Genomic DNA, 115,343 nt, shown 5'->3' with positions numbered 1-115,343 from the left:
TGAGAAGGGAAGTCGTGTTTTAAACCGCATTTTTAAACTGTGCAAAAAGTATTTAACACATGTACAAAAGTCAGTATTTGAAGGAGAAATCACCCCTGCAAAATTAAAAGAATTAGAGTTGCAATTGTCTGATTTGATTCGGGATGATCTTGACTCTGTTGTAATTTTTAAAAATACAAACAAGCGTTGGTTAGAAAAAAGTTATTTGGGTATTTCTTTGGAAGATGAGTTATCAAATTTCTTTTAATAGAACTGTCGACAGTTAATATAGACAAATATGGGGGTTATGACAGTTGCTGTTAAAGTTGATATTATTGTGTTTAAATATAAAAAATTGTTATATTAGTAAAAAGAAATCTCTTTTCTGCCAGGTCGACAGAACCTAGTGAAATTCTATTGTCAGGTAGCGGGTTTTAAGCGATAGAGTCCAAATCTAAAATAGTGGAATGTAAATGAACATCAAAGTGGGAAGACTGTTACACAATATTATCGTCCAAATCTAAAATAGTGGAATGTAAATTCTTTAGCTGGTAACACAACGCAAGCATCATATACTTGTCCAAATCTAAAATAGTGGAATGTAAATTTAAATGGTGCTTTAGTCCTGTAACGCATAGCCAGGTCCAAATCTAAAATAGTGGAATGTAAATTTGCGTAGATTGCGGGAAAGTTTGGATGGGGAAATAATGTCCAAATCTAAAATAGTGGAATGTAAATAAAACTGGTGAAGTTAAGACTAATATGGCAGATGTGTCCAAATCTAAAATAGTGGAATGTAAATCGATTTTATTTTTTAGTGCTTCATTTTCGTATTTTGTCCAAATCTAAAATAGTGGAATGTAAATAATCAAGCTGGAATCCAATCACACAAGACATCAGAGTCCAAATCTAAAATAGTGGAATGTAAATATCGGACGCTTGCTGTTTTGTTGATAGATGCCAGCGTCCAAATCTAAAATAGTGGAATGTAAATATTTTTCGATTGCATTCGACGGAATCACTGGCGCAAGGTCCAAATCTAAAATAGTGGAATGTAAATTTTTACCGGTGCGATCATCAACGCCATATTCAATGTCCAAATCTAAAATAGTGGAATGTAAATCTATCCACTTGCCAGCAACTATGCCCAAGTTGAATCGTCCAAATCTAAAATAGTGGAATGTAAATCTTTACTCCACGGCTACTCCTCGATCTACTACACGGGTCCAAATCTAAAATAGTGGAATGTAAATAACATGATTGGCAACTGTTTAAGCGCAACAGTAACTGTCCAAATCTAAAATAGTGGAATGTAAATCGAGTAGAATCTGAACTGAGTGGGTTAACGGCGGAGTCCAAATCTAAAATAGTGGAATGTAAATACCGTCACTGTAGTGCTGTTTAACATCAGCAGATTGGTCCAAATCTAAAATAGTGGAATGTAAATGAAGAAAAAAACATCCAAATCACAGGCTTTGATTTTGTCCAAATCTAAAATAGTGGAATGTAAATAAAGTAATACATATGAGGACGAAGACTACGATACCGTCCAAATCTAAAATAGTGGAATGTAAATCTTTATTACCTTATGGCAATAGTATACATCCTTAATGTCCAAATCTAAAATAGTGGAATGTAAATAAATTTTAATAGCCTGCTTTCGTTGCTGCGTCACAGTCCAAATCTAAAATAGTGGAATGTAAATTTCTATTCCTCACCTTTCACAAAAGATAACAATACCGTCCAAATCTAAAATAGTGGAATGTAAATTTCTTTTTTTAAGATAGATGCAAAGTTTTCTTCCAAAAAGTCCAAATCTAAAATAGTGGAATGTAAATTTTAACTGATTAAAGAGAAAGGATTGAAACGGATGAGTCCAAATCTAAAATAGTGGAATGTAAATAGCATTTTTAGTAGCAATTTTGACATCTGGTGCGTGTCCAAATCTAAAATAGTGGAATGTAAATAACGATTTATTTTGGAAAATCTGATGTAATGATTCGGTCCAAATCTAAAATAGTGGAATGTAAATAACAATCTAGCGATTGATTTTTGATGCTTGAATTCGTCCAAATCTAAAATAGTGGAATGTAAATGTTGATCGTGTTAAAAGAATTAATATTGAACGTGAGTCCAAATCTAAAATAGTGGAATGTAAATTACTTATCATAAAATCTAATAATCACGTCAGACTTGTCCAAATCTAAAATAGTGGAATGTAAATATCGATTTTTTGACAACCTATGACGACATGCGATCAGTCGTCCAAATCTAAAATAGTGGAATGTAAATACTAGTTGATTTACTGCTGGATCATTCATGTTTTGGTCCAAATCTAAAATAGTGGAATGTAAATTTCCGTACAATTAAGGTGATAATTGACGTGGCAGGTCCAAATCTAAAATAGTGGAATGTAAATCAATAACCTTCCTCTCTCGCAATACGAGATAAGACGTCCAAATCTAAAATAGTGGAATGTAAATACAAAGATGTTGCGTTGAAGCGTTTGAGACCAAGCGTTCAAATCTAAAATAGTGGAATGTAAATTCAAAAGGTTCAAGTATTCAAATGATCACCGAACCTGTTCAAATCTAAAATAGTGGAATGTAAATAGTCATGCAGCAAGACATCCAGCACTGGATTGATGAGTTCAAATCTAAAATAGTGGAATGTAAATATGGATAAACTGAATAGATAAATCTTTTTTCCTTGCGTTCAAATCTAAAATAGTAGAATGTAAATGATTCTAGCAGGGGGGCTACAAATACAAGACCAAGTTCAAATCTAAAATAGTGGAATGTAAATTATCATTTTAAGCAGGATTACCGATCCAGAAAAACGTTCAAATCTAAAATAGTGGAATGTAAATTTTACTAGCCTATCACGAACGCCCTACCGTCAAGGCTCAAATCTAAAATAGTGGAATGTGAATTTATGTAATACGTAGTCGTCCAAATCGATATCGTCATGGATTAAAAAATAAAAAAACGACTTTATCTCTTGATGAGACTCAATTCGTGGTCTAGTTTTATCTTGCCAAGCTTTAGAAGTAGCAAACATATCATCTATGCGCCGGATCATTTAAGTAAGTGATTTGTTTAATAATATTATTGCAGGTACAACTGTGATAGCTTATTTAATAATTGTCTTGAATATACGTACCAATCGTTTATTTAGTAACTTATCCTTTTAGCAACTTGCTATAGTATTATATGCTACACTCGGGTTGCAATCCCCTCCAATTTTTGTATAATGTTAATGAGCTTAACAAGAGGGTGGAATGAGATGGAGCGATCAGAGTTACAACAATTTAATCAACAGTTTCAACAATTTATCGCAGCTTACAAGGTATTAGAAAAAACGCAGCACTTCAACCAATTTGAGTTTGATTTGAGTTTAGCAGAGATCCATACTATCGTGGCGATCGGGAAAAATAAGAATCTTAACTTGATCACACTAGCAAATCTACAATCAATTTCAAGAAGTGCTGTCACACAGATGATTAATAAATTAAAACGGAAAGATTTAGTCCAAAAGATCCAATCCACACAAAAAAAGAATGAATATTGTTTGGTGCTGACCTCGGCTGGTGAAGCGGTTTTTGCAGAGCATGAGCGGCAACAAGATTACCTCATGAATGAATTAGTAGCTATTTTGAATCAGCATTCACCTGAATTTTTGAGCGAAACAAAACAATTAATGCAAGAAATCGAAGCAGTTTGGAAGGCGTTACCTTGGATTTAAAATTAGAAGTTGAATGGGTTGTTAAGCTGTTTAACAAAAAGGAGAAGTGAATGGTTTCAATTACATTAATCAGTAGCAGTGATTTAGCAGATGAACCTTTTAGAATTGAAGTGGCTCAGTTGCCAGCTAATCAATCGATCAATCTAAAATTGACATTAGAAGGGTATTCTAATATCAATGCGCCGATGCATTTGGCTTCAACAACTATTTGGCGAGCTGAAGCTGATTTTTTAGCAAATAATCAGGGAAGACTCGTCATAACAGAAAAATCCGCGATGGAATTATTTTTCAATTGTCAGCCTTACTACAAGCAAATGGTCAAGTTAGCTAAGAACATTAAAGATATTCCACTACATTCAAGTTTCAATCTTTCAATTACTGTTTCAACACAGCACGTGGTGTTAAAGCAGCAATGCTTTCGCCGCTTTTTTCAATTGCCGAAAGTAGCATCAAAAACAATTGATTTGACTGGAGGCAAAGGAAGAATCTTTTGGGATCCGGCTCTTCACGCTGCTCCAGCAATTCTTGTTTTGAGCGGCAGTGATGGTCGGATTGAAAAGGCACAACAAATCGCTCAGCTATTAGCTAGTCGTGGTTTTGCTACTTTAGCAATCAGTTATTTTGGCTTAGAGAAAACTGCACCGAATTTAATGAAGATTCCACTTGAATTAATTGAAAGTGGGATTCATTATTTAGCCAGCCAAACATTTGTAGATTCAAATCGAATCGGGATTTATGGTCGGTCTAAAGGAGCTGAACTAGCTTTAGTTAGTGCTAGCCAGTTTTCAGAATTAAAGTGTGTCGTAGTGAATTCTCCGATGAATGCTGTATTAGAAGGGATCAAAGGAACAAGAAATGCCCGTGCTTCTTCTTGGATTCGGAATGGCTTGGAGTTGCCTTACACAAAATTTAAATTTAGTGATCTAATCAAGTGGAAATTTTTTAAGCAGTCCTTTCCTGTTAAGCCAGCTAGTAAAATTCCAATTGAACAAATAGCCGGAGATATTTTATTTCTCGGTTCACTTAAAGATGAGATTTGGCCGACCAGCTTTGCTATCGATCAGATGGTCCAACAATTAAGCCAATCATCGATCTATCAGCATCAAGTGAAAGCAAAGTTATACGCTAACTGTGGTCATATGATGACGATTGCGTATCAGCCTAATCACCGTTATCACAAGGTGCCTTGGAAAAAAGTAATGGCTGACAGTAATGATTCTTGGCAAGAGACGATTCGTTTTTTTGCTGAACACTTATGATGCTAAAAGGCAATGTTAGCTAACTGGTATCACAACAGTTTAGTTTTGTGGAATCGTTTTTATTACAGATCAAAAAAAGCTTTACCTCTGAATCATCGAGATAAAGCTTTTTTAGTGCGTTAAGTTAATCGTCGCTTACAAATATTTTGCATCAAATTCAGGATCTTGACTCGTCAAGATTTTAGGACCGTCGTTTGTGATGGCGATTGTGTGCTCGTATTGCGCACTTAAACTGTGATCGGCCGTCACATAATATTCCCAGTTTTCATGAGGGACCGCTTTGACGGCTAGTTTATGACCGCCGAGATTAATCATTGGCTCGATAGTGATGGTCATTCCCGCCTTTAAGCGCAACCCATGACCAGCGCTGCCAAAATTTGGAACATCCGGTGCTTCGTGCATCGTTGGTTGGATGCCGTGGCCGATCAATTCGCGGACGTCACCAAAACCATTTTCGTCTTCAGTATATTTTTGGATGGCCGCTCCAATATCTCCGATCCGGTTACCGACGATTGCTTGATCAATGCCCAGGTAGAGCGCTTTTTTCGTCACGTCCATTAGTTTTTGAGCATCTTCGTTAAGTTCACCCACGGCATAGGTCCAGCAAGAATCGCTCATGTATCCTTTGTAGTTGACTACCGTATCGACTTTTACCAGGTCACCGGCTTTTAAGATCAAGCCTTTACGTGGGATAGCGTGAGCGACTTCATCGTTGACGCACACACATGTTGCGTATTTGTAACCCTCAAAGCCGATCTGTTCAGGGATCGCGCCGTGGCTTTCAATATAATGACGACCAAACTCTTCAATTTCCCAACTGGAGATGCCTGGTTTGATAATATCACGCAAGCCTTGATGCATGCCGGCTAAAATTGCACCGGATTCTCGCATACCTTCGATTTCACGTTCTGATTTAATAGTGATCACATTAATTTCCTCCCAAATGATTTACCGAAACAATCATATACCAAGTTGAGCAAAAGGCAAAATCATCCACTTAAAATTAAATTTTTTTCTCATCAAACCCACAAGCTGCTAACTAAATTACTGAGACCGTGAATCAACCAACTAGGGAATAACGACCCGCCGGCTAATTTTTCATTGAGCCCGCCGAAAACAAAGCCAACTGTGCCGGTAAATAAACTGATGAATAAAATCAGTGGCGAAGTTGTTTGAGTTAATAGTAAGAGCCCGTGCAGTCCGCCAAAGATCACCGCTTGGATCAAGTTAGCGGGTAAAAAGCCCAAGCGCTGCTGCAAACGTTTCAGTAAAAAGCCGCGGAAAAAAATTTCTTCAGCCAAAGCAGTTTTGATAAACGCATAAATCAGAATAGCAATTAGTGCTTTAAAGTTTAAATTTGTAAACTGGCTGTTTGCTAGTTCGATTCCGGCTAAAAGGTGACGGGTAGCAAAGCCTAGCGCTAAAAAAATGAGCAAAGTTAAGGCAGCTGCACTGATCAATTTTTTTGAAATCAGTGGCCACTTTAAGCCGACTGATTGGAAAAAAGTTTCAGAGCGCTGGCTGAGTAACCACGCGATCAAAGGTGGAACTGAGAAAAGCACTACTTGGAATAAAGCCGCAACCATTTAGTTGTCCTCCTTTTGATATTCTAATAAGTCTCCCGGTTGACACTCTAAGACAGCGCAAATTGCTTCTAAGGTTGAAAAACGAATGGCGCTGACTTTTCCGGTTTTTAATTTTGATAAATTGACGTTTGTGATCCCGACAGCTTCGGCTAGTTCTTTCAAACTGATTTTGCGCTCGGCCATCATGCGGTCTAAATGTACAACGATCGGCATCTTTTCAACCTCCTAAATGACTTCATCTGAAAATTCCTGTAAAGCGACACCGTAATGAATGATCCCGGAAAAGCAATACAATAAAATACCGATCAGAAAAAGCGGGCCTAATGAAATGGTCAACGAAAAGGTGCCGCTGAGTAAACTAAGTAATAGTCCATAGGCAACTGGTTGGATGAGCGATAAAATTAAAACAAGAAAAGCGATGCGTCGAAACCGTTTGAGTTGAGTAGCTGAAAAAGGTGTCAGCCCAGCAGAAATATCAGCAAAGATTCGACTCGCATACCAAAAAAGATAGCTGAAAAAAGGCAAGGCTAATAAAAATAAGTACGAGTTTGCGGCATTTTCTTGTTTCGTGGTCACTTTTTCTGCAATAAAGCTAAGTGCGATGTACCATGTCGGACCGTCAGTATGTGTTACTTGAGGATGATGGAAAAAGAGTGTATCGATTGCACCAATTAAAAAAAGAACGCCACACACTATGGAAAAAAGTTTTAACAAGCCATTCACGGCCCAACAAATATCACGAAAACGTGCTGTGTTCATTTAAACGCCTCCTTTAAATTTATAGATTGAGTATAGCAATTCAATTATTGTTTTGCAATAATTTTTTATCATAAAACGATAATTAATTTATCTTAATCATTAATTTTTAGAGCGGGATAAAAAGCAATCGGAAATGTTTAGAGTGGCTGCAAAAAGTCGCCTGAATTGAAACGTTAATTTTTTTCAAAAATAGTATTTTTATAAGCAGTAAATTCGCGCTGCTAGAAAGTGATTTGCTATACTGGGCTTGCGATAGAACGTTTACAAAAAATAAAGTTAGCTGTTCATTTTGATTTGTAAGGAGGAATAATCATGGAGCGAAGATATGTCGTTGAAGTGGAAAAATCACGCGAACGCTTTGTTTTGTCTTATGACCAAGTGTTGCAGTTTTTAGAATATCGTGAGTACACTGATTATTTGCCTAGTGAAATGATCGTCGCATTAGGCGGGATCGAAAAAGAAGTGGCGATCACCGAAGAGCCGTTATAAACAAGGATTGAATGAAACTCAAAAGCCTGCGCTGCCCCAATTAATTGGAGTGACGCAGGCTTTTTTTAGAAGAGACAGTTGAGTAAAATTTTTATAACCGCCAGCTGATCTGTAACGTAAAGACAGGTTGGTCATAGCTGAGAGTTAAGATCCCACCAGTCAAGTGGACTAATTCTTGGATGAAATAAAGTCCTAAGCCAGCTGCTGGATCAGTCGTCGGCTGCGCTGTGTAAAAGGGTGCAGTCAACTGTTTGGTTGTGACTGGCAAACTTTGATTTTGGATCGTCAAATAAATAAAATGAGCATCTTTAGTCAAGTTGATTCGGACTTCGTTTTGTCCGTGGGCTAAAACATTGTCTAAACTTTCTTGAATGATCCGCTCCACGAAGACTGGATCGCTTTGAAGTTTAAGGTTACTCGTCAACTGCAACGCCAGCCGAAAATTTTGAGCTTGCAAGTCTTCGTAATAAGGCTGGAGCAGACGTTTAAGCAACTGTGTAAGGTCGATCATTTGAGGATGGATCGTTACTTGTTGCATTGCTAACTGCTGGTAAAGTTTCAAATCAGCTAACTGTTGAGTCGCTTGATCTAGCTGGTATTTGATCTGGGCTGCAAAATGATCTTGTTCGACCTGCGCAAGTTCTGTTTGTGCTGCAGTCAATTGGGCTTGGGCAGCGTTTAATAAGTTTTCACTAGCCGTCGTTAAGGCGAGTTGGGTTGCTTGTGCTTGCTGTTGCGCTTTTTGTAATTTGGCAGTTTGTTGTTGCTGTTCAAGTGCAGCATGTTCTTTTTGTTTTGCTAGTGTCGCGGCTTGTTCAGTCAGTGTTTGGTTGAGGGCAACTGCCAAGTCCTGCAAGTCGGCTTCAGTGGTTTTAACAGGGACTGTTTCTTTTTTCAATTGGGCGACCAGCAGTGGCAAAGCGCGTTTTAATTTGAGGTAACGGTAAAGCAAGCCAACTAAACAAATGAGAGTTAGCAATAAAAGTAAGCTGATGAGGATCATGATACCTCACCTGTGTGATGGATTAGCAAAAAAGGCAACTCCTTTCAAATTTTACGCTCTATTTTAACATAGCCGAGCCTGCTTTCGAAACGAATGAAAAATTTTTTTGAACTAGTGGGTTGACAAAAAACGCTCGTTCGTTTAGATTATGAGCAACAGCTAAATAAAAACTAAAAACACGATGATAAAGAAAGTAAGATCGGTGGAATTTCAATTAGAGAGCCTCGGGAGCTGAAAAGAGGTGTTAGGAAGCGGATGTGAAAATGGCTTTTGAGTGGGTGACTTGAAGTAATTTAGAGTCACACGGATGTCTCCGTTAAAACGACGCCGTTATCGCGCAAGCCGTAGCGGAGCAGAGGTAAAAGGCAACTTTTACAAAATAAGGTGGTACCATGTCAAGCAGACATCCTTAGAAGGATTTTCTTCTAAGGATGTTTTTTTGTTTTTAGGAAAGGAAGGGGAAAGATGAAAAAAACAATCGTAATATTAGCGCTATTAGGAACGTTAGGGTTCGCAGGGGCTAGCGCGCAAGCCGCAGAAACTTTGAAGGTTGGTGCTTCGCCGACACCTCACGCTGAAATTTTAGAACATATTAAACCGATTTTAAAAAAAGAAGGAGTGAACTTAGAAATCACGAAATTCGATGATTACGTTTTACCAAATAAAGCGTTGCAAAGTGGTGATATCGAAGCTAATTATTTTTCAACGGTGCCTTATTTTAATTTACAGAAAAAAGAAAACCAGTATGATTTTGCCAATGTCGGTGCGATCCATTTAGAACCACTGGGGATTTATTCTCATCAGATAAAAAAAGTCAACGCGATCCCCGAGCGAGCTAAAGTCATTGTTTCAAATGTTCCATCTGAGTGGGGACGGGTCTTAAGGATTTTTGAGCAAAACGGGTTGATCAAGTTGAAAAAAGGAGTGGCGATCGATCAAGCGACTTTTGCTGATATCACAGCTAATCCGAAACACTTAGTCTTTAAACATTCGGTCGATCCTTCGCTTCTAGCCTCGGCTTATGCCAATAAAGAAGGGGATCTGGTGGCGATCAATTCAAATTTTGCTTACGAAAAAGGGTTGAATCCGATGAAAGATTCGTTAATGATCGAAAGCAAAGATTCACCTTATGTCAATATCGTCGCAACCAAAACGAAAGCTAAAAATAAAGCGAGTGTCAAAAAATTAGTCAACGCACTGCATCGGAAAGACGTCCAAACTTGGATCACAAAAAAATGGGGTGGATCAGTCATTCCAGTCAGCCAATCATCAACTAAATCAGAGGAGCGTGAGTAGATGGAAAGAGCAATTTTTGCCGGGGGCTGTTTTTGGTGTATGGTCAAACCCTTTGATTCTTTGCCAGGGATTTATTCAGTTTTATCCGGTTATACAGGTGGCACGGTAGCAAATCCAACGTATGAACAAGTCAAAAGTCACACGACAGGACACACTGAAGCCGTGGAGATCATTTTTGATCCCGAGTTATTTTCGTATGAAAACCTATTAGAAATTTATTGGCAGCAGACTGATCCCACTGATGCGTTTGGTCAGTTTGAAGATCGAGGCAGTAATTATCGCCCAGTGATTTTTTATTTAAATGAACAACAAAAGCACGCAGCTGAAGCAAGTCGGGAGAAGTTAGCTGCAAGTGGGCAATTCAAAGAACCTATCGTCACAAAAATCGAGCCGGCAACGACTTTTTATCCGGCTGAGTTAGAACATCAAGCGTATTACAAACATCATCCAACAAATTATGCGCGGACATCCGCTCGCCGCAAAAAATTTTTAGCTGAAAATTGGCAGTCTGCAGTCCATTGATTCTTTTTTGGTGGTGATTCCATCCTTTAAATCAGGTGGCTTGCTGCCTCTTTTTTTTGACAAAATGGTAGTTAACCGCTATGGTGCAACTAATATGAGTAGAAAGAATGTGAGCAAAATGGAATTAGGTAGCTTAGCTGAATGGGTGACTGGTTTGGCCGAATTTATCGCAGTGATTGTCGCTCTTTTTTTACCTTTTTTTCGGGAACGGCGTGAAAAAAAGCAGACCACGTTACATTTGATCTCGATTGGATTGAAACTAGCCCACCGGATCTTGAAAGAAAAAGCTCGAGCTCCAGAGCAAGATTTAACTGAATTAGCCGATTTTGAATTTTTTACGCGCTATGTCTCCACTGTTACGATCATCAATAGTGAGCACCAAGTTTTTTTAGTTTTGACTCAGATTGCAGATTTGTTGGACCAAGTTCAGCAAGCCGAGTTGTCCGTGTCACAAGCAGAAGTTCAATTAAAAAACCTCACGCCTAAAAAATTGCGTGAGGTCAAAGCTTAAAATGCGATCAAAGTTCGGCCGCGAGCAGGGGCGTGTAATACATGTTTTTGTGCTTGGTTACGTGTGTTGATCAATCTTAAGCTAGCTAAAATCAGCCGCTGTAAAGTTTGATTATAAAGCAAGTTGCAAACTATCTTGCGCTTTTTTAATTCAAAACCAAAAAGCTGTTTGATTTCCATGCTAGTTCATCTCCTAACTAAATGTGGCGGGGTTATATGACTAAAATCACCAAAATTACGTCTGAAAGTGTTTTCTTCTTAACGGAAGTTGCTACTAGTTTACAAAGAGTGGGCTTCTTTGTAACAATTGACGTTTTTATAACGGAAAAATAAAAAAGGTCACGGTCACGCAACTGAAAGCTGTGTTATTGTTTTAACCAAGGAGGCGAGCCAAATGGAAAATTTATTTTTCGCGCCTTTAAATTGGCTATATAGTTTATTTACAGGTGAACATTTAAATTGGTAATGCACTAATTATGAAAAAGCGGCTGAAGATTTCTTCAGTCGCTTTTTTCAGTTAGGCACGCGCCTGGATGTATCTCGTTAATGGTTTTTGGTAGTTGGGATAGTCAAGTGTTTGCCGATAGTTGAGGCTTTGTGCTAACAAATAACCGATCAAAGGGCCGGTGGTCAAACCGGAAGAGCCTAGGCCGCTAGCGACAACTAAAGTGTCTGATAGACGACCAAAAAAAGGCGCGAAATCAGAGGTGTAGGCACGAGTGCCTACACGATAGTGAACCGGGGTGGCCAATAATTTTGCTGGAGTGGCTAAATAAGGGCGCGCACTTTCAGTTAGTTGAGTAAACGCAGCTGCAGTTTCAGCTAAATCCCAAGTCGCGTCATTTTCATGGGTCGCTCCCAATAAGATCTTTCCTTTTTCAAACGGAATCAAATCTGCTTCACCTGAAAGCATTGCGACCGGCCAATTTCCGCTTTCGATCAGCTCAGTCTCAAAAACTAACAGTTGGCCTTTTTGGGGTCGGATGTCAACGGTGTAGCCCACATCTTTTAAGAGATTTTTCAACTGTGGTCCCGGCGTCAAAATAATTTGATCAAATTCCAATTCCTGACCTGCAAAAACTAAAGCCGTTTCGCTTTTTAGTTGGATGCAGCCAGTTACAAAATTTATTTTTTCTTGTAGTTGTTTTTTTAGTTGAGCTAAATAACGTTTTCCGTCTAAGCGTCCGCCTCCAGAAATAAAGAGGGCTGGTCGTGGTGCTAAGAGGGGATTTTTTTAGCGACCGTCTCGGCGTCTAACAGTTGGATCGTGCCGATTTCAGGTGCTGTTAGCCGGCGTTTTTCTGCCAGGGACGCTAGTTCAGATAATGTTTCCGCAGGTTGTAAAAGTAACGTTCCACACTGTTGGTAGATGGTTTCGTCTAGCTGGAAATCCTGGATCAATTTAGGAAAGAACGCTGCCCCATCTTTAGCCAAGTGATACCAGCGTTGATTCCGCCGTTTTGAAAGCCATGGTGAAATGATCCCCGCACTAGCTTTCGTTGCTTGGCCTGCCCCATCGTCAAACAAGGTGAGTTCAAATTTTTTCGGGTCTAAATAACTCGCTAGCGTTAGGCCGATGATCCCGCCGCCAACGATTGCAATTTTTTCCATACGTTTCCTTCTTTCGTTTGGTATTTTCCCACAGAAATCGCTTTTGTGCAAAAAACTTTCTTGTATTTACTTTACCTGTCGTAGTAATTGAGCTATACTGACTACAACGACAGATGAAGTAATATTCGGAGGTGGAAAGATGATCTCAAGTGATGGGATAAGAGGCTACAACGACGTGATTATTCTGTCTGTTTTAGCTCAAGGCGATTCGTATGGGTATGCGATTTCAAAGCAGATTCGCGAAGTGACCGATGAGTTATATGTTATCAAAGAAACAACGCTTTATTCCGCCTTCAATCGTCTGAGTAAAAATGGTTTGATCACCGCTTATCCAGGTGAAGTCACCCATGGGAAAAAAAGGACGTATTATCATTTAACAGAACAAGGCGCTGAATTTTTAAAAATGAAAAAAGCGGAGTGGCAGCAAACTAAAAAAGTCGTGAATCGATTTATGAAATAGGGGGATCACAATGGAGACGATCAAAAATTACTTAGAGAGTTTGTTTTCTAGCTTACCAGATACACCAAAAGTCCAGCAGGCCAAGGCGGATTTATTACAAGCGATGGAAGATCATTACAACGAATTATTGGCGGAAGGAAAAAGTGAACACGAAGCGATCGGAGCAGTTATCAGCGAGTTTGGTTCGGTAGAGGAATTAAAAGAAGCGTTGGATTTAGAAAATGAGCCGGAGTCTGCAGCTGCTGACTGGGAGCAGCAAATCACTGAAGCGGAGATGTTGCGCTATTTGGCGGAACGAAAAAAAGCGGCATTGTGGTTAGGACTAGGAATTGCTTTTACGATTTTGTCGGTGGCATTGTTGATCAGTTTTGCTAGCTTAGGTTCAGGTGAGATTGGGGTATTGGCCTTTATTTTATTTGTGGCTTTGGGGGTGGGTTTGATTATTACCGCTGGCGTTCAGTTTAGTCGTTTAGGCAAACAATTGAATGATCGCCGAGTTCCTACAGCAGTCAGCCGAATTGCTGCGGAGTTGAAAGAAAATTACCATCGCAGTTTTATGTTCAGCCTAGTTGGCGGAATCTGTCTATGTGTGTTGAGTTTATTTCCGATGATCTTAGTGACGTCAATGGGGTTTAGTAGTGGCGTTGGGGCTGCTTTTATGTTTCTAGTTATAGCAGCCGGCGTTTTTTTGATCGTGTATGGTGGGATCGTGCAAAGTTCTTTCACTAAGTTTTCAGCGGGCGCTTATTTTGTCGCCGATGAAGATGAAATGGGTCCGAATGCCCGCACTGAAAAATATGGTTCAGCTGCCGCGCCAGCTTACATCTTGCAAAAAGTTTATTGGCCGGCAGTCCTTGTGATCTATTTTCTGTGGTCATTTATCAGCCAATCGTTTACTACTAGCTGGGTGATCTTTGTGATCGCCGGTGTGCTGTATGGCGTGGTAGAAAGTTTTGTGATCGGAGTTAAAAAAAGATAAGTCCGAATGTAGCCGCTAAAATTAGCACGAGTTAGCTACAATCATAGTAAAGGAGTGAGACACAACTTGTCTCACTCCTTTTTGGCTATTCTATCATTTATTAGGTGTAGTTGTAATGAGCACTTACTAATCCAGTGATTGCAAGGCGACTTTTTTCGTAGCGACTTGTGTTAAAAAAGTCTCATCGTGTTCGACTAGCAGCATGGCTGGTTTAATAGCAAGTAGTAGCTCTGCTAATTGTTCTTGGTTGAAAACATCTAAATAGTTCAGCGGCTCATCCCAAATAAATAATTCGGCAGGTTGTGCCAATGATTTAGCTAACTCGACTTTTTTTCGTTGTCCAAGACTCATTTTTTCGATCGGTGTCGCAAAGACTGTCCGCCCCATGCCTAGTTTGCGTAAGTTGTTCAAAAAAAGTGAGTAATCTAGTTGTTGAACTGTAGCAAATTCTACTAAAGTTCCACGATTGGCTTCGTAATTTTGCCGAACGTAACTGATGTTGAGCTTTTGGGGACGCACCATAGCTCCCGTGCTAGTCCCAGAAAAGATACCGAGCAAGTAGTGGATCACACTTGATTTTCCACTGCCGTTCGGACCGGTGAGGGCTACGATCTCGTGTTGTGCCAGTTCAAAATTTAACGGTGCAAATAAAGGCGCATCAAATTCTAGCTGAAGTTGTTCTGCTTTTAGTAGCTGCTGATGGTGCGTTGGCGTGTAAAGCATTTGGAGTGCGTCGATCTCTTCTAGATTTTTTAGTAGTTTTTCTTTTTGTGTAATCTGCTGTTCCATCCGATTCGCTAATGTTTTAGATCGTTTCATCGTCCGAGCTGCCCGCGCTCCAATAAAACCAGTGTCGATATTACCACGACTTTTTTTCTTTGTTGGATCGCCGTATTTATCACTTTCTCGTGTTTGCGACCAGCGAGATTTTTCAGCTGCTGTTTGTTTTAAGCGGCCGACTTCTTTTTGCAATTTGGTGTTTTGGGCGAGCTCAAACGTATCTTGTCTTGCTTTTTGGGTCTCGTAAGTGGAAAAATTTCCTTGGTATAACACGAGCTGACTTTTTTCGATCGCTAAAATGTGGTCACAAATTTGATCGAGAAAAGTGCGGTCATGACTGACGACGATAAAGCCGTTTTTTTGTTGTAAATAAGTGGCGACGTGGTGGCGTGCTTGTAAATCTAAATGATTCGTCGGTTCATCGATCAAAGCAAAACGCGCAGTTTGCGTAAAGAGCAATGCCAATAAAATTTTGGTTTGCTCGCCGCCAGAAAGGGTATCAAAGGGTTGCCATAAGACAGCTGGGTCCAGTTGGATCAAATTGAGTTCTCGCTCTAACTCCCACTGTTCAAAATTTTCCAATTCACTTAAAGCATAAAACGTCAATTGAGTGGGATCACTGATCTTAGCTGGAAAGTACACGTATTCCAAAGGATGAGTAATGCTTCCTTGGTACGCCATTTTTCCTTGAAGTAATCGAAGCAACGTGGTTTTTCCACGCCCGTTGCGACCAACGAGTCCTAACTTCCAGTGACTATCTAAAGTTAATGTTGCATCATCGAATAAATTTTCGGCTTGTTCATCATAACCGAACGTTAAATGTTTGATTTCAATTGTTGCCATTTGTAAGCTCCTCAGATTAAAAAGTCATTCCTACTTTTCAGGTAACGGCTTTTGAGGCAGACAAAAAGAGGGCCTGCTGATCAAAAAACTAAGCCGATCCTGAAAATCTGTCCACTGCTCCCTTAAAATGGGTTACAGTTTGCAGCTTCCAACATTCGCTTAATTTTTCAATCGCATGATCCCTCTTTTCAATGATTTTATCCAGTCTATCATTTGACAGCTGGTGTGTCAAAAATTAAAGGGGCGCAAAACGCTTCCCCTAACATTTTACGCCCTGGAGTGATCCTCGCTAACGAGGAGAAGATCTCGATCTTCTAAGTTTATAATAGCATAAATTGGCGCGAAATTTGTATTTAGTGCTTTGAAAAACGGACGTTGCAGCTGGCGGTTTAACGAAGTAGTTTCTTTAAGTTTTGTTCTCAAACGAGATTGACTGGGTTGAATGGGTTTTGCTTGATCAGACAGCTTATTTGAATTTTATTTTAATTTACTCAAAAAAGTTTTAGATTAACTAAAACTTAAACTCATGTAGTCCGGCTGGGGTGCGCTTTGCAAAATCGGCAAAGAATTTTACGACCTTTGACGAGTGCTGGGTTATCATTTTACGTGGCAAAGTTATTTCGTTACACTATGAGAGATTATTCATTATCAAATGATGATACGATGCAAGGAGATGAAGAAAGTGACAAAACGCTATTTTGTCAAACATAATCGTTCGTGGCAGACGTGGGAATTTTTGCAATTACATAAGTATGAACCAGCTTTTCAACCGGCTTATTTAGCCGCCAAAGCAAAACGCCGCAAACAGCAACTGATTACGTTTTCTGCAGGTGTTCTACTTTGTGCCGGAGTCGGTGGGTATGCGATGACCAAGACACGACCAAGTGCTAAAGCTTCTACACCTGCGACCGTTAAAGTCCAGTCATCAGCAAAGCAGTCGACTAAAAAGACGAGTACAACGAGTTCCAGTGTCGCGCCTGATCAAGCTGTGAGTGCTTTACCTATCGACCAAGCCGCTCCAGCCACCTCTGCTGAACCAACCTATTATGATGGGCAAGCCGGGCAAACAGGTGAAGGAGCTGCGCCGGTAAAACCAAATGCAGTAGCCCCAGCACCTGTTCAAGCCGCCAGTGAAGAACCGGTTGAAGCAGCGCCTGAACCAGCTTCAACTGACGAAGAAACGATTGAAAGTGACACGACACCTTCCACCACTGAAGCACCAGCAACTAATAAATGGAAATATCATGCCCGTGCCGTGCAAGAAATCGAAGTGGAAGCAGCAGCACCTGCTTCTGAAGTTACGACCGATACGTCAACGGCACCGGTTCAACCAGCAGCTCCCGCTGAAACGGCGAGCACTACACCCGCACAAACAACGCTGGCAGCTGACACTGAAACATCGGTTGCCCCCACTGAAATCGCTACGCCTTAATAAAACGATTTCGGCTAGTAGCTGTTGATACTACCAACAACTTGGTAAACGTGAGTCCGCTGCTCAGCTTGCTGAGTGGCGGACTTACATTTTAGTTTTTCAGTGATCTTTGTTATCATAAAATGACAATGTTTTTAAGGAGTGAAGGAATGAATAAAAGTGCGATCTATCATCGTCCGGAAAGTGAATTTGCGTTTTTATATACGGATGACCGGATGCGGATCCGCGTAAAGACTGCGCGAAATGATATCCAAACGGTGAGATTAGTATATGGCGATCATTATGAATTTGCTAGTAAAAAATGGTACCAAAAAAGTGTGCCGATGACAAAAGGTCTAGCGACTGAGACCTCAGACTACTGGGAATTAGAAGTGATGGTTCCTTTTAAGCGGATCTCATACGGCTTTATTTTGACAGCCACAGATGGTGAGCAGCTTTTTTACGGGGATCAAGGGTTATTTCCAGCAGCAAAAGGGTTCATCGACCAAGACAATCTTTATTTCCGGTTGCCGTATTTTCATGGGATCGATCGGTTCAAGACGCCCGATTGGGTTCGGCAAACAGTTTGGTATCAGATTTTTCCGGAACGCTTCAAAAATGGTGACCCGACGAATGATCCAGCGGGGACATTGCCCTGGGGAAGCAAGCGACCTGGTCGAGCAGATTTTTTTGGTGGAGATCTTAAAGGGATTATTGAAGAGTTGGATTATTTAAAAGAGTTAGGGGTCAACGGGATCTATTTGTGTCCGATCTTTACTTCGCCTTCGAATCATAAATATGATACGGTGGATTATTTAGAAGTTGATCCGCATTTTGGCGACAAGACATTGTTCCAAAAACTAGTCCAAGAAGCGCATAAACGAGATATGAAAGTGATGCTTGATGCGGTCTTCAATCATTTAGGTGCCAGTTCTAAACAGTGGCAAGATGTTTTGACTCACGGGGCAGATTCGCGCTACGCGGATTGGTTCCACATCCATTCGTTTCCCGTCAAATACGAGCCGCTGCCAGATTCAGCGGAGCTAGCAGAAAATATTACGTATGATACGTTTAGTTTCGTTCCGAATATGCCTAAGTTGAATACCGCTAATCCCGAAGTACAAGATTATTTGTTGGGGATCGCATTGTATTGGATCAAAGAGTTTGATATCGATGGCTGGCGGTTAGATGTTGCCAATGAAGTGGACCATCATTTTTGGAAAAAATTTCATGAAGTCGTGCTGACGGAAAAAAGTGATCTTTATATTTTAGGGGAGATCTGGCATTCAGCCCAAAGTTGGTTAGCTGGCGATGAATTTCATGCGGTGATGAATTATGCGTTCACTGATAATATGAAAGCTTTTTTTGCGAAACAAAAAATCGCTGCTTCGCAAATGATCGCCGGGATGAATCGTCAACAGATGTTGTATCGTGATCAAGCTAATGAAGTTGCCTTTAACTTATTAGATTCCCACGACACTCCGCGAATTTTGACCGTGTGCGGAGGGGATAAAGAGCTGATGAAAAGTTTGTTCGCTTTTCTATTTTTGCAAAAGGGTACGCCTTGTTTATATTATGGCACTGAGATCGGACTGGAAGGTGAGATGGACCCAGATAATCGGCGCTGCATGATTTGGGATGAAACTCAACAAGATCGTGCGCTGTTCACCTTTATGCAATTGTTGATCAAGCTTCGAAAAAAATATGTCGATGTGTTGAGCTTCGGGAAATTACACTGGGTGAGTGTCGACGATCCGAAAAAACAACTTATTTTTGAACGCTGTCATCAAGGAAAACGCCTGCGTTGTATTTTTAACGCGGGATCGGAGCTAATGACCGCAGAAAAAAGAGGCCAAGAAGTGCTCAGTCAATTAAAAGAAGAAGACGAAAAAATTTATTTACATCCGAATGGGTTTTATATTGAAGAATGCTAAGCTTGCACATCTGTGTGAGCTTTTTTAGTTTATCAAACGCTTATTAAATCGATTAATTATTTTAATGAGTGGGATTAAACCTTTTATATGTGTGTTATTGACAAACAATAATCATCGTATTAAACTGTAAACAGATTAATTAAACAAATAAAAAGGTGAAGGAGATTTTTATGAAGCGCTGGGTATATTTATTTTCAGAAGGTTCAAAAGAACAACGAGGATTATTAGGCGGCAAGGGAGCCAATTTAGCTGAGATGACTAAATTAGGTTTGCCGGTTCCAACTGGTTTTACCGTTACGACGGAAGCTTGCCTTGATTATTTAGCGCACCACAACCAATTAAACGCTGAAATGAAACAGCAAGTGGCTCAAGCAGTGGCGACATTAGCTGAAAAAACGGGCAAGACATTTGGTGATCACAAAAATCCTTTACTCGTCTCCGTTCGAAGCGGTTCGAAATTTTCGATGCCAGGAATGATGGACACTGTGTTGAATCTAGGACTGAATGATGAAACGGTGGAAGTCTTAGCGAAAAATAGTCAAAATCCACGCTTTGCTTACGACTGTTATCGGCGCTTGTTGCAAATGTTTGGGGATGTGGTCTTAGGAATCGACAATTCAAAATTTGAAGCACGGATCACGGCTTTAAAAAAAGCAGCAGGATTGAAATATGATAATGAATTAACAGCGGATCATTGGAAACGAATTGTAAGCGAATACAAAGAGCTGTATGTCAAAACGATCCACCGTGAATTTCCGCAAGATCCAATCGATCAATTGTATTTAGCGATCGAAGCTGTTTTTGGTAGTTGGAACAACCAACGGGCGAAGACCTATCGCCGCATCCATAATATCAGTGATGATTTAGGGACTGCCGTCAATATCCAAGAGATGGTCTTCGGTAATTTTGGCGAGACTTCTGGGACTGGGGTAGTTTTCACTCGCAACCCATCGACTGGTGAAGCGGGGTTGTTTGGTGAATATTTGATCAATGCCCAAGGTGAAGATGTCGTTGCAGGTGTTCGGACACCAAAACCGATCAAAGTGTTAGCCGAAGATTTGCCTGACCAATACGCACAATTAAAAGCGATTTGCGAAAAATTAGAAAGACACTACCGCGATATGCAAGACATCGAGTTTACGATCGAACGAGGAAAATTATTTATTTTACAAACACGTAATGGGAAACGTACCGCCAAAGCAACTCTTAAGATCTTGCTTGATCTTTACAGTGAACAGATCATTGATGAAGAAGAATTAGTCAATCGAATCGAAGCCAAAGACTTGGAAGCTTCCTTACACCCAAGCTTTGATGAAAAAATCTTAGCTAAGCGCGTTCCGTTTTTGACTGGACTTGCGGCAAGCCCAGGAGCAGCCGTGGGAGCCGCATACTTCAGTGCCGAAGCGGCTACGGAAGCCAAAGCACGGGGTGAACATGTGATTTTAGTTCGTGAGGAGACCTCACCTGAAGATATCGAAGGGATCGCAGTCAGTGAAGCGGTCGTCACTAGTCGTGGCGGAATGACTTCTCACGCTGCTGTAGTTGCACGCGGTATGGGGATTTGTTCAGTCGTCGGCTGCGAGGCCTTGACCGTTGTCAATGAAGAAAAAATCGGGACGGTCGGTAAAGAAAAAATCGAAGAAGGTACCATCTTATCAGTTGACGGTAGTACGGGGAAAATTTATTTTGGTGAGATCCCGCTTGAAGAAGTCACTAGTACGGTAGCTTTAGATGAGTTACATGCTATTTGGGATCGCCATAGCCAAATCAAAGTCCGAGCCAATGCCGAGACACCAAAAGATATCGCGATGGGGATGACTTTAGGTGCCACAGGAATCGGATTGGCGCGAACTGAGCATATGTTTTTTGAAAAAACCCGCTTACTGCAGTTCCGTCAACTGATTTTAGCGGATACATTAGCAGAGCGCTTACAAGTCTTAAAAGAATTGAAAAAAGTGCAAAAGCAAGATTTTAAATTCATGTACCAAGCAGCAGCGGGTAAAGCGACGACTGTTCGTTTGTTGGACCCACCGCTCCATGAATTTTTACCAAAAAATGACAGCGAGTGCCGGGAAGTAGCAAAAGAATTAGGTAAAACATTTAATGAAGTGAAACGTAAGACGGATAATTTAGCTGAAACTAATCCCATGTTAGGTTTCCGCGGATTGCGGTTAGGCGTCGCTTATCCTGAGATCTATCAAATGCAAGCTGAAGCGATCGTTGAAGCGGCCGTAGAAGTGGCACAAGCTGAAAATTATGTGATCACACCGGAAATCATGATCCCGTTCACCATTGATGCCAACGAATTTGCGCGCGTTAGAGGAGCTGTGGAAGAAGCCGTCCAAACGTATTTAACGAAAAATGAATTGATTCTCAACTATCAGATTGGGACGATGATCGAGATCCCTCGTGCTTGTTTTGTCGCTGGTGAAATCGCTCAGCATGCAGATTTCTTTAGCTTTGGGACGAACGATTTGACGCAAATGGTCTTAGGGTTGTCACGAGATGACTCGCCACGGATCGTTAATCAATATTTAGATGCTGGTATTTTTGCAGATGATCCGTTTCAAGTGATCGATGAAGCGGGTGTTGGAGCAATGATGAAAATCGCGATCAAAAATGGACGCAAAGTCAACCCAGCGTTAAAAATTGGTGTCTGTGGTGAAGCCGCGGCCCATCCGAAATCCATCGCCTTTTTAAGTCAATTGGATATCAACTATATCTCTTGTTCACCATTTAGAATCCCTCAAGCTCAAATGACTTTGGCTAAAGCAGCGCTCGCAACGTCAGCGAAGTAAAAAGCAACAAATGAAAAGACAGAGATCGGCGCTTTAGCTGGTTTCTGTCTTTTTTACTTGCAAATGAATGGGAATGTGGTAAACCTGAATCAAAACTGCGGAGAATCCAATGCATTTCAATTATCAAGAAAAAACAGCTGCCGAAGCGTATATTCGTTCATTAGGCATCGTACCGAATCATAATTTTTTAGTCGTTCAGCGCGGGCTTGCCCCTAGTTTGCATGCGCTTTTAAAAACAGACTTGTTGTACAGTACCATTTTTTCAAAACCCTATTTGCTGATTTTTACCTCTACTGCGATCGTGTTGAAAAAAACCGGGACAGATCAGCCGGCACGCTACTTCAACCATCAGGAAATTACTCGTTTTAGAGCGGGTGAGCTCAGGTTAACGCCTGTTGATTGTATTTGGTTTAAAGCGTCGAAAAATTATTGCTTCTATATTAAATCCTGCTGCTGTCACTCCCGCCGATTTTTCTAGTTTGAATTATGAGTTGTTGCAAGCTAAAGACTTCTACTTAACTAAAACGCATTTTTGTTAAAGCTTTGGCTTTGTCAGGTTGTTTTTTATTTTGGGAATAAAATTTTTACTAAGCAGCGCACTAGAATTAGATTGTCATTTCATTTGTTTTTGCGTATAGTAAAAAAAACGAATCAGGAAGAAGGCGCACTTATGATTGAATTAACGAGTGTCACTAAAAAGTATGGGGAGAAAGTCGCGTTAGATGAACTGAGTTTGACCATTCAAGCCGGAGAGATCTTTGGTTTTTTAGGGCATAATGGAGCGGGGAAATCGACGACTATCAAAAGTTTAGTCAGTATCATCGAGCCGACAGCGGGAAAAATTACGATCGACGGCTTAGAATTGAAAGAACATCGGCTAGCGATTAAACAAAAAATCGCTTACGTGCCAGATTCTCCAGATCTATTTTTACAATTGACTGCCAATGAATATTGGGATCTGATCACCGCAGCTTACAGTTTGGATCAAGCTCAAGCAGCACCGCGATTAAAAGAACTGGTAGAACTGTTTGAGCTGCAATCTCATGTCGATGAAACGTTAGATAGTTTTTCTCACGGGATGCGGCAAAAAACGATCTTGATCGGTGCCTTACTGCCAGATCCTGATATTTGGATCTTAGATGAACCTTTACAAGGCTTAGATCCGCAAGCTTCTTATGATTTAAAAGAATTGATGAAAGAACATGCTAAAAAAGGAAAGACCGTGATCTTTTCGACCCATGTGTTAGATACTGCGCAGCAATTGTGTGATGAATTAGCGATTTTAAAACAAGGGCAGTTGATCTATAACGGCTCGGTCAAAGACTTATTAGCGGCACATCCCGATCAATCGTTAGAAAATATTTATTTGCAAATGGCTGGTCGTGCTTCAAATCAAGCGTTGCAAGCTGTGGAAGAGGGGACGCAAGATGAATAAAACTCAGCTTAAAACATTGACCACGCTGAATTTATTGTATGTCAACCCGTCTTACACATTGCAAAGTCGTAAAAAAGGTAAGCGCGGGAAAAAATTGATTCAAGCGATCGTGAGTCAATATGTGCTTTCCGGGATCATTTTTTTAGTGGTCTATGGTATGACGATGGTCTTTATGGATTTTTCCAAATTGCCTGGTTATTTCACTTATTATATGGGACTGTTCGGAGTCATCGGCTTTTCTCAATCGATGTCAGCGATCTTCAATGTTTTTTTCGAAAGTCGTGACTTGAAAGACTATTTACCTTTACCTTTTAGACAAGGAGAAGTCTTTTTTGCTAAATTCATCGTAGTCGGCATGACGATCATTCCATTTTTATTACCGCTATTGATCTTGTTTTTCTTAACCGCATGGCGCAGTGGGATTGTCTTACCGTTAGCTGTCTTAAGTGCGCTCGTTTTATTTTTAGCTTTTTTCTTAGTCTTGTTTGGTGCCTGCAGTATTTTGATTTTCAAGTTGACTCAAACGAAATCGTTTTTACGCCATAAGAAATTGTTCACGACGTTGATGCTAGTGATCTCGACGATCGTCATGTTTGTCGGGATCATGTTGATGAGTCATAATCAAGCGGTCGTCGGTGAAAAAATCGTGGATCGACCAGTCTTGCATTTGTTTTGGCCTTTTTATCAATTAGCTCACGCGCCATTATCACTTGCGGGACTTGCTTGTTTAGCTGGCCTTTTAGTTCTTTTAGGCGGATTGTTTTTGATTTTGAAAGCTGTGATCGTTCCAAAACTTTATGTCCAATTTGGTGACGAGGCCAATCAAGTTCCCCAGAAAAAACGACGGGTAAAAGGGGAGCAAAGTTTCAAACGCCAGCTATTTAATTACAATTTCCAGTTGATCAAAAATCCTAATCTGATCATGCAAGTTGCAACATCATCTTTACTTTTACCGATCGTCTTTTTGGCTACGATGTTTTCGACCGGGGGCTTTCATTTGAACCAGTTAGGGTCCGAATACTTTGGCGTCTTCTTTTTAGGCGGACTCGTTTTTGCGGATCTACTTTTGAATCCAGCATCGCTTGTCAGTAATTTGATCTCATTGGATCGTGAAAACTTTGCCTTTATCAAGTCGCTGCCACTATCGCTGCGGACGTATTTGAAAAATAAATTTTGGTTTGGTTGCGGTATTCAAATGTTTTTAGCTGGTGGGCTCGCTCTAATAGCTAGTCTTGCCTTTCGGTTACCGCTTCTTTTGACGGGAATGTATTTAATCGGGACATTGTGGGGAACGTATTTATTTTCACTGTATTTTTTCGCTCGAGACTATCGGTTGTTAGATTTGACGTGGACGAATGTCAGTCAGCTATTTACTCGTGGTGGCGGAAATTTTGGTTTGATGTTATGGATGTTTGTTTCGCTAGTGATCGGTGGGGCGCTCATCGTTTTATATGCCGTCGGAGTTTATTTTAAAGTCAACGCTTGGCTATTAAATGGTGGTGTATTGCTGTGGTTATTTATCATGGCAGGCGCGTGGTTGTATATCAATCACATCAGTTTTTGGAAACGTTTGGAAAAATAAACACGAAAACAAAATAGAATTTTCAGAAAAATTATAATCAGAAGATAAATCCATGGTATTAAGCTGTGGTTTTATCTTTTTTTTGTTAAAAAAAGAGCGTGACTTTTATTATTTTTTAAAGTGCTAGGCGATCAAGTTTTGTCAGTTGAACAACTGGTTTCGGTGAACCGAATGATCAAAATCAGTTTTTTTTAATCAGTTGTAGTTCTTAAACTGATTTGAAAATATAATTGGAAGGACAATCAAGTTTTCAAATCTTGATTTGATGACATCGTTTGGGAAGTAAAACTTTGCTATATCAATATTTTTCGTAGCTAATGTTTTAAAATACAAAAATAAAATGACGACTAAAAGTCAAAAAAGCCAGACTAATTTTTTGGTTTATGTTATTTTAAAAATGAAGAAGAGGAGTGCTAGTTTGAGTCTTGACTAGTTTGTCTTGTGGAGCGCGAAGTTGCGATCAAATCAAAAGCGTTTTTTGACCGACTTGCTTAAACTAATTTTTCAGTGTAAAGTTTTAAACGGGAGTTTCTCATTTTGTTTTTTTTGAAGCTAACTGATTGACCAGCTTGAAATTATTTATTCGTTACTTTGAAAAACAAGTGGATGCACCCATAAAAAATGAATAGGAGTGGTTTTAATGTCCAAAGCAGAAAAGGGCATGACGCTTGGCGCTTTAGTCATGATGATCTTTACCTCCGTATTTGGGTTTGCCAATGGACCGGTAGCCTTTTACTTGATGGGGTATGGCTCAATCGTCTTTTATGTCGTAGCTGCGATTCTTTTCTTCATTCCGTTTGCATTGATGATGGCCGAATTCGGTTCAACCATCAAAGGCGAAAACAGTGGGATGTACAAATGGCTTGAGGTCAGTGTAGGACCACGGTTTGCGTTTATCGGAACCTTTATGTGGTTTGCCTCGTATGTTATTTGGATGGTGTCGACGTCTTCAAAGGTTTGGATTCCGTTCACAACGGCTTTTGCCGGGAGTGACCAAACGCAAAAACTAGGCCTGTTTGGGTTGAACTCAACTCAAATGGTCGGCTTACTGGCTTGTTTCTGGATGATCTTAGTAACGTTTGTCTCCATTAAAGGGGTCAAAGGAATCGTCAAGATCACGAGCGTCGGTGGTTTGGCAGTGATGAGTTTAAATGCGGTGCTGATCGTGATCTCAGGGATCATCTTAGCAACGAATGGTGGTCACCTGGCACAACCGTTCAACCACATCTTACACTCACCAAATCCAAGTTATCAAAGTCCAATCGGGTTACTCGGGTTTGCGGTCTTTGCGATCTTTGCTTACGGCGGTTTAGAAGCTGTTGGTGGGATGGTCGATAAAACAGAAAATCCGGAAAAAACTTTCCCGAAAGGTGTCATCTTGTCAGCGTTAGTCATCGTCATCGGCTATGCATTAGGGATCTTCTTATGGGGCGTTTCAACAAACTGGGATGCTATTCTTTCTGGCAAAACAACGAACCTTGGGAATATCAGTTACGTTATGATGAATAACTTAGGGTTTGAATTTGGTAAGGGCATCGGCTTGAGTCAAGCAGCAGCAATCAGCATGGGTAATTGGTTTGCTCGTTATACTGGGCTAGGCATGTTCTTAGCTTATAGTGGTGCGTTCTTCACCTTGACTTACTCACCATTGAAAACATTGATCATGGGAACACCGAAAAAATTATGGCCAGCTAAATTCACGAAACTAAATGAAAATGGCATGCCAAGTTTTGCGATGTGGGTCCAATGTGCGATCGTAGTAGCGATTATTTTGATCGCATCATTTGCAACACCAGATCCATCAGCGTTTTATAACATCTTGACCTTGATGGCCAATGTTTCCATGACGTTACCTTACTTGTTCTTGATTTATGCTTTCCCTAAATTCAAGAAAAAAACTGGTTTGGATCGGCCGTTTGAAGTTTACAAATCACATAGTATGACGATCACGATTAGTGTGGTAGTCTTCTTATTGGTCTTAGCCGCTAACGTCTTCACGATCATTCAACCGATCATCGAAGGCGCAGGCATGCGCGATACATTGTGGATGATCGCCGGACCGGTCGGCTTTACAATCGTTGGATTGTTCTTGTATCAATCTTACTTGAGCCGGACTAAAAATTAAACTTTGGAGTCAGCTGTTGATGCAGCTGGCTTTTTTGTTTAGCTGGAACGTTCAATTAAAATGAAGCGCGCTCCGATTAAAGAAAAATCAGAAATCAACGGGAAGACTGTAAAAAAGTAGCGAAGATCGGGCCATTTGTTAAAACGCTTTCAAATATATGTTAAGATTGAAGAGCAAGGTTAGTGTGCTAGCCGAAATTTCTGATCAAAGGAGCGATTAGTTAATGAAAGACAATACTAAATTAATTCATGGTTATCCTGTGTTCGATGAGACGACGGGAGCCTCTTCGATTCCGCTTTATCAATGTTCAACCTTTAGCCAAGCGTCAATTAAAGACAGTCAGCCTTACACGTATTCTCGGTTTGGCAATCCGACTCGGCACGCGTTAGAAGCTGGGATCGCAGCGATTGAAGGCGGACAGTTCGCAACGGCTTTTGCATCGGGGATGAGTGCGATTTCTGCTGTTTTATTGAGCTTTAGCCAAGGCGACCATCTCGTGTTGTGTAAGAGTATTTATGGCGGGACCTTCCAGCTAGTCAATGAAGTGCTAAATCGTTTTGGAATCGAGGTGACGTTTGTCGATGAGACTGATTTGGCTGCTTGGGAAGAAGCGATTCAACCAAATACGAAAGCTTTGTATTTAGAAACACCGTCAAATCCGTTGTTACAAGTCACCGATATTAATGACGTTGTCGCTATCGCACGCCGACACGACTTACTGACGATCATTGACAATACGTTTATGACACCGCAGTTTCAAAAACCACTGGAACTCGGAGTTGATCTTGTGATCCACAGTGCGACGAAGTTTATCAATGGTCATAGCGATGTAGTCGCAGGCTTGGTGATCACCAATGATGAAGTATTAGCACAACAAGTTGCTTTACAGCAAAAAGTTTTAGGCGGGATCTTGGGGGTTGAAGATTGCTGGCTGATCATGCGTGGAATGAAGACACTCGGTTTACGTATGGAACAAAGTGCAAAAAGTGCGCAGCAAATCAGTGAGTTATTAGCGGCTCATCCAGCTGTTAAAACAGTCCACTACCCTGGCTTGAAAAGTCATCCTGGTTATCAGATCCAACAAAGACAGGCAACTTCTGGCGGAGCAGTTTTATCATTTGAGCTAGCCGATCAAGCAGCAGTCTTTACGTTTGCCGAAGCGTTGAAAATCCCGATTGCAGCGGTGAGCTTAGGTGGGGTGGAATCGATCTTATCATATCCTGTCACCATGAGCCATGCTTGCGTGCCAAAAGCAGAACGTGAAAAACAAGGCGTGACAGAAGGCTTGCTGCGCTTATCAGTTGGGATCGAAGACACAGAAGATCTGATCGCTGATTTAAAACAAGCACTAGCAAAAGTTTCCGTAAAACAAACAGTCCATTAAATGTAGTTTTCAAAAACCGGCTGGGATCTGAAGCCCCTAAAAAAAGTTAGACTTTTGTGGGGACTTCAATCTTCAGTCGGTTTTTTGACTGGGTGCAATGGAAATAAAAAGTACTACTCAATTGAAAATGATTCTCACCGTACCACAAAAAAATTTGAAATACAACTCTTGAAATCCACAATATCTAGCAGGATAATACAACTCGAACACAATATCTAGAAGGAGTGGACGTGTTGAGTCAAGTTCAATTAACAAATAGCAGCAAAAAAATAAATTCTGTTATCGAAAAATTTCCGGCACTTTTTCCGATCGAAGCAGGAATGAAAATGACATTTGAAGGGATCTCACGCTTGATCATGTTAGATCGTTATGCCGCAAAAGATCCAACAGGGGAAACGATTGAAGTAGGAGATCTAGTCGTCTTGACGACTCACGCTGATCCCCAATACCCAGCACGAGGGATCGGGCAGGTAGTTGCCTTGTTAGCTGAGGATAAACTTCAAATCGAAGTCGAAACAGAATTTCGAACGGCCTTGACTGACTTAAAAGAAGCGGCGACTGGACGCGTGATCCGCAACCGAGTGGAAGTCGAAAAACCACTCGAGCTTTATTATGAACAGATCGCAAAACGCGTCGCTCATGGGATCGCTAGTCAAGAACGAACGGATCAAACCAAAACATTTAAACGATTTTACCATCACTTAGTGGAACAAAACTTGATCCCAGCTGGCCGAGTCTTGTATGGTGCCGGAACGGATTCAGAAGTGACGTATTTCAATTGTTTCGTGATGCCGTTTATCCACGATTCGCGGGGCGGGCTGGCAAAACATCGGCAAGAAGTCATGGAGATCATGAGTCGGGGCGGTGGTGTCGGCACCAATGGCTCAACGTTGCGACCTCATGCGGCGATCGTCCACGGCGTAAATGGAAAATCATCGGGTGCAGTTTCTTGGTTGAATGACTTAGCTAACCTCACGAATTTAGTCGAACAAGGCGGAAGCCGTCGCGGCGCGCAGATGATCATGTTAGCAGACTGGCATCCAGATATTTTTGAATTTATCATTGCAAAGATCCAAAATTCCAATGTTTTGCGCCATTTGATTGTAACGACTACAAGTGAAACTGTCCGGCAGTTGGCACAACAAAAATTGACGTTTACACCCTTGACAGACTCTGAACGTGCGCTTTATCAACAAGTCACCGCGCAGGCAACAGAACTTTCATTAAAGGATAATCCAGCACTTGCAAAACTGCAGCAAAAATTACTTGATGGCGGAACGTACACGGTCAAAGAGCCTGACTTTTTGTCTGGAGCAAATATCTCCGTCTGTTTGACGAAAGAATTTATGACTGCCGTTGAGCAAGACCAAACATACCAATTGCGTTTTCCAGCTGTTGAAAGTTATGATGCTGCAGCGATGGAAGATTACGATGCAAATTGGGCTGAATGCGGTGATGTGCGCGAGTGGGAAAAAACCGGTCGCCAAGTCAAAGTTTATCAAACGATCAAAGCCCGTGAACTCTGGGATCTGATCACCTATTGCGCTACTTATTCAGCTGAGCCGGGGATTTTCTTTATCGACAACGCAAACGAAATGACCAATGCTACTGCTTACGGACAAAAAGTCGTTGCCACCAATCCGTGCGGCGAACAACCGTTGACTCCGTATGCTGTTTGCAATCTTGCGGCGATCAATTTGGCTAACGTCGTTGATCGCACTACGCACACCGTCGATTTTGAAAAATTAGCGAAAATTGTTGCCACGAGCGTGCGTTTCCAAGATGATGTGATCGATGCAACGCCGTACTTTTTTGAAAAAAATGAACAGCAAGCAAAAGGCGAACGTCGAATCGGATTAGGAGTGATGGGCTTAGCGGATCTGTTGATTTACTGTGAAAAGGTTTATGGCTCAACAGACGGAAATGCGTTAGTCGACCAAGTATTTGAAACGATCGCAACGACTGCTTATCGTACGTCGATCGAACTAGCAAAAGAAAAAGGTAGTTTTCCTTTCTTAGTGGGGCAAACGACGGAGCAGACGCATCAGTTACGAGAAAAATTTATTACTACTGGTTATATGAAAAAAATGCCAGCTGATATCAAAGCAGATATTTTAAAATATGGGATCCGAAATTCACATTTATTGACGGTGGCTCCCACGGGTTCAACTGGTACGATGGTGGGGGTTGCAACGGGACTAGAACCTTATTTCTCATTCTCGTACTTCCGCAGTGGCCGCTTAGGAAAATTCATTGAAGTCAATGCCGCGATCGTAGAAGAGTATCTCGCAAACCAGCCGACTGCAGATCCAGCTGAGTTACCAGAATTTTTTGTTTCAGCGATGGAATTGTCTCCTGAAGCACATGTCAGTGTGCAATGTACGATCCAACGCTGGGTCGATAGCTCGATTTCTAAAACAGTGAATGCACCAAAAGGGTATCAAGTCCCACAAGTGGCCAAAATCTATCAAGCATTATATCGTGGCGGAGCTAAAGGAGGGACGGTGTATGTGGATGGCAGCCGAGATTCACAAGTTTTGACTTTAACAGCTGAAGAAAATGAAACTGCTACACCAGCATTTGATTCTAAGCTGTCAGCTGGACAAGTCGTAACCGTTTCAGAGATCGAAGACGGGGAGATCTGTCCGATTTGTCATCAAGGGACGATTGAAGAAATTGGCGGCTGCAGTACTTGTACCAATTGTAAAGTGCAATTAAAATGTGGTTTATAGGAGGAGCTTATGAAAGTTTATACGAAAAGTGGGGATCGTGGAAAAACTGCTTTGATCGGTGGCACACGTGTCCCTAAAAATAGTCCACGAGTGAGTGCGTATGGCAGTGTTGATGAAGCTAATGCGTGGTTGGGAAGTATCATCAGTGAGTTAGATTCGCAATTTGTTGAATTGAAAGCTCAACTCACTGCGCTTCAAGTTTTATTATTTGATGTCGGAACGGACCTGGCCAATCCAGCAAAAGATGCGTCTTACATCGTAACGAAAAAAGAGTTGACTGCAGTGGAAAAAATGATCGATCAATATAGTACTCAAGTGACACCGATTGAAAAATTTATTTTACCTGGCGGTCACTTAGTTGCGAGTCACTTTCATATTTTGCGGACGGTCACGCGACGAGCAGAGCGGGAAACAACAGAACTTGTGACAGCAGGAGAGCCATACAATGAGCAAGCCTATAAAGTTTTGAATCGCTTATCTGATTTATTTTTTGTTTTAGCTCGGTATATCAACCAACAAGCTGGAGTTTCAGAACCATTTTATGAACGAGCTGGAAAAGTTTTTCATTGATGATTTTCTATTGCTTATGGTACGCTAACTTTGGAGGTGGGCCATGGAAAAACAAGTTGTCTATCAAAATTTAGATCAGTTAGGGATTGCTTATCACGTGGTAGAACATCCAGCTGTTTTCACAGTATCGGAGATCGATTTTGTAATTGACGGCACCGAAGTCAAAAATTTATTGTTAAAAGGAAAAACTACGAAAAAGGATTATTTGGTCATTTGCCGTAGTCAGCAGCGATTAGATTTAAAAAAGCTAGCGACACAACTAGGTGAAAAACATTTGAGCTTTGCTTCGGAAAAGCGGCTATTTGATTTATTAGGTTTGACAAAAGGCTCCGTAACACCACTTGCATTGCCTTGTGATCAGCAGCGACAAATCACAGTCGTAATCGAGCAAGCGATCGATCGCAATCAAAAAATTGGCTTTCATCCAAATCTCAATACGGCAACGGTCGTCTTAGCTTTTACTGATTTTGAACGCTTTTTGACTCACTACGGCTACCAGCCACTTTATTTTGAAAATTAAAAATGACCTGCCAGAAAAAATTTCTGACAGGTCATTTTTTTATGAAATGTGTAATAGTTTTCGAATCCGACTGACCTTGGCACCGAGGAGTTGATCTGCGATACGAGTTTTCAGTGCGATCACGATGTAAGTCAAACCACCAGCGGCCGCGACAATCAAGATCTCAATCATCGATTGGAACTTCGAATCAGAGCTCAGTACTAGGCTTACACCAAACCGAACGAGCAACGCAACGAGTCCCATCAAAAGTGCCATCCCAATGATCTTGCTGATCGATTTTAAAGTGGCGCGTAAAGGAAAGGCTGTGATGACATGGATCTGGTCTAAAATGAATAAGTTAGACACTAATAATCCAACGAAACTTGCTAAGAGCGGACCGTAAGCATGGAAAATAAAAATCAGCGGTGCTTGGACGATCAGTTTTACTAAAATCCCAACGAGTAAGAATACGACGGCTTTACGGTTGCCATCGAGTCCTTGGAACATCGTCGAACAAACCATGAAAAGACCCATCATGATCCCCAATAGACAATTAGCGGCTAACAGTTTGGAGCCGACGGGGTCAGGACTGTAAAATAAAGTGTTTAGCGGATATGCTAAGACCATCATCCCGATCGTAGCAGGCATCATGATAAAGAAAAACAATTGGAAATTGTTTGATGCTAAAGCTGACAGACCTTTATGATCCCGTTGGTTGAATTTTTCTGTGATCAAAGGTAGACCAGCTGTCGCCATGGAAGTTCCCATCGCGATCACCACCATCGTTAATTTGTCCGGGTTAGGTGAGAGCAAGGTAAACAGTTCCGCATTTTTAGCCGCTGAAAAATTCGTTACGACAGACATGATTTTTTCAAATGAATATTGATCGATCAATTTAAAAATACTGATCCCACTGCCGATCACGATAAACGGAATCGCTTGACGAACCATTTGAATGACGAGTTGGCGACCAGAAAAAGTCAGCTCATTGCGACTTTCTTTTTCCAATTCTTGAAAGACAAGGCGCCGTTTCCACAACGAGAGCAATAAGACGGCTAACGCAAAGGCAACCCCGATAAAGGCAGCAAACGTCGCATGGACGACCGCCGTTTTATAATTGCCGTTTAACACGCGCATCACGACAAAGCCCGTGATCAAAATATAAGCCACTCGGGCGATCTGTTCAATGATCTGAGACAACGCGTATGGCTTCATCTCGTTGTTTCCTTGGAAAAAGCCTCGCAAAACACTCATAGCTGGAAATATGAGTAAGACGATACTCAACGAACGCATGACCGGAACTAAGGCCGGATTGCCTTGGGAAAGTAAGGGAGCGCCAAAAAACATCAGCAACGTACATAAGAAACCCGCCACTAACATGATCCGAACGGTATAATACAGTAGCTGTTTGCTCAACCCGTACTCGTTCATGGCATTGTAGCGAGCCGTTTGTTTCGCGACAGCGGCCGGGATTCCAGCCGTTGAGATCATCAGAAACAGGGCGTAAACATTGTAACCTTTAGAAAATAAATAATTCGCTTCTACACTATGAGGGTACATCCAAGCATACCAAGGGATGATATAGACGGCTCCTAGCAGGCGAGAAAATAAATTACCCACTGTCAGCCAAGCTGTGCTTTGGACCATCGTCTCTTGGGTGGTATTCGTTTTGGCTTTTGGCGTGGGAGGGTTCTTTGGTTCATTTGCTGTGGTGACCGGTTGTTCGGGTCGTTCTTTTTTGTGATAGCGCTCCATCCGAGACAAAGGCGGTTGGATGTCTTCTTCTAAGAGCGCTTGATTATTTTTTTCAGTCATAATTACCAGCTTTCTCAAAACAGATTCTTCTACATTTTACCCGTTCTTTCGCAGGGTTACAATAAGGTTTAAGGATTTTATAGAAAAAGAAATGTTTTTTCAAGTTGCTGACTCATGAATCAAATCTTGAATGAATAAATAAGCTAAACGAAAAAAACTTCAAACTAAATTTTTTAGTTTGAAGTTAAAAATGTTATTTTTTTACGCTTGGTTTTTAGCTGACAAGATCAAAAATTGCTTGAAAGTTCAGCGGGTATTTATTGAACTGCCTTTTCCCATTGTTCTAATTGAGCACTGATTTTTTTGATTAGTGGGCTCATTTTAGTAAAATCAAACGGCGAAGCTAGCTGACTTTTAGCAAGTAAGGTCAAAAAAGGTTGACTGCCGCCCAATTGACAGAGAGTTAAATAATCTGACCAAGCACTCGGGTCTTGTTCGATCACGTGGCGGAGTAAAAATTGGAAAGCACAGACTTGGGCTAAAGTATAGTCGATATAATAGAAAGGAACTTCAAAAATATGTCCTTGCCGATACCAAAACGTTCCTCGCATCAATGCAGGGGAAGTGCGGTAATTTTTTTCCGGACAGTAACGCTGCTCTAGTTCTCGCCAGCACTTTTTACGCTGTGAAGCGCTCCAATCAGGGTGTTGGTAGACTGCTTCTTGAAAGTGATCTACTAAGGCGCCATAAGGCAAAAATGTCAGCGCGCTGCTTAAGTGCGCAAAACGATACTTGTCTGGTTCAGCAAAAAAGCGATCTAAATAGGGATAAGTCAAAAATTCCATACTCATTGAATGGATCTCAGCTGCTTCAGAAGTTGGAAAGACTAATTCTGGTTCCGTGATCCAAGTCGATTGACTGGTTTGAAAAGCGTGGCCGGCTTCATGGGTCAACACGTCGATGTCATCTGCTGTTCCGTTAAAATTTGCGAAAATAAACGGTGCTTTAAAGCTGTCAAGGTATTCACAATAGCCGCCACTTTGCTTGCCGGGATGACTCGTCAGATCTAGCAATTCAGCTTGCACTAGTTGCTGAAAAAAGCTACCCGTTTCAGGTGAGAGCTCTTGATACATGGACTGTGCCAGTTGGATCAGTTCAGTTTGATCTGCAACTGGTTTTGGGTTACCAGTTTTAAATTGCAAAGGCAGATCGTAGTATTCTAATTCTTCCAACGTTAGTCGTTTTGCTTGTTGTTGATAAAGTTTTTGCGTCACCGGTACGACTTCAGTCACAATAAATTTTCGGAAGGCTTGTATCTGTTGACGCGTGTAGCTCCAGCGATTCATCGCGACATCGGCGTAGGCGACATAATCTTTAAAACCGGCTTGTCGAGCGATCGCGGTGCGCAATTTAACGAGCTGGTCATAGATCTCATCGAGCTCTGTTTCATGGCTAGTAAAGAAATGTTCATACGCTGCTTGTGCTGCTTTGCGAACGGAGCGATCAGGATCAGTAAAAAAAGCAGCTACTTCAGCTAAGGTGTAAGTCTGACCACGAAAATCGATCTGAGCAGAAGCAATCAAGCGCGTGTAACGACTGATCCATTCATTTTCTTGTTGCTTTAGTGGGATCGTTTCGGGCTGGACTAATTTGAGCTGATCTTCACTGAATAAAAAAAGGGTAGGTGGGAAAATTTTTTCTAATTCTGTTTTAAACGGTGAAGTTACTAATGCACGATAAAATCGGTTATGCAATTCGTCAAAACGTGGTTGCTGCTGGTTCCAATAATCATCTTCTTGTTCATAAAAGGGATCGTTCGTATCAAGTGAATGACGAATATAAGCTAACTTTGCTTGGGTAAATAAAGTTTGCCGCAACTGGTTCAATTGTTCGATCGCAAGGCTAGCTGACTGAACTGAAGTAGCGGCGGTCAATTTTTTTACGGCGGCATCAAAAGTCACTTGATAGTGAGCAAAATCAGGTCGAGTATAAGGGTACGCAGAAAATTTCATCAAAAAACCTCCAGCTATTTTCCCCAGTATAATAGAAAACACAAAAAACTACTAGGCGCAATGAAGCGCCTAGTAGTATCGGTTTTATTCTTAAAGCTCGATCAATTGATGGATTGCAGTGTATTCCATTTCTAGATCATTTGCGACAGCTTCCATCGTTAACTTACCTTCAAACGTGTTCACTCCGCGACGTAAGGCTAAATTATCTTTTAAGATATCACGTAATGGATTGTTAGCAAGTAAAATCGCGTAGGCTAACGTTGAATTACTCAAAGCATAAGTCGCGGTTTGTGGTACAGCACCAGGCATGTTGGCCACAGCGTAATGGACCACACCTTCTTTGATATAGGTTGGGTCATCATGAGTTGAAACGTGATCTTCTGTTTCAAAGATCCCACCTTGGTCGATGGCGACGTCTACGATGACGGAATGATCCGGCATGTTGGCAACCATGTCTTTTGTAACTAAAGTTGGTGCTTTATGACCTGGGATTAGAACGGAGCCAATCGCAAGATCAGCTGTTTTCAATGCTTCTTGGATATTGTAGCGGTTTGAGTAAAGCGTTTGAACGTCATAACCAAAAATCGTATCTAATTCTTTCAGACGTGGTACATTTACATCTAAGATCGTCACGTTTGCGCCTAAACCATGAGCGACTTTAGCCGCGTTCATCCCAACAGTCCCACCGCCTAAAACGACAACATTCCCGCGTTTAACACCTGGAACACCACCTAAAAGGATTCCTTTACCGCCGTTGACACTTTCTAAGAAGTTGGCACCGATTTGAGCTGCCATCCGGCCTGCGATCTCACTCATTGGAGCTAACAAAGGAAGTGAATTGTCTGCTGGTTGGACGTTCTCATAGGCAATGGCATTGACGCCGCTTTTGATCAAAGCTTCAGTCAATTCTTTATTTGCTGCTAAATGTAAGTAAGTAAATAATAGCAAATCTTCCCGGAAGTATTGGTATTCTTCTTTTAATGGTTCTTTGACTTTCATGACCATATCGGCTGACCAAGCAGTTTTTGCATCCGGAACGATTGTCGCACCGGCTTCGATATACTCTTCATCCGTGATTGCTGAACCAAGACCTGCGCCTTTTTCAACTAAGACTTCATGTCCTCGACTTTTTAAGTCAAAGACGCCAGCTGGTGGTAAAGCGACCCGATTTTCGTTGTTCTTGATTTCTTTAGGAATACCAATTCTCATTTTTGTCACTCCTCGTTTAAATTTTTTATTTGTAACGGCTTACATATTGAATTGTACAAGATATTCTGAGAAATTCAATTAAAAAGCTCTAAGAAAGTGTGAAAGTTTTTGTTATTTCCTTTTTTTCAAGAACACCTATGTAGCTCGTTCTCAAAATAAATTTTTGAAAATTTCAACATTATTAAATGTAATTTTAAATAATATTTCTCTCTCATAAAATAATAAGGTATAATTTTCCTTAAATTGTTTAGACCGAGCTGATTTACTGGAAAAAAAACGCTAAGGTAAGGATAATAAAACTAAAAATGATCAGGAGGGAAGAGCATGACTGAAAAAAGTTCCATTGATACCTTGAAAGAACAGATCAGTTTTTTAGAAGCTCGCATCTCACGTTATGAAGATCTAGCTCACGGGACAGCCCTCAATCGTATTTTATTTGGTGGTGGTCGGCAAGCTAAACTGTGTCTGGCTGGCATCATCATCGCATTGATTCTTTGCCTTTATGCGGCTTTGAAACATACGACGGGCTTTTTCTTTGGATTGATTGTTGGAATATTGGTCATGAGCTATTTAGCTTTACAGTTAAATGTCATTCGGAAAAAGAATGGTATCGAAAAATATCAGAAAATGGTTGCGAGTCTCATGAAAGAAAAACAATCAATGGAAGCAGAACTAGCTAGGTTACAGCACGCGCAAACTAAAAAATAAATTTTTTAACTCGGTCACACTGAAAATTTAGCTAAACGCAGGATTGTCTTTTTTTGTTAATCAAAAAAGTGCCGACTCAAAAATAAAAATTGAGTCGGCTTTTTGATTGCTTTTGATTAAGAGTTCCCAATCGGGGTTTTTTCTAAACTTACGGTATCTACTAGGTGTTGGATTTTGTTGAGGGATTGAATGCTGGGACATAACTCGACTGCGATCGCGGGGGTCTTACAATCTTCGACATCAAAAGTAGAAGTGGAGACGATTAGATCATACTTGCTGAAGATCTCTTGGTAGTTTCGACTGGGGACTTTTTGACTGGAAAAATGATGTAAGCGATAATTGCCCTTCACGACATCTTTAATCAACTCGCTTAATAAACGTTCTTGGGTCATTGAATCATTTGATACGACTAAGATATCAACTGAATTTTCTGTCTGCTTTAAGCCATTTAAACATTCAGGAACGGTTGCAATAATTTGATAAATATAATTAGCAATAAAATCTTCAGTTTGGAACAACTGGTATTTATCAGTGAAGTCAGTCACTAATTGGCGGACGACCTTCAAACAATGCCCATGGAAATTCTGTAACAAATTAATACAATCAACTTTTTTATCCGTTAAGACATTGATGAATTCTTTGGTTTCTGCATGAAAAAGGTGTTGATTGATCAACACGGTCGCCAATTGATCCTTCTGGTCTTCAGTCAGCGGTACTTCTAACAGATCGCTAAACGCACTGGCCAGCTCATAATGGGTATCATAATGATAGGTTAACGAATAGTTAGTCGCTAAGGCGCGTTGCTTTTGCTTTTCACCGAGCAAAAAGAAATCACTGAATAAAAGCCAAAATGTTTCTTTGATCAGGTCATTTGTACAGAATAAATCAAGTTCATGATGTAAAACAATCCCGAATTCTTTCATCGCTATTTCTTCAGGGAAAGTCACACTTTCAGAACGTAACAAGCGCGCAGGCATAAAGTGATTTTTTTTCACGCGCCATAAGCTGATATAAAACATGAGACTTAAGCGGCGGTATTGCGCAAATGATGGATCAAGTTCATTTGCAGTGACCATTGAGCGGATCACGGCTTCGCCTTTATCAAAGAGTTCAGCGGATAATTTTAGATCAGTCAGTTGCGCCTTTTTTTCGCTGAATAATAAGAAGTATAAGTGACGGATCGCGACTTCATTGCCCAAAAGTCGAAATGGTTTGCGTTCTACTTTTAATTTCCACGTCTTAAGAAGCTTGCTTAGTTCTTTAAGATGGACTTGAACGGTTGAAAGGCTACAATAAAGGTGTTTCGCTAAATCATTCAATGTATAACATTCCTCAAAAAACAACAATTCTAAGATTTTGAAAGAAATCGAGTTGTCGATTGATGAAGCTACGAGCATATCAAGTCCCGCGTTGTCAGCGACTACGAGCGAGTAAAGTCCATTCCGTCGATTGATCTGGTAATACTTTTCTTGCTCATTGATCAAACGGATATCGTTCAATAAAACCGGTGGCGTACATTTTAAAAGCTTGGTCAGCTCTTCACTCGTCATAGCTTTTTTACCATAGTAAAGGGTTTCAATTAAAAGCAGTTTTCGGTAGAGATCTCTTTTTAATAGTGGACGTAAATTCATCAGCGGGACGTTACTCAAAGGAGCAAACGTCACTTCACTTCCTTTCTGGTAAATCTGTGAGGTTTGAGTTGTTTCAAGTGGAATAGTTGGGAAGGATGCCTGGGGGAAAATAAAAGTTGAAATTTTTCGTAAAAAACAAAGTGTCACTGTTTTATTTAATATACGATTTATTCTTTGACAAAACAACCTCAATTACATTTTTAAATGAAAATTTTAGTTATTTAACTAATTCTAAAATAATTTAGATTAGTTTTTGAAAAGGTCATGCAATGAAATTTCAAAGATTTTCGTAGCTGTTAAATCGGATAAAATACTTTTATTTTTTGACTTGAATTAAATAAACAGAAAATTTTTTAACGGAAAAGCAGTGGAACCTGAAGATAATTGTTGCCTTTCTGTAGAAGAACCTCTAGAATTAACGGTGAAGTAAATTTAAATGATGGAGGCAATATCATGACGAATAAACAAACTTTAGTAGAAAAAGTAGCTGAAAAAACTGGATTGACTAAAAAAGATGCGGCTGCAGCTGTTGACGCATTATTCGATGGCATCCAAAGTTCATTGAAAGACGGCGAAAAAGTTCAAATTATTGGTTTTGGGAACTTCGAAGTTCGCGAACGCGCATCTCGTAAAGGACGTAACCCACAAACGGGCGAAGAGATTACGATCCCTGCTAGCAAATCACCGGCGTTTAAAGCGGGTAAACAATTAAAGGATGCAGTTAAATAAAACGTTGAACCAGATCACTTCTAAACGAGGATCTGGTTTTTTTGAACCTAAACTATAGGAAAGCGGCGGTAATGAGTCGTAGCTTGTTACTTCTTTGAACCACAATCACCGTTTGAGCCAGTCGCTTTTTTGAACGAATTTTAGAATCACTTTAATCTGATTTGTAGAATAAAATGGCAACCTTTATAATAGAAATTGAAATCGCTTAATCGTTTGCTAGGGTTAGTTAGCAATTTGTTGTTATAAAAAAGGAGGTAAAAAAATGCGCGTTAGTATTTATTCGACGTGTGTCGTGGATCTGATGTTTCCAAATGTTGGACAAGCGATGGTAGAAGTATTAGAACGTTTGGGTTGCCAAACGGATTTTCCGCCAAATCAGATTTGCTGTGGTCAGCCAACTTATAACAGTGGCTATGTCAAAGAAAGTTATAAAGGAATCAAAAATCAAATCGATTGTTTTACAGAGTCTGAGTATGTTGTCGTACCCGCGGGATCATGTGCTGCGATGTTCAAAGAATTTCCAGAGATAATGAAAGCTGATCCTGAATATCGTCAAAAAGCCGAAGCACTGGCAGCTAAGACGTATGAATTTAGCCAATTTTTATGGCGAGTATTAAAAGTCCAAGATGTAGGTGCAACTTTAAACGCCAAAGCGACCTATCATCGCTCGTGCCACATGACGCGGTTATTAGGCGAGCGCGAGACGCCGTTTTGGCTATTAGAACATGTCAAAGGACTGGAGCTGATCCCCATTCCTCACGTCGAAAACTGTTGTGGTTTTGGCGGAACTTTCTCGGTCAAAGAGCCATTTATCTCACAACAGATGGTCACTGAAAAGATGGAAGATATCTTAGCTACAGAAGCTGAAGTTTTGATCAGTTGTGACATGGGCTGTTTGATGAATATCGGCGGCAAATTCAATCGAGCTGGTGAAAAGATCAAGATCATGCATTTAGCGGAAGTGTTAAATTCAAATGTTGACTTGAGCCGACTTGATCAAACGCTAAAAAGTGAGGTGAGGTAAGTGGGTTTAAAAACAAGCAACCAACCATTTGCGCAACGATTAGCAGAAAGTAAGCAAGATATCTTTATGCAAAAAGCGGTGGCGAAAGCCCAAGATGATCAATGGGTCAAACGAGAAGGCGCACGAGCTGAGCTGGGGGATTGGCAAGAGTGGCGAAAAATCGGAGAACATATTCGCCAACATGTTTTAGAGCACTTGCCGCATTATCTAGAAGAGTTCAGTGATCAAGTCGCTAAGCGTGGCGGGCACGTATACTTTGCTCAAACGGCTGAAGAAGCGCAAGACTATGTGAAAAGAGTCTTAGTCGAAAAAAATGCGAAACAGGTCGTCAAATCTAAATCAATGGTAACGACGGAAGTAGATCTTGATCCTATGTTGTTAAAAATGAAAGATGTGCAAGTGATGGAAACAGATCTGGCCGAATTTATTTTACAAATGGATGATTGGGATGAGCCGTCTCATATCGTATTTCCAAGTATCCACAAAAACCGCGAGCAGATCCGCCAAGTATTTGCTGAAAAATTAGGCTATACAGGCAACAATGATCCGGTTAATTTGGCGCGGTGTGCGCGAGAAGAGATGCGAAAGTTCTTTTTACAAGCAGATGTGGGCATTACTGGATGTAATTTTGCCATCGCAGATACAGGAATGATCAATCTAGATACGAATGAAGGCAATGCCGATTTAACTATTAGCATCCCGAAAACACAAATTGTGTTGATGGGGATGGAACGGATCGTACCCACAATCAAAGAAGCAGAGGTGCTGGATAATTTATTGGCGCGCAGTGCAGTCGGTCAAAGTTTGACAACGTATGTCACATTTGCTGGTCAGAAAAAGGCGGTCGAGTCAGATGGACCAGAAGATTTTCATGTGGTGATCTTAGATAATGGTCGCTCGAATGCGTTGGGTACGGAATTTCAATCGATTTTACAGTGTATTCGCTGTGGATCGTGTCTGAATGTTTGTCCCGTCTATCGTCACATTGGCGGACATGGCTATGGTTCCATCTATCCGGGACCGTTGGGCGCAGTGTTGTCACCAGTTTTAGGTGGTTACAAACAGTTTGGTGAGCTACCTTATGCTTCTAGTTTATGTGCGGCTTGTACGGAGACGTGTCCTGTGAAAATTCCGTTGCATGAACTATTGATCGCCCATCGCAAAGTGATGACAGATGAATTAAAGCTGCAACATGGATTTAATGATTTACAAATGCGCGTTGTCGGACAAGGCACCTCAATTCCCGCTTTGTTTAAGACTGCGCTACAATTTGATCATTTAGGATTGAGCTTACTGCGACATAAACATCCGATCTCCGTGGAAAATATGTTCCAGTATGGCGGATTTATCAAAGCGGGACCCGGAATGGTCAAAGGGTGGACTGACGTCCGGGATTTGCCAGTGCCGCCAAAACATTCGGAAAATTTCCGCAGTTGGTATAAAAAACATCAGGCAGGTGAAGAGCATGAGTAGGATCGAAAATCGAGCAGCGTTTTTAAAAACATTGACTGAAAAACTAGGTGAGCGAGAGTTTGTCCCATATAAACCGATCAGCAATTTGCCTGAAACGCATTTAGCGGATAAATCGACTGCGGAATTATTAGCGATCGCAAAGGCTCGGACAGAAAAAGTCAGTGCTATAATGGTAGAAACGACACAGGCAAATCTCAATCAAACGATCGCCGAATTGATCGAAAAATGTGGAGGTGGTCCGGTTTTACTGCCGACTGATCCCCAATTGGCTGAGTACGGTGTTGCGATTGATGAAACGAAACAACAAGTCGACTATTGGCAACCAGATGCTACTTTGCGGCAGCAAAATATTCAAACGGCTCAAGCGGCCAATGTCGCTTTAGCCTTTGCGAAATTTTTCTTAGCGGAATCTGCAACCGTCGTCGTAGAATCATCAGCAGGGCAAGGTCGCTCTTTTCATTTTTTGCCCACCCATTATCTGTCTTTGATTCCGTTAAGTCGCTTGGTTCCACGAACGAGTCAAGCCGCTGCTTATTTTGCGCAAAAAGCGGGTGAGCTGGAGGCGGAAGAAAATGGTTCCGCGTATCATTTCATTTCGGGTCCGTCTAATTCAGGGGACATCGAAATGCAATTAGTCGTGGGGCTTCATGGTCCGCTTGAAGTCTATTATGTCGTGATTACGAATCGGTAAATGCCAGCAAAAATTTGTCACAAAAAATAAGATAGTTTAAACAAGACAAGCTTTTGACTTAAAAAGCTTGTCTTGTTTTTTTCAAAAGCGTATAGTAAAGCCGCTAATTAGAATCAGGAGGTTTACCATGTTCAATTTTCTTCCTCACTCGTTGCTTCAAATGAGTACGATCTTTTTATCGATCGTCATTGAAGCGATCCCATTTGTCCTATTAGGTTGTATCATCTCCGGGGCTTTGCAAGTTTTTTTAACCCCAGAACGTGTGCAAAAAATCTTACCAAAAAATAAATTGCTCGCCATCTTAGTCGGCTGTTTTCTGGGATTTTTCTTTCCTTCATGTGAGTGTGGTATCGTCCCAATCGTGACCCAGTTCATCAAAAAAGGCGTGCCGACACACACTGCCTTTGCATTTATGCTGACTGCACCAATCATTAATCCGATCGTCATTTTTTCAACTTTCATCGCATTTGGTAACAGTTGGAAATTTGCGATGATGCGCATGCTGGGGAGTTTTCTTGTGGCATTAGTGATCGGTTCGTGGATCGCTTATTTCAATCGGATACCGATCTTAAAAATAGCCGCAGAAAATCACGGACCGCACCATGAGCACCCTGCGTCCACCACAAAAGTCACATTTGTTAGTCAAGTGTGGTCGGTGCTCGTCCATGCGATCGATGAATTTTTTGATACGGGGCGCTATTTGATGATCGGCGGACTGATCGCGTCTGCTATGCAAGTCTATTTGCCGACAAGTTTCATGTTGCAGTTGACGGCAAATAAATTGACTGCGATCCTCGTCATGTTAGTCCTCGCCTTTTCGATGTCACTGTGTTCTGAAGCAGATGCGTTTGTTGGGGCCTCGTTACTTAGTTTGTTTGGGACAAATCCGATCGTCGCCTTTTTAGTCTTTGGGCCGATGGTAGATATCAAAAACCTCATGATGATGAAACACAGCTTTCATACGAAATTCATCGTTCAATTGATCGCGCTTATCAGTGTCGTTGTGACTTTATACGCGTACTTTGTTTAGGAGGAGCCATATGATTCGTTTTGTAATTTTATCTGGGTATTTTGAATTGATGATGTACTTGCAAGTCTCCGGTAAATTGAATCAATATATCAACGTTCATTATCGCTATTTAGCGTACTTGACGATGGGGTTGAGTTTATTGCTGGCGTTAGTGCAATTAAAAATTTGGGCCAGTGGCGAAAAACCTCATGTTCATTTGGACGGTCATGATCACGGGTTGAAAAAACCGTATCAACGAGGGATCGCCTATCTCTTATTGAGTTTACCTCTGGTGGTGGGAACACTTTTTCCAACGGTCAGTTTAGATACGACGATCGTTGAGGCAAAAGGTTTCAGCTTTCCAGTCAGTAAGGAATCAGTCGGTGACCCTGAAATGAATACGCAATATTTAAAGCCTGACACGAGTATTTATTACAATAAGACGGATTATAATCGTCAAATGACGCAGTTGATGAAAAAATATGAAGAAAAACAAGTCTTGGAAGTAACCGACGAAAATTATTTAGAAGTCATGGAGTTAGTTTATAATTATCCTAACTCGTTTGTAGGCAAAAAAATCTCGTATAACGGTTTTGTCTATCAAACTGAAAAAGAGCAAGAAAAATATAATTTCTTATTCCGTTTTGGGATCATCCATTGTGTAGCGGATTCTGGTGTTTTTGGGTTGTTGACAAAATTACCAGCGGACACGCCAGTGAAAAACAATGATTGGCTCCACGTAGAAGGAACGATCGAACTAGATTACTTCGAACCCTTTAAACGTCAGATTCCAGCGGTAAAAGTGGAACAGACTTCCACGATCTCACCACCTAAAAACCAATATGTGTATCGTTCGTTTTAGAGGATAAGTCTAGCAGTTGCTAGGCTTATTTTTAGCAAAAAATTAACTAATTTTGCTTATTTTTGACAACTGACGTTATGTTTGCTAACTTGGAAGAAAGAGTACTTAGTTGATCAAAGGAGTGTGAAGGGCATGGACCCAGACGCCGAGCCGTACTTATTGCAGTTTCTTGACGGTCTGCCGTATTTCCAAAAAGAATAGCTCGTTGTTTGTCGAAAGTTACTTTGGCAAATAAGGAGTGAAGTAAAATGTGTAAAAAAAAATTATCAACTAGAATTAACCGAATTAGCAAAAGACTATCCTCAGCAGAACTTTGAACAAGGCTTGTCTAAGGAAACCGCACGTGAAAAATTAGCTGTTGAAGGACCCAATAAATTGACGAGCCGGAAAACGCCGCGATGGCAATTGTTTGTTCGGCAGTTCCACAATTTGATTATTTATATTTTAATGGCAGCGGCTAGCTTGACGCTTTTGATGGGCCATGTGTCGGATGCGATTGTGATCGCATTCGTCATCATTGCCAATGCTTTGATCGGTTATTACCAAGAAGCGAGTGCCTCAGATGCATTAGAAAAGATCAAGCAAATGTTGTCTCAACAAGCTACCGTTTATCGTGAGGGACAGCGGATCGATTTACCGGCTGAAGAATTAGTGACTGGAGATGTCGTTTTTTTAGAAGCTGGTGATAATGTACCGGCGGACTTGCGCTTAGTAGCGTGTGATAATTTGCGGATTCAAGAAGCCGGGTTGACAGGTGAAGCAGATTCGATCGAAAAGCAAGCGCAACCGTTGACCGGCGACTACCCGCTAGCAGAACAAAACAACATGGCCTTTGCCTCAACGTCTGTTACAAATGGTAGTGGACTTGGCGTGGTCGTGGCGACTGCTGAAGCGACCGAGCTGGGTCAAATCTCACAAGAAGTCCAGCAAGTCAAAAAAAGACGCTCACCTTTGATGCGTCAGATCGATCAAATCGGGAAAGGGGTTTCTAGTGTCGTCTTAGTTGCAGCAGTTGTTTTGTTTGTTTTAGGTTTACTGTTTGAAACGTATTCGCTGACTGTTTTGGCGTTAGCTGTTGTCACCATGATTGTCGGATCAATTCCGGAAGGTCTGCCAGCGACGACTTCGGTGATCTTAGCGATGGGTGTTTCAGAGATGGCTAAAAAACAGCAAACGATCGTTAAGTCACTGCCAGCAGTCGAAACATTAGGCTCGGTCAATGTTATCGCGACCGACAAGACCGGGACTTTAACGAAAAATGAGATGACCGTGACGGATCTGTTTTTACCCACTCAACAAATTACCGTTACCGGCCTAGGCTATGAACCTGTTGGGCAATTGCTGGCTGAGCAACGACCTGTTCCAGTTAGTGCCGCATTGCAGGCTTTTTTACAAGGTGGTTTTGAAGCCAATGATACGGAATTAGTAGAAACAGCCGGGCAGTGGCACATCAACGGGGAACCAACGGATGGGGCATTTTTGACTTTGTACCATAAAGTTTTCGAAGCACCGCCAAAAGACCGTGAGCTGGATCTATTACCGTTTGATTCAGATTACCGCTATATTGCAAAACTCGTTGAGACACCGAGCGGACAGCAAAAGATTTGGATCAAAGGTTCACCTGATAAATTGATTCCGCTGGCTAAAGCAGCAGATCCTGATTTTGATGTTGCGGGTTGGGAACAGCGGGTAGCGTCTCTATCTAAAACCGGTAAACGAGTCGTAGCAGTTGGGGTAAAAAATGTGACGAACGAAACAAAAGTCACGCATGAACTATTAGCTAGTGGGATCACTTGGTTAGGTCTGGCAGGGATCATCGACCCGCCAAAAGAAGAAGTGATCACGGCATTAAACGAGATGAAACAAGCCGGAGTAGCCGTTAAAATGATTACGGGGGATCACCCGTTAACTGCGCAAACAATCGGCAAAAAATTGGGATTGGCCGACCAGGTCCGTGTCATCACTGGAGCGCGATGGGATGAGTTAACGTTAGCCAAACGGTCTGAGGTGGCGGTATCGCACCAAGTATTTGCTCGGATGACCCCTAAAAATAAATTGGAGATCATCGAAGCGCTGCAAGCTAGCGGTGCAGTGACAGCTATGACTGGTGATGGTGTCAATGATGCACCTGCGTTAAAGCAGGCGGACATCGGGGTTGCGATGGGTCGTAGCGGAACTGATGTGGCAAAAGATTCTGCTGATATGATTTTGGCTAATGATAATTTTGCAACGCTCGCAAAAGCGATTGCAGAAGGGCGACGTATTTATGATAATATCAAAAAAAGTATCTTATTCTTACTACCAACTTCATTTGCTGAAGGCTTGATTATTGCTTTTACGATCTTAGCGCAGCAGCCGATGCCTTTGCAGGCTACGCAACTGTTGTGGATCAATATGGTTTCAGCGATCACGATCCAGTTTGCGTTTATTTTTGAGCCGGCAGAAGAGAAGATTATGGAACGCGCGCCTCGTGAGCAAAAATCATTGATGGACCGACATGATATTTTTCAAATGGGCTATGTTTCAGTCTTGATGGCGGTGATCAGTTTACTCGCCTACGAGATCGTCATCCATCTAGGAGCGGATCAAGCAACCGCTAGTACGATGATGGTCAATGTGATCGTGGTCAGTAAGATCTTTTATTTCTTTAATATTCGTAGTAGCGAATCCGCCTTTTCTGAACGGGTCTGGGCTAATCGCAAAGCATTCCTGATTATCGGATTGATGATCGGACTGCAAGTGTTACTGACTTACGCGCCTTTTATGCAACAAATCTTCCAGACGACAAGTATCAACTTAGTGGAATGGGGACTAGTGATTGCAGCTGGAGCATTAGTGTTGGCTGTTACAGAAGGCGATAAGTGGGTGCGAAAAAGCCGATTGATCGCGGAACAACAGCCGTAATAGAAACGTTTTCCAATTTTAAGTGTTGCTGAAAAATAAAAAAGACTCAGACTGGAATGTCTAAGCCTAAGCGCTGCTAAGTGAAGCAGCGCTTTTTAGTGCTATTTTTTGTTTTGGCGAGTAGTTAGCTGCCAAACTTTACAATAAATAAGTCCGATCAAAAGTGATCATGAGTTTAGCGGGAATCACTTCTTTGATGAAGCGTGCAGCAATCTCATCGTGCAATTCGCTATCAGAAAGTTTGAGTTTTTCTGGTACGACTAAGTCAAAATGTAATGTTTCCGGCACCGTTGTGGAATCGATTCGTAAATCATGCATTCTCAGCTCAGGGTGGATCTCACGTAAAACATTTCTTAGGCCAGGCGCGACACGTTTGAATTCTTGATCATCAAGGGGATAGGGATCTAAATGACAAACGAGATCGACATTCAGATTTTTTTTAATATCTTGTTCGATTCGATCGATTACATCATGAGCATGGGCTAATGTCCATTCTTCATTTACCTCAATGTGGACTGAAGCAAAAATACTGTTTGGTCCATAACTGTGGATCAAAAGATCGTGGTAGCCGATAATTGTCTGATAGCTATTCAATCGTTCTTTGATCGCACTGATCTCTTTTTCCGGTGCGCGGACGCCCATCAATTCATCCACGAATTCTTTGATCATCTTCACGCCGCTATAAATAATGTAGAGTGCGATCAAAAAACCAAAGTAACCATCGACTCGCCAACCGGAAAGCCATTCGACTAAAGCGGAGATCAAAACAGCAATCGTAGTGTACACATCATTTAAACTGTCTTGAGCAGTTGCGTGCAAAGTATCTGATTCGATCGCATCCCCTAAGCGATGGTACATCCGATTTTGCCAAAACTTCATTAAAATTGATAAAATCAATACCACATAAACGATCGGGGTCAGGGAGACGCTGACGGGGTTGAGAATTTTCTCAAAGGAAGTCTCTAAAAAATTCACCCCAACGTAAGTGATCAAAATCGAAACTACGAAACCACTGATATACTCAAAGCGTTCATGCCCATAAGGATGACCCTCATCAGCCGGTTTGCCAGCGACTTTGAAACCAGCCAGTGTGATGATCGAAGACGCAGTATCTGATAAGTTGTTCATTGCATCGGCCATGATCGAGACACTGCCAGAAATCGAGCCGATAAACATTTTAGCACCAAATAGTAAAAAATTAGAGAGCAACCCCAGCAGCCCCGCCAAGATCCCGATGCCGGTTCGCTGCTGATTGGGGAACTTTTTTTTCATTTGTTGGATCAAAAAAGTCAGCATAAAAAAGCTCCTTCATAAATAAAGTCAATATGAAAATTATAACGCAAGTCTAGGGGAAAAGAAAAGTAGTTGCCTTTCAGATTAATTGAGGTAAACTTTTTGATTTTTGGAGTAAACCTTAATTGAAAAAATATTAGTGTTTCTTTAGGCTCTTCCTATTTCTATTGGAGGTAGATTAGGTATAATGGAAATGAAAAGGAATTCAAAAGACGTATTTATCTTTGGGGGGTTATCCAAATGGAAAAAGAAGTGAAAGATCTAAAACTATGGGATATCGAATTCGATCAAGTGATTGAATTATTACGTGATTTTATTGCAGATTGGAAAATTTCAAAAAATAGCGATCTAAATGAGTATTTGAAGAGCCATTCAGGTTATTTTAAAAGTGATCAAGAAACAAAAAATGCGATTCGCGTCATCTTAGGCTACGCCAAAGAATTGATGGATGGTAAACGGACCGAAGTTGGTTTTACAGATAATAAAATTTGGGAGAACTCAGCTGGAGAAGCAGTCCGCATGAGTCGCTTCCACACCCGTCAAGCTTCTGAACTCATGAATGAAATTATAAAAGGGACTACGATCAGAAATTAAAATAATTTTCAAAATATGAAATTAGGTAAATGAGAATTATTTTAGACATAAAAATTGAATCATGCTATCATTATAATGCATGAGAATTGTGAGATTTCAAAGAGAGAAACGAGGGATTACGATTGAAGTATAGGAAGTTTGCTGGCTTGTTAGCAATGGGCTCATTGATTGCGCCAACGGTTTTGTCAACAGAAAAAGTTTTTGCTGAAGATGTACCAGTTGCTAGCACCAGCCAAGTAGCACCACAATCAACGACAACCGCGACATCGACTGTCGCTTCTACTACATCAGTATCAGAAAAAGCAATGGATTCAACGAGTGGGGCAGCAGCACCTGCTGAAGCTACTACTGCGCCAGCATCTAGTTCAAGTGAGGCTGCTGTTTCAACTAGTCGTTCTGAAGTTCAAAAATATCAGTTGACCGTCAATGATACTCCGCTAAGTCAAGCGACTTATACGGATGATAAAGGAAATGAAGTGACTTTTGAACGCTATCAAGATGTGGAAGCTGGAGCGTTAGTCAAAGTGGATCTGCATTTAGCGGACAATTACGAAGTGGATGCATTCGAAGCGAAAACAACCACTGGTGATCCAGTCAATCTTACGCTAGGACCAACTAGTGGGATGTTTGTTATGCCGGCAGGGGATGTCGCATTTCACGTAACCTTTAAAGAAAAACCGGCAACCCCTTCAGTCCCAAGTGACAGTTCGTCAAGTTCGAGCACCTCAAGTTCAACGACGAATGAAACGAGTACGACAACGTCTAAATCATCTAGTTCTGCTAGCAGTACGACGAATCCAAGTTCAAGCACTACCAGCAATTCGTCAAGTTCAACCCAAGGATCGCAAAGCCAGAGCACGCATTCATCCAGCAGTAGTGCAAGTACGACAAATGAACAACCGAATAATTCAACTGAACCAAGCACCGGCCATGATCAAAGTGGCAACAATCAAGGAACTGCTAATCCTGGGAACAATTCTTCTTCTGGACCAGTAACCGTTCCTAACAACAATGCCGGCCGCCAACCAGCTGGAACTGCTAACGATATCAAAGTTCCGTCAAATGAAGCTGTTCCCGAGGTCAACAATGATGTGCGACAAGCATTAGTTAAAGAAGCGTATCAACATCTAGGTAAGGCATATGTTTGGGGAGCAAAAGGGCCGAATACATTTGATTGTTCTGGTCTGACCCATTACATTTATGCGAAAGTCACTGGTCATGAGATTGGTGGCTGGACTGGAGATCAACAGTATTCTGGTACTCAGATCCCCGTCAGTGAAGCGCAACCAGGAGATTTGTTGTTCTGGGGAGCACCAACAAGTGTGACATCTCACGTTGCGATTTATATTGGGAATGGACAGTATATCCATGCGCCACAGCCAGGAGATGTCGTGAAGATCACGAACTTAAGCGACTTTATGCCAACTTTTGCAGTACGTGTGAATGTCGCTGGGCTATCACAAGCAAGTAGCAGTTTGTTAGGATCAATCGGTAGTGGAATTACAGGTTCTGACGATGAAGGTGGTTTCCACTTTAGTAAAAACCAGACGACGGATGAATTTATTAAAAAAGTTGGCGATCTAGCACGTAATGTCGGACAAGAGCATGATATTTATGCATCGGTTATGATCGCGCAAGCTATTTTAGAAAGTGGTTCTGGTAATAGTGCACTGGCTTCAGAACCTAATCACAATTTGTTTGGGATCAAAGGGAAATTCCAAGGTAAAGGCGTCACTTTTAGTACGTTAGAGCAAGATGAAGGTGGCAAAAATTATCAGATCCAAGCGGAGTTTAGAAAATATCCTTCTTATAAAGAGTCGCTTGAAGATTATGCAGGGTTGTTAAAAGATGGTATTTCAGGTAATAAGAATTACTACAAGCCAACTTGGAAATCTGAGACTAGCTCGTTTAAAGATGCAACGAAGTACTTACAAGGACGTTACGCAACAGATAAGAAATATGCAGAAAAATTAGATGCGATTATCGATACGTATAATTTGACGGACTACGACCATCAAAAAGCAGATGATATTAGCTTAATGAGTCACAAAAAGACCACCCAAAATAAAATTGGGCCTTCTTTAGAGGAGCTAAACACGACCTTTGTATTAGATGACGTGTTAAAAACAAAATTGATTACGGATATCACGATCGGACCTAAATTACCAAAAATGCTTTCGACTCGTTACTTCGTAGATCTGTTCCGTGGTGACAGTTTGATCGAATTAGCAGCGACGTCTGCTAAAGCGCAGCGCCGACATGAGAGTGAACTGCCAGCTAATTCACCGATCTATATTGCATTAAGTAAGAGTTTGATGGCGATTTTACCACCAGTTGAATAAATATTAAAGACTCAGAACGTTATTTTCTGAGTCTTTTTAGTACAGTTTTTTTTAAAATTAACAGGAATAAGTTTTTCAGAAAAAATCACCGAAAAGGCTGGCTTTTTTTTACTAAGAGGTCTATAATCGCGTCGTAGTAAAAAATAGGTGGTGTCAGCAGTGGATTGTCAAGCATTGTATCAGTTGGTGGGCGAGAATTATAAAAAGATCGTCACGATTGAATTATATGGACCATTTTGTTATATTTATAAAACTAAAACAACAAGATTTACTAAAAAGCGAAAGTTAGTTTCAAACATTCGAGGAACGTATAAACGGGAAGATCTGCCAGAGATCTTGGCATTTTTACATAAGCATCACTTTGAAGTCGATATTCGAGATTCCCTTTTAGTTTAAAAATAAGTCAATTAAGGGACAGCTGCGTTACGCAGTTGTCCTTTTTAGCTCATAATAAAGCGGGATTCAAAAATTGGAGGCTCACCGCTCATATCTTTGACTGGATAATAGTGTTTGATAAAGTTGAAGAAGGCTTCAAGTTTCGCGAGATTAGCAGCTTGGATCGTATAGCAGGTGGTGACCATAGAATGATTTTACGTGACTCAACTTCAGCTGTTAAGTTTTGTTTAACTATCTTTGATTTAGACTTAAGATTATTTAAATGAATTCGAGTGTTTGTCGTCAAATGAAACTAGCCGTTTGAAGCAAACTGAAGATCCAATGGGAACTGCAGTTATTAATAAATGAGGTTAACAAATAATTGGCGTTTTCTTTTGAATAGTAGTGTAAAAAAGTTGAAAACGTGCTGAAAATACGTTATCATGCGAGTATATTATTTATGAACTAAGTATGAATAAGGATAGAAGGAAGGAACATTATGAAAATGATGGGGATCGATGAAGAGATGTCATTGCCAGTGGAAGAAGAGGTTGGAACTAAAGTCGAAGCAAAAACAAACGAGCTAACAGAATCACCAATGATGACCCAAATCGATTATTCAATCAAGAAAAAATTGCAATTATTAAATGGAAGCTATAGTCGTTACGCAGTTCGTGCGGTCTTAGCTTGTATGTTCTTAACACTAGGGACCGCGGTTGCTTTTTACATCGCGATTAAAACAGAACATGCGATTCCAGGTTTAGAAAAAATGACGTATGCGTTTATGTTCAGTTGGTCGCTTGTCATGATCTTATATTTAAATGCTGAACTAGGCACTTCAAATATGTTGTATTCAGTCGTTGGAATGTATCGCAAAAAAATGAATTTCTCGACTGCAATCAAATTATTAGTTACTTGTATCTTTTTCAACTTAGTCGGCGGTGTGTTGTTTGGCTATTTAGTTTCATTGACAGGGCCGTTTCAACATATGGAAACGACGAATTATATGTTTACCGCGATCGGTAGTAAATTGGCAAAATCTACCAGTCAGATTTTGGTAGAAGGGATGTTTGCCAACATCGTCGTAAATATCGCCGTTTTAGCTAGCTTGCGCATGAAAGATGACGCAGCCAAAGTTATGTCAATCATCTTCATCATTTTCATCTTTGCTTTCTTAGGTTATGAACACGTGATCGCCAACTTCCCAGCCTTTTCATTAGCCTTCTTTGCTTCTCATGGAGCGATTCCTGAGTTGACGGCGGCAAATGTAGTCCACAATTTATTCTTCACCTTGATCGGCAACTTCATCGGTGGCGGATTAGTAATGGGACTAGGCTATGCTTGGTTAAATAAAACTGAAACTGATTATGTCGATTAAATAGATGGAGAAGCTAAGGCGTTGTTCTTAGCTTCTTTTTTTAGCTCACCGATCGAAGTGTAACAAGTTTTTAATCTCGATTGACGCAGCGTTCAAGAACTCGTATGATGAAACGAGGAATTTTTTTAGGAGGGACAGCAATGCCAATCAAACTCGTTGCCATTGATATGGATGGTACTTTATTAAATGAACACAGCAGGATTAGTCCGAAAGTCTGTGCAACAATCAAACAAGCGAAAGAAAAAGGCGTTAAAATCGTTTTATGTACAGGCCGGCCGTTACCTGGCGTCAGTGAACATTTGGCGACACTAGGACTGACTGACAGTGAAGATTATGTCGTGACGTATAACGGCGGTTTAGTTCTAAATACTCATACACAAGAAGTGATCGCATGTCACACGTTGAGCCATGACGATTATTTACAAATCGATACGTTAGCTCGGCAATTAAAGGTTCACCTTCACACGACCACAGAAGATACGATCTATACGTCAAATCGTGATATCAGTCCGTATACGGTCCATGAAGCTTATTTAGTTAATATGCCGATCAAATACCGAACGCCTGAAGAGATCACTGAAGAACTTAAAATTATCAAAATGATGATGATCGATGAGCCGGAGATTTTGAGTCAAGCGATCAAACAGATCCCACCAGCATTTCACGAAAACTATACGATGGTCCAAAGTGCGCCGTATTTCTATGAATTTTTGAATAAGCAAACCAATAAAGGGGAAGCATTAAAAGAATTAGCGGAGTATCTTGGAATCAAGCAAGCTGAAGTGATGGCGATCGGTGATGCAGAAAATGATTTGGCTATGATTCGTTATGCCGGACTGGGAATCGCGATGGGAAATGGAACGCCAGATGTGAAAACGGCAGCTGATCAAATCGTGGCTACGAATCAAGAAGACGGTGTCAGCGAAGCAATCGAAAAATTTGTTTTCTAATAGGCGAGTGACTTCGGGATTAGTTTAAATGGTTTTATGGTTTATTTCACACCAGCATGGTTCAGCCAGTTTAGCGATGTTTATCAACAGCTTCGTTTATTTACTCAACGATGTGTTAGCTTCTACAGTCTCACCTTGGTACAATCAAGCAGAACGGCAAAGGTTACAAGAACAAGAAGCAGCTTATTTTCGTGTGCCTCAATCATAAGAAGAGCGGTTCGCAGCGTTAAGCTCGAACCGCTTTTTTAGCTTGAGTGAAGATGATTAAAAGTGCGAGTAGTAGCAGGCTGCTAGAAAATAAAATCGCAGCTCCATGTAAGTAGGTCACAAGACAACTCGTTGCGGCAGCGCCTAAAACAAAACTCATAATGATGACGAACGTATCCCGGACTTGTTCACGCGCTTTGGCATTATGATAAAGGAAGCCATCAACAAAGCTCGCTGCTAATTGTCGCAAGTTTCCGGTCATCATAAGGGAAGTAAAGGCGCCGTCTTTTAAACGTCTGAATTCTTGCAGTTGGGCAGCAGCTGCAATCGACAATAGCGCACTGGCTAAAGCATCTGGCAAGACGTTAGAAAAAAGTGCAACGAATACCATAAAGCTGATTTCCCAAACGATGACAAATAATTGCCGCGCCCCAGCAAATGAAAATTCGTTGAAGCGTCGTTGAATGATGCGGCTGATGATCGTCCCTAAAGCAAAAGCCGTAATCGCAGTCAAATAGTGGCTGATCTGACCTTGGTTTTTTCCCAGCAAATGAATGCCGAGTAAAATCAAATTCCCTGTTTGTAGTCCGGCAAAAACTTCGCCGTGAACGAGATAACTATAAGCATCCAATCCGCCGGCTGCAATAGCGAGTAAGGAGCCGATGCCTAGCGTTTCATGGATCGGGATTTCTTTTTTCATAAAAAAGACCTCCTTAATTTTTTTGCCTTTATTATCTACTCTCGGCTGAATTTAGCAAATGATTTGTTTAGCCGTGAATCAATTTGCTCGCCATAGTTAAAAGCCTTGAGCAGTTTTGAGACCGATCAAGGCTTTTTAAAGTTTTTAAGAAGTGTTCAGTAAGTTACAGAATAGATTCCCTTTTATTAAACCATACTTGTCGCGAAAAAACTTATCGCTTTTTCTACTAAGGTCGTTGAATTTTTGATAAGACGACTGTAATTAAAATATTTGGTTTTTTACCGCTTTCACGGTATATTAAAAGTGACAACGTGTCAGTGGTGACGGCCCGTTATCAGAATTTTCAAAAAGGAGGGACTACTATGGATATTGTGACGTTGGCCAGGTTCCAGTTTGCGATGACGACGGTTTTTCATTTTTTCTTCGTGCCGTTTTCAATTGGACTAGCTTTGGTCGTGGCGATCATGGAGACATTGTATGTCAAAACGAAAAATGACAAGTATCGACAAATGGCAAAATTTTGGGGGAATATTTTTCTATTAAGCTTTGCAGTTGGTGTAGTCACAGGTATTATTCAAGAATTTCAGTTTGGAATGAACTGGTCTGATTATTCGCGCTTTGTCGGCGACATTTTTGGCGCACCGTTAGCCGTTGAAGCATTGCTGGCCTTTTTCATGGAATCAACATTTTTAGGGTTGTGGATTTTTACATGGGATCGAGTCAAACCAAAAGTCCATGTTTTGTTCATGTGGTTGGTCACAGCTGGCTCGATGTTATCCGCACTGTGGATCTTAGCCGCCAATAGTTTTATGCAACATCCAGTTGGATACACACTGCGCAATGGTCGGGCAGAGATGACGGACTTTGGAGCTTTGCTTGCCAATCATCAAGTCTGGTATGAATTTTTCCACGTGATCGCTGGTGCTATTACGATGGGCGGGATTATCGTGGCAGGATTATCTGCGTTTCAATTATTAAAAGACAAAGTCCAAGAAAAAGATTTATTCAAAAAAACTATCCGCATCGGCTTAGTGCTATCATTATTTGGTTCGATCGCTGTTATGGGGGTGGGAGATTTACAAATGAAAGCGTTGATTGAAGATCAACCGATGAAATTTGCTGCCATGGAAGGTACCTACGAGGACACGGGAGATCCAGCTGCGTGGACTTTAGTTGCGTGGGCCAATACGCGAGAGCACAAGCGAGTGTTTGGGGTGGAGATCCCTTACATGTTGAGTATCTTGTCGTATGGGAAACCAACTGGTGCCGTTAAAGGAATGGACACTGTCAATCGAGAGTTGACGGAAAAATATGGCAAACGGGATTATTATCCACCAGTCAATACACTGTTTTGGAGTTTTCGGATCATGGCCGGTTTTGGCGTTCTGATGTTTTTAGTTTCGGCATTCGGATTGTTTTTCACGCGGAAGAAAAAAGCGATTTTATATGAAAAACGATGGCTGCTGCGGCTATTAGGTTTATGTACGTTCGTACCATTTATCGCCAACAGTACCGGTTGGTTCGTGACAGAATTTGGTCGTTATCCGTGGACCGTCTACGGGTTATTTACGATCGAAGAAAGTGTGTCACCGAATGTTTCGGTCACCTCGCTGTTGATTTCAAATATCGTCTACTTCTTGCTGTTTTCCGGTCTGGCTATCACAATGATCTACCTCGTTCGGCGTGAATTGCAAAAAGGGCCAAACTTTGAAGAACGGCAATTGGCAAAAGATGCGGCTAGTAACAATGATCCTTTTGATAAGGAGGCGATGAGCTAATGAGCGGCTTACAATTATTATGGTTTATTTTGATCGCAGTCTTGTTTTCCGGCTTCTTCTTTTTAGAGGGCTTTGACTTTGGTGTAGGGATGTCAGTTCAGACACTGGCTCATGGTGAAGGAGAAAAAGATCAGATCGTCTCGACGATTGGTCCGCTGTGGGATGGTAATGAAGTGTGGTTATTAACGGCTGGGGGCGCGATGTTTGCGTCGTTTCCGTATTGGTATGCTTCATTGTTCAGTGGTTATTATTTGATCTTGTTCATTATTTTATTTGGGTTGATCATTCGGGGCGTTTCGTTTGAATTTCGTCATCGGATGCCAACTGAACGTAAAAATCTTTGGAACTGGACGCTGGCTATTGGGAGTTTTATCGTACCGTTTTTCTTTGGGATCTTATTTATCAGCTTGATCCAAGGAATGCCGATCGATGAAAATGGCAATATGACTGCGCACTTTACGGATTACATCAATCTCTTCTCACTAGTAGGTGGGGTGGCATTGACCTTGTTGTGTTACTTGCACGGCTTGAATTATATCGCGTTAAAAACGTTGGGGCCGGTCAGAGAACGAGCCCGGAATTATGCTCAGCTTTTTTATGGGGTTTTATACGTTGGCTTAGTCGTATTTGCTATCTTGCTCTTTTTCAAGACCGACTTTTTCGATCGGCATTTGCTTTCAACGCTACTCCTATTAGTGGGAATCGTTGCGTTGACTGTTGTAGCAAATATCGCAGTGGTCAAAAAACGCGAACTGCTCGCCTTTTTAGCTAGTGGTTTGACGATGGTCGCCTTAGTAGTCTTGCTGTTTAGCGGTTTATTCCCACGGGTGTTGATCAGTTCTTTGGGCTCACAGTATGATCTTTTGATCGCAAATGCTTCTTCATCGCCTTATACGTTGAAGATTATGACGATCGTTGCTTGCACGCTGTTGCCATTTGTTTTAGCTTATACCGGGTGGGCATACTATGTCTTTAGAAAACGGATCAAACATCCGCATTCTGTGGGGGCACAAGGATGATCGACAAGGCATTATTAAAACTTCCTGGTGCCAAAAAAATGTTAGGATTGCTTGTAGGACTCGCGTTTCTACAAGCAATCTTTATCATTGGACAAGCTTTTTTCTTGGCTTTAGCGATCACTCATTTGTGGGAAGGTCAAGTAATCAGTGAACAATGGCGTTGGCTTGCTTTATTTTTAGTCGCGTACAGCGCTCGCCAAGGGATCATTTTCAGCCGTGATCGGCTATTAGATCGGTTTGCGGAAAAAAATGCCACGAAGCTGCGAAATGAATTACTCCAGCAGCTTTTTTATTTAGGGCCCAAAATCGTACAAGAACGCGGGACTGGTAGCATGACGACGATGGCACTAGAAGGAATCCATCAAGTGGAAGAATACTTGCATTTAATCTTCGCGAAGATCGTTAATTTGATGCTGATTCCTTGGATCATTTTAGTGGCTGTTTTTTTACTGGATTGGCGTTCAGGGCTTACGTTGCTTTTAGTTTTTCCTTTGATCATTTTGTTCATGATCATTTTAGGCTATGCGGCACAAAGTAAAGCCGATAAGCAGTACCAAACGTTTCAACTGTTATCGAATCATTTTATCGATTCGTTGCGAGGGATCGATACCCTTAAGTATTTTGGCTTGAGTAAAAATTACAGTAAAAGCATTTTTAAAACGAGTGAACGTTTCCGAAAAGCTACAATGAATACGTTGAAGATCGCGATCTTATCAACTTTTGCCTTAGATTTTTTTACTACTTTATCGGTTGCAGTGGTCGCCGTTTTTTTAGGTTTGCGTTTGATCGAAGTAAAAATCTTATTATTTCCAGCTTTGACTGTTTTGATTTTAGCAACGGAATATTTTTTACCGATTCGTGATTTTGCAGGAGATTACCATGCTACGTTAGATGGGAAAAATGCTTTTTCCGCAATCCAAACGATTTTAGCTTTACAAAAGCCACCGCTAAAGTCCCAGCAGTTACCAGTTTGGCAAGCTACGAGTCAGTTGATGCTCACAGATGTCGCATTTACGTATGACCAAAAGCCGGCTTTAAGCCAGATCTCTTTAGCTGTGAAAGGCTTCAAAAAAATCGGGATCATCGGGGTGAGCGGTTCGGGCAAATCGACCTTGATCAATTTGCTCAGTGGTTTCTTGCGTCCAGACCAAGGAAAGATCCAGCTCGATCAACAACAAATAACTGCTTTTGAGCAAGCGGATTGGCAAAAGCAATTGATTTATTTACCACAAAATCCTTATATCTTTCAACTATCGATCCGTGAAAATGTTGCGTTTTACACACCGGAAGCTAGTGAAGCTGAGATCTTAGCCGCGATTGATGCGGTGGGGTTGACCTCACTTGTCCAGGAACTGCCACAAGGACTGGACACCGTTTTAGGGGAAGGTGAGCGCAATTTAAGCGGCGGTCAAGCACAACGGATCGCACTGGCACGTTCATTTTTAGATCGCAAACGGAAAATCTTATTGTTTGATGAACCGACTGCGCATTTAGATATTGAAACCGAAGTCGAGTTAAAAGAAAAGATGCTTCCACTGATGAAAGATCACTTAGTTTTCTTTGCGACCCATCGGTTACATTGGGCTAAAGAAATGGATTATCTATTGGTGATGGAACACGGGCAGATCGTCGAACAAGGAACGCTAGCTGAATTGTTAGCTCGAAAAGGCGCTTTTGTCCGATTAGTCACGAGTATGAGAGGAGAGCGGACATGAGAAAAACTGAATGGACCGCACTCAAACACGATACGTGGGTCAGACCCTTTTTAAAGCAGTACCGCAAAAGTTTGATCCTGGCGATTTCGTTGGGGATTTTGACGTTTATTTGTGGGAGTGCCTTAATGTTTACCTCGGGTTTTTTGATCAGTCGCTCAGCCGCGTTACCGGAAAATATTTTGCTCATTTATATCCCGATCGTTTTGACTCGAGCATTTGGGATCGGTCGACCGGTTTTCCGCTATGTCGAACGTCTAGTCAGTCACAATTGGGTGTTGAAGATGACTTCAGGCTTGCGAGTGAAATTGTATGAGACTTTAGAACAAGACGCGATCTTTTTTAAGACGCGCTATAAAACAGGTGATATTCTCGGTTTACTAGCTGAAGATATCAATCATTTACAAAATCTCTATTTAAGAACGATCTTACCGACTGTGATCGCTTGGGTCTTATATGGACTGATCATTTTATTACTAGGCTATTTTTCTGTTTTCTTCGCTTTATTCATGCTCTTGTTGTTAGGGATCATCGTTTGGGTGGTGCCGGCATGGTCGGTGGTCGTTAACGGCGCACGGCAAACAAAACAAAAACAGTTGAAAAATGAATTGTATCGTGATTTGACTGACAACGTTCTAGGGATCTCAGATTGGATCTTTAGTCAGCGAGGAGCAGAATATGTTACCGCGCATGAACGTTCAGAAGAAAAGTTACGTCAAGTGACGCGTCAAGTCCAAGCTTTTAATCGCAAACGGGATCTAATCGTGCAATTGATTTTTGGGATCATCGCATTGAGTCTTTTGGTGTTTACGAGTCAAATCTTTGTCGGGCATCACGGTGGAGCAGCCAATTGGATCGCAGCTTTTGTCTTGACGGTCTTTCCATTGATCGATGCGTTTGCTCCACTACCTGGGGCCGCGCAAGAAACGAATATTTACCAAGACTCTTTAACGAACTTGAATCAGCTGCCGCAGATCACACCGGCCACGACCACTAAAGTTATGCCGACTGCACCGTATCAATTAGCCGTTAAAGCTGTTCATTTTGCTTATCCGCAAGGCTCTGAAGTATTAAAGGGGATCGACTTAACGGTCGCGCCCGGCGAAAAAATCGCTCTTTTAGGAAAAAGTGGTTCAGGGAAAAGTACATTAGCACATTTGATTCGAGGCGACTTGCGACCAACGCAAGGTGCGATTCAGTTAAATGAAGTGGATACAGCTGATTTAGACGATGACATTAGCCAAGTCATTGGCGTGATCCAACAAAATCCGTATTTATTCCACACGACGATCTTAAATAATTTACGTTTAGGAAATGAAGAAGCCAGTGAAGCTAGTGTGTGGGAAGTTTTACGCCGAGTCGGTTTAGAAGCTTTAGTTAAAAGTTTACCGCAACAGTTAGAAACGATCGTTGATGAAGCCGGCTTACGTTTTTCAGGGGGCGAGCGGCAACGTTTAGCTTTAGCTCGAATCTTGTTGCAAGACGTACCGATTATTTTATTAGATGAACCGACCGTTGGATTAGATCCAATCACGGAGCAAGCATTACTAGATACTTTTTTCCGGGAACTACAAGATCAAACGATTATTTGGATCACCCATCACTTGCAAGGGATCGATTTGATGGATCGTGTGATTTTTGTGGAAGCAGGTCAGATCACGATGGAAGGTTCGCCGCAAAGTTTGGCACAAAAAAACCGCAAGTATCAACACTTGCGGGAAGTCGATCGTGGATCTTTTTGATCGTAGCGGAACTCAGTTACTTAGGTATAACAGATTCAGTAAGTCCGCTTGAGCAGTTGGTCAGCTAATTGGGTGATCATTTGTTGAGCGGGACCTGCTGGCAGCTGTTGGATCGCAACTAGTGCTTCATCGATATAGGTCTGAGCAAAGGCTTTTGCTTTTTTTACGCCTTGGTAGTGCTTGACTAAGCGCGCGACTTTTTTGGCTTCTTGTTTGGTGATCTGCTCGTTTAAATAAGGTTCAAAGGCGGCTGGATCTGCTTGGCGAGCTAAGAGCAGCGGCAACGTATAGATTCCTTGAGCCAAATCTTCTAAGGCCGGTTTTTTCAAGGTAGCTGTAGACGACACATAATCCAAAATATCATCATAGATCTGAAAAACGATCCCGATATTTTGACCGATGGTAGCGGCTAGCTGTTGCGTGTTTTCATCAGCCCCGCCAAAGTAAGCCCCTTCAACACAAGCTAAGCGGAAAAGTTCGGCGGTCTTGCCAGTAATACTATTCAAATATTGATCGAGGGTTTTCGTAGGTAAAAAGCGAGTCTGCATCTGATCCAATTCACCTAACAATAAGCGCTTCATCGCTTGAGCATTTTCTGCCATAAAAGGGGAGCCGTTGATGTGTTCGATCAAGATCTCAAAATAGATCGTAAACAAGAGATCCCCCGTATAAACGGCAACGTCTTTGCCATACCGAGCTTGGATCGTCACTTCGCCCCGGCGTAAGGGCGAGTCATCGATAATATCGTCGTGGACTAAGGTTGCCATGTGAAGTAATTCTAATGAAGCGGCAAGCTCTAATAAACCGGTTTCTGAAACGCGCTTTTCTTCAGCTAGTTCAGCAAACAATAGAAAAAAGGCTGGTCGCAACATCTTGCCGCCAGAACGAGTAAAATCCAGTAAGGCTTCTTGGATTTCGCGGTTATCGATCGTTACTCTTTGTTCAATCAGTGAGCATACTGCTTGGAGTCTTTTTTGAATTATAGGATAATTATTCCAGAAGTCTAACATAGAAATTTCCTTTCCAATTTGATCATAAAATCATTTTACCTTAAAAGGCCCAAAAATGATTTAGAAATGTTTAGAAATGAGATGAAAAATTGAGTTTAGCTGTTTTTTTGGAGCTGGTAGAATTTAAAGCTAAGACAGCGAGTGTCTTACCTTTTTTGATCGGCTTATGTTATAGCTGGTATAATTACCATATGCTCCATCCGCTCTATGTCGGATTGTTTTTTATCGCGATGTTTGTCTTTAACATGTCAGTCGATATTTTAGATAATTACAATGACTACCACCATGCAAAAGAAGGGCATGACTATAAAGAAAAAACAAATATCATTGGCCGTGAGCAGCTTTCTGTTCGCTTAGTTTTTTGGTTGATGGTAACGATGATCGTTTTTTCAGCCGCAATCGGGGGTTTCTTAGCTGTCAAAACAGGCTGGCCGCTACTTTTGATGGGTGGTTGGTGTTACTTAGTGGGGATCTTGTATTCTTCCGGTCCGCGACCGTTGTCTAGTCTGCCACTAGGAGAATTTTTCTCGGGGATCACGATGGGCTTTATGATCAGTTTGATCTGTGTCTATTTGAACACGTATGAGGCTTTTACGTTTGATGCTCCAGAGCTATTGGCGATTTTTTTGATCGCATTGCCGAATACTTTTTGGATCGCTAATTTGATGTTAGCGAATAATATTTGTGATTTGGAAGAAGACGAGAAAAATGAGCGCTATACGTTAGTCCATTATTTGGGCAAACGCCGGGCACTTCAACTGTTTACTAGTCTGAATCTGTTAGCTTATGGTGCGATCGTGTTGTCTGTGTTGTCAAAGCTTGCCCCGATCACGTTGTTATTAAGTTTTTTAGCCGCACCTTTTATCTTTCAGCAGACGAAATTATTTTTACACAAACAAGTCAAACGGGAGACGTTTATTTGTGCGGTTCGCATTTTAGCTGTGGGTTCATTTAGTCAATTCTTGAGTTTTTTGTTAGGATTGATAATTTAAATAAAGGAGTGACAAATCATGACAGAAGTTGTTATTTTAGGTGCCGGCTATGCTGGGTTGCGAACATTAAAGGAATTACAACAAAGTAAAGAAGATTTTCATATCACCTTGGTGGATAAAAATCCCTATCACTTTGAAGCAACAGCTTTACACGAAGTAGCTGCAGGTACGCAACCAAAAGATCGCATCTGCTATGACATTCAAGATGTAGTTCGTCCTAGTAAAACGACTTTTTTACAAGCCGAAGTCACAAAGATCGATCGCAAGAATCAAAAAATATTTTTTAAGAGCGGACCTGAACTAACTTATGATTATTTAGTCGTTGCGTTAGGTTTTGAATCAGAATCGTTTGGTATCCCAGGTGTAAAAGAAAATGCGTTAGAAATGGTAGATATTGATTCTGCTGAAGCAGTCTATAATCATATCGTCGATCAAATGAATGGGTATCGCAAGACGAAAGATCCCAACGCTTTGAAGATCGTCGTGTGTGGCGCAGGTTTTACGGGGATCGAATTGCTCGGTTCACTAGTTGAGGCTCGCAAGCGCTATGCGGGGATGGCACAAGTCGATGAAAATCAAATCGAGATTTATTGTGTCGAAGCAGTCACGCGTTTACTACCGATGTTTGAAGAAAAATTGGCTAACTACGGGATCAAACACTTAGAAGACTGGGGCATTCATTTCTTAACTGGAAAACCAATCAAAGAAATCAAACCGAATGTTGTCGTCTATGAAGACAATAAAGAAACTGGTGAAAAAGTCGAGCTTGCGGCTAATACGATCATTTGGACGACCGGTGTCAGCGGGAGCCATGTGATAGCTGACTCTGATTTTGAACAACGGCGAGGACGGGTAATGGTCAATCCTGATCTGACAGATCCTAACCATGCTAACGTTTATATTATCGGAGATGTCTCAGCTGTCAAAAATCCTGAAAATGATCGACCGTTCCCAACTACTGCTCAAATCGCGTTGAAGATGGGGTCTTGTGCGGCTAAAAACATCAAAGCACAAATCAAAGGTCAACCGACACAGCCATTTTCATTTAAATCATTAGGCTCAGTCGCTTCGATCGGGAATACGCATGCCTTTGGGATTGTTGGTAAAACAGCCATTAAAGGCTACCCCGCATCTTTTGTTAAAAAAGCCATTATGGACCGTTCCTTGTTAGAAACCGGGGGTGTGAAAGAGATGTTATCAAAAGGTCGCTTTGATTTGTATCATTAAGTCGACCATTGAAAGTTATGCTCTAATTTAATTTAAGTAAAGCTGTCCTCATCATTGGGGCAGTTTTTTTATTTAGGGTGGGGGAGTGGATAGTGGGTAGGCAGAAATAGAAAATACACTTTGTTCATTTATGGTCGATCGAATCAAAATAAAAGCAATAAGTCATTTCAGAGCGGATTTAATCATATTTTAATAATTCTGTTAAATGCCTAAAATAAAAAAACGTTCTTATTAATCGTTTGAAGGTAAGAACGCGTTTTTTATCTGAATATTCAGTTTTCAATATAACGAATATTATTGAAGGTTTCCGGTTTAGAAATCCTTCGTTAATCGTTTGCATGTAAAGAGAAAACGCCTAAAATATGATTAAGAAGTTGTGGTATCATTTGCTGTCATTACTGTTAGTAACCGTGGAAAAAATAAAAATCAGGTGATGAACATGCAAGTAAAATATGTCTTTCATGATCCCGTAAGTGGGCGCAAGAAAAAAGGAGTCCAAATGCGACTGACCGATCGCATTCCGCAAAAAGGTGAGTTGATTTCGTTGAAACGAAACAATCACGAAAGATTATTTGAAGTGATGGAAGTAGAAAAAAGTGAAGTCGGCTATGGCGAACAAAAAAAGATCCTTTTATTAGTTCGTGTAAAAATGGCAGAATGACTCGAAAGCTGTGCTGGTGAATCCCGGCACAGCTTTTTTGGATTGTCTGATATGAGCGAACCAAAAAAGACCTGAGTAGACGACCCAGGTCCCAGAGTAGTCAAGGGGGAAGGTGGAAGAGATCAATTGAGTGTGTGTGTTAGTAAAAATTGATCTTTACGAGAATTATGTTTTTTATGGAAACATTTTTATCCCTTGACACTTCTAAATAGGCGATCAAAATAAATTTATGCCATTTTTTGTCCACTTTTTTCATAAAAAATCGCAATCGAGCTAATCAAGTAGCAAGTTATATGATTCCAGCAAGTTTTTTACTGGGAAAATAAATTGCTAATAAAAATATCGCAAATTCGGTAATGAACTTTTTAACAAATCACTACCTTTTTGTCAAAGTTTGCGGTAAGATGCAAGGGAAAACAACTGGAGGGACGAGTATGAAATTAGCGATCATTTTAGAGACAAAGGCAGCAGAAAAAGCGTGGAATGCATTGCGGTTTGCTAACACTGCGCTAAAACGCGAGCATGAAGTTAAATTTTTTTTGATGGGAGAAGCGGTAGAGATCGAAGGGATCACCGATCAAACATATAATGTAGTCGAGCAGTTAGAACGATTTACAACGGCTGGTGGGCACGTCCTTGCGTGTGGGACCTGTTTGCGTTCGCGTCACTTAGACGACCAGACTACTTGTCCGATCTCTACGATGATAGATTGTGTCGAGATGGTGGAGTGGGCAGATAAGACCGTTACATTTTGAGGTGAGCCAATGATTTATTTAGATTACAATGCGACCACGCCGATTGACCCGGAAGTGTTGGCTGCGATGGAACCTTTTTTCAAACAGCAATTTGGAAATCCGTCGAATACGTATTCATTAGGCCTTTCAGCTAGGCAAGCTATCGCGCAAGCTCGCGAAAAAGTAGCTCGTTTAATCGGGGCTCAATCAGCTGAAATTTTATTTACCGGTAGCGGCAGTGAAGCGAATAATACAGTTATTAAAGGCGTGGCTGAGACTTATCATGCAAAAGGGAAACATATCATTACGTCTACGATCGAACACCCAGCTATTTTAGAGCCGTTGAAGTTTTTACAACAACGATTTGGCTTTGAAGTGACAGTTGTTCCAGTCGATGAAAATGGAGCAGTCGCAGTAAAAGATGTTCAAACAGCTCTGCGGCCAGATACGATTTTGGTAACGATCATGCACTCGAACAATGAAACGGGAACCTTACAGCCGATTAAAGAGATCGGCGCGCTTTGTCGTGCCGCCGGGGTTTTATTCCACACCGATGCCTCGCAATCAGCGGGGAAAGTTTCGTTGGATGTGACCGATTTACAAGTTGATTTTTTGACTTTAGCTGGGCATAAATTGTATGCGCCAAAAGGAATCGGGGCACTATTTATCAAAAATGGGCTCACAATCGAACCTTTGATTCACGGGGCTAGTCAAGAAGGAGGGCGCCGTGCCAGTACTGAAAATGTTCCTTATATCGTGGGTTTAGGAACAGCGTGTGAAAAAGCGGCGGATTTTTTACTCACCACGCCGTTTGTTGCGTTACGGAATTATTTTTATCACCAGTTGACCGCAAATTTTGGCCAACAGATTCGAGTTAATGGAGACTTGGCGCATAATTTGCCAAACACATTGAATGTCAGTTTTATGGGTCGCAATGGTGCGCAATTGTTGAATGAACTGACTGGAGTTGCAGCCTCTACGGGTTCAGCTTGTCATTCTGGTTCGACTCAAAGCTCTCCTGTTTTAGCTGCGATGGGAATTCCGAGTGAGGTAGCACAAGGCGCGATCCGCTTTAGTGTCGGAAAGCTGACAACCAAAGCGGAGATCGATGACGTCATTTCGCAATTAAAAAACTTGCTCACTTAAAAACAGTGACTGTTGTTAAAAGATCGATCCGAAAAGAGAGTGAGATAAAATTAGGCGACTTTTTAAGGGGCAAAACCATAATATAGTATTATATATATAATTAATCCCTTTTTAACAATAAACAGTGGGAATATCACTAATAAGGCTATCAAGCTAAATTTCACTAGTCTATTTTGTTCTTTAAAAGTATGACTAGATAGTAGTCGACAAAGAACAACTAATAGTAAAAACAATGAAAAGAAAAACCAGGAATACTTTATAACGAGATAAGATTCATTGTACATCTTTAATGAAGCGCTGTGGTTATAAAGATAAGCTCCTGTTTTTAGATAGAAGCTTAAAAAAATTACTTGAGCTAATATGGCTATTCCAACTACAAGCTTAAATAATTTAGTCGTATACGTTATGAGTCCCAGCAATAAACAATAGCTTATAGCTATCAAAATTACGTAGTTTCTAAAAATCAAAAAGTTGACTATATTCATATCTTCCCCTCCAAACAAAGTAAGCATTAAATTATGTATCAGTTTAACATGTAGAAACTTGAGGAGAACTAAATTGTCAAAACTAAAACGATTGTTGTTTTTTTGTATAATCTCGTTAAAATTAATTTTATGTAAGTAAACGACAGTCTAAATTAACTATTTCCTGTAAATTTAAAAGATGGCTGAAAGAAATAGAGACAAAATCACTACTAAACTTCAAAAAGGATTTCACGAACATTTTTTATAAACGTTCGTGAAATCCTTTTATTGCTCTCCTTTAGAGACTATTCATGGATTTTGTCCCTCATATTTCCACCAGTGTCAAGTGCTCACCAACATAAGTCGCCACTTCGTTAACACCAAAGTCTCGTAAGAGCTGTTGCATTTCAGGAAATAAATTTTGATAGTCGGCAGCTACATGCGCATCTGAGCCGAGGGTAAATAATTTTCCGCCTAGACTTTGATAAAGTGGAACAGCATAACGATAGAGTGCTTCGTTTTGGTACAATACTTTTTGCATTTAATTCCAAAGCCATGTCTTTTTTGATGAGCAACTTAAAAATCGTTTCAAGTTGCGGCTCGGCCAGTTCAGCAAGTTCTGCCGCAGTAAGTTCAAATCGTCGCAAGCCATAATCAAAGTGAGTTAAGATTTGTCCACCAGAAAAATTTTCTAACACAGTTTGCATTTGTTGGAAATAAGCGGGAATAACTTGTGATTTAGCTTTGGTTAAGATTTCATCCGACATGTAATCGAATTTTCCATTTTGATGGATACTCACTAAACGTAAATCATAAGGATGATGGGTTAAATAATCTGTGATCTGAGTTTCTTGGCCAGGAACTACGCCGATCTCAATTCCCGTCAAAAAAATTGTATCTGTTTGAAAGGCTTGTTGGATTTTTTTCAATTGCTGATAATCTGGGATGTTGTCGTGAAACTGATCACTCGGATTGTGAAGGTCAAAGTGATCCGTTGCTACAAAAACTGCTGGCTGGAAAGCCAAATAGTTTTCAACTTGTTCAGTTGAATCAAATGACAAAAAAGTATGCACGTGCTGATCATAAAGCGGCATGTATTTCTCCTTTTTGATTAACCGTAGCATATCTATTTTTAAAAGGCCAATCATATGTTAATAAAAATAACTTATTTAGTTTTTATTTATCTGAATCGAAATAAAAAAATATAAGTTATCTAAAAACTCGAATTTTCGAATCTTTTAACTTTTTCTAAAGAAGAAAACTGTATTCATACAGACTGTTAAAAATGTTATTTATCATTAGGCATGAACGAATTTTGATTGCTATAGCAATGGTAATGATCTGTTATAGAACAAATTATTAATTAGAGAGTTATTTTTATCATTGAATTATTAATATTAAATAGTCTGAAAAATGTTTTTTTAAGTTGATTATTTTGTTATACTAATTCCAGTCTAGAAAGCGCAATCAAAAACAAAGGAGTGCGAAAGATGCAAACAACAAAAGAAAAAACAACTCAAACAACTGATCAATGGGCTGGCTTTAAAGGTGGCAAATGGCAACACGAAGTTAACACCCTTGATTTTATTAAACAAAACTATACTGAATATAAAGGTGACGATAGTTTCTTAGAACCGATCGCACCAAGTACTGAAAAATTATGGGATAAACTGCAAGAATTATTTGAAATCCAACACCAAAGAAATGGTGTCTATGCAATGGATACGAATATTCCGGCAACTATCACTTCTCATGCGCCAGGTTACTTGATCCAAGAAGAAGAAAAAATCGTTGGCTTGCAAACTGATGAGCCGTTAAAACAAGCATTTATGCCGTTTGGCGGAATCAATATGGCTAATAATGCGTTAAAATCAAATGGTTATGAAGTCGATGACAACATGACGTTTATTTTCAATAAATGGCGTAAGACCCATAACCAAGGTGTTTTTGATGCTTATACTGATGAAATGCGGCTAGCACGTAAAAACAAAATCATTACAGGTTTACCTGATGCTTATGGTCGGGGACGAATCATCGGGGATTACCGCCGAGTTGCGTTATACGGAATCGATTTCTTATTAAAAGAAAAGAAAAAAGATTGGAAAAATGTCGGCAACAAAGTAATGACAAATGACGTGATCCAATTGCGTGAAGAAGTATCTGAACAATATCGGGCATTGATGGATATGAAAGAAATGGCTGCGAGCTATGGCTTTGATATTTCAAAACCAGCGGCAAATGCTAAAGAAGCAATCCAATGGTTATACTTCGGTTATCTAGCTGCTATCAAATCACAAAATGGTGCGGCAATGTCGATCGGACGCGTATCAGCTTTCTTAGATATTTATATCCAACGCGATTTAGATCGTGGCGTGATCACTGAATTTGAAGCGCAAGAAATGATCGATCACTTGATCATGAAACTACGCATGGTCAAATATGCGCGGACGCCTGAATACAATCAATTGTTCTCAGGTTATCCAATTTGGGCGACTTTATCAATTGCTGGGATGAACATGGATGGGTCATCACTCGTTACGAAAAATGATTTCCGAATCTTGCACACATTAACTAATATGGGCCCATCACCAGAACCAAACTTAACAGTCCTGTATTCATCTCATTTACCAGAAGGCTTTAGAACGTATGCTGCAAAAATCGCGAAAGAAAGTTCTTCGATCCAATTTGAAAATGATGATTTATTACGTCAACATTGGGGTTCAGATGATGCAGCGATCGCTTGTTGTGTATCTGCTACAGTAATCGGAAAAGATATGCAGTTCTTTGGCGCACGGGCGAACTTAGCCAAAGCCGTTTTATATGCGATCAACGGTGGCGTGGATGAAATGACGAAAATGCAAGTTGGTCCAAGATTCCGTAAATTAGAAGGCGATACGATCAACTTTGAAGAATTTATGGATAGCTATAAAGATACTTTAGATTGGTTAGCTGAACTTTATGTAAATACGTTGAATGTCATTCATTACATGCATGATAAATATGCATATGAAGCGCCACAATTAGCGTTGATGGATACTGACTTGAAACGGACGTTTGCGACGGGTATCGCCGGGATCTCTCACGCGACGGACTCATTGATGGCGATTAAACACGGTAATGTAAAAGTGATCCGCGATGAAGATGGTCTAGCGATCGACTACGTACCGCAAAATGAATTCCCAACTTACGGAAATGATAACGATGAAGCTGACGAAATGGCTAACTGGATCTTGGAATACTTCATGACTCAGATCAAACGTCAACACACATACCGTAACTCAACACCAACTTTATCATTATTGACGATCACATCAAATGTTGTTTACGGTAAAAATACTGGGAATACACCTGATGGCCGTCGCGCAGGTAAACCATTAGCGCCAGGAGCAAACCCAAGTTACCAAGATGGAAAATTCTTAGGTGAGAAAAATGGCTTACTAGCTTCATTGAACTCAACTGCGAAATTGAATTACTCTTGTGCCTTAGATGGAATCTCAGATACACAAACGATCAATCCAGGTGCTTTAGGCCGGACAGATGATGAAAGTATGCAGATCGATAACTTACGCAATGTTTTAGACGGGTACTTTGATCGTGGTGGGTATCATTTGAACGTCAATGTCTTTGGCCGTGAATTGTTAGAAGAAATGGACAAAGATATCGATAATCCGAAATACGCGAACTTTACGATCCGGGTATCAGGTTATGCCGTTAAATTCCGTGACTTGACACCAGAACAACGTCGCGACGTGATCTCACGGACTGACCATAAAATGATGTAATTAACTAAGCGTGATGATTGAACGTTGCGCCTTACAAAAGAGAGTAGGACATGAAAATGTTCTGCTCTTTTTTCAATTTTGTGAACGGAACCCTCTTTATCCTTTTACTGAATGGACGGGTGTTTTTTTATGTGATTTTTTCAGTTGATTCAAATGATTAAAATGACGTTAGCTGATAAAGAGGAAATGAATGACTTTTTTTGATGAAGGGTAGAAAATTTAGTTAAATCAACTTAATAAATTCGGCCTAATTTTTTTCTAGTCCAAATAAAAAAATAAGGATTCAGGAGTATAATAATTATTCTAAAGGAAAACTTTGTGTTATTGTTAAACAGACACAAGGGTAGGAGGATGTCGAGTGAAAGTCTATGAATTATTAGATGCTAACGAACAGCGACAACTGGAGATCATCCAAACGTTACTTAGTTATCAAGGAAAGGCATCAATCCGTGAATTGGCTGAAAAACTGGGAGTGTATCGGAATACTGTCAAAGATGATCTCGCTAGTTTAAAAAACACCTTAGCAGATCAGTTTGCGGCCGTGAGTTTGAATGAAACGGAAGGCGCTGTTTTTTTCAAAACGGACGGGACCGTGACCAATATCGACATCGGCTATTTATTTTTGCAACGCTCCATCAATTATAATATTCTGATTTATTTATTTGAAAACGGTCACTTCGATCAAGCAACGATGGCGTGGCGCTTGGGAATCAGTGAAGCGACACTATCCCGACGTTTGCGGAAACTGAATACATTGTTAGCAGAATTTTCATTAAAGATCCGCAATGGGAAATTGACTGGAAGTGAACTTCAGATTCGCCATTTTTATTTCTCGTTGTTTTGGTATGGTCGGCCTTATGAACTGAATGAAAAAGAAGAGCTGGATGCGCTAGGATTAGAATTTATCCAAACATTAGAAACCTATCTAGGGATCCCTTTTACAGAGGAAGGTAAGATCAAGATGAAGCTTTACTTAGGGATCATCTCAAAACGGCTGGCACTTTTTAATCACCAGATCAAAAATTATTTAGAGCCCGGGATCGATTATGAATTCAATAATTCGTTTTATTTTGCGCTTCAACAGATTTTAGCTGATTATGCGAAACGATTCCCTTATGACTTGGCAGCGGAAGAAAGTGCGATTTTTTATTTATTTATCGTAGCTAATTTCAGTTTAGATATGGATAATGCGCGAACGAAAGAACTTTTGAATGAAGGCCGGGAGCAAGGCTATTTTGTAGTTGAATTAAGTGAACGCGTTTTTAAACGAGTAGAAGAACGCATCGATGTCAGCAAATTGAGTCCGATCTTCATGAAAAATCTCCGCTACTTACTGTTTAACATTCATGTTAATAGCTATTATTTTCATGGTCAACTCTCGTATTTCAATACGAATAATATCAATGAGCTACTGCATGAATTTCCTGATCCGCTATTGTTTGATTTTGCTAAAGACTGGGCAGAGTGGGTCGTAGGTTTGATGGGGACTTCAGAAACTGAGCGAGCCAGTAAACAAGAGTATTTGTTTGAATATTATGCAGCGTTAGTCTATTTAGGCTATCGAGATCTCGATTTGAAATTAGTAGTCGGCTGTGATTTTCCTTTTGAACGAAATATTGCGTATGTGTTCATTGATCACTTAGCAAATCACATTGACCCGCGGATTAAAGTTGAACTGCAGCCCTATCAAAAAGCGCAGTCTTATGATTTGATCATCACAAACATTCATAAGGATTATCCTGGAATTGCACCGGAGCGAGTCTTGGTCTTATTTAGTTTAGAAACGAGTTTCGATATTGAAAATGTTGAACAATTCGTCAGTTTTTATTATCGCAAGAAATTAGAAAAATTGATCAAGTAATCCGTCGACTTTCTAAGCTGGAAAATTGATTTTTCAACGTGCTAGCAGTATCGTTACAGCAGTTAGGAAGTGAAGAGATGAAAACACGAGCAATCGTTATTAACCACTTTGGCGGTAAAGAAGAATTGACTGAAAGCACAGTCGAGCTACCGGAACTAAAACCAAAGCAAGTCGTAGTGAAAGTCCATGCGACTTCCATCAATCCCATCGATTGGAAAACTCGCGAAGGGTACTTGCGCAAAATGTTCGACTGGGATTTTCCAATCATTTTAGGTTGGGATGTCGCCGGAGTGATCGAAGCAGTCGGTGAAGCGGTCAGTGACTGGCAAGTTGGGGATCGTGTCTTTGCGCGGCCGGCTTCAACCCGTTTTGGGACGTATGCTGATCAGACGATCGTAGATAGCGATCAATTAGCCACGATCCCACAAGGCATTTCGTTTAAAGAAGCCGCGGCAGTTCCGCTAGCGGGGTTGACGGCTTACCAGGCATTGTTTGATCATGGACAGTTGGCAGCTGGGCAAAAAGTTTTGATCCATGCTGGGGCTGGTGGGGTCGGAAGTTTTGCGATCCAATTAGCCAAGGAAAAGGGCGCATTTGTCTATACGACTGCCAGTCAAAAAAATCACCCTTTAGTCAAAAAACTAGGAGCAGATGTCGCAATTGATTATCAAAGTGAAGACTTTACCGAAGTGGTGAAGGATGCGGATCTAGTTTTTGATACGTTAGGTGGTGCGATCCAACAAGCCAGCCTTCAAGTTTTAAAACCAGGTGGTCGATTGATTTCTGTTTTAGGCATCCAAGATGAGCAGTTGGCTAGTGAAAAACATATCCACGCGGAAGCTGTTTGGCTGCAACCGAATGGTAAACAATTACAAGAATTAGCCGAACTCATGGCGGCTGGAAAATTAGTCAGTGTGATCGGCGCGGAATTCCCGCTAACGCAACAAGGTGTTTTTGAAGCGCATGCGTTAAGCGAAACCCATCATGCAGTTGGGAAAATCGTTTTAACCAATGATTAAAAAATCGTTCCTCTAATTACAGGGGAACGATTTTTTCGTTAATGTAAAATAAAGTGTTGATAGAATACACAGCTTTAAAATAGTTGTCAAATAAAAAGTTGTATTGTAATCTGTTAGCGAATGAAAGAAAGTCTCGATTTTAAACGATGAACTTACAGAAAATACAATTGCGAGAGCTGTTAACTTTAGTCGAACAGCAATTACGCAAATAAAGCGAGGAGATGCTGAAATGAAATCGGTATTATTAGTAGGACAGTCGAATATGGCGGGCCGCGGATTTTTACATGAAGTTGCCCCAATCTATAATGAAAAAATCAAAATGCTGCGTAATGGTCGTTGGCAAATGATGGCTGAACCGATCAATTATGATCGTGAAGTAGCTGGGGTTGGATTAGCCGCATCGTTTGCGCAACGCTTTTCTGAAGCAGAGCCAGAACTAGAAATCGGTTTGATTCCTTGTGCAGAAGGTGGCAGTTCGATTGCTGAGTGGCAACCAGGTGAAGTATTGCTGGAGCATGCCCTACAAGAAGCAGAGTTTGCTCAAACAGACAGTGAACTAGTCGCCATTTTATGGCATCAAGGTGAAAATGACAGTTATGGTGGCCGTTATCAAAACTATGAAGAACAATTAAATGCGGTTTTTACAGCCTTTCAAACTAAATTTCCTGGAGTTCCCATTTTAGTTGGTGAATTAGGGCATTACTTAGGACAAAGTGGTTTTGGGCAAAGTGCTGTCGAATATGCGCAAATCAATCAAAAGATTTTAGCGGTCACCGAAAAGTTGACTGATTGCTATTGGGTAACGGCGCAAGAGTTGATGCCTAATCCTGATGGTATTCATTTGAATGCTGTCTCGCAACGTCGATTCGGGTTGCGTTATTATGAGGCATTTGCTAAGCGTCAATCGGTTACGCAACCAGTCGTAGGTGAATTGGACTGGCTAAAAAGATCCCGGCCAGAAACTTCAGCAGTTAGAAACTATCTGCTTAGCAAAGAATTTGTCTTAGGTCGAATCGATTTTGCCACCTTTATGAAAAAGTTTGCTGTTAAATAAAGGTGTGAGTGATTGGGTTGATTTGACCCTAGTTTCTATTGGATGAAGTAGTTATAATTAGTATAACAATTCACAAAGGAGCGAAAAAATATGGCAAAAGTATTTGTATTAGGCGGAACTGGCTTTTTAGGCTACCACACGACGAAAGAATTATTAGCTCGCGGTTATCAAGTGAAAACAATGGCGCTGCCTCCACTACCAGCGGACAATTTGTTGCCGGCTGAAGTAGAGATCAAGTTAGGGAATATCAATGAATTGTCTGATGAAAAAATCAAAACATTGTTGGCTGATTGCGAAGGATTTGTTTACGCGGCAGGAGCAGATGAACGAGTCGTAGCCGATAAACCGGCTTTAAAATTTTATTATCACGCCAACGTATTGCCCACACAACGACTAGCACGTTTGGCTAGTGAAGCCGGTGTGAAGAAATTTGTCGTCTTTGGTTCGTATTTTGCTGAATTTGCAGAACGATTGCCACAGTATGGTTTAAAAAATCAGCCTTATCCTAACACGCGTCTGTTGCAAGAACAGATTGCATTTGCTGAAGGAGAAGGTAGCATGGCGGTCATGGGGCTTCGTCTGCCGTATATTTTTGGCACGATGCCAGGAAGAATGCCATTGTGGAAAATGTTCACCGATCAGATCAAAGGGCAAACGGTTTTTCCAGCGTTAAAAGGTGGAACGGCAATGGTAACGGTGGAGCAAGTTGCTGAAGCTGCTGTTGGGGCACTAGAAAAAGGTGAACACCGCAAGACATATGCTATTTCAGCTTTGAATATGAAATATCAAAAATTTTATGAAATGATGGTTGAAGCATTAGGGCAGCAAGATATGACACAAGTTCCGGTCCTACCTTATGAGCAATTGAAGGCAAACTATGAAGCAATCGATGAAGCCGCTGAAAAAGCAGGCAAAGAACATGGAATCCATATGGTAGTCAGCTCTAAGATCCAAGAAGAGGATCTGTATCTCGATCCAGCCGACACGATGTCTGCCTTAGGGATCAAAGACCATGATGTGATCGCATCAATCAAAGAAACGTTGAAAAAATGTGTGGAAGGCTAATTTTACGAAGCTTTGACTGACTGCGAGCATAAAATTTAAACACAAGCTAAAAAACGCGAGGCACAGGAAGTGTTTCGCGTTTTTTTAGTTTGCAATCCATTAATAAAAATATCGCAAGAAAAATAAAAAAATAATTCTAAATTAGTTGACAATCATTCGGTACCGAACTATAATCAATCTCGAAAGTTCGGTACCGAATGATTTTTGCGAATGGAGGAATTTAGATGAGTAAGCAAACCCTTGAATTATTGAAACAGTTACGGTTGGTCACGATGGCTAGCAGTATTTTTTTAAGCAAGCAAAAGCGTTTGACTGGACAAGCCCGAGTGCTGCAAGTTTTAAATGAAGAAGATGGCTTGATCCAAAGTCAATTAGCTGAAATTTTAGATCTGCGGCCGAGTTCGCTGGCTGAATTATTAAAAAAAATGGAAGCTAATCAGACGATCATACGCCGTGAAGATCAGCAAGACAAACGCTTAAAGCGCGTGTACTTGACTAAAAATGGTCAGCAAAAGATCCAACAGCAACTAAAGGGTCGAGGAAAGGATCGGAGCGAAGACTTTTTTGCTGGTTTAAGTGAATCTGAGTTAGTTGTATTCAGTGAATTATTGCAAAAGATCCCGGCTGCTTGGGATCGTAAAATCCAGCAGCAAGCCAGTCGTTTTATTGACCCGATGGATCGTTTAGAACAGATGAAAGAATTTCAGCAAGCTTGGACAGAACAATTTGGAACTGACTGGAATGAATTGTCACGAGCTGAACAGCGGGACTTACGACGGAAAATGGAACGTGAAATGAATGCGTGGCCGGAAAATGACGCTTGTGGGTTTGGTTTTGGCGGTCCATTCCAACGCGGTTTTCATGGGGGGCCGCATGGGTTTCACCCATTTGAAAAACGACCATCTGAAAAAGAAACGGATCAATCACATACGGAATGGGAAGATTTCTAATTAGAAATTTTCTAAATGGAGGAAACAAACATGGAACGTTCATTAACACCTGAGTTACCTAAAGCAACGAATAAATTTAAATTAAAAGACTTTATTGCATTGATCAACCGAGTCAATCCCAAAAAGCTGGTATTTGTGATTGGCTTATTGCTGAGTTTAGTCACTAGTGTTGCTAGTTTGATCGTACCTCAGCTAACAAAAGGGTTGGTAGATACAAGTCGGTTAGCAAAAATCAGCGGCTCGACGTTGGCTGTTTTGATCTTAGCCTTTGTGACACAACTAACGTTTGGTGCAGTCGGTGGCTTCTTATTGCGCTATGTCGGTGAGACAGCCGTGAAAACGTTGCGGGAAACCCTATGGAATCATTTGCTGAAATTGCCGGTCAATTATTTTGATGAGCACAAATCAGGAGAAAGCAGCTCGCGTCTAGTCAATGATACGACGGTGATCAAAGAATTGATGACCTCACAATTTCCAAATTTTGTTACCGGCGCGATTCAACTAGTTGGCTCAATGGTGATTTTGTTTGTCATGGACTGGAAAATGGCAGCGTTGATGTTTTTGATCGTGCCGATCATGGTGATCATCATGGGTCCGATCGGAAAAATGATGATGACGATCGGTCGTCAATTACAAGCAGCTACCGCTGATTTCAATGGTGAAGCGAGTGAAAAATTAGCGGAGATCCGGCTGATCAAATCTAGTAATGGAGAGCCTTTTGAAAGTGAAAAAGGTGCCGGTTTTATCGGGAAAATCTTTACACTCGGAATCAAAGATGCAAAAATCGAAGCCATCTTGCAACCAATTATGACAACTGCAATGTTGGGAATGTTTGTTGGCATTTTAGGTTATGGCGCAGTTCGCGTTCAAGCTGGAACTTTGACTAGTGGGGAGCTGGTTGCATTTTTATTGTATCTGTTCAACATTATAATGCCAGCTGCAACGTTTGCGACTTTCTTTTCTCAAGTTCAAAAAGCGATGGGCGCAACGGAACGAATCGAAGAAATCTTAGTGACTGAAGTTGAACCAATCGGCCAAGGTGAAAAAATAATCGTGGCTGGACAAACCATCAAAGCTGAGAACGTAACTTTTTATTATTCACCGGAACGACCTGTATTGCAAAATGTTTCTTTTGAAGCCAAGCCCAATTCAGTAATTGCCTTTGCCGGACCAAGTGGCGGTGGAAAATCAACGATCTTTGCTTTATTAGAACGTTTTTATCAACCAGTAAATGGTAAGCTTACGATTGATGATCAAGATATCAATGCACTTGATTTAGTTGATTGGCGTTCGCAAATTGGATATGTTTCGCAAGATAGTGCCGTGTTTGCCGGAAGTATTCGTGATAATTTGCAGTATGGATTAGGCAGAAAAGTTTCTGATGACAAACTGTGGAACGTCTTGGAGTTAGCTTACGCTGACCAATTCGTTCGCGATTTTCCTGAACAATTAGCAACCGAAATTGGCGAACGTGGAGTGAAACTATCTGGTGGACAAAAACAACGAATCGCAATCGCGCGGGCTTTTTTACGAGATCCGAAGATTTTGATGTTAGATGAAGCGACGGCAAGTCTTGATTCTCAGTCTGAAGAAAAAGTCCAACGAGCACTAGACCAGCTGATGGAAGGGCGGACGACTTTAGTTATCGCGCATCGCTTATCAACGATCGTAGACGCTGATCAGATTTATTTTATTGAAAAAGGTCAAGTCACCGGTCACGGCACCCATCGGGAATTAATCAAAAATCATCCGCTTTACGCTGATTATGTGAAAGAACAAGTGTTGGAATAAAGTGTTTCAATGCTTGCTGGATAGTAAAAGTAAAACTGGACTCGCTTAAGCCGGCGAGTCCAGTTTTTTTATGACCAGATTTTAGCGGCAACCTTTTGCAATAAGGTGATTTTTTGCCACTGCTGTTCTTCGGTCAAATGATTTCCTTCTTCGGTGGAAGCAAACCCGCATTGGGGACTAATACTTAAATAGTCTAAGGGAATATACTGAGTTGCTTCTTTGATTCTAGCCTCAATTTTTAGTGGATCTTCTAGCTCAGAGAATTTAGAAGTCACTAGCCCTAAGACTACTTGGCTGCCGTTATTTTTCCAATAACGTAAAGGAGCAAAATCGCCGGCACGTTCAGAATCATATTCTAGAAAATAGCCGTCATAAAGCGTGGCAAATAAATTTTTGGCGATTGGTTCATAACCACCGGAAAACAACCAAGAAGAAGCATGATTCCCACGGCAAATATGGGTCGTGATCGTGATATTAGCTGGTTTATCTTTTAAGGCCTCGTTGATGATCGTTGTGCAAATAGCAGCGATCTGATCTGGATCGATCCCTTTTTCTTTTAATTCAGTTCGTTTTTGCTGATCAGCTAAAAAAGCCCAATTAGTGTCGTCAAATTGTAAGTAACGGCAACCTAATTTGGCATAGGCTGCGATCACATCGTGGTAGGTAACTGCTAGGTCATGATAAAACTCGGTTAAATCAGGATAGATTTCATGGATCTTGGTAGAGCCATCATTAGCTAACAATTCTTGGCGTAAGATCATCGTTGGACTAGGGATCGTCGCTTTAGCGATGGATGGATCATCAGGAACTTCTACGATCGATTTCAAATAAGCGAAGTCAGCCAAAAAAGGATGATGCTGATCAAAGCTGATTTTGTCTACGACTCGTACATTATAACTAGGTGCGGCTTTTCCATGAAAATGTTGATTATAACCATGATCAGGGACATACCCCTCCAGGCCATTTAGATGTTCTAAAAAGTCTAAATGCCAAAAGCTGCGACGAAATTCGCCATCCGTGATCCCGTGGAGGCCAACTTGTTTTTGCTTTTGAACTAGCTCTTTGATGGCAGTATTTTCAATTTTACGCAATTGTTCGGAAGTGATTTTTTTATTTGTAAAATCGATTCGTGCCTGTTTGATGCTAGCTGGTCGTAAAAAACTACCTACTTGGTCGACGGTAAATGGAATTTGATTCTTGCTCATACTATCACTCTTTTCCTATTATTTTTATCCGTGATTCAGGCCAATAAAAAAAGCCCTTTTACTAGTAACTAGTAAAAGGACGAAACTTCGTGGTACCACCTTTTTTCAGAAAATTAGATTTTCCCTTATTCCGACATCAAACTTGAGATCGGCGGTCCTAGTAACGAAGGACTCATTCGCTTTTGACTACCTATCGCCAAAAGATCCTCATTGGCCATTTTTCGACTTTGCTCGTTGACTCTTTGCACCAACCAGAGCCTCGCTGAGAACGTTTCAAGTGTACTTTCCAAATCTACGGATAATTTATGAAGTTGTTTTGAATCATAACACTTAGAATTTATTTGTCAAGTTTCCATTTGATTATCATTTAGCTTTAATTTTTTTAGAGGGGGATTAAGTTCAGAAAATTTGCAAAAATAGGTTGACAGGTGGTCATCAGAGGATTAAAGTTAGAAAAAAATAAATTTCACATTTTACTCTAATCAAAAGGAGCGCTTCTCATGCAAACAAAACAAAATTTAGTCGTCATTTTAATTATTAAATCAAGGACTTAGAACGAATGAAACATATCGTTGAACTCCTGTTTGTTATTGAATGGGACGTGAAAGCATCCCATTCAAATTGAGTGGGATGCTTTTTCAATTAGTTGGAAGTGGAAAAATGAGGTGCAATGTATGAGAAGTGATCAAATCAAAAAAGGAATCGATGCCGCGCCAGCAAGAAGTTTGCTCTATGCGACAGGCCAAGTCAAAAATCATCATGATATGGAAAAACCATTTATTGCTATTTGTAATTCTTATATCGATATCGTTCCAGGTCATGTGCATTTACGGGAGTTAGCTGATGTGGCTAAAGAAGCGATCAAAGAAGCTGGTGGGATTCCTTTTGAATTCAATACGATCGGAGTAGATGACGGGATTGCGATGGGACATATCGGGATGCGCTACTCGTTGCCTAGTCGTGAATTGATCGCTGACTCAGCTGAAACAGTGATCAATGCTCATTGGTTTGACGGTGTTTTTTACATTCCTAACTGTGACAAAATCACTCCTGGCATGCTGATGGCAGCTATGCGGACAAATGTTCCAGCGATTTTTTGTTCTGGCGGGCCGATGAAAGCGGGAGTTGATCCACGAGGGCATCAAACGACCCTGTCTTCTATGTTTGAAGCCGTTGGTGCTTTTAAAGAGGGGCAGATGACCCCAGAAGAATTTCGATTTATGGAACAAAATGCTTGTCCGACTTGTGGATCTTGTGCGGGGATGTTTACCGCAAATTCAATGAATTGTTTACTGGAAGTTTTAGGTTTGGCTTTACCTTACAACGGGACGACATTAGCGGTCTCGGAAGAACGCCGGGAATTAGTTCGCCAATCAGCATTTAAATTAATGGAACTAGTTAAAAAACAGATCAAGCCACGAGATATCGTCACTAAAGAAGCGATTGACGATGCCTTTGCCCTAGATATGGCGATGGGCGGTTCTACGAATACAGTCTTACACACGTTAGCGATCGCAAATGAAGCCGGGATCGAGTATGACTTAAAACGGATCAACCAAATTGCAGAAAAAGTTCCCTATATCTCAAAAGTCGCACCTTCTTCTGCTTATTCTATGCATGATGTTCAGAAAGCAGGTGGGGTTCCAGCGATCATGAAAGAATTGATCGATTTAGAAGATGTGCTACATCCCGATCGGATAACCGTGACCGGGAAAACTTTACGAGAAAATGTAGCAAAAGCAAAGATCAATAATTTTGATGTGATTCACTCAAAAGAAAATCCATATAGCATCGTTGGCGGCTTATCCGTTTTATACGGTAACTTAGCACCAGCTGGCGGAGTCATCAAAGTTGGCGGAGTTGATCCGACTGTCAAAGTCTTTATTGGTAAGGCAATTTGTTTCAATTCTCATGATGAAGCGGTAGCAGCCATCGATGATCATACGGTTCAACCGGGACATGTCGTTGTCATTCGTTACGAAGGACCAAAAGGCGGTCCTGGTATGCCAGAAATGTTAGCCCCAACTTCTAGTATCGTTGGACGTGGGTTAGGAAAAGATGTTGCCTTAATAACAGATGGTCGTTTTTCTGGTGCGACGCGCGGAATCGCAGTCGGTCATATCTCACCAGAAGCAGCTGCCGGTGGACCTTTAGCGCTTGTTAAAGATGATGATGAAATCATGATTGATTTGACTAATCGTTCCTTACAGTTAAATGTCGCGGCAGAAGAATTAGCTGCACGGCAAGCCACTTTACCGAAGTTTCGATCTAAAGTGAAAAGTGGCTGGTTAGCTCGATATACTGCTTTAGTTACATCGGCAAATACAGGAGGTGTGATGCAGTTGCCGGAATAAATTTAAATTAAAAAGAGAGAAGGAAAGTTAATGAAAGTACTAGAAACTATGAGTCGCTTTGTCTCCAAATATTTTACGGTATTAGTCATTTTACTAGCGGGTTTTGCTTATTTTGTACCCCAGCCAGGTCTTGGGATTGCACCGTTTACGTCCTATTTATTGATGATCGTCCTATTTGGGATGGGGCTTAGTTTACGAGTAGACGACTTCAAGCGAATCGGAAAAAATCCGGTCCCAGTCATCTTAGGCACTGTCACCCACTATGTCATTATGCCAGGTTTAGCTTTCCTTTTAGTTCATTTATTCCATTTAAGTGGTCCAGCAGCAGTAGGTGTTATCTTAGTTGGTTCTTGTCCTTCTGGTACTTCTTCTAATGTAATGGCTTATTTAGCTGGTGGAGATGTAGCGCTAGATGTATCGATTGGCTTTCTATCAACCTTGTTGGCACCTGTGATGATTCCATTGTTAGTCTCGACATTAGCAGGTAAGTACGTCGATGTTCCTACGAGCCAAATGTTTTTAAATACAATGAAAATCGTCTTAATACCAATCATTTTAGGAGTGATCGTGCATACGATCTTTGGTCATAAAGTTGATCGGATCAATCATGTGACGCCTTTGATCTCACAAGTTGCGATCTTGCTGATCATTGTAGCAGTATTTTCGGCTAACCATTCCCAATTTACGAATGTGGAAACATTACTGATCGTACCAGTTGTTATGTTGCATAACTTGTTAGGCTACACGTTAGGCTATGCCTTTGCTAAAGTCATGCATTTGAATAAACCCCAGCAAAAGGCGATCACGTTTGAAGTCGGCATGCAAGATTCGGCTTTAGGCGCTACTTTAGCCATGAAATTTTTCGTTCCGCAGGCGGCAATCGCATCGACGATCTTTTCGATTTGGCATAATATCTCCGGTTCGATCCTCTCTTCTTGGTGGCGTAATCGAACCTTGCAGGAAGCACCGACAGAAATAGAAGAAATCGTTGAAAAAGCAGTCGTTTAAATCCTATTAATCAAAAAGATAATCAAGCAAAAAAGGAGTGACTACGAGGCTGCTTGATTATCTTTTGTTATTCAACATAAAAATTCAGAAAATTCGAAATACCCTTGACATTTAATTTTAAAACGCCTATGATTACATAAATCTAATAAAACGGAGTGTTTGTTATGAGAAAAAACAAAAACTTTCAAAACTTATTATTATTATCGTAGGTCCCGGATTATTTTTCGTCAGAAAATAATAGGGGCCTATTCGCATTGCATGAAGTAGATAACTTCGTGGGGTGCTTTTTTTATTGCTAAATTCAAGTGTTCAAATGACTGATCAACTTTTGAGGAGGAAATAAGATGCGTAAAATTCAATTTTTCGATACAAGTCTAAGAGATGGCGAACAAACACCAGGAGTCAATTTTAATCCAAAAGAAAAAATTCAAATTGCCAAACAATTAGAAAAATGGGGCGTCGATACGATCGAAGCCGGTTTCCCCATCGCCTCGCCGGGGGACTTTGCAGCAGTAAAAGCTATTGGGGAAGCAGTGGATCAGATGACCGTTGCCGGGCTTGCCCGCTGTCAGAAAAAAGATATCGATCGAGTTTATGAGGCTTTGAAAGGCGCAAACTTTCCTCAGATCCATGTTTTTATCGCAACGAGTGAAGTTCACCTGAAAGATAAATTGAAGATGACACCAGCTGAAGTTTTGGCGTCGATCAAAACGCATGTCAGTTATGCTCGCGAGCGGTTTGAAAAAGTCCAATTTTCACCAGAAGATGCTTCCCGGACGGAACGCGAGTTTTTATTACAAGCTGTTCAAACTGCGATCGATGCTGGAGCGACGATCATCAACATTCCTGATACAGTCGGCTATTCTAATCCCACTGAATTTGGTTCGATCTTTAAATATTTGCTGGAAAATATCCAAAGTGAACAAGAGATCATCTTTTCTTCTCATTGTCATGACGATTTGGGAATGGCAACAGCCAATGCATTGGCCGCGATTGAAAATGGTGCCAGTCGAGTAGAAGGAACGGTAAATGGGATTGGCGAGCGAGCAGGGAATACCGCTTTGGAAGAAGTTGCCATTGCACTGCATATCCGGAAAGACTTTTATCAATGCGAAACCAACATCAACTTGAAAGAAACGAAACGAACGAGTGACTTGATCGCGCGGCTTTCTGGAATGTCGATTCCAAAAAATAAAGCAGTGATCGGGGGAAATGCTTACGCACACGAATCGGGTATTCACCAAGATGGCTTTTTGAAAAATCCGGAAACTTACGAGATCATCACACCGGCACTTGTCGGAGTAGAACAAAGCTCGCTACCGCTAGGAAAATTATCTGGCCGTCATGCTTTTAATGCCCGCTTGGTTGAGCTAGGTTATACCTTGACGGCAGAAGAACTGAATTTGGCATTTAAGAAATTCAAAGTGTTGGCTGATAAGAAAAAACAAATCGATAATACTGATTTGATTGCGTTAGTAACCGACCAAACGCGAAAAGCAGAAGCGGTAGCCTGTCTTAAAACGGTTCAATTGCAATATGCATCTCATGGGTTTCAAGGCGCGATCGTCTCGATCCAGCCAGCAGCAGGTGAGACTAGTGAAACAAAAACGGCATCTGCGATCGGGTCGGGCAGTATTCAAGCCATTTACAATTCGATCGATCTTATTTTTGAACAGCAACCGGTCTTGACGCAATATGAAATCCAAGCGTTGACTAGTGGAGAAGATGCTCAAGCGGAAGTCCATGTTGCACTGAAAAATCCGGCAACCCAACAAACTGTTTATGGTATTGGAATCGATTTTGATGTCTTGGAAGCATCAGCGAAAGCGTATGTCGAAGCTAGTGAAAAATTCAAGCAGATCGGAGCATAAATCATGACAAAAAAAATCACAGTTTTAGCCGGAGATGGGATCGGACCAGAAATTATGGCAGCTGGACTTGCGGTATTACAAACGATCAGTGAACTAGATCAACTGTCCTTTGAAATCACCACTGCTGACTTCGGTGGAATCGCGATCGATCATTTTGTTGATCCTTTGCCACCAGCTACCTTGTCGGCTTGTCAAACGGCTGACGCGATTTTATTAGCTGCGATCGGCGGACCTAATTGGGAACAAGCTAAAAGGACGCCGGAGATGGGGTTACTAGCATTGCGTCAGGCGTTACAGTTGTTTGCCAACTTACGACCGATCAAAGTAACTCCTGCACTAAGCAAACTTTCCCCTTTAAAAGCGGAAATCGCAGAAAAAGCTGACTTTATCGTAGTACGAGAATTGACTAGCGGGATTTATTTTGGAACCCCACGAGAACGAACGGAGACCTCTGCTTTAGATACGAATACGTACCAAGCAGATGAAATCAAACGGATTTTAAAAAAAGCTTTTGAGATCGCTCGGACTCGCAAGAAAAAAGTGACTTCCGTTGATAAAGCAAATGTTTTAGCTACCAGCAAACTTTGGCGACAGCTCGCAGAAGAAGTGGCGGAAGATTATCCAGACTGTACGTTACAACATCAATACGTCGATTCAGCTGCTATGAAAATCATTGCTCAGCCAGAAGAATTTGATGTGATTGTAACGGAAAATCTCTTTGGTGATATTTTAAGCGATGAAGCTTCGGTTTTGCCAGGTTCATTAGGCTTGTTAGCCAGCGGTAGTCACAGTATCAACGGGCCATCACTTTATGAGCCAATCCACGGTTCAGCACCAGATATTGCAGGAACTGATACAGCAAATCCTTTATCGATGATTTACTCAGTAACGATGATGTTAAAAGAATCCTTTGGGTTGATAACGTCAGCTGAAAAAATCGAGCAAGCGTGTGATGAAGTATTAGGAAACGGTGTGCTGACAAAAGACCTAGGCGGAACCGCTAAAACAACTGAATTTACAGCAGCCGTCATCAAACAATTGAAAGAAGATGAAGCAGATGGGAAAAACATTATTTGATAAATTATGGGAGCGTCATGTCATTATAGGAGCAGAAGGCACACCACAATTACTGTATATTGATCTACATTTGATCCATGAAGTGACCTCGCCGCAAGCCTTTGCAGGGATTCGTGAAGCGGGACGAATGTTGCGCCGTCCGGATAAGACATTTGCGACGCTGGATCACAACATCCCAACTAAAGATATTCATACGATTCATGACCAGATCGCTAAAAATCAAATCGATACGTTACAGGAAAATTGTGAAGAATTCAATGTCACTTTATGCAAAAATGGTAGCAAACGACAAGGAATCGTGCACATGGTTGGGCCAGAAACAGGATTGACGCAACCAGGAAAAACGATCGTCTGCGGAGATTCCCACACAGCTACTCACGGGGCGTTTGGCGCGTTAGCTTTTGGCATCGGGACTAGCGAAGTGGAACATGTTTTTGCGACTCAAACACTGTGGCAGACAAAACCGAAGCGGATGGGGATTCATATTCGCGGAAAGTTGCCGCACGGAGTGTACGCGAAAGATATCATTTTAGCGTTGATCGCTCAAAACGGAGTCGATTTTGGAGTCGGCTATGCACTAGAATTTTATGGTGATGTGGTCACTGCGTTATCAATGGAAGAACGGATGACTATTTGCAACATGGCAATTGAAGGCGGCGCGAAAATGGGATTGATCGCACCAGATGAAAAAACGGTTGCTTATGTAAAAGGCCGCGAATATGCACCGACAGATTTTGCGGAAGCGGCTGCTGATTGGCAGACATTAAAAACAGATTCTGATGCAACCTTTGATCGCGTCATCGAATTAGACGTTACAACTTTGGCGCCTTATGTGACTTGGGGAACTAATCCAGGAATGGGCGTCGCGTTCACGGAAAAATTTCCCGCTATTCGTGACTTGAATGATGAGCGAGCTTACCGTTATATGGATTTAGCACCGGGGGATCAGCCAGCAGATATCCCGATCCAATATGTTTTTATTGGTTCTTGTACGAATGGTCGGCTTTCTGATTTGCAAGAAGCGGCGGCGATTATTCAAGGTAAACACATTGCGCCAGGGGTCACTGGATTAGTCGTACCTGGCTCACGTCCGGTTAAACTGGCAGCAGAAGAGCTGGGGCTGGATCAGATTTTTAAAGCAGCTGGATTTGAATGGCGGGAACCAGGCTGTTCGATGTGTTTAGGGATGAATCCTGATCGCGTACCTGAATCTGTTCATTGTGCATCAACTTCTAATCGTAATTTTGAAGGAAGACAAGGTCAACATGCTCGGACACATCTGTGTAGTCCTGCGATGGCTGCAGCGGCGGCATTACATGGTCATTTTGTTGATGTGAGAACGATAGTGAAACAAACTGAAGTGGAGGCGAACTAATGGAGACATTTAAAAAACATCGGGGGCAAAGTGTCCCCTTGTTAAATGATAATATTGATACTGATCAAATCATTCCGAAAGGCTACTTGAAACGAGTCGAAAAAACCGGCTTTGGTGAATTTTTATTTGATGAATGGCGCTACTTGACTGATCGTAGTTTGAATCCTGATTTTATTTTAAATCGGCCAGAGTACGCAGGCGCATCGATTTTGATTTCCGGTGATAACTTTGGTTCAGGCTCTTCGCGAGAACACGCAGCTTGGGCGTTGGCGGATTATGGATTCAAAGCCGTAATCGCTGGTAGCTTTAGTGATATTTTTTATATGAATGCAACGAAAAATGGATTATTGCCGATTCGTTTACCTAAAAAAGAACGGCAGTATTTAGCTGAACTACCGTCAAAGACGACGATTTTGATCGATTTACCTAATCAATTGATTAAAGCGAAAGAGAAAATTTTTTCATTTGACATTGATGCTACTTGGAAAAAGAAACTGATTTACGGACTGGATGATATTGCACTCACTTTAAAAGACGAAGCAAAAATCACAGCTTTTGAAAAACAACGAATTCCGGCGTATTTAAAATAAAATGTACCTACTAAACAACCAGCTTTTACTTTACCAATTTTCCTTCAAGGAATGCCAAAGAACTCACAAATAAACGGATCAATACAGCCCAGTTTAGTGGCTGTATTTTTTTAGCACTGAGGACCAGGTGCGAGTCACAGCATTCACATTTTAAGAAATTTATCCAGAGTGTAACAAAGTTAGAAAACTGTATCTTTTTGATCAGCTGAAAATTTAATATAGCCAAACGCTAACGCTAGCAGTCTTAGAATCGCGCGATTTTAAAAAATAAAATAAATGAATCAACTATTAACAGTTGTTATATTTTGTAAGATGTGGTAATAATACAGAGAAGAAAATTTAAGGAGGGGCGGATATGAAAGACGGGCTTTATTATGCCGACTTGTTGAAGAATAAAAAGCTGCAACAATCAGAATTAATAGCGCTAATGAAACAAAAAATACAAGACCAACAAGTGTTAAATGCTTTCGTAACCTTGGAACAAACACCAACTGCAACTGACGTTCAGCCACAACAGTCCGAACTTTTTGCCGGGTTGCCGATTCCGTTAAAAATATTAGGCCAAAACAAAGCGGGCTGGTTAGCAACCTCTAGCTCCCGATTGTTTAAAGAACAACGTGCAACCGTGACCAATCATTTTGTAAGGGCTTTAGAAAAAAGTGGCTTGACACCGTTTGGTCAAACGAACGCGCCGGAATTTGGGTTTAAAAATGTGACCGATCCTGTACTTTACGGGGCTACACGAAATCCGTGGAACCTTGACTATTCTCCTGGTGGTTCTAGCGGTGGCGCGGCAGCTAGTGTGGCGGCAGGGATTTTCCCCATTGCCGGAGCTAGTGATGGTGGCGGCTCGATTCGAATCCCAGCTTCGTTTTGTGGTCTGATCGGATTGAAGCCGACTCGGGGTACGATTCCCACCGGCCCTGATGGTTGGCGTGATTGGCAAGGTGCTGCGATCAATTTTGCGTTGACGGTTTCTATGCGCGATACAAAAACTTTATTTTATGCACTTAGAGGACAACATCCGGCGGCTCCTTACCAAGCGCCAAAAGTGGAATGGCAAGCGCCTGAAGTTATGAGTCGGCCGTTAAAAATTGCGGTCTGTCTGACATCACCAGTTGGGACAAAAGTTTCTGCTGCAGCAGTCGCTGCCGTAAATGAAGCTGTTGATTTTTTAGCGGCAGCTGGCCATACGGTAAAAGAGATCCACTATCCGTTAGATGGTAAATCGTTGATCGGTAGTTATTATCAGATGAATGGTGCGGAAACTGCGGCGATGTTTCAAACTATTCAAACTAATTTACAACGAACTGTTACCAAATCAGACATGGAATTGATGAGCTGGGGCATTTATCAGTCGGGCTTAAAACTTTCAGCGGCCGAGTACAGTATAGCTTTGCAAAAATGGGATCAAGCGGCTTTTGTAATGGAAGAATTATTTAACGAGTTTGATCTTTTTTTGAGTCCAACGACTGCTTTTCCAGCTCCTAAGCTTGCGACTGATTTGCAAAGTGATTCGATTCGACAGCAACTAACTCGTGCCGAAGAACTTTCAGCGGCGGCTTGTGAAGACTTGATTTACGCGATGTTTGAAAAAAGTTTGACCTTGACGCCTTATACGCAGTTAGCTAATTTAACGGGACAACCGGCAATCAGCTTACCGACTTATGTGACAAAAGAACACTTACCATTAGGGATTCAATTCATGGCAGCGAAAGGCCGAGAAGATCTGTTGTTTACGATCGGAGAGCTCTTTGAAACTGCCGGGAAATTTAAATTACCAAAAGCGTATCAAAATTAGGAGGAGACAAGATGAAAAAAGGGAGATTGATTTTAAGTTTGGCTGTAAGCGTGATGTCTGTGGGAGCTTTCGGTCATTTAGCTGAAGGAAAAACGAAGACGGATACCAGTTGGAAAAAAGTAGAGCAAAAACAGCAACTAACGATCGCAACTTCGGGCACACTTTTTCCTTCTTCTTATTATAGTGAGTCTAACAAACTGATCGGTTATGATGTAGATGTCGCTCGAGAAGTCGGCAAACGCTTAGGCGTCAAAGTAAAATTTAAAGAATATAATGTAGATGGTCAAATTGCTTCGGTCAAACGAGGAGAAACTGATTTCGCAGCTAATGATTTTGGTTTGTCTGGTGAGCGAGCTAAACAATTCCAGCTCTCTGATCCCATCAAATATTCGTTTGATAGTATGATCGTTCGAAAAAGTGATGATTCCGGCATTCATTCGTTAAAAGATCTAAAAGGGAAAAAGGCCGCTGGCGAACCGAATACAAGCTATATGAAGATCGCTGAAAAATATGGCGCCCAACCAGTGACCTATGACAACGCTACTAATGATCAATATTTGACAGACGTTGCCAATGGCCGGACCGATGTCATTTTAAATGATTACTACTTACAAAAAATGTCGGTCAGTGCATTACCTAAGATCCCCGTTAAAATTTTAAAAGATGTTTACTTCAATGCCAATCATTCTGGTTTCTTATTCGTGAAAGGGCATAATGAGTTACGAAAAAAAGTCGATCAGACATTAGCAAAAATGGAAAAAGACGGAACGATGAAAAAAATCTCGGAAAACTATTTCAAAACGGATGTTTCGGTTAAACCAAAACAGAAGATTACTAAAACGGTGACGCCAGACTAATGTATATCCCAACACTTGATCTCTCATTGATGATCGATTCAGTGGGATTTGTCTTAAGCGGATTGATTTATACGTTAGGCATCAGCTTGGCCGCATTTGTTTTAGGCAACTTGATTGGGCTGAGCCTAACCATCTTAGGCTTATTACCGAACAAAGGCTTGAAAGTGATCATTCGTTTTTATATTTCATTTTTGCGGGGAGTGCCGGCACTGGTGTTGCTTTTTCTACTTTACTTTGGTTTGCCTTATCAACTACCAGCTTTAGTAGCTGCGATCCTTTGTTTTAGTTTGACTAGCAGTGCTTTTATCGGTGAAATTTACCGAGGGGCGTTAGCGGGAGTCGACCCCGGACAATGGGATGCGGCTTACGCGTTAGGCCAAACGTTTCCTCAAGCCATTCGTTGGGTGATCTTGCCTCAAGCGTTTCGGCTGACGATCCCGGCGCTTAGTAATGTAGCGATGGATTTAGTTAAAGGGACCTCGCTGGCTGCCATGATTACCGTGCCAGATATTTTTCAAAAAGCCAAAATCATTGGTGGACGAACCTTTGATTATATGTCGATGTATGTCTTAGTGGCGGTCATCTATTGGTTGCTCTGTCTTGCGATTGGAAATGGTCAGACGCGATTAGAAAATTATTTTAATCGACGTTTTGGGGAAGTTAGATAGCTAGTAAACGATAAATTTCAAAAAATGGACGCAGTCAGTACTTGACTCGTCTGTTTTTTGAAATTATAGTTAGTGTACTAACTAATTTAGGAGTGAAGAATGGAAAATTTAGGTTATTTATTGATGGCAACTGCTCGTAGTTTAAAATATCAATTGCAACTGGCTTTGACAAAAGAAGACCTCACCGTCCAACAGTGGGCGGTGCTACAGCAGTTGAAGATCCAATCGAGTAACGTCAATCAATTGAGCATTGCGCTAGGAATGGATAAGCCGACTGTCTCAGGAATCGTTAAGCGGCTTGTTTTAAAAGACTGTATTACGAAGTTGCAAGATCCCAACGATAAACGTTTATTTCATTTAAGTTTGACCACACAAGGCGAAAGCCGCTATCAACAAGCAAAAGAAATCAGCGATCACGTTTTAACCCAATTCATGCAGGCATTAGCACCAGCAGAAGAACAACTGTTACGACAGGTCTTACAAAAATTGGAGGAGCAGCAGTTATGAGAACAGAAAAAATTTTAGTTTTAGGAGCTACCGGAAATATCGGTGGGCCATTGATTGAACAATTACAAAAACAAAACCAAACAGTCGTAGCGGGCGTTCGTAAGCCACATCCGGCGTTGCAAGCACAAGGCGTGGAATGCCGGCCATTTGATTTTTTACAGCCGGCAACGTTTGAAACAGCATTAGCTGGTATTGCAAAAGTTTTTTTCGTTCGGCCACCGCAATTAGCCGACCCTAAGCACGACATGTTTCCCTTTTTAGCGGAAGTTAAAGCACACCAGATCAAGCAACTCGTGTTTGTTTCGCTGTTAGGAGTTGAAAAAAATCCCATGACTCCTCACCACAAGATTGAAAAAAAGATCGAGGCATTAGCGATTCCATCTACTTTTATTCGGCCTAGTTTTTTTATGCAAAATCTCAATACGACGCACCGCTTCGATCTCAAAGAACGGCACGATTTATTTATCCCGGCGGGGAACGCGAAAACGAGCTTTATTGACACTCGTGATATCGCAGCAGTAGCGGCAACTTGCTTGACGGATCCTGCTTATCTAGGGAAAAGATTAGCGATCACAGGAGCAGAAGCGTTGACCTATCAAAAAGTTAGTCAGATCATGAGCGATATTTTACCTTTTACTGTGACTTACAGTCGGCCTAGTTTATTAAAATTTCGTCGCGTGATGTTGCAACGGGGAATAGAAAAAGAATATGTCAACGTGATGGTGATGCTGTATTTGATCACCCAGTTAGGAAATGCCAAAACTGTTACTTCGACAGTTAAGGATGTATTGGGACGTGAGCCAATTACATTTGCGCAATACGTGAAAGACTATCGAGCCGACTTTTGTGAGTGAAGCAATGAATTGGGCTCTTTGTCAGATGAAGGTAGTCTTCATTTGACAGCTTATGTACTTTTTCGTATTCTTGAGTGGCTAGCTAGCATCAAACATTGCACAAAAACACATCTCGGTTGGTAGTCCGGGAGCATCTAAGTGGTGTCAGTAACCTTCCCTCCAGGTCGTCCGGTGTAGTGGAATAAAATTAAAGGAGGGGATTCACATGAAACTGACGATTTTTTTTGACGGCAGTTTTTGGTGTGGACTCATTGAAGCAACAGACAACGAAACAGTCAAAGTCGTCAAATATATTTTTGGCGCAGAACCCAAAGCTGGCGAGGTGCTCGCGTTTGTCAACCATACGTTACCGGAACTATTAGCCGTAACGCCTAGTGTGAAGCAAAAAAAACAAATCACCAAAGTTAAACGGATCAATCCCAAACGTTTGCAATGACTAGTCAATCAAGAAAAAAAGCGACCAGTCTATTCAACTAAAGCGCAAATGGCTTTACAAGAAACTTATGCGATTCAAAAACAAGCTAAAGCTAAACGCCAGAAAGCTAACAAGCAAGTCGAGCAGTCCAAACGTTTCCAGCAAAAACAAGCTAAAAAGCGCGAAAAGAAAAAAGGACATTGAGGAAGGTAAAAACGTTAAAAAAACTCTCGTCTCACTGATAAATCTTTTTAACGTTTTTCGAATCTCAATGCTCGCATACGGCTTGAAGCAACGCCTGTCAAAGTTTATTTGGCAGGTGTTGCTTTTTTAGTAACGTTGGCGCGCTTCGTGAACTAATTCACTTCGAAATAAGGTGATTTGATAAGAGTCAACTAGTGATCCTGCAACAAAAATATCATTCAGATCAAAATGAAGCTGCAAAAAGATAAAAAAGCCATCTGTTATGCTATACTGAGAAAAAATAGTTGAGGTAAGGAACATGATCGAATTTTTTGACGAGGCAAGTTTTTTAGCAAGTGGCTTAGGGTTTACCGATCTATTCGAAGAAGCACTTTTTCACTATTATTTAAAAAAAGACGGGAAGCTTTTGTATAATCCGACTGACTCCTTTATGTATAGTGTCGAAGCGTATTTAGGGAGCCGACTAAATACTTCTTTTTTCTGAAGGAAAAGCAAGTTCAGTGGGGATCGAGTTGGTTTTGAAGGGAACGTTTAAAACACTTTGAAAAGTTTTTTATGAATGAGCGTTCGAAACTCACTCAATTATTGAGCTGCTCAATAAATAGTAACTTTTTTCTTAAAGATTGACTTCTTAAAAAACCACGGTAAAATTTGAAGTGTAATTTTAAATTCTGAGTTGATGAAGCTCGTAGAAAAAGGAGAAGAAATGACTAAAAAAATAAAGTACTATCCGTTTGTCGGTCTGGCAGTGCTCGTGTTCTGTTTGCTTTTTTCAACCGCAGTTTTAGCTTCGGCGGCTGACCGTTACGGGGTGTATTTCAATCGGAATTACGGGACCGATTCGCTTGCTCCCGGGGAGATCAAAATGGCGGAAAAAGAATTTTCAAATCCCCAAGCCCCCTATACCGCCTATAAGATCATGGATGCCGATCAGTCTAAACAAGCTGTAATCGCAGGATTAGATAGTGTTTTTTCACACGCCAAAGCCGATGATGTCAACTATTTATTAATGAGTGCTCATGGTGAAAAAGACGGGATCTTGGATTTCACGTTTGCGGAATTACGAACATTACTGGATCGTTACCAAGGACATTTTGTGATCGTACTTGATGCGTGTCAATCAGGTGGATTGATCCAACGAGCTGAGATGGCACGTAATTTTGTCAATACTTTTGAGCCACCGAAAGTCCAAGCTCGTTCAGGTGAATTTATGAATTCAAAATACAATGTGTTTGCGGCTTGTAGTAAAGACCAAGATTCATACATGACAGAAGATTACGGCTTTTTTATGAAAGCGTACTTTGATAGTTCACAAGTCGGAGCGAATGGTTACTTAAACGCTGATGCAAATCATGATCGAAACGTTTCGATCACTGAATTAGATCAGTACTTAGCAACTTACGGAAAAATGTTAGATGCGACACCAGTCTCACAAATCGTTGATCAAAACTTGACTGTGTTTAGTACAGCAGGTGAAAAACCGGTTGCGATGTATCGCTTGTATAATCCTAATTCTAGTGAACACTTCTATACTCGCAATCGTAATGAACGCGATCAACTGAAACAAGTCGGCTGGCAAGATGAAGGGATCGGTTGGTACGCGCCCGAAACTGGCACTGGTATCCCAGTCTATCGCTTGTATAATCCAAATGCCGGCGATCATCACTATACTTTAAATAGTGGCGAGCGCGAGCAGCTAAAGACGCTTGGTTGGCAAGATGAAGGAATCGGCTGGTATTCAAAAGGTTCGGTTCCGCTATATCGTCAATACAATCCTAACGCGAAGGCCGGCGCTCATAATTATACGACGAATAAAGCCGAAAATGATCTGTTAGTTGGAGTCGGTTGGCAAGCCGAGGGGATCGGCTGGTACGCGATCGCCCAGTAAAAATAAAAAAAGCAGCTAAGTTTAGCTCGGTAACCTTAATTCGTTAACGAGTAACTTAGCTGCTTTTTTAGTTGAAAAGGCAGGAGGAAAACTGACTGAAAAATGTCAAAAAGGTTGACGTAATAGTTGAATCTCGCAACGAAAACGACTACTATTTGTTCAAAAGTAGCAGCCGGTGTATGAAAGGAGGAACCGTCATGAAAGTTGAAATGATTTTTTTGTTGGGCGGTGCAATCGGCCTTTTGTTAGTACTAGTTTTCTCCCATTATCGTGCACGAGTAAAATTAACGCAATCTATCCGCCAAAAATGGGGGAAAGTTCCTGAGAGTGCTTCTTATATTCAATCGGATAGTGAAGAAAGTTTAAAAGCGGCTTGGTTGAATGCGCAAATATATCAAACGTTTGATGCTAAGGTAGATGATTTGACTTGGGAGGATCTGGATCTGTGGGGAGTGTTCCAGCAGTTGAATTTGACGTATTCCAGTGTCGGGTCAGAAGCGTTGTATCAGCAATTGCGAAATTATAATTTTGGCCAAGCCGAACAATATGAAGAATTGATCCAATTTTTTACGGCTAACCCAGCACTTCGAGAGCAAGTCCAGTCTTTATTTGCTGATCTTGGTAAACAAGATCAAAATCATTCAAAAGATTATTTAGCGCAAGGAAGTAAAAAACAGTTAGGCAACGTTGGACGGTATTATCTTCTAGGTAGCTTGCCATTAGTTGGGATCGGTTTGACTTTTATTTTTCCGCCACTCGGCTTAATTTTGACACTGCTCAGTATTTTTATCAATGTCTTGTTTTACTACACGCAAAAATTCCGTTTAGAAATCGAGTTAGACAGCATGCGTTACTTAGTTCAAACGATCGTATCAGCGGATAAACTGAGCCGACTGGAAACACCGCTGCAACAACAAATAGCAAAACAAGTCCAAGCTTTCAAAGGAATCGAGCATTGGGCTTTTTCTTTTCGAATCAAGGCGAACAGCGAAGCGGAAATAATTTTTGAATTATTCAATCTCATTTTTATGCTGCCGTTTATTTCGTATAACTATGTTTTGAAAAAAATCAGTGTCTACAATTCAGAAGCGGTGAAACTTTGGGAACTTCTTGGTCAGTTAGAAGTGGCCCTTGCGATTTTGAATTTCCGAACGTATATGCCACTGACTTGTCAACCGACGTTTACAACTAAAAATGAAGTGCTAGCACAAGAGAGCTACCATCCTTTAGTTACTGCTGCAGTCCCCAATCCCATCGCTTGGAAAAAAGCGACTTTGATTACCGGTTCAAATGCATCTGGTAAATCGACGTACGTCAAAAGTATTGCCATCAATTGTATTTTGGCTCAAACGATCAACACGACGACAGCACGTCAGTTTTTACTAGCGTCGGGTCATGTTTGTAGTGCAATGGCTGTTGAGGACGATCTAGTTGAAGGGGATAGTTATTTTGTAGCGGAAATCAAAGCCATCAAGCGTTTGTTGACACAAGTCGAAGTGGGAGACACATGTTATTGCTTCATTGATGAGATTTTAAAAGGAACCAATACGATCGAACGCATCGCGGCATCAGCAGCAGTCGTCAAGTGGCTGACAAAACCAAACTGTCTGGCCTTGATCGCAACCCATGATATCGAATTGACGACGATCTTGAAAAATGACTGTGATAATCTACATTTTGAAGAACAAGTCTCCGTAGAAAAGGGGATCACATTTGATTACCGAGTCAAAGAGGGACCAGCGACGACTCGCAATGCCATCAAGTTATTGCAAGTCTTTGACTATCCGGCTGAATTAGTTACCCGGGCGACTGCGGAAGCGAATTATTTTGAGCAACATAAAAATTGGAAGACTTTGTAAGAAAGGGATTGATTGAAAATCTGATTTGTTCTAGTCGCTCAATGGTGCAAATAAGCTTTGTAGGCAAGTCTATTCAAAATAAAAAGCTGCTGTTCCTGCATATAGGAACAGCAGTTTTTTATTTTGAATAATCTTTTTTGCTCAAATAAACGGCGGAAAGAACGCCTAGTAAAGTTGCAATGACCATGACGACTAAAAAACCAAGTTTAGAATTTTCCCACGGCATCCCACCGGCATTCATACCCCAAATCCCAGTGATCAAAGCTGGAATCGAAATCACCAGCGCGGCGGAATCCAGATATTTCATCAAGTGGTTCAAATTGTTGTCCATCATATCGGTAAATAATCCGCCGATCGTCTCTAAGAGGTCACGATAGACGACGACTAACTTATTAGCGTGACGCTGTCGCAATCGGATGTCGTACAATAAGGCATCATCGGCTAATCGTTTGCTAAAGTCTTCATCTTTTAACAAAGCGTCAACCGTTTCACCTTGATCGTCTAGCGTATGATCTAAATAGACCATGTCTCGTTCTGTGTCAGCTAAGTTGAAAAGCTCTTTGTTTTCAGTCGTTTTGCGCGCGGCTTGATCTAGTTTATCGATTCGTTTTTTCAATTCCATCAATTGTTTGATAAAGTGCGAGTAAATAGACAACAAGGAATATGTAATCAAGCGTTCTGGACTGGTGATTTTTGATTGCTGACGTTCGATCAATGTTTCGATAAAATCAGCGCTCGTGTAAGTGATCACGACTTCATCGGAAACGACAAAGGAAACTGGCTGTAGCCGGTCTTCGATCTCAGCATCAGCCTCGGCGTTCAAATTGATGAGGACTAATGAATAGCAATGAGAAAGGGCGGTCTCTTTTAATTTTTCAAATCGGGAAACTTCTTCTGGTTGGTCACGTCCAACGAAAAGATCGGCCGGCAGATCGTATTTCTGGATCATTTGGTCGACCTCTTTGTGATCGGCATCTTTAAGAACGATCCAGTTAGCTTGTTCTGCTGAACTCGGTTTGATTCCCGAAGCAGTGATAGTGTAATAATCGATCATACAATTTCCCCCTTATTAAGATAAAAATAGTCACCTTTATCATAAAAAGATTTATTCTTTTAGTCAAAAATAAACAATTAAAAATGAAAAAAAGAGGAATCGCGTTTGATTCCTCTTTAGCACTTATTTAGTTAACCATTCGTTATGAATCGTTTCGGTCAAATTAATAATTCGTTTTCCGACCTCAGCATATTGATTAGTCGCTAAATTAGCTAATGAGACTCGAATCGACCATTCTGCACTTCCAAAGGCGTTGGCTTTTAAAAGCATCAATTTTTCTTGTTCAGCTAACGAGGTCAGTACTTTGGTGATCGTCCAGTCTTCTTTGATGTACTCAGCGAACGCTTTGCCGTAGCGCTTGCGAATCCAATTTTCCAAATTGATCTCACAGTAATATGCGGTGTCCAATTCTTCAAGGGGTTCTTCTAGCCCTAATGTATGGAACAATAGCCGTTCTCGCTCATGACAGACCGCCATGACTTCTTTTTTGTAGGCTTTCCCTTCATCTAATAGCGAATATAAACTAAATAAGGCCATCATGACTTGTTGTGGGGAAGAAAGGCCCGATGCGTGGTTTAACGCGACGTCACGACTGTCTGCTACTAAACGATCGATGAAAGTGATCTGGCTTGGATCAGCTGCAAGCGATGCATAGCGAGCGGCCAGTTTTTGTCGTTTTTCTGCTGGTAATTCAGCGATCAAGCGATCAAAAAGATTTTCTTGCGCTACGGTGATCGTCCCTACGCGCCAACCAGTCGCACCAAAATATTTTGAATAGGAATAAATGCAGGCCGTATTATAAGGTAGCTCAGCAAAAAGTGACGTAAAGTCAGGTACAAATGTCCCATAGACATCATCAGTTAAAATCATCAAGTCTTGGTTGTCGGTGGTCACGATCTCTTTGATCAAATCGATCGTCGGCTGACAGATGGCATTGGCCGTCGGGTTACTTGGATTGACGACAAAGACAGCTTTGATCGCAGGGTCGCGAAGTTTATTGATCTGGCTATCAGGGAATTGATAGCTCATTTTGCCATCTAAGACCGTTTGTTTCGCATTGATCTTGATGACATCAAATTGGTATTTAGGCAATTCTGGGATTTCAACGTAAGGCGCAAACGTTGGTAACATCAATGCAATCTTGTCGCCTTTATTTAGCAGAAAGTTATTGGTCAATGTATCAAAGGTATAGCAGATCCCAGCAGTCCCGCCCTCAACTGCAAAAATATCAAACGGAATTTTTTGTTGGGCAAATAATTCTTGATCTAAATAATCTTTGATGGGTTTTTCGCAAGCGGTCAAGCAACGAACTGGATGCGGATAATTATCGCCAATGATATGATCCAGCATTTTAGTCAGCCACTCTTCTTTGTTTAATCCTAGATGGTTGTTGTCGGAATACCAGATTTTTTTCAAAAAATCAGCGCCTTTACTTGGATGTTGCGCTAAAAAAGTTTCGAAGCGTTTAGTCCGACCACCTTTTTCTTGGATCATCCCGGCGGTCAGTTCGCTACCGGCGACTAATGTTTCGGTAGTGGCAAATTGGCCTAACAAGAAGAAAGCTTCTCGTGGAGTGGGGGCGGTCCAATTAGGATTTCCGCGACCGGCATTCAACAGCGGACTGACTTGATCAGGAGATTCATTGATTCTTTTTTCTAAATATAAACTTAATTCAAACGGACTTAATTCTTCTAATTCTTGATCAGTGACCGGTGTAGCTGTTGCCATAAAAATTCCCTCGCTTTTTTCTTTTAATAACTATAGAGTAAATCATCTAAAGGTTAAATTAAGGTAAAGGCTCTAAGAATTTCCTAGAAGCTTAATGGAAAGTTTCCAATCTTAGAAAACGTTTTCTCTTGTTTTTTTTAGATAGTGAAAACTCAGAAGAGGAAAAGTACGACTTACGACCCATGAAAAATTTAGAAATTGTGGCATAATCAGAGAAAAAGAGGAGCGGATATCGATGGAACAATTACTAGCAGGACTTTTACTGTTGCTATTGATTTACTTTATTATCAAAGTTGGCCGGGTATTGTGGCGTGTCTTAGGTGTCATTTTGTTATTATTTTTAATTTATTTCTATAAAGATCAAGCACTCACTCAAATCAACCAATTTATTGCTGAACCCAATCTAGGAGGCATTTGGCAACACGTGACGCAATTTTTGAGTAATATTTGGCAGTTGGTCAGCGCGACGATTTAGGAAATGAGAGCTTTCAATCAAAAGAGTATTAATATCGCAAACAAAATAAAAATGCTCAACCTCTAATTGCGCTATACTAGAATTAGCCATTTATAATAAGGAGTGTTTTACATGACTGAATTTTATTTTGTGCGTCACGGAAAAACTGAAAATAATCACTTACAGCGTTTTAACGGGAGCAATGTTGAATCGCCTCTGACTCCAGCTGGAATCGAGGCCATCAAGCAGACCGGACTCGCATTAGCCAACGTCTCATTTGATGCCGCCTTTACTTCGCCTCAGCCACGAGCGTATCAGACAGCAGAACTGCTACGAGCGCCCAATGTTTCATTGCAAGCAAACGCGTTACAAGTAGCTCCCGCCTTCAAAGAAATCAATTTTGGCGCGTGGGATGGTAAATCGATCACCGAGACCCAATCAGATCCACAGTTTGAAAATTATTTTCATCATCCTGAGCGTTTTGATCCTACGAAGATCCAAGCCGAATCTTACGTTGATTTAAAACAGCGGGGCCTTCAAGGAATCAAAAAAATCCAACAGCAGTATCCGACCGGAAACGTTTTGATCGTTAGTCATGGCGTCTTGCTATTAACGCTTTTAAATACATTAGTTGGCGTGCCCATCAGTGAGATCCGGAAACAAAAAATCGTACCCAACGCTAGTTTGACCGTGTTAAGTCAACAACCAGATGGGACCTTTTTGGTTAAGTGCTGGGGAAAGACCTTTGCGTCTGAAAGCGATTAATGCTATAACGATAGTAGGAATCGTTTCAAAGGAGGAAAATAGGTGAAAATTGCATTGATTGCGCACGATCGTAAAAAAGAGCTGATCGTAAAACTTGCGACTGCTTACCAAGATATTTTAAGTCAACACGAATTGTTTGCCACTGGAACGACCGGGCAACGGATCATCGAAGCAACTGGTTTGCCGGTTCATCGTTACAAATCTGGACCATTAGGCGGGGATCAGCAGATCGGAGCCATGATCTCAGAAGACGCGATGGACATGGTGATTTTCCTACGTGATCCATTAGCTGCTCAGCCCCATGAACCCGATGTCAACGCATTGATCCGCCTTAGTGATGTCTATGAGATCCCGCTAGCAACGAACATCGGGACAGCGGAGATTTTGATTCGCGGCTTACAAGCAGGCTTAGCTGATTTTCGAACGATCGTTCATGAAACAGATAATCGACCGCTCTCCCTTTAAAAAATTTCAGTGCACAAAAAAGCGAGTACTTGTGACTCGCTTTTTTTGTGTACTGTTACGTATGCTTTTTCTTTGGTTTCTAAATTAAGCAGTAGATCATTGGGGATGGACATGCGATACTTTGGTGATTTTTCCGTGCCGATTCAAGTAATTAAAAAAGAGCGGGAAGAGGTCGACTTCTTCTTTGGATAAATATTTTTTGGCCGCTAGCGATCGCCATTTCTGTTTGGGGACCGAACGCAATAATTTTTTGAGCGCTTGTTCTTCTGTCGGTCGTCTTTTATAGCTGGTTCGACTGAGTAATTCGCCTTTTAAATAAAGATAATAGTGGTGTTGCGTCTCATGTAATTCCCCTAAAAAAAGCGTGTCGTTCATCGCGGCTAACAGTTGTCGGTTGCGACGCAAAAAACGTTGCAAGACTAAAAATTGAGTCCACCACTGTGCAGCACCTTCGAAATCTTCCCGTTCACTTGCATCGGCGACTTTTTGTTCGACGCGTTTTAGTAACATCTCAGAACGGCCTAACAAAGTTGCTTTGATTTCAAGTAATCGAGCTTGAAATTCAGGCTCGCGATCGTTTTCCGTCGTATATGGGTAGACGATTCCTTCAGCGAATTTTAGCGGTCCCGTCAAGCGATAGACACTGTTGATGATTTGTTTAACTTCTTGCATCTTACTTTTTTTATAAAAGGGACCAACGATTAAACCATGATCTGACCACGCTGTTAAAATGTTCAAATAAGGGGCGGTGTCTAACAATTGAAAATAACCGTATTCTTCGTAGTGATTCATTTGTTGATTGTAAAACGGTCGATATTGGTGGATCAACTGACACTCCAAAAGTAGCGCATCAAATTCAGTCGCAACTAGTTGGTAGTCAAAATCACAGATAGTTTGCACCAGTTGTTTGACTTTTTCCGAATGGTTTTTGTTATGGACAAAGTAAGAACTGACACGCCGTTTTAAATTTTTAGCTTTCCCGATATAAATAACTTTTTCTCGGTGATCTTTCATCAGATAAACACCAGGTGTCTCAGGTAAGTGTGCCGCTTTACGTTTGCAATCTTTCATTGGAGACCTGCTTTCTACTGTAATTTCAAGTCGTTATCCTTTGCTTGTATTCTGAACGCAAACAAATATTAATGAATTCGTAAAGGATAATTAATAATTCTGTCACAATATCGTAACAATAGTGTTTGGAGCGATGGCAATAGGCTTTTTTACAAGAAAAATAACTTCTTTTTTGAAAAATCAAAGTGAAAGCGTTAAACAGCTTAAATTTTTCTATGTTATAATTCTCTCATGGAAATGTTTTTTAATTTTAAATCGACGAATGGAGTGTGTTTATGGGAAAGAAACGGCCTACGAGAAAAGAGTTGCGTAAAAGACAACGTGCTCTTGACAATTTCCGCCATGTCAAAAAAGGCTCTGCAATTGTTGGGACTGCATTAGTAAGTTGTTCAGTTGTTGCGCCAGTTGTGCTGACAGAGCGGGTAGACGCCGCTGAACAAGATTCATCTGTTACTAGTTCACAACTAAATCACGATGCTTTTATTAATCAATTGGTGAATGAAGTTCAACCGATCGCTTCACAGCACGGTTATGCAGCATCACGAGTGATTGCGCAAGCGATCGTTGATAGTAACTGGGGAACAAAAGAATTTGCCCAAGCACCTTATTATAACTTATTTGGTTTAGAAGGTAAGTATAACGGCAATTCAGTGAACATGTTAAAAGAAGAAGTTCAAGGCGGACGGACAGTTCAAGCTGCAAAAGAATTAAAAGTTTACAGCTCTTATCAAGAAGCAATTGAAGATTTTATTTTATATTTGAATAATACTGCAGCCGAAGTCACACCAGCGGTCCAAGCTGTAATCAGTGATTATAACTTGACTCGTTTCGATCAAGCAACACCAGTGGCACAAACAGAAACACCAGCTACACCACAACAATACTATACCGTTGAAACTGGAGATACGATCCAATCGATCAGCAATGATTTTGATATTACAACGAATAATTTTGTTTCTTGGAATAATTTAGACGATCAAGCGATCTATCCAGGTCAAGATGTAGTGGTTCATGAAAGTGCTGCCCCAACTGCACCAGCAGATGTGAATTTAACGACGCAAACTGCACCAGTTGCAGCGCCGGTTGCGCATACACCAGCGCCAGCAACTGAAGTAGACTCGATCGTAGCTTCAGAAGCAGCACCAGTCGTAACCGAACGTCCAATGCAAACGCCGGAAGTTAGCACCCCTGCTGAGACGACTCCGGTGGAAACAGAAGAAAATCAACAACCCGTCGTGCCGGAAGTGCCTGCTGAAACACCGCCGACAACAAATGAAGATGTAGCACAACCGGAAGTTTCACAACCGACTGAAGAAACTCAACCAGAAGTCGCTCCTCCAGCTGAGGAAGTCGAACAACCGCAACAACCGGAAGTTACACCTCCAGCAGAAGAAACTGTTCCACCGGTGGCAGAAGAGACACCAGCTCCTGAAACGCCAGTAGTGGAAGAACCGCAACAACCTGAAACACCTGAAGAACCACAGCAACCAGAAGTCACACCACCCGCTGTTGAAGAACCACAACAGCCAGAAGTGACGCCACCAGTAACGGAAGAAAATAATGGTCAAACACCAACTGATCCTTCAACTGGAACGAACCAAGGGCAAGCAATTGTTGATGCAGCTGCGCAACAAGTTGGCAAACCTTATGTTTGGGGAGCAAAAGGTCCAGATTCATTTGACTGTTCTGGTCTAACTCAATATGTTTACCAACAAGTGACCGGTCAAGATATCGGCAACTGGACAGTAGCCCAAGAAGGTTCTGGGACCGTGATCTCAGTTGATCAAGCCCAAGCCGGCGATCTTTATTTCTGGGGTAGCCAAGGAGCCACTTATCATGTCGCAATCGCAGCTGGTGATGGACAATATATCCATGCGCCGCAACCAGGTCAAAACGTAACGTATGGTTCAACTCAATATTACGCACCTGATTTTGCTATGCAAGTCAATTATTAATTTAACAGAGACCTTCTGATCAGTGTTTTGCTGGTGAGAAGGTCTTTTTTTAGTTTGCGGGATAATTCCTTAGATGAAGTTTTTACTGCTCCATCATTCGATTTGGTCGAGGGATCGTTGGATTGATCGAATGATTATTCATATATATTTTGGAGAGCGACTTATAAAACTTTGTTTCTACACATTATCTAAATTAGCTAGCCTAATTTTATTCAGTTAAATTTCCGTTTTCTGGCAAATGAAAGAATTGTTCCGCGATTTTTTTTGGTACGGGAATCTGCGGGTCGATCGTAGGATTATTGTGATGAATCACTTGATGCAAGTGGCGGTACGCGGTTGGCGAACTTCCAAATTCCTTTTTAAATTGCCGCATGAAGACTTTATCACTATTGAAGTAAGCCGCTTTGGCAATTTCCTTGATTGAAAGATCGGTTTTCATCAATAATAGCTGAGCCACTTTTATTTTTTGCTGATTCAAATATTGAAGGGTGGTCAGTCCAGTGTATTTTTTGAATAATCGCGTTAAATGATCCGGCGTTAATTGTGCGTGCTCCGCGATTTCTGTCACTGTTAAATCACTGGAAATATTAGCTCGAATCCATTCTTTAACTGTTTCGATCGGGGATTCAGTTGCCAATTGCTTAGTCGTTTCCAAATAAGAGCCAAACAAGCGGATTAAAAAGGCAGCTAGTAAAAAATCTTTTTCTTCTTCTGCCAATAGATTATTCGCTTTTGTCAGCAATTGATGCAACAAAATCGTCGTCTGTTTATGATCCGGAGCGGTAAAAAGTGCTGGAAACACGACTTGATATTTCTCTCGCTGGCTAAGTGGTTCGGTGGGAAATTGTTGCAACGTTTTGACTGGGGTTTGAGAGAAAAAATGCAACCAAAGAAAATCAACCGCCGGACTATCTTTAAACCCAACGAGCTTAGTAAAGGGTGGAATGATCAGCAGATCGTGTTGCTGGACAGTCAAGTTTTGCTCGCCAACTGTTAAATACAGTGTCCCTTGCAAGCAATAAATCAATTCATAATCGCCTTGATGAAACATTGACTGATGGCGCCAAGCTGTTTTTGTACTAAATTCGCCGCCTTTATAAAAGAGTACGGGCCTGCTCAAATCAAATTGAAAAAAATCCATGTTAGCACCTCCTTACCGATAAACTACTGGCGGAACTTTTTTTGTATTATAGCACTTCAAAACTGTCTGGACTAATTTACCAATCTTAACTTGGCATAAAAAAAGATCTGTCCACGTTTAAATCGTGAGCAGATCTTTTTTCTTATGTCCACAAGTCATTCATCGCTTCTCGTTTTTTCTTACCAGCGATATGAGTGTAGATCGTAGTAGCGGAAGTGCCGCTTTGTCCTAATTGTTCGGCGACTTGCACCAATGAGTTCGTTTTTGTATAAAGCTGGGTAGCAACAGAATGTCGCAATTTGTGGGGGGAGACGCGAATTTTAAAACTTTCGGAATATTTACCTACCATTGCTTCGATCGCGCCACCTGCAATCCGTTTTGCTTTACCGCGATAACGAGTCAGAAAAAGTGCTTGCTCTAATTCAGTCGGTTGATAGAGTTTTGCTCGTTGACTGACATAATCGACTAAATAGCTATGCGCGATCGAGGAAATGACGACCATATCCCATTTGCCGCCTTTTCGGAAGACACGTGCTTCGCTATGTTCTAAATCTAAATCAGCGACGTTCATATTCACTAATTCAGATAGACGCATGCCCGTTCCTAAAAATAGAGCGATGATCGCTAAGTCCCGGGTTTTATTTTTATAGAAAGCTGCTTTCGCTTGCCGGCTAGCTAAGGTGTCCACATATTTTGTATCGATAAACTCTAGAAAATCAATGGCTTCTTCATCTAAAAAAAGTTTTTTTTCAATCGCAGCGCCTCGTTCAGCCATTGTTTTATTATCTTTTACGTTTGCAACTTTCCGCATCATATTATATTTCAAATAAGGCTTCCCAGTTTTTCGGTCAATTGCATCAGCTAAATAATTAAACAATGAACGCAGGGCGGTGATCGCCCGTTGAACCGTAGCGTTTTGACGTAAGGGCAATTCACGGTGACTTTCTTCAAAGCGTTCTTTCGTTGTTTCGGGCAACGTTTTCGGAGACTTCAGCAAAAATCCTTTATAATATTCTAGATCTTCTGGCCACAACTGATTGAAATCAGTCAAGGTGATCTGATCGATTTCAGTTGCAGTTGAATAACTATCTTGAATCAGCCACTGTAAAAAACGACGGTATTCTTTGGCGTATTCGTAAAGTGTGATAGAAGAATATTGATCGCCAGCTTTTTTCCGAAAATAGTTTTGAATGAACCAAGGAAAGGATTGGATCTCAAGGTTCATTTTTCTTTCTGCTTCTTGTTGATTCATCAAATCACTCCTTTGTAATAGGGAAGGTAACTCTATTATATATGGTATATACCATTTTGTAAAGTGATATACGTTATTTAATTAAAAAAATATTTTGATATATAGGTATTATCAATTTAAAATACGTTATTTAAACTTTAAGAAAAGAGCGTTCTTTTTACAAAGGATAACTTTTGTAATCGAAACTGTTAAAAGACTGTTAGGCTGCGATTACAAATCAAAAACATTACAATTTGTCGAAAAGAATTTTTTCAACTTTAAACTAAGGAATTCGAAATTAATTTTCAAATTATGAGTCAAATGTAATGCTTTTTTAGTGATGACAAGTAATTTATTTGCCGAACAAACCTAAAGTATTCCGATTATAAGGCTTGAATTGTGTAAATCAGTAGCAAGAACTACTAAAAATGTGCTTGAAAATTCATTCCTCAGTGAAAAAAGCTAGCAAACGCGGCCAAAAATCGCAAACACTGAATTAAGATTTATTGACCATTATGAGCTGTATTGTACTAATCAATCCAATCGTTTTTGCTATGCTTTGAGAAAAACTAACATTATTCTCAAAGCATGAAGGATAATCGACACTCCCCCTAAACGATTCAACTCATACCTGAACACGTCATACTTGATTGAAAAAAATATGTTCATATGCTAGTTTAAAAGTAATTAGCGCAAGTGAACATTTTTTGAAAGTGAGTGTTGTCCATGACTAAGTTAAACGCAGACTTGGCTTTTTTAATTCTTGCAATCGTAGCTGAGATCCCATTGGGTGCAGTTGCTACTTATGGTCAAGTGGCAACGTTAGCTGGCTATCCGAAAAACGCGCGATTGGTGGGCAAAGTCTTACGTCACGCACAAACTTATGGACGCTATCCGTGTCACCGCGTGGTCAATGCACAAGGTCGCTGTGTTCCACATTGGCCTGAGCAAGTGGTACTGTTGCAAGCAGAAAAAATTCCATTTCGACCTAATGGAACGGTCGATTTAAAAAAATGTCAGTGGAAAGTGTAAATGAAGTGCCGGAAGAAGAATAATTTCCACTAGAGCTTCTTTTGGATTTTCTTTCATCTGTGTGATGGATTGTTTGTAGTGAAATTGGTTTTTGAGTTTATTTTTCTTTGCGATATTTTTAATCCGTCGTTGCCCCGCTAACTAAAAAAGCCCAATCTGCTTATGTGCTGGAACAGATTGGGCTTTTGCGTTAATTAATTTTGACAATGTAAACAATAGTAGATCGTGCCACCTAAGAAAGTCTTTTTTTGGATCTCAGCTCCACACTTTGGACAAGGTGCGCGCCATGTTTTTTGAGAAAGTAGCGTTTGATAGCCTCCCTTCTGACCGTAAAAATCTTTTTCGGTATCACGGCCCCCCTGACGGGAAATTTGAGTCACAACAGTTTGAAGTGCTTGATATAATCGGACTAGCTCTTCAACCGCTAATGTATTCAATTTTCTTTGCGGTAATAGCCCCGCGGTAAAAAATATATCGTGCAACGTTCCATTACCTAAGCCGGGAATTCGTTGTTCTGTGCCTAAAAAGCCTTTTAAACTCATGGACGGCTTTGTGGTTGCTACAAGTTGTTTAAAATAGTCCCAAGTAAACTCTTCACTGAGTGGATCAGGCTTTTCAAGGGCAACTTGAAAATATTTATTACCAGACAAGCTAGCATGTTGTAACAGCATCGCGCCATACATACTGACTGAAACGGCTAGGCGTTTACCAGTTGAAAAATGTAATCCAAACTGGTATTTATTAGGCCAACTTTCTGAGCTTTTCAACCAATAAAAATTCAGTCCTTCGCTAAACGTCAATTGACAATCCTGCAGTTTCAAAATGATAAAGCTCCCGATACTCTCACTAGCTAAAATTTCTTTTCCGACTAACCAATTGCGATAACTCGTCTCTTCTGCTGAGAAAAAAGCAAATTTGTGTACCGCATTGCCAAAAGAAAGTTCGTTGATCGTTTTACCGACTAATTCAACGGACATTTGTTGGGCAATCACGTTTGCTTCACCAATTTCAATCATCTGATTTCCCCCACTCCTTTTTAACAAGTTGATCAAAAAATTGCTGATTGATAGACTTGCTTAGCTATGAATTAATAAAGTGCAGATCATTGATTCGATGAATGATCTTCTACCCAGAATCTTGAATCGTAAGTCGCTTTGCCGTTTCATGTCCGATGCAGTTAAATTCCCAATCAGTCCACGAACTAACCTTTGATTGCGTATGTTGGATCGTAAAAATCGTTTACAGGCTTACCCCCTCACTAAAAAATGCAAGCCTCGAACTAGCAAATTTCCGACTAAGCTGATCACGATGAGCCACAAAAAATAAATGATGCTGGCAGTCAAATAATCGTGCCAGTCAAATGATAGTTGGAAAGATTGCAGTCCGATCCCAATCCCAACTAAAACGAGCGTTAAGCTGATCGCACCACTAGCCATACCGGCAAAATCACTACGGGAAAGGTCAAACCCGCCCAAGGTGATCGAAAACAATAAACCGATTCCAATCAGCCCCTTTAACGAAAAAATAGTAGCTGGCTGAATCAAAGCACTTGTCAATCCAGTAGTTTGCACCAGTTGGAATAGTTGTGGGAAACAAACTTTACCAACGACTACAATCGCTAAAAAACAACCATAGATCGGCGCGATCCCGATCAAAAAATTCCCCATTTTTTGATACGTGCTGTGAGGATCATACGTGCTAGAAACACTTCCTAAACTGCCATCCCGCTGAGAAAAATCTAATAATTTGACTCGTGTGATCTTATGACCAAAAACGAGAGCTATGATGAGATGACTCAACTCATGGATGATAATCCCAACACTGCCTACTACTAATTGACTGTTAATCCCAAAAGTTGCAGCTAGTAATCGTTTCGAATTTCGGCTGATCACTGTAATCACACCAGCGATTAGAATTGGGAAGACCTCGACTAAAAAAAGTAACTGGATAATAAGTTTGATTGTTTGCCACCGCCTTCAATTATTATTTCCATCGTAGCATAAGTAGTTGTAAAATAAAAAAGAGATAACCGAAGTCACCTCTTACGCACTTTGTTTTTTGCAAATAATATAGCGATTCATCTCGCTATCGACGACAATAAATGTATTCGTCAATTCTTTTTCAATTACACCAACGACTTTTTCACCGTTAGCATCCACACCTTGATACGTTGCACCCACTACCACTTTCTCCATGAAATTAACACCTCACTTTTGACTTGATGGCAGTATACACCGTCAGTCAAAAAGTTACAACCGCAAGATTTTTACTAAAAACAGTAAAAAACGAAGGAAGTATCGTTCAAGATTACGTAACCGTTCTGTCAGTTAGCTTCAAAAATAATAAAATTACTGCAGAGATTTTTATTTTAAATTTTTATCTTTTTTTATAAGCCTGACTTTTTTTAAATTTCAAACTTATAAAAAAGCACCATTACAAACCTGCAAGACTTGTCCTTTGACTCGGCGCCCCATTTTACTTGCTAAATAGAGACAAGCATAGGCTTGATCAATCGGTTCCGTTTCTGGTAGCTCCCAATTGCAATATTTTTCTCCGTAGTGCAACATTTTGTTCCCACCCGGCTGCTCACCAGCTAAATTGGCATAGTGAGCCGGTGTTAAAGTGGCTCCCGGCGCAACTGCATTACAGCGAATATTCGTCTCACTTAATCGGATCGCTATATTTTTAGTCAATGTATCGATAGCCCCTTTTGAAGCCGTGTAAGCTGCTCCGCAAATTGGGCGTTTCCCATTAACTGAAGATATATTGATGATGACGCCTTCATTTTTTGCTAAAAAATGCGGGAGGACTTCTCGAATGTAACGAGTCGGCCCGGCGACATTGACTGCTAAAACTTGTTCCAACCATTCATCAGTTGTCTCATCGATCATTGTCTGTTCTCCAAGTCCCGCATTATTAACTAGAATATCAATCGTGCCAAATTGAGCGAGCGTTTTTTTGATTACCTTTTTAGTATCCGCCAGTGAGGTCACATCTGCTACGATCCCAGTGACGGCTAATTTTTTTGTTTGGAGTCGCTCCACCGTTAAATTTAGTTTTTCAGCGCCTCGAGCAACTAAGACTACTTTAGCCCCCTCTTCTGCAAACAATTCAGCGATCGTCTCCCCCATGCCATAACTAGCACCCGTTACGATAGCAACTTGATCTTTCAATAAATAGCGTTCCATTTTACTCACTCTCCTTTTATGAAAAACAGAGCAGCACCAAAGTTTTTCCTAATAACTTAAAACTTTGGTGCCGTAATCAAATACAATTACCATGGTTGATCAGTTGGGCCGACCGTAAACTCATTGATATTGACATCAGCCGGTTGCTCAATGGCAAAAGCTACGATGCTCGCCACTCGCTCTGGTGAGATTCCGTATCGCTGATAAAGCTCGGTCATTCCTTTTGCAGTTGTTTGATCGGTGATCGTGTCTAATAATTCAGTATTGATAGCGGCTGGATAGATCGTCGCTGTCCGAATATTCGTCCCTTCTTGCGCAGATTCCATGCGCAAGACTTCCATCAAATCGCGAACCGCCCATTTCGTAGCACCGTAAACTGCTCCACCAGGATAAGCTTTCAAGCCCGCAACAGAAGAAGTCGTGATCACATGGCCTGATTTTTGTTCAATGAACGTTGGCAAAACTGCAGCTAAGCCATTTAAAACACCTTTTAAGTTAATGTCGATCATTTGGTTCCATTCTGTGATTTTTAACGCCGATAGTGGGGAATTTGGCATGATGCCGGCATTTAAAAAAATCACGTCTACCTGGCCAAATAATTTTTTCGTTTCAGTGACCAGCCGCTCGTTGTCAGCCGGTTTTGTAACATCAACGAGTTGATAAGCCGCTGTTCCACCTGCTTGTTGGATCTCGGTTACGATTTTCTGGAGCTCTGCTTCTCGCCGAGCGGCTAACATAACTTTAGCACCTTTTTCAGCTAATAATTTAGCGCTTGCTTTACCAATCCCGGCTGAAGCACCTGTGATGATTACTACTTTGTCTTTGATTGCCATTTTGATTCCTCCTAAACATTATGTGTTGATTGTTTTGATGACTCTAGCTGGATTACCAGCTACGATCGTGTTTACCGGCACATCTTTAGTAACCGTAGCATCAGCTGCTACGATTGCATTTTCTCCAATCACGACTCCTGGTAAGACCGTAACATTAGCCCCTAGCCAAGCATTTTTTTGGATCTTGATCGGTTGCACGGATAACCCGCGGCGTTTATCGGGAGAAGCTAAATGATTAACAGTGATCAGCCGCGAGTTAGGACCAATCATCACTTGATCGGCTAGCGTAATCCCGCCCAGATCAACAAAAGTAACATTTTGATTGATAAAAATCTGTTTTCCAAACTGGATATGTTTCCCAAAGTCACTGTAAAACGGCTGACTCACCACTACTGATGGATCAATCTTTCTACCGGTGATCGCCGTTAATTCGGCTCGCATGTCTGCATTAGTCCGATAATGTAAATTCAATTCAACTAAACGCTGTTCATTCTGGTTTTTGGCTAGCTGGATTGCTTCAAACAGGGGTGAATCGGGTAAAATTTCTTGTCCGCTGATTTTAGCTAGTAACGTTGACATTTTTATCACCTCTTCTTTTGTCACTTCTAGCATAAATGTGTATACTTGATTTGACTAATACTTATATCGCATGATGGATTATGCATTTTTTCTATAGGAGACGATCAGATGGAACTACGCGTATTAAATTATTTTTTAACCGTCGCACGAGAAAAAACGATCAGTCGAGCAGCAGAAGTGTTGCATCTTTCACAGCCTACATTATCTAAACAATTGAAAGAGTTAGAAGCCGAGCTTGGAGTAAAACTATTTGAACGAGGGAACCGCGAGATCACTTTGACCGCAGACGGAATCTATTTACAAAATCGCGGGCAAGAAATCTTATCGTTGGTCGATCTCACCACCTCTAACTTAAAAAAACAAGCGGTAATTAGTGGAAAAATTACGATCGGTGGCGGTGAGACACAAGCGTTTCGTTTTATCGCACAATTGGTCTGCGAACTAATGTCACAGCATGCAGACATCGCGATTGAACTTTACAGTGGGAATGCCGATGATGTGTTAGAAAAATTAGATAACGGGTTATTAGACTTTGGCCTTGTGATCGATCCGGTCGCCAAACAAACTTACGAATACCGCCCCTTGCCTCAACCTGATCATTGGGGCTTGTTAGTCAACGAGCAACACGATTTAGCCACAAAAGAATTCGTGACTCCGGAAGAGCTCAAAACACTACCCCTGTTGATTTCAAATCAAACGCTAGTCGATAATCAGCTAGCAGAATGGTTTGGAACGAATCGCGATAATTTAAAAATCGTGGGAAGCTATAATTTGCTTTACAATGCTTCTTTACTCGTCCAAGCAAATGTCGCAAGCGCATTGTGTCTAGCTGGCATCATAAATACAACTGGGACTAATTTACGCTTTGTACCTTTAAAGCCGGAATTGACCGCCACCGTAAATTTAATCTGGAAAAAAAATCGCGTCTTTTCTAATGCCGCTGATCGGTTTTTAGAGTTGGTAGGTCAAGTATAACAAGTTAGCGGATAATTTCTTGCTTTTTTAAGCCCTAACAAGCTTCTTTGTTTTTAAACTAATTAAAAACACTAGTGTTGCAAAGAACTTCAAATCATTAAAAGCATTGCTATAAAGCTATTCATGTACAAAAAAATCCTTTATACTGTTCTCGGATGACTTATCCAAGACCAATAAAAAGGACCTACGCATGGAT

The 115,343-nt window shown here is 41.0% G+C and carries 95 protein-coding genes, 4 pseudogenes, 1 CRISPR repeat array and 2 other annotated features (1 of these 102 running past the window's edge); of the genes and pseudogenes, 71 read left to right on the top strand and 28 right to left on the bottom strand.

Annotated elements, in window-relative coordinates; genetic code table 11:
* From cas2 to GVJ38_RS02590, 3 genes are all read left to right on the top strand, one after another.
* A protein-coding gene (cas2, locus tag GVJ38_RS02600; RefSeq protein ID WP_159721610.1) for a CRISPR-associated endonuclease Cas2 crosses the window boundary here: on the top strand, positions 1 to 247 show its 3' portion. 35 nt of this gene lie to the left of the window's left edge; the window shows 247 of its 282 coding nt (coding positions 36-282); the start codon falls outside the window, past its left edge; it ends in the stop codon at positions 245 to 247.
* A 178-nt stretch (positions 248 to 425) separates the two neighbouring features.
* A CRISPR array of direct repeats spans positions 426 to 2,911; the repeat unit is 29 nt; unit sequence GTCCAAATCTAAAATAGTGGAATGTAAAT.
* A gap of 353 nt (positions 2,912 to 3,264) precedes the next feature.
* Positions 3,265 to 3,723, top strand: a complete 459-nt coding sequence (locus tag GVJ38_RS02595) for a MarR family transcriptional regulator (RefSeq protein ID WP_159721609.1) — start codon at positions 3,265 to 3,267, stop codon at positions 3,721 to 3,723.
* 50 nt (positions 3,724 to 3,773) lie between these two features.
* Entirely contained in the window at positions 3,774 to 4,982 is a 1,209-nt protein-coding gene (locus tag GVJ38_RS02590) for an acyl-CoA thioester hydrolase/BAAT C-terminal domain-containing protein (protein ID WP_159721608.1), read from the top strand.
* 135 nt (positions 4,983 to 5,117) lie between these two features.
* Here the strand turns inward: GVJ38_RS02590 and map are convergent, their stop codons facing one another.
* The 4 genes from map to GVJ38_RS02570 all read right to left on the bottom strand — a co-directional run bounded on the left by map (position 5,118) and on the right by GVJ38_RS02570 (position 7,327).
* Positions 5,118 to 5,909, bottom strand: a complete 792-nt coding sequence (gene map, locus GVJ38_RS02585) for a type I methionyl aminopeptidase (protein WP_159721607.1) — start codon at positions 5,907 to 5,909, stop codon at positions 5,118 to 5,120.
* Between the two features lie 92 nt (positions 5,910 to 6,001).
* A complete protein-coding gene (locus tag GVJ38_RS02580; protein WP_159721606.1) occupies positions 6,002 to 6,568 on the bottom strand; it encodes a CPBP family intramembrane glutamic endopeptidase in 567 nt (188 codons plus the stop codon).
* Positions 6,569 to 6,781, bottom strand: coding sequence for a helix-turn-helix domain-containing protein (locus GVJ38_RS02575; RefSeq protein WP_159721605.1), 213 nt, complete (start codon positions 6,779 to 6,781; stop codon positions 6,569 to 6,571).
* Positions 6,782 to 6,793: 12 nt separating this feature from the next.
* Positions 6,794 to 7,327 (bottom strand): hypothetical protein, encoded by a 534-nt coding sequence (locus tag GVJ38_RS02570; RefSeq protein ID WP_159721604.1) that lies wholly within the window; start codon positions 7,325 to 7,327, stop codon positions 6,794 to 6,796.
* Between the two features lie 312 nt (positions 7,328 to 7,639).
* On the opposite strand from GVJ38_RS02570, the gene GVJ38_RS02565 reads away from it, so the two are divergent.
* The gene (locus tag GVJ38_RS02565) at positions 7,640 to 7,816 is read left to right on the top strand and encodes a hypothetical protein (protein ID WP_159721603.1); all 177 of its coding nucleotides are present in this window, start codon (positions 7,640 to 7,642) and stop codon (positions 7,814 to 7,816) included.
* A gap of 91 nt (positions 7,817 to 7,907) precedes the next feature.
* Here the strand turns inward: GVJ38_RS02565 and GVJ38_RS02560 are convergent, their stop codons facing one another.
* Positions 7,908 to 8,819 (bottom strand): sensor histidine kinase, encoded by a 912-nt coding sequence (locus GVJ38_RS02560; protein ID WP_159721602.1) that lies wholly within the window; start codon positions 8,817 to 8,819, stop codon positions 7,908 to 7,910.
* Positions 8,820 to 8,991: 172 nt separating this feature from the next.
* Positions 8,992 to 9,233: a binding site (T-box leader), on the top strand.
* Positions 9,234 to 9,284: 51 nt separating this feature from the next.
* Here GVJ38_RS02560 and GVJ38_RS02555 point away from each other — a divergent pair.
* The 3 genes from GVJ38_RS02555 to GVJ38_RS02545 all read left to right on the top strand — a co-directional run bounded on the left by GVJ38_RS02555 (position 9,285) and on the right by GVJ38_RS02545 (position 11,148).
* Entirely contained in the window at positions 9,285 to 10,115 is an 831-nt protein-coding gene (locus GVJ38_RS02555; RefSeq protein WP_159721601.1) for a MetQ/NlpA family ABC transporter substrate-binding protein, read from the top strand.
* Positions 10,116 to 10,637: a peptide-methionine (S)-S-oxide reductase MsrA gene (gene msrA, locus GVJ38_RS02550; protein WP_159721600.1), complete on the top strand. Its 522-nt coding sequence runs from the start codon at positions 10,116 to 10,118 to the stop codon at positions 10,635 to 10,637. It begins immediately after the preceding gene.
* 94 nt (positions 10,638 to 10,731) lie between these two features.
* Positions 10,732 to 11,148 carry a hypothetical protein gene (locus GVJ38_RS02545; protein ID WP_159721599.1) on the top strand — a complete coding sequence of 139 codons (417 nt, stop codon included), beginning with the start codon at positions 10,732 to 10,734 and terminating at the stop codon, positions 11,146 to 11,148.
* Here the strand turns inward: GVJ38_RS02545 and GVJ38_RS02540 are convergent.
* Both GVJ38_RS02540 and GVJ38_RS02535 read right to left on the bottom strand, forming a co-directional pair.
* Positions 11,145 to 11,327, bottom strand: coding sequence for a hypothetical protein (locus tag GVJ38_RS02540; protein WP_159721598.1), 183 nt, complete (start codon positions 11,325 to 11,327; stop codon positions 11,145 to 11,147). The genes GVJ38_RS02545 and GVJ38_RS02540 overlap by 4 nt on opposite strands.
* A gap of 337 nt (positions 11,328 to 11,664) precedes the next feature.
* Positions 11,665 to 12,758: pseudogene (locus GVJ38_RS02535) on the bottom strand (NAD(P)/FAD-dependent oxidoreductase).
* A gap of 139 nt (positions 12,759 to 12,897) precedes the next feature.
* Here GVJ38_RS02535 and GVJ38_RS02530 point away from each other — a divergent pair.
* Both GVJ38_RS02530 and GVJ38_RS02525 read left to right on the top strand, forming a co-directional pair.
* Positions 12,898 to 13,218: a PadR family transcriptional regulator gene (locus tag GVJ38_RS02530; RefSeq protein ID WP_159721597.1), complete on the top strand. Its 321-nt coding sequence runs from the start codon at positions 12,898 to 12,900 to the stop codon at positions 13,216 to 13,218.
* A gap of 10 nt (positions 13,219 to 13,228) precedes the next feature.
* A complete protein-coding gene (locus GVJ38_RS02525) occupies positions 13,229 to 14,197 on the top strand; it encodes a permease prefix domain 1-containing protein (protein WP_159721596.1) in 969 nt (322 codons plus the stop codon).
* Positions 14,198 to 14,323: 126 nt separating this feature from the next.
* Here GVJ38_RS02525 and abc-f read toward each other — a convergent pair whose 3' ends face one another.
* Positions 14,324 to 15,820, bottom strand: a complete 1,497-nt coding sequence (abc-f, locus tag GVJ38_RS02520) for a ribosomal protection-like ABC-F family protein (RefSeq protein WP_159721595.1) — start codon at positions 15,818 to 15,820, stop codon at positions 14,324 to 14,326.
* A gap of 673 nt (positions 15,821 to 16,493) precedes the next feature.
* On the opposite strand from abc-f, the gene GVJ38_RS02515 reads away from it, so the two are divergent.
* From GVJ38_RS02515 to GVJ38_RS02465, 11 genes are all read left to right on the top strand, one after another.
* Positions 16,494 to 17,252, top strand: a complete 759-nt coding sequence (locus tag GVJ38_RS02515; RefSeq protein WP_159721594.1) for a hypothetical protein — start codon at positions 16,494 to 16,496, stop codon at positions 17,250 to 17,252.
* Positions 17,253 to 17,401: 149 nt separating this feature from the next.
* The gene (locus GVJ38_RS02510) at positions 17,402 to 19,165 is read left to right on the top strand and encodes a glycoside hydrolase family 13 protein (protein ID WP_159721593.1); all 1,764 of its coding nucleotides are present in this window, start codon (positions 17,402 to 17,404) and stop codon (positions 19,163 to 19,165) included.
* A 170-nt stretch (positions 19,166 to 19,335) separates the two neighbouring features.
* Positions 19,336 to 21,963 carry a pyruvate, phosphate dikinase gene (ppdK, locus tag GVJ38_RS02505; protein WP_159721592.1) on the top strand — a complete coding sequence of 876 codons (2,628 nt, stop codon included), beginning with the start codon at positions 19,336 to 19,338 and terminating at the stop codon, positions 21,961 to 21,963.
* Positions 21,964 to 22,072: 109 nt separating this feature from the next.
* Positions 22,073 to 22,441 (top strand): hypothetical protein, encoded by a 369-nt coding sequence (locus GVJ38_RS02500; RefSeq protein WP_159721591.1) that lies wholly within the window; start codon positions 22,073 to 22,075, stop codon positions 22,439 to 22,441.
* Positions 22,442 to 22,633: 192 nt separating this feature from the next.
* Positions 22,634 to 23,398, top strand: coding sequence for an ABC transporter ATP-binding protein (locus GVJ38_RS02495; protein ID WP_159721590.1), 765 nt, complete (start codon positions 22,634 to 22,636; stop codon positions 23,396 to 23,398).
* Positions 23,391 to 24,980 carry an ABC transporter gene (locus GVJ38_RS02490; protein ID WP_159721589.1) on the top strand — a complete coding sequence of 530 codons (1,590 nt, stop codon included), beginning with the start codon at positions 23,391 to 23,393 and terminating at the stop codon, positions 24,978 to 24,980. Before GVJ38_RS02495 ends, GVJ38_RS02490 begins: the two co-directional genes overlap by 8 nt.
* Positions 24,981 to 25,620: 640 nt before the next feature.
* Positions 25,621 to 27,105, top strand: a complete 1,485-nt coding sequence (gene yjeM, locus GVJ38_RS02485) for a glutamate/gamma-aminobutyrate family transporter YjeM (RefSeq protein ID WP_159721588.1) — start codon at positions 25,621 to 25,623, stop codon at positions 27,103 to 27,105.
* 223 nt (positions 27,106 to 27,328) lie between these two features.
* The gene (locus tag GVJ38_RS02480; protein ID WP_159721587.1) at positions 27,329 to 28,489 is read left to right on the top strand and encodes a trans-sulfuration enzyme family protein; all 1,161 of its coding nucleotides are present in this window, start codon (positions 27,329 to 27,331) and stop codon (positions 28,487 to 28,489) included.
* A gap of 269 nt (positions 28,490 to 28,758) precedes the next feature.
* Positions 28,759 to 31,221, top strand: a complete 2,463-nt coding sequence (locus GVJ38_RS02475; protein WP_235032792.1) for a vitamin B12-dependent ribonucleotide reductase — start codon at positions 28,759 to 28,761, stop codon at positions 31,219 to 31,221.
* 9 nt (positions 31,222 to 31,230) lie between these two features.
* A complete protein-coding gene (locus GVJ38_RS02470; protein WP_159721585.1) occupies positions 31,231 to 31,791 on the top strand; it encodes a cob(I)yrinic acid a,c-diamide adenosyltransferase in 561 nt (186 codons plus the stop codon).
* A 43-nt stretch (positions 31,792 to 31,834) separates the two neighbouring features.
* A complete protein-coding gene (locus GVJ38_RS02465; RefSeq protein WP_159721584.1) occupies positions 31,835 to 32,311 on the top strand; it encodes a prolyl-tRNA synthetase associated domain-containing protein in 477 nt (158 codons plus the stop codon).
* A gap of 39 nt (positions 32,312 to 32,350) precedes the next feature.
* Here GVJ38_RS02465 and GVJ38_RS02460 read toward each other — a convergent pair whose 3' ends face one another.
* From GVJ38_RS02460 to ald, 3 genes are all read right to left on the bottom strand, one after another.
* Positions 32,351 to 34,105, bottom strand: a complete 1,755-nt coding sequence (locus GVJ38_RS02460; protein WP_159721583.1) for a putative polysaccharide biosynthesis protein — start codon at positions 34,103 to 34,105, stop codon at positions 32,351 to 32,353.
* Between the two features lie 257 nt (positions 34,106 to 34,362).
* On the bottom strand, positions 34,363 to 36,057 hold the full coding sequence (locus GVJ38_RS02455) for a M3 family oligoendopeptidase (RefSeq protein ID WP_159721582.1): 1,695 nt from the start codon (positions 36,055 to 36,057) through the stop codon (positions 34,363 to 34,365).
* A 90-nt stretch (positions 36,058 to 36,147) separates the two neighbouring features.
* Complete coding sequence (gene ald, locus GVJ38_RS02450) at positions 36,148 to 37,266, bottom strand: alanine dehydrogenase (protein ID WP_159721581.1); 1,119 nt, start codon at positions 37,264 to 37,266, stop codon at positions 36,148 to 36,150.
* A 324-nt stretch (positions 37,267 to 37,590) separates the two neighbouring features.
* On the opposite strand from ald, the gene GVJ38_RS02445 reads away from it, so the two are divergent.
* Complete coding sequence (locus GVJ38_RS02445; RefSeq protein WP_159721580.1) at positions 37,591 to 37,974, top strand: hypothetical protein; 384 nt, start codon at positions 37,591 to 37,593, stop codon at positions 37,972 to 37,974.
* Positions 37,975 to 38,090: 116 nt separating this feature from the next.
* On the opposite strand, the gene GVJ38_RS02440 is transcribed toward GVJ38_RS02445, so the two are convergent.
* Positions 38,091 to 39,524 (bottom strand): helix-turn-helix domain-containing protein, encoded by a 1,434-nt coding sequence (locus tag GVJ38_RS02440; protein WP_235032785.1) that lies wholly within the window; start codon positions 39,522 to 39,524, stop codon positions 38,091 to 38,093.
* 534 nt (positions 39,525 to 40,058) lie between these two features.
* On the opposite strand from GVJ38_RS02440, the gene GVJ38_RS02435 reads away from it, so the two are divergent.
* From GVJ38_RS02435 to GVJ38_RS02405, 7 genes are all read left to right on the top strand, one after another.
* Entirely contained in the window at positions 40,059 to 40,334 is a 276-nt protein-coding gene (locus tag GVJ38_RS02435) for an HU family DNA-binding protein (protein ID WP_159721579.1), read from the top strand.
* Positions 40,335 to 40,596: 262 nt separating this feature from the next.
* Positions 40,597 to 41,358, top strand: a complete 762-nt coding sequence (locus GVJ38_RS02430) for a (Fe-S)-binding protein (RefSeq protein ID WP_159721578.1) — start codon at positions 40,597 to 40,599, stop codon at positions 41,356 to 41,358.
* Positions 41,359 to 42,831 (top strand): LutB/LldF family L-lactate oxidation iron-sulfur protein, encoded by a 1,473-nt coding sequence (locus GVJ38_RS02425; protein ID WP_159721577.1) that lies wholly within the window; start codon positions 41,359 to 41,361, stop codon positions 42,829 to 42,831. It abuts the gene before it with no gap.
* Entirely contained in the window at positions 42,824 to 43,522 is a 699-nt protein-coding gene (locus tag GVJ38_RS02420) for a LutC/YkgG family protein (protein WP_159721576.1), read from the top strand. Before GVJ38_RS02425 ends, GVJ38_RS02420 begins: the two co-directional genes overlap by 8 nt.
* Positions 43,523 to 43,649: 127 nt before the next feature.
* Entirely contained in the window at positions 43,650 to 44,552 is a 903-nt protein-coding gene (locus tag GVJ38_RS02415) for a permease (RefSeq protein ID WP_159721575.1), read from the top strand.
* 10 nt (positions 44,553 to 44,562) lie between these two features.
* A complete protein-coding gene (locus tag GVJ38_RS02410) occupies positions 44,563 to 45,393 on the top strand; it encodes a TIGR03943 family putative permease subunit (RefSeq protein WP_159721574.1) in 831 nt (276 codons plus the stop codon).
* A gap of 231 nt (positions 45,394 to 45,624) precedes the next feature.
* Positions 45,625 to 48,297, top strand: a complete 2,673-nt coding sequence (locus GVJ38_RS02405; protein ID WP_159721641.1) for an HAD-IC family P-type ATPase — start codon at positions 45,625 to 45,627, stop codon at positions 48,295 to 48,297.
* 138 nt (positions 48,298 to 48,435) lie between these two features.
* Here the strand turns inward: GVJ38_RS02405 and GVJ38_RS02400 are convergent, their stop codons facing one another.
* On the bottom strand, positions 48,436 to 49,593 hold the full coding sequence (locus tag GVJ38_RS02400; protein ID WP_159721573.1) for a cation diffusion facilitator family transporter: 1,158 nt from the start codon (positions 49,591 to 49,593) through the stop codon (positions 48,436 to 48,438).
* A 237-nt stretch (positions 49,594 to 49,830) separates the two neighbouring features.
* Here GVJ38_RS02400 and GVJ38_RS02395 point away from each other — a divergent pair, with 237 nt between their 5' ends.
* From GVJ38_RS02395 to GVJ38_RS02370, 6 genes and pseudogenes are all read left to right on the top strand, one after another.
* Positions 49,831 to 50,184, top strand: coding sequence for a hypothetical protein (locus GVJ38_RS02395; protein ID WP_159721572.1), 354 nt, complete (start codon positions 49,831 to 49,833; stop codon positions 50,182 to 50,184).
* Between the two features lie 122 nt (positions 50,185 to 50,306).
* On the top strand, positions 50,307 to 52,526 hold the full coding sequence (locus tag GVJ38_RS02390; RefSeq protein ID WP_235032784.1) for a glucosaminidase domain-containing protein: 2,220 nt from the start codon (positions 50,307 to 50,309) through the stop codon (positions 52,524 to 52,526).
* A gap of 159 nt (positions 52,527 to 52,685) precedes the next feature.
* Entirely contained in the window at positions 52,686 to 52,922 is a 237-nt protein-coding gene (locus GVJ38_RS02385; RefSeq protein ID WP_159721571.1) for a hypothetical protein, read from the top strand.
* Between the two features lie 577 nt (positions 52,923 to 53,499).
* Positions 53,500 to 54,279 carry a formate/nitrite transporter family protein gene (locus GVJ38_RS02380; RefSeq protein ID WP_235032791.1) on the top strand — a complete coding sequence of 260 codons (780 nt, stop codon included), beginning with the start codon at positions 53,500 to 53,502 and terminating at the stop codon, positions 54,277 to 54,279.
* A 140-nt stretch (positions 54,280 to 54,419) separates the two neighbouring features.
* Complete coding sequence (gene yidA / locus GVJ38_RS02375; protein ID WP_159721570.1) at positions 54,420 to 55,229, top strand: sugar-phosphatase; 810 nt, start codon at positions 54,420 to 54,422, stop codon at positions 55,227 to 55,229.
* A 28-nt stretch (positions 55,230 to 55,257) separates the two neighbouring features.
* A pseudogene (locus GVJ38_RS02370) lies at positions 55,258 to 55,437 on the top strand (nicotinamide riboside transporter PnuC); the annotation flags it as partial.
* An 18-nt stretch (positions 55,438 to 55,455) separates the two neighbouring features.
* Here GVJ38_RS02370 and GVJ38_RS02365 read toward each other — a convergent pair.
* The gene (locus GVJ38_RS02365; RefSeq protein ID WP_159721569.1) at positions 55,456 to 56,136 is read right to left on the bottom strand and encodes a YoaK family protein; all 681 of its coding nucleotides are present in this window, start codon (positions 56,134 to 56,136) and stop codon (positions 55,456 to 55,458) included.
* Positions 56,137 to 56,498: 362 nt separating this feature from the next.
* Between GVJ38_RS02365 and GVJ38_RS02360 the strand changes: the two genes are divergently transcribed.
* Genes GVJ38_RS02360 through cydC form a run of 4 tightly spaced genes read left to right on the top strand, consistent with a single transcriptional unit; the run spans position 56,499 to position 62,387 of the window.
* The gene (locus tag GVJ38_RS02360) at positions 56,499 to 57,914 is read left to right on the top strand and encodes a cytochrome ubiquinol oxidase subunit I (RefSeq protein WP_159721568.1); all 1,416 of its coding nucleotides are present in this window, start codon (positions 56,499 to 56,501) and stop codon (positions 57,912 to 57,914) included.
* On the top strand, positions 57,914 to 58,933 hold the full coding sequence (gene cydB, locus GVJ38_RS02355; protein WP_159721567.1) for a cytochrome d ubiquinol oxidase subunit II: 1,020 nt from the start codon (positions 57,914 to 57,916) through the stop codon (positions 58,931 to 58,933). The genes GVJ38_RS02360 and cydB overlap by 1 nt, the downstream gene beginning before the upstream one ends.
* Entirely contained in the window at positions 58,930 to 60,648 is a 1,719-nt protein-coding gene (gene cydD, locus GVJ38_RS02350; protein ID WP_159721566.1) for a thiol reductant ABC exporter subunit CydD, read from the top strand. Before cydB ends, cydD begins: the two co-directional genes overlap by 4 nt.
* Complete coding sequence (cydC, locus tag GVJ38_RS02345) at positions 60,645 to 62,387, top strand: thiol reductant ABC exporter subunit CydC (protein WP_159721565.1); 1,743 nt, start codon at positions 60,645 to 60,647, stop codon at positions 62,385 to 62,387. The genes cydD and cydC overlap by 4 nt, the downstream gene beginning before the upstream one ends.
* A gap of 35 nt (positions 62,388 to 62,422) precedes the next feature.
* Here the strand turns inward: cydC and GVJ38_RS02340 are convergent, their stop codons facing one another.
* Positions 62,423 to 63,397 (bottom strand): polyprenyl synthetase family protein, encoded by a 975-nt coding sequence (locus GVJ38_RS02340; RefSeq protein ID WP_159721564.1) that lies wholly within the window; start codon positions 63,395 to 63,397, stop codon positions 62,423 to 62,425.
* Positions 63,398 to 63,486: 89 nt separating this feature from the next.
* Here GVJ38_RS02340 and GVJ38_RS02335 point away from each other — a divergent pair, with 89 nt between their 5' ends.
* From GVJ38_RS02335 to GVJ38_RS02315, 5 genes are all read left to right on the top strand, one after another.
* Entirely contained in the window at positions 63,487 to 64,389 is a 903-nt protein-coding gene (locus tag GVJ38_RS02335; protein ID WP_159721563.1) for a prenyltransferase, read from the top strand.
* Between the two features lie 18 nt (positions 64,390 to 64,407).
* Complete coding sequence (locus GVJ38_RS02330; protein WP_159721562.1) at positions 64,408 to 65,616, top strand: NAD(P)/FAD-dependent oxidoreductase; 1,209 nt, start codon at positions 64,408 to 64,410, stop codon at positions 65,614 to 65,616.
* Between the two features lie 439 nt (positions 65,617 to 66,055).
* On the top strand, positions 66,056 to 66,277 hold the full coding sequence (locus tag GVJ38_RS02325; protein ID WP_159721561.1) for a hypothetical protein: 222 nt from the start codon (positions 66,056 to 66,058) through the stop codon (positions 66,275 to 66,277).
* A gap of 434 nt (positions 66,278 to 66,711) precedes the next feature.
* Positions 66,712 to 67,032 (top strand): DsrE/DsrF/TusD sulfur relay family protein, encoded by a 321-nt coding sequence (locus GVJ38_RS02320; protein WP_159721560.1) that lies wholly within the window; start codon positions 66,712 to 66,714, stop codon positions 67,030 to 67,032.
* 9 nt (positions 67,033 to 67,041) lie between these two features.
* Positions 67,042 to 68,157, top strand: a complete 1,116-nt coding sequence (locus tag GVJ38_RS02315) for a cysteine desulfurase family protein (RefSeq protein ID WP_159721559.1) — start codon at positions 67,042 to 67,044, stop codon at positions 68,155 to 68,157.
* Between the two features lie 789 nt (positions 68,158 to 68,946).
* On the opposite strand, the pseudogene GVJ38_RS02310 reads toward GVJ38_RS02315, so the two are convergent.
* Positions 68,947 to 69,715, bottom strand: a pseudogene (locus tag GVJ38_RS02310) (PHP domain-containing protein).
* Between the two features lie 396 nt (positions 69,716 to 70,111).
* On the opposite strand from GVJ38_RS02310, the gene pflB reads away from it, so the two are divergent.
* From pflB to GVJ38_RS02275, 7 genes are all read left to right on the top strand, one after another.
* Positions 70,112 to 72,403 carry a formate C-acetyltransferase gene (pflB, locus tag GVJ38_RS02305; RefSeq protein WP_159721558.1) on the top strand — a complete coding sequence of 764 codons (2,292 nt, stop codon included), beginning with the start codon at positions 70,112 to 70,114 and terminating at the stop codon, positions 72,401 to 72,403.
* A 358-nt stretch (positions 72,404 to 72,761) separates the two neighbouring features.
* Complete coding sequence (locus GVJ38_RS02300) at positions 72,762 to 74,264, top strand: helix-turn-helix domain-containing protein (protein WP_159721557.1); 1,503 nt, start codon at positions 72,762 to 72,764, stop codon at positions 74,262 to 74,264.
* A gap of 77 nt (positions 74,265 to 74,341) precedes the next feature.
* Positions 74,342 to 75,283, top strand: coding sequence for an NADP-dependent oxidoreductase (locus GVJ38_RS02295; RefSeq protein WP_159721556.1), 942 nt, complete (start codon positions 74,342 to 74,344; stop codon positions 75,281 to 75,283).
* Positions 75,284 to 75,512: 229 nt separating this feature from the next.
* Positions 75,513 to 76,337, top strand: coding sequence for a sialate O-acetylesterase (locus GVJ38_RS02290; RefSeq protein WP_159721555.1), 825 nt, complete (start codon positions 75,513 to 75,515; stop codon positions 76,335 to 76,337).
* 90 nt (positions 76,338 to 76,427) lie between these two features.
* Entirely contained in the window at positions 76,428 to 77,402 is a 975-nt protein-coding gene (locus GVJ38_RS02285) for an NAD-dependent epimerase/dehydratase family protein (protein WP_159721554.1), read from the top strand.
* 224 nt (positions 77,403 to 77,626) lie between these two features.
* The gene (locus GVJ38_RS02280; protein WP_159721553.1) at positions 77,627 to 78,352 is read left to right on the top strand and encodes a MarR family winged helix-turn-helix transcriptional regulator; all 726 of its coding nucleotides are present in this window, start codon (positions 77,627 to 77,629) and stop codon (positions 78,350 to 78,352) included.
* A gap of 30 nt (positions 78,353 to 78,382) precedes the next feature.
* Positions 78,383 to 80,143, top strand: coding sequence for an ABC transporter ATP-binding protein (locus GVJ38_RS02275; protein WP_159721552.1), 1,761 nt, complete (start codon positions 78,383 to 78,385; stop codon positions 80,141 to 80,143).
* 68 nt (positions 80,144 to 80,211) lie between these two features.
* Here GVJ38_RS02275 and GVJ38_RS02270 read toward each other — a convergent pair whose 3' ends face one another.
* Positions 80,212 to 81,348, bottom strand: a complete 1,137-nt coding sequence (locus tag GVJ38_RS02270) for a 5-methyltetrahydropteroyltriglutamate--homocysteine S-methyltransferase (RefSeq protein WP_159721551.1) — start codon at positions 81,346 to 81,348, stop codon at positions 80,212 to 80,214.
* A gap of 72 nt (positions 81,349 to 81,420) precedes the next feature.
* Positions 81,421 to 81,652, bottom strand: a binding site (T-box leader).
* Between the two features lie 370 nt (positions 81,653 to 82,022).
* On the opposite strand from GVJ38_RS02270, the gene ilvD reads away from it, so the two are divergent.
* From ilvD to GVJ38_RS02195, 15 genes and pseudogenes are all read left to right on the top strand, one after another.
* Positions 82,023 to 83,702, top strand: coding sequence for a dihydroxy-acid dehydratase (gene ilvD / locus GVJ38_RS02265; protein WP_159721550.1), 1,680 nt, complete (start codon positions 82,023 to 82,025; stop codon positions 83,700 to 83,702).
* A gap of 30 nt (positions 83,703 to 83,732) precedes the next feature.
* On the top strand, positions 83,733 to 84,710 hold the full coding sequence (locus GVJ38_RS02260; RefSeq protein WP_159721549.1) for a bile acid:sodium symporter family protein: 978 nt from the start codon (positions 83,733 to 83,735) through the stop codon (positions 84,708 to 84,710).
* A 344-nt stretch (positions 84,711 to 85,054) separates the two neighbouring features.
* Entirely contained in the window at positions 85,055 to 86,581 is a 1,527-nt protein-coding gene (locus GVJ38_RS02255; protein ID WP_159721548.1) for a 2-isopropylmalate synthase, read from the top strand.
* Between the two features lie 3 nt (positions 86,582 to 86,584).
* Positions 86,585 to 87,658: a 3-isopropylmalate dehydrogenase gene (gene leuB / locus GVJ38_RS02250; protein ID WP_159721547.1), complete on the top strand. Its 1,074-nt coding sequence runs from the start codon at positions 86,585 to 86,587 to the stop codon at positions 87,656 to 87,658.
* Positions 87,639 to 89,033, top strand: coding sequence for a 3-isopropylmalate dehydratase large subunit (gene leuC, locus GVJ38_RS02245; protein ID WP_159721546.1), 1,395 nt, complete (start codon positions 87,639 to 87,641; stop codon positions 89,031 to 89,033). The genes leuB and leuC overlap by 20 nt, the downstream gene beginning before the upstream one ends.
* Positions 89,033 to 89,623, top strand: a complete 591-nt coding sequence (leuD, locus tag GVJ38_RS02240; protein WP_159721545.1) for a 3-isopropylmalate dehydratase small subunit — start codon at positions 89,033 to 89,035, stop codon at positions 89,621 to 89,623. Before leuC ends, leuD begins: the two co-directional genes overlap by 1 nt.
* A gap of 355 nt (positions 89,624 to 89,978) precedes the next feature.
* Positions 89,979 to 91,424, top strand: coding sequence for an amidase (locus GVJ38_RS02235; protein ID WP_159721544.1), 1,446 nt, complete (start codon positions 89,979 to 89,981; stop codon positions 91,422 to 91,424).
* Positions 91,425 to 91,435: 11 nt separating this feature from the next.
* Positions 91,436 to 92,281 carry a transporter substrate-binding domain-containing protein gene (locus GVJ38_RS02230; RefSeq protein ID WP_159721543.1) on the top strand — a complete coding sequence of 282 codons (846 nt, stop codon included), beginning with the start codon at positions 91,436 to 91,438 and terminating at the stop codon, positions 92,279 to 92,281.
* Positions 92,281 to 92,949 (top strand): amino acid ABC transporter permease, encoded by a 669-nt coding sequence (locus GVJ38_RS02225; protein WP_159721542.1) that lies wholly within the window; start codon positions 92,281 to 92,283, stop codon positions 92,947 to 92,949. Before GVJ38_RS02230 ends, GVJ38_RS02225 begins: the two co-directional genes overlap by 1 nt.
* A 99-nt stretch (positions 92,950 to 93,048) precedes the next feature.
* Entirely contained in the window at positions 93,049 to 93,456 is a 408-nt protein-coding gene (locus tag GVJ38_RS02220) for a MarR family winged helix-turn-helix transcriptional regulator (protein ID WP_159721541.1), read from the top strand.
* Positions 93,453 to 94,310 (top strand): SDR family oxidoreductase, encoded by an 858-nt coding sequence (locus tag GVJ38_RS02215; RefSeq protein WP_159721540.1) that lies wholly within the window; start codon positions 93,453 to 93,455, stop codon positions 94,308 to 94,310. The genes GVJ38_RS02220 and GVJ38_RS02215 overlap by 4 nt, the downstream gene beginning before the upstream one ends.
* Before the next feature lie 205 nt (positions 94,311 to 94,515).
* Positions 94,516 to 94,929, top strand: a pseudogene (locus GVJ38_RS02210) (YjdF family protein).
* Positions 94,930 to 95,227: 298 nt separating this feature from the next.
* The gene (locus GVJ38_RS02205) at positions 95,228 to 95,413 is read left to right on the top strand and encodes a hypothetical protein (protein WP_159721539.1); all 186 of its coding nucleotides are present in this window, start codon (positions 95,228 to 95,230) and stop codon (positions 95,411 to 95,413) included.
* A 222-nt stretch (positions 95,414 to 95,635) separates the two neighbouring features.
* A complete protein-coding gene (locus GVJ38_RS14140; RefSeq protein ID WP_200849437.1) occupies positions 95,636 to 96,817 on the top strand; it encodes a hypothetical protein in 1,182 nt (393 codons plus the stop codon).
* Between the two features lie 197 nt (positions 96,818 to 97,014).
* The gene (locus GVJ38_RS02195; RefSeq protein WP_159721538.1) at positions 97,015 to 98,676 is read left to right on the top strand and encodes a MutS-related protein; all 1,662 of its coding nucleotides are present in this window, start codon (positions 97,015 to 97,017) and stop codon (positions 98,674 to 98,676) included.
* A 118-nt stretch (positions 98,677 to 98,794) separates the two neighbouring features.
* Here GVJ38_RS02195 and GVJ38_RS02190 read toward each other — a convergent pair whose 3' ends face one another.
* Both GVJ38_RS02190 and aspD read right to left on the bottom strand, forming a co-directional pair.
* Positions 98,795 to 99,730 (bottom strand): magnesium transporter CorA family protein, encoded by a 936-nt coding sequence (locus tag GVJ38_RS02190; protein WP_159721537.1) that lies wholly within the window; start codon positions 99,728 to 99,730, stop codon positions 98,795 to 98,797.
* Between the two features lie 123 nt (positions 99,731 to 99,853).
* Entirely contained in the window at positions 99,854 to 101,458 is a 1,605-nt protein-coding gene (aspD, locus tag GVJ38_RS02185) for an aspartate 4-decarboxylase (protein WP_159721536.1), read from the bottom strand.
* A 235-nt stretch (positions 101,459 to 101,693) separates the two neighbouring features.
* Here aspD and GVJ38_RS02180 point away from each other — a divergent pair, with 235 nt between their 5' ends.
* The 3 genes from GVJ38_RS02180 (at position 101,694) to mgsA (ending at position 103,142) form a co-directional block, all read left to right on the top strand.
* A complete protein-coding gene (locus tag GVJ38_RS02180) occupies positions 101,694 to 101,933 on the top strand; it encodes a hypothetical protein (RefSeq protein ID WP_159721535.1) in 240 nt (79 codons plus the stop codon).
* Positions 101,934 to 102,044: 111 nt separating this feature from the next.
* The gene (locus GVJ38_RS02175) at positions 102,045 to 102,677 is read left to right on the top strand and encodes a histidine phosphatase family protein (RefSeq protein WP_159721534.1); all 633 of its coding nucleotides are present in this window, start codon (positions 102,045 to 102,047) and stop codon (positions 102,675 to 102,677) included.
* Between the two features lie 42 nt (positions 102,678 to 102,719).
* Positions 102,720 to 103,142 (top strand): methylglyoxal synthase, encoded by a 423-nt coding sequence (gene mgsA / locus GVJ38_RS02170; RefSeq protein ID WP_159721533.1) that lies wholly within the window; start codon positions 102,720 to 102,722, stop codon positions 103,140 to 103,142.
* A 96-nt stretch (positions 103,143 to 103,238) separates the two neighbouring features.
* Here mgsA and GVJ38_RS02165 read toward each other — a convergent pair whose 3' ends face one another.
* Entirely contained in the window at positions 103,239 to 104,213 is a 975-nt protein-coding gene (locus GVJ38_RS02165) for a GIY-YIG nuclease family protein (protein WP_159721532.1), read from the bottom strand.
* Between the two features lie 275 nt (positions 104,214 to 104,488).
* On the opposite strand from GVJ38_RS02165, the gene GVJ38_RS02160 reads away from it, so the two are divergent.
* Positions 104,489 to 106,168, top strand: a complete 1,680-nt coding sequence (locus tag GVJ38_RS02160) for an NlpC/P60 family protein (protein WP_159721531.1) — start codon at positions 104,489 to 104,491, stop codon at positions 106,166 to 106,168.
* Between the two features lie 208 nt (positions 106,169 to 106,376).
* Here the strand turns inward: GVJ38_RS02160 and GVJ38_RS02155 are convergent, their stop codons facing one another.
* Positions 106,377 to 107,309, bottom strand: a complete 933-nt coding sequence (locus GVJ38_RS02155) for an AraC family transcriptional regulator (protein ID WP_159721530.1) — start codon at positions 107,307 to 107,309, stop codon at positions 106,377 to 106,379.
* Between the two features lie 142 nt (positions 107,310 to 107,451).
* Complete coding sequence (gene xerS, locus GVJ38_RS02150) at positions 107,452 to 108,561, bottom strand: tyrosine recombinase XerS (protein ID WP_159721529.1); 1,110 nt, start codon at positions 108,559 to 108,561, stop codon at positions 107,452 to 107,454.
* Positions 108,562 to 109,266: 705 nt separating this feature from the next.
* Here xerS and GVJ38_RS02145 point away from each other — a divergent pair.
* Positions 109,267 to 109,572 (top strand): MGMT family protein, encoded by a 306-nt coding sequence (locus tag GVJ38_RS02145; protein ID WP_159721528.1) that lies wholly within the window; start codon positions 109,267 to 109,269, stop codon positions 109,570 to 109,572.
* A 194-nt stretch (positions 109,573 to 109,766) separates the two neighbouring features.
* Here GVJ38_RS02145 and GVJ38_RS02140 read toward each other — a convergent pair whose 3' ends face one another.
* The 6 genes from GVJ38_RS02140 to GVJ38_RS02115 all read right to left on the bottom strand — a co-directional run bounded on the left by GVJ38_RS02140 (position 109,767) and on the right by GVJ38_RS02115 (position 114,172).
* Complete coding sequence (locus tag GVJ38_RS02140) at positions 109,767 to 110,588, bottom strand: endonuclease VIII (RefSeq protein ID WP_159721527.1); 822 nt, start codon at positions 110,586 to 110,588, stop codon at positions 109,767 to 109,769.
* Between the two features lie 231 nt (positions 110,589 to 110,819).
* Positions 110,820 to 111,464, bottom strand: a complete 645-nt coding sequence (locus GVJ38_RS02135) for a hypothetical protein (protein ID WP_159721526.1) — start codon at positions 111,462 to 111,464, stop codon at positions 110,820 to 110,822.
* Positions 111,465 to 111,614: 150 nt separating this feature from the next.
* Positions 111,615 to 111,767, bottom strand: a complete 153-nt coding sequence (locus tag GVJ38_RS02130; protein WP_159721525.1) for a hypothetical protein — start codon at positions 111,765 to 111,767, stop codon at positions 111,615 to 111,617.
* A 222-nt stretch (positions 111,768 to 111,989) separates the two neighbouring features.
* On the bottom strand, positions 111,990 to 112,760 hold the full coding sequence (locus GVJ38_RS02125) for an SDR family NAD(P)-dependent oxidoreductase (RefSeq protein ID WP_159721524.1): 771 nt from the start codon (positions 112,758 to 112,760) through the stop codon (positions 111,990 to 111,992).
* An 86-nt stretch (positions 112,761 to 112,846) separates the two neighbouring features.
* Positions 112,847 to 113,593 carry an SDR family oxidoreductase gene (locus GVJ38_RS02120; protein WP_159721523.1) on the bottom strand — a complete coding sequence of 249 codons (747 nt, stop codon included), beginning with the start codon at positions 113,591 to 113,593 and terminating at the stop codon, positions 112,847 to 112,849.
* 18 nt (positions 113,594 to 113,611) lie between these two features.
* A complete protein-coding gene (locus GVJ38_RS02115; RefSeq protein WP_159721522.1) occupies positions 113,612 to 114,172 on the bottom strand; it encodes a DapH/DapD/GlmU-related protein in 561 nt (186 codons plus the stop codon).
* A gap of 108 nt (positions 114,173 to 114,280) precedes the next feature.
* On the opposite strand from GVJ38_RS02115, the gene GVJ38_RS02110 reads away from it, so the two are divergent.
* Complete coding sequence (locus GVJ38_RS02110) at positions 114,281 to 115,147, top strand: LysR family transcriptional regulator (protein WP_159721521.1); 867 nt, start codon at positions 114,281 to 114,283, stop codon at positions 115,145 to 115,147.
* The last annotated feature ends 196 nt before the right edge of the window (positions 115,148 to 115,343 follow it).

The organism is Enterococcus sp. CSURQ0835 (assembly GCF_902706605.1).
Lineage (GTDB): Bacteria > Bacillota > Bacilli > Lactobacillales > Enterococcaceae > Enterococcus_A.
Note: the sequence above shows the minus strand (reverse complement) of the source record. Positions and strands in the feature narration are given on the sequence as shown.

Bases quoted from the DNA above. Each gene is read 5' to 3' on its own strand.
- GVJ38_RS02595 (WP_159721609.1), top strand. From the start codon at position 3,265: ATGGAGCGATCAGAGTTACAACAATTTAATCAACAGTTTCAACAATTT.
- GVJ38_RS02590 (WP_159721608.1), top strand. From the start codon at position 3,774: ATGGTTTCAATTACATTAATCAGTAGCAGTGATTTAGCAGATGAACCT.
- GVJ38_RS02580 (WP_159721606.1), bottom strand. From the start codon at position 6,568: ATGGTTGCGGCTTTATTCCAAGTAGTGCTTTTCTCAGTTCCACCTTTG.
- GVJ38_RS02575 (WP_159721605.1), bottom strand. From the start codon at position 6,781: ATGCCGATCGTTGTACATTTAGACCGCATGATGGCCGAGCGCAAAATC.
- GVJ38_RS02570 (WP_159721604.1), bottom strand. From the start codon at position 7,327: ATGAACACAGCACGTTTTCGTGATATTTGTTGGGCCGTGAATGGCTTG.
- GVJ38_RS02565 (WP_159721603.1), top strand. From the start codon at position 7,640: ATGGAGCGAAGATATGTCGTTGAAGTGGAAAAATCACGCGAACGCTTT.
- GVJ38_RS02560 (WP_159721602.1), bottom strand. From the start codon at position 8,819: ATGATCCTCATCAGCTTACTTTTATTGCTAACTCTCATTTGTTTAGTT.
- GVJ38_RS02555 (WP_159721601.1), top strand. From the start codon at position 9,285: ATGAAAAAAACAATCGTAATATTAGCGCTATTAGGAACGTTAGGGTTC.
- msrA (WP_159721600.1), top strand. From the start codon at position 10,116: ATGGAAAGAGCAATTTTTGCCGGGGGCTGTTTTTGGTGTATGGTCAAA.
- GVJ38_RS02545 (WP_159721599.1), top strand. From the start codon at position 10,732: ATGAGTAGAAAGAATGTGAGCAAAATGGAATTAGGTAGCTTAGCTGAA.
- GVJ38_RS02540 (WP_159721598.1), bottom strand. From the start codon at position 11,327: ATGGAAATCAAACAGCTTTTTGGTTTTGAATTAAAAAAGCGCAAGATA.
- GVJ38_RS02530 (WP_159721597.1), top strand. From the start codon at position 12,898: ATGATCTCAAGTGATGGGATAAGAGGCTACAACGACGTGATTATTCTG.
- GVJ38_RS02525 (WP_159721596.1), top strand. From the start codon at position 13,229: ATGGAGACGATCAAAAATTACTTAGAGAGTTTGTTTTCTAGCTTACCA.
- abc-f (WP_159721595.1), bottom strand. From the start codon at position 15,820: ATGGCAACAATTGAAATCAAACATTTAACGTTCGGTTATGATGAACAA.
- GVJ38_RS02515 (WP_159721594.1), top strand. From the start codon at position 16,494: ATGAAGAAAGTGACAAAACGCTATTTTGTCAAACATAATCGTTCGTGG.
- GVJ38_RS02510 (WP_159721593.1), top strand. From the start codon at position 17,402: ATGAATAAAAGTGCGATCTATCATCGTCCGGAAAGTGAATTTGCGTTT.
- ppdK (WP_159721592.1), top strand. From the start codon at position 19,336: ATGAAGCGCTGGGTATATTTATTTTCAGAAGGTTCAAAAGAACAACGA.
- GVJ38_RS02500 (WP_159721591.1), top strand. From the start codon at position 22,073: ATGCATTTCAATTATCAAGAAAAAACAGCTGCCGAAGCGTATATTCGT.
- GVJ38_RS02495 (WP_159721590.1), top strand. From the start codon at position 22,634: ATGATTGAATTAACGAGTGTCACTAAAAAGTATGGGGAGAAAGTCGCG.
- GVJ38_RS02490 (WP_159721589.1), top strand. From the start codon at position 23,391: ATGAATAAAACTCAGCTTAAAACATTGACCACGCTGAATTTATTGTAT.
- yjeM (WP_159721588.1), top strand. From the start codon at position 25,621: ATGTCCAAAGCAGAAAAGGGCATGACGCTTGGCGCTTTAGTCATGATG.
- GVJ38_RS02480 (WP_159721587.1), top strand. From the start codon at position 27,329: ATGAAAGACAATACTAAATTAATTCATGGTTATCCTGTGTTCGATGAG.
- GVJ38_RS02470 (WP_159721585.1), top strand. From the start codon at position 31,231: ATGAAAGTTTATACGAAAAGTGGGGATCGTGGAAAAACTGCTTTGATC.
- GVJ38_RS02465 (WP_159721584.1), top strand. From the start codon at position 31,835: ATGGAAAAACAAGTTGTCTATCAAAATTTAGATCAGTTAGGGATTGCT.
- GVJ38_RS02460 (WP_159721583.1), bottom strand. From the start codon at position 34,105: ATGACTGAAAAAAATAATCAAGCGCTCTTAGAAGAAGACATCCAACCG.
- GVJ38_RS02455 (WP_159721582.1), bottom strand. From the start codon at position 36,057: ATGAAATTTTCTGCGTACCCTTATACTCGACCTGATTTTGCTCACTAT.
- ald (WP_159721581.1), bottom strand. From the start codon at position 37,266: ATGAGAATTGGTATTCCTAAAGAAATCAAGAACAACGAAAATCGGGTC.
- GVJ38_RS02445 (WP_159721580.1), top strand. From the start codon at position 37,591: ATGACTGAAAAAAGTTCCATTGATACCTTGAAAGAACAGATCAGTTTT.
- GVJ38_RS02440 (WP_235032785.1), bottom strand. From the start codon at position 39,524: ATGACGAGTGAAGAGCTGACCAAGCTTTTAAAATGTACGCCACCGGTT.
- GVJ38_RS02435 (WP_159721579.1), top strand. From the start codon at position 40,059: ATGACGAATAAACAAACTTTAGTAGAAAAAGTAGCTGAAAAAACTGGA.
- GVJ38_RS02430 (WP_159721578.1), top strand. From the start codon at position 40,597: ATGCGCGTTAGTATTTATTCGACGTGTGTCGTGGATCTGATGTTTCCA.
- GVJ38_RS02420 (WP_159721576.1), top strand. From the start codon at position 42,824: ATGAGTAGGATCGAAAATCGAGCAGCGTTTTTAAAAACATTGACTGAA.
- GVJ38_RS02415 (WP_159721575.1), top strand. From the start codon at position 43,650: ATGTTCAATTTTCTTCCTCACTCGTTGCTTCAAATGAGTACGATCTTT.
- GVJ38_RS02410 (WP_159721574.1), top strand. From the start codon at position 44,563: ATGATTCGTTTTGTAATTTTATCTGGGTATTTTGAATTGATGATGTAC.
- GVJ38_RS02400 (WP_159721573.1), bottom strand. From the start codon at position 49,593: ATGCTGACTTTTTTGATCCAACAAATGAAAAAAAAGTTCCCCAATCAG.
- GVJ38_RS02395 (WP_159721572.1), top strand. From the start codon at position 49,831: ATGGAAAAAGAAGTGAAAGATCTAAAACTATGGGATATCGAATTCGAT.
- GVJ38_RS02380 (WP_235032791.1), top strand. From the start codon at position 53,500: ATGATGACCCAAATCGATTATTCAATCAAGAAAAAATTGCAATTATTA.
- yidA (WP_159721570.1), top strand. From the start codon at position 54,420: ATGCCAATCAAACTCGTTGCCATTGATATGGATGGTACTTTATTAAAT.
- GVJ38_RS02365 (WP_159721569.1), bottom strand. From the start codon at position 56,136: ATGAAAAAAGAAATCCCGATCCATGAAACGCTAGGCATCGGCTCCTTA.
- GVJ38_RS02360 (WP_159721568.1), top strand. From the start codon at position 56,499: ATGGATATTGTGACGTTGGCCAGGTTCCAGTTTGCGATGACGACGGTT.
- cydB (WP_159721567.1), top strand. From the start codon at position 57,914: ATGAGCGGCTTACAATTATTATGGTTTATTTTGATCGCAGTCTTGTTT.
- cydD (WP_159721566.1), top strand. From the start codon at position 58,930: ATGATCGACAAGGCATTATTAAAACTTCCTGGTGCCAAAAAAATGTTA.
- cydC (WP_159721565.1), top strand. From the start codon at position 60,645: ATGAGAAAAACTGAATGGACCGCACTCAAACACGATACGTGGGTCAGA.
- GVJ38_RS02340 (WP_159721564.1), bottom strand. From the start codon at position 63,397: ATGTTAGACTTCTGGAATAATTATCCTATAATTCAAAAAAGACTCCAA.
- GVJ38_RS02330 (WP_159721562.1), top strand. From the start codon at position 64,408: ATGACAGAAGTTGTTATTTTAGGTGCCGGCTATGCTGGGTTGCGAACA.
- GVJ38_RS02325 (WP_159721561.1), top strand. From the start codon at position 66,056: ATGCAAGTAAAATATGTCTTTCATGATCCCGTAAGTGGGCGCAAGAAA.
- GVJ38_RS02320 (WP_159721560.1), top strand. From the start codon at position 66,712: ATGAAATTAGCGATCATTTTAGAGACAAAGGCAGCAGAAAAAGCGTGG.
- GVJ38_RS02315 (WP_159721559.1), top strand. From the start codon at position 67,042: ATGATTTATTTAGATTACAATGCGACCACGCCGATTGACCCGGAAGTG.
- pflB (WP_159721558.1), top strand. From the start codon at position 70,112: ATGCAAACAACAAAAGAAAAAACAACTCAAACAACTGATCAATGGGCT.
- GVJ38_RS02295 (WP_159721556.1), top strand. From the start codon at position 74,342: ATGAAAACACGAGCAATCGTTATTAACCACTTTGGCGGTAAAGAAGAA.
- GVJ38_RS02290 (WP_159721555.1), top strand. From the start codon at position 75,513: ATGAAATCGGTATTATTAGTAGGACAGTCGAATATGGCGGGCCGCGGA.
- GVJ38_RS02285 (WP_159721554.1), top strand. From the start codon at position 76,428: ATGGCAAAAGTATTTGTATTAGGCGGAACTGGCTTTTTAGGCTACCAC.
- GVJ38_RS02280 (WP_159721553.1), top strand. From the start codon at position 77,627: ATGAGTAAGCAAACCCTTGAATTATTGAAACAGTTACGGTTGGTCACG.
- GVJ38_RS02275 (WP_159721552.1), top strand. From the start codon at position 78,383: ATGGAACGTTCATTAACACCTGAGTTACCTAAAGCAACGAATAAATTT.
- GVJ38_RS02270 (WP_159721551.1), bottom strand. From the start codon at position 81,348: ATGAGCAAGAATCAAATTCCATTTACCGTCGACCAAGTAGGTAGTTTT.
- ilvD (WP_159721550.1), top strand. From the start codon at position 82,023: ATGAGAAGTGATCAAATCAAAAAAGGAATCGATGCCGCGCCAGCAAGA.
- GVJ38_RS02260 (WP_159721549.1), top strand. From the start codon at position 83,733: ATGAAAGTACTAGAAACTATGAGTCGCTTTGTCTCCAAATATTTTACG.
- GVJ38_RS02255 (WP_159721548.1), top strand. From the start codon at position 85,055: ATGCGTAAAATTCAATTTTTCGATACAAGTCTAAGAGATGGCGAACAA.
- leuB (WP_159721547.1), top strand. From the start codon at position 86,585: ATGACAAAAAAAATCACAGTTTTAGCCGGAGATGGGATCGGACCAGAA.
- leuC (WP_159721546.1), top strand. From the start codon at position 87,639: ATGGGAAAAACATTATTTGATAAATTATGGGAGCGTCATGTCATTATA.
- leuD (WP_159721545.1), top strand. From the start codon at position 89,033: ATGGAGACATTTAAAAAACATCGGGGGCAAAGTGTCCCCTTGTTAAAT.
- GVJ38_RS02235 (WP_159721544.1), top strand. From the start codon at position 89,979: ATGAAAGACGGGCTTTATTATGCCGACTTGTTGAAGAATAAAAAGCTG.
- GVJ38_RS02230 (WP_159721543.1), top strand. From the start codon at position 91,436: ATGAAAAAAGGGAGATTGATTTTAAGTTTGGCTGTAAGCGTGATGTCT.
- GVJ38_RS02225 (WP_159721542.1), top strand. From the start codon at position 92,281: ATGTATATCCCAACACTTGATCTCTCATTGATGATCGATTCAGTGGGA.
- GVJ38_RS02220 (WP_159721541.1), top strand. From the start codon at position 93,049: ATGGAAAATTTAGGTTATTTATTGATGGCAACTGCTCGTAGTTTAAAA.
- GVJ38_RS02215 (WP_159721540.1), top strand. From the start codon at position 93,453: ATGAGAACAGAAAAAATTTTAGTTTTAGGAGCTACCGGAAATATCGGT.
- GVJ38_RS02205 (WP_159721539.1), top strand. From the start codon at position 95,228: ATGATCGAATTTTTTGACGAGGCAAGTTTTTTAGCAAGTGGCTTAGGG.
- GVJ38_RS14140 (WP_200849437.1), top strand. From the start codon at position 95,636: ATGACTAAAAAAATAAAGTACTATCCGTTTGTCGGTCTGGCAGTGCTC.
- GVJ38_RS02195 (WP_159721538.1), top strand. From the start codon at position 97,015: ATGAAAGTTGAAATGATTTTTTTGTTGGGCGGTGCAATCGGCCTTTTG.
- GVJ38_RS02190 (WP_159721537.1), bottom strand. From the start codon at position 99,730: ATGATCGATTATTACACTATCACTGCTTCGGGAATCAAACCGAGTTCA.
- aspD (WP_159721536.1), bottom strand. From the start codon at position 101,458: ATGGCAACAGCTACACCGGTCACTGATCAAGAATTAGAAGAATTAAGT.
- GVJ38_RS02180 (WP_159721535.1), top strand. From the start codon at position 101,694: ATGGAACAATTACTAGCAGGACTTTTACTGTTGCTATTGATTTACTTT.
- GVJ38_RS02175 (WP_159721534.1), top strand. From the start codon at position 102,045: ATGACTGAATTTTATTTTGTGCGTCACGGAAAAACTGAAAATAATCAC.
- GVJ38_RS02165 (WP_159721532.1), bottom strand. From the start codon at position 104,213: ATGAAAGATTGCAAACGTAAAGCGGCACACTTACCTGAGACACCTGGT.
- GVJ38_RS02160 (WP_159721531.1), top strand. From the start codon at position 104,489: ATGGGAAAGAAACGGCCTACGAGAAAAGAGTTGCGTAAAAGACAACGT.
- GVJ38_RS02155 (WP_159721530.1), bottom strand. From the start codon at position 107,309: ATGGATTTTTTTCAATTTGATTTGAGCAGGCCCGTACTCTTTTATAAA.
- xerS (WP_159721529.1), bottom strand. From the start codon at position 108,561: ATGAATCAACAAGAAGCAGAAAGAAAAATGAACCTTGAGATCCAATCC.
- GVJ38_RS02145 (WP_159721528.1), top strand. From the start codon at position 109,267: ATGACTAAGTTAAACGCAGACTTGGCTTTTTTAATTCTTGCAATCGTA.
- GVJ38_RS02140 (WP_159721527.1), bottom strand. From the start codon at position 110,588: ATGATTGAAATTGGTGAAGCAAACGTGATTGCCCAACAAATGTCCGTT.
- GVJ38_RS02130 (WP_159721525.1), bottom strand. From the start codon at position 111,767: ATGGAGAAAGTGGTAGTGGGTGCAACGTATCAAGGTGTGGATGCTAAC.
- GVJ38_RS02125 (WP_159721524.1), bottom strand. From the start codon at position 112,760: ATGGAACGCTATTTATTGAAAGATCAAGTTGCTATCGTAACGGGTGCT.
- GVJ38_RS02120 (WP_159721523.1), bottom strand. From the start codon at position 113,593: ATGGCAATCAAAGACAAAGTAGTAATCATCACAGGTGCTTCAGCCGGG.
- GVJ38_RS02115 (WP_159721522.1), bottom strand. From the start codon at position 114,172: ATGTCAACGTTACTAGCTAAAATCAGCGGACAAGAAATTTTACCCGAT.
- GVJ38_RS02110 (WP_159721521.1), top strand. From the start codon at position 114,281: ATGGAACTACGCGTATTAAATTATTTTTTAACCGTCGCACGAGAAAAA.